The organism is Pseudomonas marginalis, from assembly GCF_001645105.1.
In the GTDB taxonomy this organism is placed as follows: Bacteria; Pseudomonadota; Gammaproteobacteria; order Pseudomonadales; family Pseudomonadaceae; genus Aquipseudomonas; species Aquipseudomonas petroselini.
The window spans coordinates 1-111,489 of record NZ_LKEG01000038.1 but is presented as its reverse complement, the minus strand read 5'-3'; the positions used below and the strand labels follow the sequence as shown (position 1 = coordinate 111,489).

At 59.9% G+C, this 111,489-nt stretch carries 114 protein-coding genes and 4 pseudogenes; 58 read left to right on the top strand and 60 right to left on the bottom strand.

What is annotated here, in order from left to right:
* Window positions 1-50 precede the first annotated feature (50 nt).
* Window positions 51-515 carry a hypothetical protein gene (locus tag AO064_RS14040; protein WP_015885586.1) on the bottom strand — a complete coding sequence of 155 codons (465 nt, stop codon included), beginning with the start codon at window positions 513-515 and terminating at the stop codon, window positions 51-53.
* A gap of 354 nt (window positions 516-869) precedes the next feature.
* On the opposite strand from AO064_RS14040, the gene AO064_RS14035 reads away from it, so the two are divergent.
* A complete protein-coding gene (locus AO064_RS14035; RefSeq protein ID WP_064053723.1) occupies window positions 870-1,352 on the top strand; it encodes an ImmA/IrrE family metallo-endopeptidase in 483 nt (160 codons plus the stop codon).
* The gene (locus AO064_RS14030) at window positions 1,349-1,771 is read left to right on the top strand and encodes a hypothetical protein (RefSeq protein ID WP_064053722.1); all 423 of its coding nucleotides are present in this window, start codon (window positions 1,349-1,351) and stop codon (window positions 1,769-1,771) included. The genes AO064_RS14035 and AO064_RS14030 overlap by 4 nt, the downstream gene beginning before the upstream one ends.
* Before the next feature lie 48 nt (window positions 1,772-1,819).
* Here AO064_RS14030 and AO064_RS14025 read toward each other — a convergent pair whose 3' ends face one another.
* The 4 genes from AO064_RS14025 to AO064_RS14010 form a co-directional block, all read right to left on the bottom strand.
* Complete coding sequence (locus tag AO064_RS14025) at window positions 1,820-2,497, bottom strand: response regulator transcription factor (RefSeq protein ID WP_003193803.1); 678 nt, start codon at window positions 2,495-2,497, stop codon at window positions 1,820-1,822.
* Window positions 2,498-2,504: 7 nt separating this feature from the next.
* Complete coding sequence (locus AO064_RS14020; protein WP_046035291.1) at window positions 2,505-2,912, bottom strand: SH3 domain-containing protein; 408 nt, start codon at window positions 2,910-2,912, stop codon at window positions 2,505-2,507.
* Window positions 2,913-3,019: 107 nt separating this feature from the next.
* On the bottom strand, window positions 3,020-3,319 hold the full coding sequence (locus AO064_RS14015; RefSeq protein ID WP_015885584.1) for a YciI family protein: 300 nt from the start codon (window positions 3,317-3,319) through the stop codon (window positions 3,020-3,022).
* A gap of 1 nt (window position 3,320) precedes the next feature.
* Window positions 3,321-3,917, bottom strand: coding sequence for a septation protein A (locus tag AO064_RS14010; RefSeq protein WP_015885583.1), 597 nt, complete (start codon window positions 3,915-3,917; stop codon window positions 3,321-3,323).
* Window positions 3,918-4,004: 87 nt separating this feature from the next.
* Here AO064_RS14010 and AO064_RS14005 point away from each other — a divergent pair, with 87 nt between their 5' ends.
* The 6 genes from AO064_RS14005 (at window position 4,005) to rluB (ending at window position 8,969) form a co-directional block, all read left to right on the top strand.
* Complete coding sequence (locus AO064_RS14005) at window positions 4,005-4,868, top strand: PHP domain-containing protein (protein WP_015885582.1); 864 nt, start codon at window positions 4,005-4,007, stop codon at window positions 4,866-4,868.
* Between the two features lie 13 nt (window positions 4,869-4,881).
* Window positions 4,882-5,511 (top strand): L-threonylcarbamoyladenylate synthase, encoded by a 630-nt coding sequence (locus tag AO064_RS14000; RefSeq protein WP_015885581.1) that lies wholly within the window; start codon window positions 4,882-4,884, stop codon window positions 5,509-5,511.
* Window positions 5,512-5,631: 120 nt separating this feature from the next.
* Entirely contained in the window at window positions 5,632-6,330 is a 699-nt protein-coding gene (locus tag AO064_RS13995) for a segregation and condensation protein A (protein ID WP_173390412.1), read from the top strand.
* A gap of 12 nt (window positions 6,331-6,342) precedes the next feature.
* Window positions 6,343-7,275, top strand: coding sequence for an SMC-Scp complex subunit ScpB (scpB, locus tag AO064_RS13990; RefSeq protein ID WP_064053721.1), 933 nt, complete (start codon window positions 6,343-6,345; stop codon window positions 7,273-7,275).
* 146 nt (window positions 7,276-7,421) lie between these two features.
* A complete protein-coding gene (locus AO064_RS13985; RefSeq protein ID WP_015885578.1) occupies window positions 7,422-7,613 on the top strand; it encodes a DUF1289 domain-containing protein in 192 nt (63 codons plus the stop codon).
* Between the two features lie 144 nt (window positions 7,614-7,757).
* The gene (gene rluB / locus AO064_RS13980) at window positions 7,758-8,969 is read left to right on the top strand and encodes a 23S rRNA pseudouridine(2605) synthase RluB (RefSeq protein WP_015885577.1); all 1,212 of its coding nucleotides are present in this window, start codon (window positions 7,758-7,760) and stop codon (window positions 8,967-8,969) included.
* 187 nt (window positions 8,970-9,156) lie between these two features.
* On the opposite strand, the gene AO064_RS13975 is transcribed toward rluB, so the two are convergent.
* Both AO064_RS13975 and AO064_RS30925 read right to left on the bottom strand, forming a co-directional pair.
* On the bottom strand, window positions 9,157-10,116 hold the full coding sequence (locus AO064_RS13975; RefSeq protein WP_064053720.1) for a CgnE/CgnB domain-containing protein: 960 nt from the start codon (window positions 10,114-10,116) through the stop codon (window positions 9,157-9,159).
* A gap of 74 nt (window positions 10,117-10,190) precedes the next feature.
* On the bottom strand, window positions 10,191-10,328 hold the full coding sequence (locus tag AO064_RS30925) for a hypothetical protein (RefSeq protein ID WP_003175756.1): 138 nt from the start codon (window positions 10,326-10,328) through the stop codon (window positions 10,191-10,193).
* Between the two features lie 638 nt (window positions 10,329-10,966).
* Here AO064_RS30925 and AO064_RS13970 point away from each other — a divergent pair.
* From AO064_RS13970 to arfB, 4 genes are all read left to right on the top strand, one after another.
* Window positions 10,967-12,388, top strand: a complete 1,422-nt coding sequence (locus AO064_RS13970; RefSeq protein ID WP_064053719.1) for an amino acid permease — start codon at window positions 10,967-10,969, stop codon at window positions 12,386-12,388.
* 128 nt (window positions 12,389-12,516) lie between these two features.
* Window positions 12,517-13,200, top strand: a complete 684-nt coding sequence (locus AO064_RS13965; protein WP_015885573.1) for a pentapeptide repeat-containing protein — start codon at window positions 12,517-12,519, stop codon at window positions 13,198-13,200.
* Between the two features lie 99 nt (window positions 13,201-13,299).
* Window positions 13,300-14,466 carry a hypothetical protein gene (locus AO064_RS13960; protein ID WP_064053718.1) on the top strand — a complete coding sequence of 389 codons (1,167 nt, stop codon included), beginning with the start codon at window positions 13,300-13,302 and terminating at the stop codon, window positions 14,464-14,466.
* Between the two features lie 92 nt (window positions 14,467-14,558).
* Complete coding sequence (gene arfB, locus AO064_RS13955) at window positions 14,559-14,972, top strand: alternative ribosome rescue aminoacyl-tRNA hydrolase ArfB (protein ID WP_064053717.1); 414 nt, start codon at window positions 14,559-14,561, stop codon at window positions 14,970-14,972.
* Here the strand turns inward: arfB and AO064_RS13950 are convergent.
* From AO064_RS13950 to AO064_RS13940, 3 genes are all read right to left on the bottom strand, one after another.
* Entirely contained in the window at window positions 14,969-16,165 is a 1,197-nt protein-coding gene (locus AO064_RS13950) for an MFS transporter (RefSeq protein ID WP_015885570.1), read from the bottom strand. The genes arfB and AO064_RS13950 overlap by 4 nt on opposite strands.
* A gap of 104 nt (window positions 16,166-16,269) precedes the next feature.
* Window positions 16,270-16,452 (bottom strand): hypothetical protein, encoded by a 183-nt coding sequence (locus tag AO064_RS13945; protein WP_064053716.1) that lies wholly within the window; start codon window positions 16,450-16,452, stop codon window positions 16,270-16,272.
* 366 nt (window positions 16,453-16,818) lie between these two features.
* Entirely contained in the window at window positions 16,819-17,130 is a 312-nt protein-coding gene (locus AO064_RS13940; protein ID WP_064053715.1) for an Mpo1-like protein, read from the bottom strand.
* Between the two features lie 160 nt (window positions 17,131-17,290).
* Between AO064_RS13940 and AO064_RS13935 the strand changes: the two genes are divergently transcribed.
* Entirely contained in the window at window positions 17,291-18,349 is a 1,059-nt protein-coding gene (locus AO064_RS13935) for an AraC family transcriptional regulator (RefSeq protein ID WP_064053714.1), read from the top strand.
* Here AO064_RS13935 and AO064_RS13930 read toward each other — a convergent pair.
* Window positions 18,306-19,760, bottom strand: a complete 1,455-nt coding sequence (locus AO064_RS13930) for a TrkH family potassium uptake protein (RefSeq protein WP_015885566.1) — start codon at window positions 19,758-19,760, stop codon at window positions 18,306-18,308. The two genes, AO064_RS13935 and AO064_RS13930, sit on opposite strands and share 44 nt — an antisense overlap.
* Before the next feature lie 154 nt (window positions 19,761-19,914).
* On the opposite strand from AO064_RS13930, the gene AO064_RS13925 reads away from it, so the two are divergent.
* Window positions 19,915-24,165, top strand: coding sequence for a dermonecrotic toxin domain-containing protein (locus AO064_RS13925; protein WP_064053713.1), 4,251 nt, complete (start codon window positions 19,915-19,917; stop codon window positions 24,163-24,165).
* 62 nt (window positions 24,166-24,227) lie between these two features.
* Here AO064_RS13925 and AO064_RS13920 read toward each other — a convergent pair whose 3' ends face one another.
* The 6 genes from AO064_RS13920 to AO064_RS13895 all read right to left on the bottom strand — a co-directional run bounded on the left by AO064_RS13920 (window position 24,228) and on the right by AO064_RS13895 (window position 30,137).
* Window positions 24,228-25,571 (bottom strand): imelysin family protein, encoded by a 1,344-nt coding sequence (locus AO064_RS13920; RefSeq protein ID WP_064053733.1) that lies wholly within the window; start codon window positions 25,569-25,571, stop codon window positions 24,228-24,230.
* Between the two features lie 184 nt (window positions 25,572-25,755).
* Window positions 25,756-27,807: a putative bifunctional diguanylate cyclase/phosphodiesterase gene (locus AO064_RS13915; protein ID WP_064053712.1), complete on the bottom strand. Its 2,052-nt coding sequence runs from the start codon at window positions 27,805-27,807 to the stop codon at window positions 25,756-25,758.
* A gap of 207 nt (window positions 27,808-28,014) precedes the next feature.
* Entirely contained in the window at window positions 28,015-28,203 is a 189-nt protein-coding gene (locus AO064_RS13910) for a hypothetical protein (protein WP_043205811.1), read from the bottom strand.
* Window positions 28,204-28,355: 152 nt separating this feature from the next.
* Entirely contained in the window at window positions 28,356-28,952 is a 597-nt protein-coding gene (locus AO064_RS13905) for a superoxide dismutase (protein WP_017125974.1), read from the bottom strand.
* Between the two features lie 178 nt (window positions 28,953-29,130).
* Entirely contained in the window at window positions 29,131-29,730 is a 600-nt protein-coding gene (locus AO064_RS13900; RefSeq protein WP_064053711.1) for a LysE/ArgO family amino acid transporter, read from the bottom strand.
* Between the two features lie 5 nt (window positions 29,731-29,735).
* Window positions 29,736-30,137 (bottom strand): ACT domain-containing protein, encoded by a 402-nt coding sequence (locus AO064_RS13895; RefSeq protein WP_064053710.1) that lies wholly within the window; start codon window positions 30,135-30,137, stop codon window positions 29,736-29,738.
* Window positions 30,138-30,233: 96 nt separating this feature from the next.
* On the opposite strand from AO064_RS13895, the gene AO064_RS13890 reads away from it, so the two are divergent.
* The 10 genes from AO064_RS13890 (at window position 30,234) to AO064_RS13845 (ending at window position 41,336) form a co-directional block, all read left to right on the top strand.
* Complete coding sequence (locus AO064_RS13890; protein WP_015885560.1) at window positions 30,234-31,127, top strand: LysR family transcriptional regulator ArgP; 894 nt, start codon at window positions 30,234-30,236, stop codon at window positions 31,125-31,127.
* Window positions 31,128-31,179: 52 nt separating this feature from the next.
* Window positions 31,180-32,178, top strand: a complete 999-nt coding sequence (locus AO064_RS13885; RefSeq protein WP_015885559.1) for an NAD-dependent epimerase/dehydratase family protein — start codon at window positions 31,180-31,182, stop codon at window positions 32,176-32,178.
* Window positions 32,179-32,292: 114 nt separating this feature from the next.
* Entirely contained in the window at window positions 32,293-33,138 is an 846-nt protein-coding gene (locus AO064_RS13880) for a hypothetical protein (protein ID WP_064053709.1), read from the top strand.
* A 115-nt stretch (window positions 33,139-33,253) separates the two neighbouring features.
* Window positions 33,254-34,513, top strand: coding sequence for a D-mannose isomerase (locus tag AO064_RS13875; protein ID WP_064053708.1), 1,260 nt, complete (start codon window positions 33,254-33,256; stop codon window positions 34,511-34,513).
* Between the two features lie 104 nt (window positions 34,514-34,617).
* Window positions 34,618-35,904 carry an ABC transporter substrate-binding protein gene (locus AO064_RS13870; protein WP_064053707.1) on the top strand — a complete coding sequence of 429 codons (1,287 nt, stop codon included), beginning with the start codon at window positions 34,618-34,620 and terminating at the stop codon, window positions 35,902-35,904.
* 142 nt (window positions 35,905-36,046) lie between these two features.
* Window positions 36,047-36,955 carry a carbohydrate ABC transporter permease gene (locus tag AO064_RS13865; RefSeq protein WP_003175732.1) on the top strand — a complete coding sequence of 303 codons (909 nt, stop codon included), beginning with the start codon at window positions 36,047-36,049 and terminating at the stop codon, window positions 36,953-36,955.
* Entirely contained in the window at window positions 36,948-37,793 is an 846-nt protein-coding gene (locus AO064_RS13860; protein ID WP_015885553.1) for a carbohydrate ABC transporter permease, read from the top strand. The genes AO064_RS13865 and AO064_RS13860 overlap by 8 nt, the downstream gene beginning before the upstream one ends.
* Window positions 37,794-37,795: 2 nt before the next feature.
* Window positions 37,796-38,956, top strand: a complete 1,161-nt coding sequence (locus AO064_RS13855) for an ABC transporter ATP-binding protein (protein ID WP_015885552.1) — start codon at window positions 37,796-37,798, stop codon at window positions 38,954-38,956.
* An 84-nt stretch (window positions 38,957-39,040) separates the two neighbouring features.
* Window positions 39,041-40,387, top strand: coding sequence for a carbohydrate porin (locus tag AO064_RS13850; RefSeq protein ID WP_064053706.1), 1,347 nt, complete (start codon window positions 39,041-39,043; stop codon window positions 40,385-40,387).
* Between the two features lie 103 nt (window positions 40,388-40,490).
* On the top strand, window positions 40,491-41,336 hold the full coding sequence (locus AO064_RS13845; protein ID WP_064053705.1) for a D-hexose-6-phosphate mutarotase: 846 nt from the start codon (window positions 40,491-40,493) through the stop codon (window positions 41,334-41,336).
* 121 nt (window positions 41,337-41,457) lie between these two features.
* Here AO064_RS13845 and AO064_RS13840 read toward each other — a convergent pair whose 3' ends face one another.
* Window positions 41,458-42,318, bottom strand: a complete 861-nt coding sequence (locus AO064_RS13840; protein WP_170039859.1) for a MurR/RpiR family transcriptional regulator — start codon at window positions 42,316-42,318, stop codon at window positions 41,458-41,460.
* Window positions 42,319-42,536: 218 nt separating this feature from the next.
* On the opposite strand from AO064_RS13840, the gene zwf reads away from it, so the two are divergent.
* From zwf to AO064_RS13825, 3 genes are read left to right on the top strand one after another with little or no spacing between them, the layout of a single operon-like run.
* Window positions 42,537-44,003, top strand: coding sequence for a glucose-6-phosphate dehydrogenase (gene zwf / locus AO064_RS13835; RefSeq protein WP_064053704.1), 1,467 nt, complete (start codon window positions 42,537-42,539; stop codon window positions 44,001-44,003).
* Window positions 43,990-44,703 (top strand): 6-phosphogluconolactonase, encoded by a 714-nt coding sequence (gene pgl / locus AO064_RS13830; protein WP_043205806.1) that lies wholly within the window; start codon window positions 43,990-43,992, stop codon window positions 44,701-44,703. Before zwf ends, pgl begins: the two co-directional genes overlap by 14 nt.
* 17 nt (window positions 44,704-44,720) lie before the next feature.
* Window positions 44,721-45,386, top strand: coding sequence for a bifunctional 4-hydroxy-2-oxoglutarate aldolase/2-dehydro-3-deoxy-phosphogluconate aldolase (locus AO064_RS13825; RefSeq protein ID WP_026013852.1), 666 nt, complete (start codon window positions 44,721-44,723; stop codon window positions 45,384-45,386).
* Window positions 45,387-45,502: 116 nt separating this feature from the next.
* On the opposite strand, the pseudogene AO064_RS13820 reads toward AO064_RS13825, so the two are convergent.
* Window positions 45,503-46,686 (bottom strand): annotated as a pseudogene (locus AO064_RS13820) (aminotransferase class V-fold PLP-dependent enzyme).
* Between the two features lie 9 nt (window positions 46,687-46,695).
* Window positions 46,696-46,932: a DUF3820 family protein gene (locus tag AO064_RS13815; RefSeq protein WP_010208204.1), complete on the bottom strand. Its 237-nt coding sequence runs from the start codon at window positions 46,930-46,932 to the stop codon at window positions 46,696-46,698.
* 205 nt (window positions 46,933-47,137) lie between these two features.
* Here AO064_RS13815 and AO064_RS13810 point away from each other — a divergent pair, with 205 nt between their 5' ends.
* Window positions 47,138-47,605, top strand: a complete 468-nt coding sequence (locus AO064_RS13810; RefSeq protein WP_015885545.1) for a ferritin-like domain-containing protein — start codon at window positions 47,138-47,140, stop codon at window positions 47,603-47,605.
* A gap of 134 nt (window positions 47,606-47,739) precedes the next feature.
* Here AO064_RS13810 and AO064_RS13805 read toward each other — a convergent pair whose 3' ends face one another.
* Window positions 47,740-48,210 carry a MaoC family dehydratase gene (locus AO064_RS13805; RefSeq protein WP_015885544.1) on the bottom strand — a complete coding sequence of 157 codons (471 nt, stop codon included), beginning with the start codon at window positions 48,208-48,210 and terminating at the stop codon, window positions 47,740-47,742.
* A 57-nt stretch (window positions 48,211-48,267) separates the two neighbouring features.
* On the bottom strand, window positions 48,268-49,212 hold the full coding sequence (locus tag AO064_RS13800) for an alpha/beta hydrolase (RefSeq protein WP_064053703.1): 945 nt from the start codon (window positions 49,210-49,212) through the stop codon (window positions 48,268-48,270).
* 244 nt (window positions 49,213-49,456) lie between these two features.
* Between AO064_RS13800 and fadD2 the strand changes: the two genes are divergently transcribed.
* Together fadD2 and fadD1 are read left to right on the top strand one after the other, a co-directional pair.
* Window positions 49,457-51,145 (top strand): long-chain-fatty-acid--CoA ligase FadD2, encoded by a 1,689-nt coding sequence (gene fadD2 / locus AO064_RS13795; protein WP_046035477.1) that lies wholly within the window; start codon window positions 49,457-49,459, stop codon window positions 51,143-51,145.
* 395 nt (window positions 51,146-51,540) lie between these two features.
* Complete coding sequence (gene fadD1 / locus AO064_RS13790) at window positions 51,541-53,232, top strand: long-chain-fatty-acid--CoA ligase FadD1 (RefSeq protein WP_046035476.1); 1,692 nt, start codon at window positions 51,541-51,543, stop codon at window positions 53,230-53,232.
* Between the two features lie 114 nt (window positions 53,233-53,346).
* On the opposite strand, the gene AO064_RS13785 is transcribed toward fadD1, so the two are convergent.
* The gene (locus AO064_RS13785; protein WP_064053702.1) at window positions 53,347-53,727 is read right to left on the bottom strand and encodes a hypothetical protein; all 381 of its coding nucleotides are present in this window, start codon (window positions 53,725-53,727) and stop codon (window positions 53,347-53,349) included.
* A 199-nt stretch (window positions 53,728-53,926) separates the two neighbouring features.
* On the opposite strand from AO064_RS13785, the gene AO064_RS13780 reads away from it, so the two are divergent.
* The 3 genes from AO064_RS13780 to def all read left to right on the top strand — a co-directional run bounded on the left by AO064_RS13780 (window position 53,927) and on the right by def (window position 55,785).
* Window positions 53,927-54,112: a CsbD family protein gene (locus AO064_RS13780; protein ID WP_028617689.1), complete on the top strand. Its 186-nt coding sequence runs from the start codon at window positions 53,927-53,929 to the stop codon at window positions 54,110-54,112.
* A gap of 179 nt (window positions 54,113-54,291) precedes the next feature.
* Window positions 54,292-55,242, top strand: a complete 951-nt coding sequence (locus AO064_RS13775) for a YihY/virulence factor BrkB family protein (protein WP_064053701.1) — start codon at window positions 54,292-54,294, stop codon at window positions 55,240-55,242.
* A gap of 3 nt (window positions 55,243-55,245) precedes the next feature.
* Complete coding sequence (gene def, locus AO064_RS13770; RefSeq protein WP_015885538.1) at window positions 55,246-55,785, top strand: peptide deformylase; 540 nt, start codon at window positions 55,246-55,248, stop codon at window positions 55,783-55,785.
* Between the two features lie 75 nt (window positions 55,786-55,860).
* Here def and AO064_RS13765 read toward each other — a convergent pair whose 3' ends face one another.
* The 3 genes from AO064_RS13765 to gstA all read right to left on the bottom strand — a co-directional run bounded on the left by AO064_RS13765 (window position 55,861) and on the right by gstA (window position 58,143).
* A complete protein-coding gene (locus AO064_RS13765) occupies window positions 55,861-56,679 on the bottom strand; it encodes a class I SAM-dependent methyltransferase (protein ID WP_064053700.1) in 819 nt (272 codons plus the stop codon).
* A gap of 59 nt (window positions 56,680-56,738) precedes the next feature.
* Entirely contained in the window at window positions 56,739-57,176 is a 438-nt protein-coding gene (locus AO064_RS13760; protein WP_064053699.1) for a GNAT family N-acetyltransferase, read from the bottom strand.
* Window positions 57,177-57,540: 364 nt separating this feature from the next.
* Window positions 57,541-58,143, bottom strand: coding sequence for a glutathione transferase GstA (gstA, locus tag AO064_RS13755; RefSeq protein ID WP_064053698.1), 603 nt, complete (start codon window positions 58,141-58,143; stop codon window positions 57,541-57,543).
* Between the two features lie 96 nt (window positions 58,144-58,239).
* Between gstA and AO064_RS13750 the strand changes: the two genes are divergently transcribed.
* From AO064_RS13750 to AO064_RS31805, 3 genes and pseudogenes are all read left to right on the top strand, one after another.
* Entirely contained in the window at window positions 58,240-59,109 is an 870-nt protein-coding gene (locus AO064_RS13750; protein ID WP_064053697.1) for a LysR family transcriptional regulator, read from the top strand.
* A 122-nt stretch (window positions 59,110-59,231) separates the two neighbouring features.
* Window positions 59,232-60,053, top strand: a pseudogene (locus AO064_RS31810) (PAS domain-containing protein); the annotation flags it as partial.
* A complete protein-coding gene (locus AO064_RS31805) occupies window positions 60,027-60,596 on the top strand; it encodes a methyl-accepting chemotaxis protein (protein WP_405121918.1) in 570 nt (189 codons plus the stop codon). The pseudogene AO064_RS31810 and the gene AO064_RS31805, both read left to right, overlap by 27 nt.
* A 162-nt stretch (window positions 60,597-60,758) precedes the next feature.
* Here the strand turns inward: AO064_RS31805 and AO064_RS13740 are convergent, their stop codons facing one another.
* The 6 genes from AO064_RS13740 to gntR all read right to left on the bottom strand — a co-directional run bounded on the left by AO064_RS13740 (window position 60,759) and on the right by gntR (window position 66,378).
* The gene (locus AO064_RS13740; protein ID WP_015885532.1) at window positions 60,759-61,280 is read right to left on the bottom strand and encodes a hypothetical protein; all 522 of its coding nucleotides are present in this window, start codon (window positions 61,278-61,280) and stop codon (window positions 60,759-60,761) included.
* A 133-nt stretch (window positions 61,281-61,413) separates the two neighbouring features.
* On the bottom strand, window positions 61,414-62,823 hold the full coding sequence (locus AO064_RS13735) for an MFS transporter (protein ID WP_064053696.1): 1,410 nt from the start codon (window positions 62,821-62,823) through the stop codon (window positions 61,414-61,416).
* A gap of 8 nt (window positions 62,824-62,831) precedes the next feature.
* Window positions 62,832-63,569: an NAD-dependent epimerase/dehydratase family protein gene (locus tag AO064_RS13730; RefSeq protein ID WP_064053695.1), complete on the bottom strand. Its 738-nt coding sequence runs from the start codon at window positions 63,567-63,569 to the stop codon at window positions 62,832-62,834.
* 15 nt (window positions 63,570-63,584) lie between these two features.
* Window positions 63,585-64,217 (bottom strand): glutathione S-transferase family protein, encoded by a 633-nt coding sequence (locus AO064_RS13725; RefSeq protein WP_064053694.1) that lies wholly within the window; start codon window positions 64,215-64,217, stop codon window positions 63,585-63,587.
* A gap of 343 nt (window positions 64,218-64,560) precedes the next feature.
* Window positions 64,561-64,974: a DUF6252 domain-containing protein gene (locus tag AO064_RS13720; RefSeq protein ID WP_064053693.1), complete on the bottom strand. Its 414-nt coding sequence runs from the start codon at window positions 64,972-64,974 to the stop codon at window positions 64,561-64,563.
* A gap of 372 nt (window positions 64,975-65,346) precedes the next feature.
* Window positions 65,347-66,378, bottom strand: a complete 1,032-nt coding sequence (gntR, locus tag AO064_RS13715) for an HTH-type transcriptional regulator GntR (protein WP_162471082.1) — start codon at window positions 66,376-66,378, stop codon at window positions 65,347-65,349.
* 213 nt (window positions 66,379-66,591) lie between these two features.
* Between gntR and AO064_RS13710 the strand changes: the two genes are divergently transcribed.
* Together AO064_RS13710 and AO064_RS13705 are read left to right on the top strand one after the other, a co-directional pair.
* The gene (locus tag AO064_RS13710) at window positions 66,592-67,125 is read left to right on the top strand and encodes a gluconokinase (protein WP_064053692.1); all 534 of its coding nucleotides are present in this window, start codon (window positions 66,592-66,594) and stop codon (window positions 67,123-67,125) included.
* An 84-nt stretch (window positions 67,126-67,209) separates the two neighbouring features.
* Entirely contained in the window at window positions 67,210-68,562 is a 1,353-nt protein-coding gene (locus AO064_RS13705; RefSeq protein WP_015885524.1) for a GntP family permease, read from the top strand.
* A gap of 159 nt (window positions 68,563-68,721) precedes the next feature.
* On the opposite strand, the gene alaC is transcribed toward AO064_RS13705, so the two are convergent.
* A complete protein-coding gene (gene alaC, locus AO064_RS13700) occupies window positions 68,722-69,933 on the bottom strand; it encodes an alanine transaminase (protein ID WP_015885523.1) in 1,212 nt (403 codons plus the stop codon).
* Between the two features lie 196 nt (window positions 69,934-70,129).
* Between alaC and AO064_RS13695 the strand changes: the two genes are divergently transcribed.
* On the top strand, window positions 70,130-70,612 hold the full coding sequence (locus AO064_RS13695; protein WP_064053691.1) for a GyrI-like domain-containing protein: 483 nt from the start codon (window positions 70,130-70,132) through the stop codon (window positions 70,610-70,612).
* 43 nt (window positions 70,613-70,655) lie between these two features.
* Here the strand turns inward: AO064_RS13695 and AO064_RS13690 are convergent, their stop codons facing one another.
* Together AO064_RS13690 and AO064_RS13685 are read right to left on the bottom strand one after the other, a co-directional pair.
* Entirely contained in the window at window positions 70,656-71,261 is a 606-nt protein-coding gene (locus AO064_RS13690; protein ID WP_064053690.1) for a pyridoxamine 5'-phosphate oxidase family protein, read from the bottom strand.
* A 20-nt stretch (window positions 71,262-71,281) separates the two neighbouring features.
* The gene (locus AO064_RS13685; protein WP_064053689.1) at window positions 71,282-71,770 is read right to left on the bottom strand and encodes a GNAT family N-acetyltransferase; all 489 of its coding nucleotides are present in this window, start codon (window positions 71,768-71,770) and stop codon (window positions 71,282-71,284) included.
* Window positions 71,771-71,917: 147 nt separating this feature from the next.
* On the opposite strand from AO064_RS13685, the gene AO064_RS13680 reads away from it, so the two are divergent.
* Genes AO064_RS13680 through AO064_RS13665 form a run of 4 tightly spaced genes read left to right on the top strand, consistent with a single transcriptional unit; the run spans window position 71,918 to window position 74,456 of the window.
* Window positions 71,918-72,337 carry a YybH family protein gene (locus tag AO064_RS13680; RefSeq protein WP_015885519.1) on the top strand — a complete coding sequence of 140 codons (420 nt, stop codon included), beginning with the start codon at window positions 71,918-71,920 and terminating at the stop codon, window positions 72,335-72,337.
* Between the two features lie 42 nt (window positions 72,338-72,379).
* Window positions 72,380-72,724 carry a YciI family protein gene (locus AO064_RS13675; RefSeq protein ID WP_064053688.1) on the top strand — a complete coding sequence of 115 codons (345 nt, stop codon included), beginning with the start codon at window positions 72,380-72,382 and terminating at the stop codon, window positions 72,722-72,724.
* 32 nt (window positions 72,725-72,756) lie between these two features.
* A complete protein-coding gene (locus tag AO064_RS13670) occupies window positions 72,757-73,236 on the top strand; it encodes an SRPBCC family protein (protein WP_064053687.1) in 480 nt (159 codons plus the stop codon).
* Window positions 73,233-74,456 (top strand): RNA polymerase sigma factor, encoded by a 1,224-nt coding sequence (locus AO064_RS13665; RefSeq protein ID WP_064053686.1) that lies wholly within the window; start codon window positions 73,233-73,235, stop codon window positions 74,454-74,456. Before AO064_RS13670 ends, AO064_RS13665 begins: the two co-directional genes overlap by 4 nt.
* A 36-nt stretch (window positions 74,457-74,492) precedes the next feature.
* On the opposite strand, the gene AO064_RS13660 is transcribed toward AO064_RS13665, so the two are convergent.
* A complete protein-coding gene (locus AO064_RS13660; RefSeq protein WP_015885515.1) occupies window positions 74,493-75,347 on the bottom strand; it encodes a LysR family transcriptional regulator in 855 nt (284 codons plus the stop codon).
* Window positions 75,348-75,436: 89 nt separating this feature from the next.
* On the opposite strand from AO064_RS13660, the gene AO064_RS13655 reads away from it, so the two are divergent.
* Window positions 75,437-75,949, top strand: a complete 513-nt coding sequence (locus AO064_RS13655; protein WP_064053685.1) for a multidrug/biocide efflux PACE transporter — start codon at window positions 75,437-75,439, stop codon at window positions 75,947-75,949.
* On the opposite strand, the gene AO064_RS13650 is transcribed toward AO064_RS13655, so the two are convergent.
* Window positions 75,848-76,606, bottom strand: coding sequence for an SDR family NAD(P)-dependent oxidoreductase (locus AO064_RS13650; protein WP_064053684.1), 759 nt, complete (start codon window positions 76,604-76,606; stop codon window positions 75,848-75,850). The genes AO064_RS13655 and AO064_RS13650 overlap by 102 nt on opposite strands.
* A 106-nt stretch (window positions 76,607-76,712) precedes the next feature.
* On the opposite strand from AO064_RS13650, the gene AO064_RS13645 reads away from it, so the two are divergent.
* Complete coding sequence (locus AO064_RS13645; RefSeq protein ID WP_064053683.1) at window positions 76,713-77,609, top strand: LysR family transcriptional regulator; 897 nt, start codon at window positions 76,713-76,715, stop codon at window positions 77,607-77,609.
* Here AO064_RS13645 and AO064_RS13640 read toward each other — a convergent pair.
* The gene (locus tag AO064_RS13640) at window positions 77,606-78,523 is read right to left on the bottom strand and encodes a LysR family transcriptional regulator (RefSeq protein WP_015885512.1); all 918 of its coding nucleotides are present in this window, start codon (window positions 78,521-78,523) and stop codon (window positions 77,606-77,608) included. The genes AO064_RS13645 and AO064_RS13640 overlap by 4 nt on opposite strands.
* Window positions 78,524-78,643: 120 nt before the next feature.
* On the opposite strand from AO064_RS13640, the gene AO064_RS13635 reads away from it, so the two are divergent.
* From AO064_RS13635 to AO064_RS13625, 3 genes are all read left to right on the top strand, one after another.
* Window positions 78,644-79,405: a 5-oxoprolinase subunit PxpA gene (locus AO064_RS13635; protein WP_064053682.1), complete on the top strand. Its 762-nt coding sequence runs from the start codon at window positions 78,644-78,646 to the stop codon at window positions 79,403-79,405.
* A gap of 212 nt (window positions 79,406-79,617) precedes the next feature.
* On the top strand, window positions 79,618-80,496 hold the full coding sequence (locus AO064_RS13630; RefSeq protein WP_043205785.1) for a 5-oxoprolinase subunit B family protein: 879 nt from the start codon (window positions 79,618-79,620) through the stop codon (window positions 80,494-80,496).
* A complete protein-coding gene (locus AO064_RS13625; RefSeq protein ID WP_064053681.1) occupies window positions 80,493-81,467 on the top strand; it encodes a 5-oxoprolinase subunit C family protein in 975 nt (324 codons plus the stop codon). The genes AO064_RS13630 and AO064_RS13625 overlap by 4 nt, the downstream gene beginning before the upstream one ends.
* A 66-nt stretch (window positions 81,468-81,533) precedes the next feature.
* Here AO064_RS13625 and AO064_RS13620 read toward each other — a convergent pair whose 3' ends face one another.
* A complete protein-coding gene (locus AO064_RS13620; RefSeq protein ID WP_064053680.1) occupies window positions 81,534-83,150 on the bottom strand; it encodes an inorganic phosphate transporter in 1,617 nt (538 codons plus the stop codon).
* A gap of 233 nt (window positions 83,151-83,383) precedes the next feature.
* Window positions 83,384-84,406 carry a transporter gene (locus AO064_RS13615; RefSeq protein WP_015885507.1) on the bottom strand — a complete coding sequence of 341 codons (1,023 nt, stop codon included), beginning with the start codon at window positions 84,404-84,406 and terminating at the stop codon, window positions 83,384-83,386.
* A 204-nt stretch (window positions 84,407-84,610) separates the two neighbouring features.
* On the opposite strand from AO064_RS13615, the pseudogene AO064_RS31800 reads away from it, so the two are divergent.
* Together AO064_RS31800 and AO064_RS31795 are read left to right on the top strand one after the other, a co-directional pair.
* Window positions 84,611-85,363 (top strand): annotated as a pseudogene (locus AO064_RS31800) (methyl-accepting chemotaxis protein); the annotation flags it as partial.
* Window positions 85,364-85,528: 165 nt separating this feature from the next.
* A complete protein-coding gene (locus tag AO064_RS31795) occupies window positions 85,529-86,296 on the top strand; it encodes a methyl-accepting chemotaxis protein (RefSeq protein WP_425262144.1) in 768 nt (255 codons plus the stop codon).
* On the opposite strand, the gene AO064_RS13605 is transcribed toward AO064_RS31795, so the two are convergent.
* From AO064_RS13605 to AO064_RS13595, 3 genes are all read right to left on the bottom strand, one after another.
* A complete protein-coding gene (locus AO064_RS13605; protein ID WP_064053678.1) occupies window positions 86,297-87,469 on the bottom strand; it encodes a GAF domain-containing sensor histidine kinase in 1,173 nt (390 codons plus the stop codon).
* A gap of 176 nt (window positions 87,470-87,645) precedes the next feature.
* The gene (locus tag AO064_RS13600) at window positions 87,646-87,954 is read right to left on the bottom strand and encodes a PepSY domain-containing protein (RefSeq protein ID WP_015885504.1); all 309 of its coding nucleotides are present in this window, start codon (window positions 87,952-87,954) and stop codon (window positions 87,646-87,648) included.
* Between the two features lie 213 nt (window positions 87,955-88,167).
* The gene (locus AO064_RS13595; RefSeq protein WP_064053677.1) at window positions 88,168-89,295 is read right to left on the bottom strand and encodes a glycerophosphodiester phosphodiesterase family protein; all 1,128 of its coding nucleotides are present in this window, start codon (window positions 89,293-89,295) and stop codon (window positions 88,168-88,170) included.
* A 232-nt stretch (window positions 89,296-89,527) separates the two neighbouring features.
* On the opposite strand from AO064_RS13595, the gene AO064_RS13590 reads away from it, so the two are divergent.
* Window positions 89,528-89,851: a DUF2025 family protein gene (locus tag AO064_RS13590; protein WP_046036455.1), complete on the top strand. Its 324-nt coding sequence runs from the start codon at window positions 89,528-89,530 to the stop codon at window positions 89,849-89,851.
* 20 nt (window positions 89,852-89,871) lie between these two features.
* Here AO064_RS13590 and AO064_RS13585 read toward each other — a convergent pair whose 3' ends face one another.
* A complete protein-coding gene (locus AO064_RS13585; RefSeq protein ID WP_064053676.1) occupies window positions 89,872-90,192 on the bottom strand; it encodes an antibiotic biosynthesis monooxygenase family protein in 321 nt (106 codons plus the stop codon).
* Window positions 90,189-90,890, bottom strand: coding sequence for a CTP synthase C-terminal region-related (seleno)protein (locus tag AO064_RS13580; protein ID WP_183143913.1), 702 nt, complete (start codon window positions 90,888-90,890; stop codon window positions 90,189-90,191). Before AO064_RS13580 ends, AO064_RS13585 begins: the two co-directional genes overlap by 4 nt.
* Before the next feature lie 80 nt (window positions 90,891-90,970).
* Here AO064_RS13580 and AO064_RS13575 point away from each other — a divergent pair, with 80 nt between their 5' ends.
* A complete protein-coding gene (locus AO064_RS13575; RefSeq protein WP_015885499.1) occupies window positions 90,971-91,849 on the top strand; it encodes a LysR family transcriptional regulator in 879 nt (292 codons plus the stop codon).
* Here the strand turns inward: AO064_RS13575 and AO064_RS13570 are convergent.
* The 4 genes from AO064_RS13570 to AO064_RS13555 form a co-directional block, all read right to left on the bottom strand.
* Window positions 91,846-92,364 (bottom strand): DUF1003 domain-containing protein, encoded by a 519-nt coding sequence (locus tag AO064_RS13570; RefSeq protein ID WP_064053674.1) that lies wholly within the window; start codon window positions 92,362-92,364, stop codon window positions 91,846-91,848. The genes AO064_RS13575 and AO064_RS13570 overlap by 4 nt on opposite strands.
* Before the next feature lie 76 nt (window positions 92,365-92,440).
* Window positions 92,441-93,760, bottom strand: a complete 1,320-nt coding sequence (locus AO064_RS31495; protein WP_064053673.1) for a methyl-accepting chemotaxis protein — start codon at window positions 93,758-93,760, stop codon at window positions 92,441-92,443.
* A gap of 263 nt (window positions 93,761-94,023) precedes the next feature.
* Complete coding sequence (locus AO064_RS13560) at window positions 94,024-95,082, bottom strand: diguanylate cyclase (protein ID WP_064053672.1); 1,059 nt, start codon at window positions 95,080-95,082, stop codon at window positions 94,024-94,026.
* A gap of 191 nt (window positions 95,083-95,273) precedes the next feature.
* Window positions 95,274-95,900: a TetR/AcrR family transcriptional regulator gene (locus AO064_RS13555; protein ID WP_064053671.1), complete on the bottom strand. Its 627-nt coding sequence runs from the start codon at window positions 95,898-95,900 to the stop codon at window positions 95,274-95,276.
* A gap of 122 nt (window positions 95,901-96,022) precedes the next feature.
* On the opposite strand from AO064_RS13555, the gene AO064_RS13550 reads away from it, so the two are divergent.
* The 3 genes from AO064_RS13550 to AO064_RS13540 all read left to right on the top strand — a co-directional run bounded on the left by AO064_RS13550 (window position 96,023) and on the right by AO064_RS13540 (window position 99,596).
* The gene (locus AO064_RS13550) at window positions 96,023-97,072 is read left to right on the top strand and encodes an MBL fold metallo-hydrolase (protein WP_064053670.1); all 1,050 of its coding nucleotides are present in this window, start codon (window positions 96,023-96,025) and stop codon (window positions 97,070-97,072) included.
* A 368-nt stretch (window positions 97,073-97,440) separates the two neighbouring features.
* Entirely contained in the window at window positions 97,441-97,995 is a 555-nt protein-coding gene (locus tag AO064_RS13545) for a hypothetical protein (protein WP_244159521.1), read from the top strand.
* Between the two features lie 98 nt (window positions 97,996-98,093).
* The gene (locus tag AO064_RS13540; protein WP_064053668.1) at window positions 98,094-99,596 is read left to right on the top strand and encodes an amidase family protein; all 1,503 of its coding nucleotides are present in this window, start codon (window positions 98,094-98,096) and stop codon (window positions 99,594-99,596) included.
* On the opposite strand, the gene AO064_RS13535 is transcribed toward AO064_RS13540, so the two are convergent.
* The 7 genes from AO064_RS13535 to argH all read right to left on the bottom strand — a co-directional run bounded on the left by AO064_RS13535 (window position 99,580) and on the right by argH (window position 106,406).
* Window positions 99,580-99,945, bottom strand: coding sequence for a helix-turn-helix transcriptional regulator (locus tag AO064_RS13535; RefSeq protein ID WP_064053667.1), 366 nt, complete (start codon window positions 99,943-99,945; stop codon window positions 99,580-99,582). The two genes, AO064_RS13540 and AO064_RS13535, sit on opposite strands and share 17 nt — an antisense overlap.
* A 93-nt stretch (window positions 99,946-100,038) precedes the next feature.
* On the bottom strand, window positions 100,039-100,986 hold the full coding sequence (locus AO064_RS13530; RefSeq protein WP_064053666.1) for a hypothetical protein: 948 nt from the start codon (window positions 100,984-100,986) through the stop codon (window positions 100,039-100,041).
* A 54-nt stretch (window positions 100,987-101,040) separates the two neighbouring features.
* The gene (locus AO064_RS13525; RefSeq protein WP_064053665.1) at window positions 101,041-102,210 is read right to left on the bottom strand and encodes an MFS transporter; all 1,170 of its coding nucleotides are present in this window, start codon (window positions 102,208-102,210) and stop codon (window positions 101,041-101,043) included.
* A gap of 147 nt (window positions 102,211-102,357) precedes the next feature.
* Window positions 102,358-103,179: an ABC transporter substrate-binding protein gene (locus tag AO064_RS13520; RefSeq protein WP_064053664.1), complete on the bottom strand. Its 822-nt coding sequence runs from the start codon at window positions 103,177-103,179 to the stop codon at window positions 102,358-102,360.
* A 25-nt stretch (window positions 103,180-103,204) separates the two neighbouring features.
* Complete coding sequence (locus tag AO064_RS13515; protein ID WP_046036444.1) at window positions 103,205-103,969, bottom strand: amino acid ABC transporter ATP-binding protein; 765 nt, start codon at window positions 103,967-103,969, stop codon at window positions 103,205-103,207.
* A gap of 24 nt (window positions 103,970-103,993) precedes the next feature.
* On the bottom strand, window positions 103,994-104,872 hold the full coding sequence (locus tag AO064_RS13510) for an amino acid ABC transporter permease (protein ID WP_064053663.1): 879 nt from the start codon (window positions 104,870-104,872) through the stop codon (window positions 103,994-103,996).
* 106 nt (window positions 104,873-104,978) lie between these two features.
* On the bottom strand, window positions 104,979-106,406 hold the full coding sequence (gene argH, locus AO064_RS13505; protein ID WP_064053662.1) for an argininosuccinate lyase: 1,428 nt from the start codon (window positions 106,404-106,406) through the stop codon (window positions 104,979-104,981).
* A 193-nt stretch (window positions 106,407-106,599) separates the two neighbouring features.
* On the opposite strand from argH, the gene AO064_RS13500 reads away from it, so the two are divergent.
* From AO064_RS13500 to vapC, 3 genes are all read left to right on the top strand, one after another.
* Complete coding sequence (locus AO064_RS13500) at window positions 106,600-107,559, top strand: LysR family transcriptional regulator (protein ID WP_064053661.1); 960 nt, start codon at window positions 106,600-106,602, stop codon at window positions 107,557-107,559.
* Between the two features lie 376 nt (window positions 107,560-107,935).
* A complete protein-coding gene (gene vapB, locus AO064_RS13495; RefSeq protein ID WP_043205782.1) occupies window positions 107,936-108,175 on the top strand; it encodes a type II toxin-antitoxin system VapB family antitoxin in 240 nt (79 codons plus the stop codon).
* A complete protein-coding gene (gene vapC / locus AO064_RS13490; protein WP_043205781.1) occupies window positions 108,168-108,572 on the top strand; it encodes a type II toxin-antitoxin system tRNA(fMet)-specific endonuclease VapC in 405 nt (134 codons plus the stop codon). Before vapB ends, vapC begins: the two co-directional genes overlap by 8 nt.
* Window positions 108,573-108,597: 25 nt before the next feature.
* On the opposite strand, the gene AO064_RS13485 is transcribed toward vapC, so the two are convergent.
* From AO064_RS13485 to AO064_RS13475, 4 genes and pseudogenes are all read right to left on the bottom strand, one after another.
* Window positions 108,598-109,242: an HAD-IB family hydrolase gene (locus AO064_RS13485; RefSeq protein WP_043205780.1), complete on the bottom strand. Its 645-nt coding sequence runs from the start codon at window positions 109,240-109,242 to the stop codon at window positions 108,598-108,600.
* Window positions 109,243-109,314: 72 nt separating this feature from the next.
* Window positions 109,315-109,533: pseudogene (locus tag AO064_RS30255) on the bottom strand (HNH endonuclease); the annotation flags it as partial.
* Window positions 109,534-109,858: 325 nt separating this feature from the next.
* Window positions 109,859-110,884 carry a calponin homology domain-containing protein gene (locus AO064_RS13480; RefSeq protein WP_064053660.1) on the bottom strand — a complete coding sequence of 342 codons (1,026 nt, stop codon included), beginning with the start codon at window positions 110,882-110,884 and terminating at the stop codon, window positions 109,859-109,861.
* Window positions 110,885-110,952: 68 nt separating this feature from the next.
* Window positions 110,953-111,489, bottom strand: a 537-nt coding sequence (locus AO064_RS13475; RefSeq protein ID WP_156521567.1) for a ribonucleotide-diphosphate reductase subunit beta, incomplete at its 5' end; no start/stop codon positions are given.

Here is a 111,489-nt window from a genome sequence, read left to right as displayed (position 1 = left end):
AGGAAAAGCCCAGTGGCGAGAGCCACTGGGCTGGGAGCGTTACGGGGGCATTATTGCGCTTTTTGCGGCTGTTGCGCTTTCCAGGCTTGGAATTCCTTCCATTCGGCGCGGCGCTGTTCTTGCTTCTTGACGATCTCGTCGAATTTCTTCTGCTGATCGGGCTTCAGCACGGCACGGATGTCAGCCTGGGTTTTCTGCTTGCCGGCGGCGATTTCGTCCTGCATGGCTTTCTGGTCGGCAGCGGGCAGTTTATCCAGGTACTTTTTGGTCAGGTCCTTGCGAGCATGCCATTGGTCGCCCATCAGTTTGCCGATCTGCTCGCGCTGCTCTTTGCTCAGGTCCAGTTGGCTGAAAGGGCCGCCTTTGCCGCGCGGACCGTGTTCACCGCCGTGGCCCGGGCCACCCATCATGTGGCCTTCTGGGCCGCCCATTGGGCCGGGGCCTTCGGGCATTGCAGCCATGGCAACGGTCGGCAGGGCAGCGGCGAACATCAAAGCGATAAGGGTCTTGCGCATGGTGATTCTCCTGTCTCTATTCCGGTGAGTCCGGATGTGAGTAGATTACGGAGATCAAGGTCAGCGGCGGTCAGGTGTGCGTAAAGCTTGGGTAAAGAGGGTTTTGTTGCGAACTGACAAAACTGCTGTTCACATGAAAGGGTGAGTCCAGCTCAATTGCTACAACATGCATCCAGGCTATTGGCATCACAACTGAAGTGACTGTATAAATGAACAGCTTTTTTGTGATTTTTTCCTTTATCGAAATGTTTTTAGCCTGTCAACTACAATTTGACGGAAGCTCTTGACTTGTGCAGAATCCGACCTCATTTTTATCCAGCATAGTTATATTTTCAGCCATATTAAGGAGGCCGTATGGAGTACAGAACTGCAGACGACGTCCTGCGTATCCATTGGAATGGCCGGTTGCCGGTAAATCCAATATCGATTGCCGAGTCAATGGGTATAGAGGTGAAAGCCCTCACCCCACTTGAACCGGAAACCTGGCGCCCACAGGAAAGTGGTCATTACTCTTTCCGAAGTGGCGCACCGTTGATTACCTATAATTTTCTGGATGCTCCGGTACGGCAGCGCTTCACCGTTGCGCACGAGATCGGCCACCATGTGCACGGGGACCTGGATGCACCCCGAGATACATCCGAGCAATTCAGTGCCAGGTCTAGAGATCCAAAAGAGATTGCAGCTAATCGATTCGCTGCTGCACTTCTGATGCCCGCCGCGCTGGTGAAGCACATGGTTCTTGAGCAAAGAGTTACTGACATCGCAAAACTGGCGGGTGCTTTTGGAGTGTCAACTGCCGCCATGGAGTTCAGACTGAAGGCGATTGGGCTTTTATGATTGATACCAGCGACGACTTGGCGGGAGGAGAAGCTGTTAACCCCGACCTTATTAGTGACTATCTGAAGAGAGAGTCCTGGCGATTCAGGTGGGAGAAACGGCTGACTACTGTCACCGTCGGGTTGATCTTATTATTTTATGTGTCGCTGCTGGGCTTTGTGTTTTTGGGGAATATTAGGATTTCAGCGGGTGCCTGGTACTTTTTCAGCGCAGTGCGCCCCCACAGCACGGGTGATATTCCGATTATTGTGTCCCTTTCTACCGTTCCAACGCTGCTTCTGATTGCTCTGCTACGGTACTTTCACCACAGGCCTAAGTCTGATCAGGACGACCTCCAAGCCCCGTTACCTATTAGTGTCGAAGCCGCTAAAGAAATAATCAAAGCGACTACGGATGCGATGAAAACCCACTCAAACTAAAGCCCAGCTCGCCAGCTGGGCTTTTTTGTACCAACCAAAAATATAAAATTACAGGCTGTAGTAGTAACCGCGACTGCGCAACGCCACGATCCGTGGCCGGCCATCCGGGTGTGGGCCGATCTTTTTGCGCAGGTTACTCACGTGCATGTCCAGGCTGCGATCGTAAAGGGTCAGCTTACGGCCCAGGGCAATCTGCGCGAGTTCCTGTTTGTCCAACGGTTCGCCGGGCTGGCGCAGCAAAGCTTCCAGCAATCGGCTTTCGGAGACGGTGAGCGCAAATTCCTGTTCATCGATGCTGACCACGCCGCGTACCGGGCTGAAGCACAGGTCACCCAGCTCCAGCTGGGTAGACACGGCCGCCGGGTGGCTGCGGCGCAGTACCGCGCGCAGGCGGGCGGTGAGCTCGCGGGGGTCGCAGGGCTTGGCCAGGTAATCATCGGCGCCCAGTTCCAGGCCGAGGATACGGTCCAGCGGTTCGCCGCGGGCCGACAGCATCAGCACCGGCAGCTCAGGGTGGTCGTTGCGCAATTGCTTGAGCAGCTCAAGGCCGCTGCCGTCGGGCAGCATTACGTCAAGCACCACCGCTGCCGGGGCGCTGTCGGCCAAGGCTTTGCGGGCGCTCAAGCCGTCATGGCAGGCGCGCACCTGGAAGCCTTCCTGGCTCAACCAACTGGTCAGCAGCTCGCAGAGCTCCTGGTCATCATCTATCAGTAACAGCTCGCTCATGACTCACTCAATTTAGCCATTGTCGACGGCGACGGTGCCCACCGCTGGCGAAGATCCCGCACAGCAGGGCGATCAGTGCGACGGCCCCGCCGGTGACGAACCACTGTTGTTGCTCGGTCAGCCATCGGGTCAAGGCCCCGCCCTGTGTCTCTTTGAGTTGCTGGGCCAGGCGTTGGTTCTCTTGGCGAAGGCGATTCAATTGGGCGCTCTCGCGGGTAGCGTCAGCACTTTGCAGTTGCTTGCTCAGTTCTTCACGCTGGCGTTCGCTTTCTTTCAAACGTTGCTGCAACTCGCTGATCTGGGCGCCGGCACTCAAGGACAGGGGCGTGGAACTGCCGGTGTTCGAGGTTTCTTCAGCGTGGGCCGTAGCCCCGATCATTAACACTGCCAACAGACACAACTGACGTAAGCGCATCGGAACTCCTGATTCCACACGAATATTCAGAACGTTGTCGGCAGGTTACCCAGAATAATGAGCAATTAGGCGCTCGCCGAACCGAATAGGTTCGGCACGCCTTTTGATCAAGGCAGGACTTGCTTGAACGGTTTGATCACGACGTCGGCGTAAACGCCGGCCGCGACGTAAGGGTCAGCCTTGGCCCAGGCCTGGGCATCGGCCAGGGACGCGAACTCGGCAACGATCAGGCTACCGGTGAAACCGGCATCGCCCGGGTCATTGCTGTCCACCGCAGGATGCGGGCCGGCCAACACGATACGTCCTTCGGCTTGCAGCTGTTTCAGCCGTTCGACGTGAGCTGGGCGCACGCTCAGGCGTTTTTCCAGCGAGTTGGCAACGTCGGTGGCAATGATGGCGTAGAGCATGTCAGTCCTCGGTTTTTGGCGTGGTGGGGTCGGCGTCATGCAGATGACGTGACAGGTAAATACCCTGGGCAACCAGGAACAGCACGGTCATGCCCAGGCTGCCGAAGACTTTGAAGTCGACCCAGTAGTCCTGGAACGTGAATGCCACGAACAGGTTGGCGGCGCCGCAGAACAGGAAGAACACGATCCAGGCTACGTTCAAGCGCGTCCACACCGGCTCCGGCAGGGTCAACGCATGGCCCATGATCCGCTTGATCAACAGGCGGTCACCGATGAAATGGCTGCCGATGAACGCCAGGGCGAACAGCCAGTTCACCACCGGGGCTTTCCATTTAAGGAAGGTTTCACTGTGGAAGGCCAGGGTCAGGCTGCCGAAGACCAGGCAGGCGACCAGGGTCAGCCATTGGCTTTTTTCCAGTTTGCGCTGGGAGATGAAGATGGCGCCGTAGACCACGACGGAGCTGATGATAAGCACGGCGGTGGCGCTGTAGATGCCCCCGAACGTCAGCTCATGGCCGGCCAGATCGATGACCCTGGGGTCGAGTTTGTAGACGATGAAAAACAGCAACAGCGGGATGAAGTCGATGAATTGTTTCACAGTAAGAGCCAGAAGCTGGATGTGGCGGCATAATAACAAACATCCTTGGTAGCGAAAGCGCCAGCTGACTTGAGGTTACACATCCCCGTGAATGTCGATTTGCACTGCCACAGCACGGCCTCCGACGGCGCCCTGGCGCCTGCGGTACTGGTTGCGCGTGCGTTTGAAAAAGGCGTGCGAGTCCTGTCCTTGACCGACCACGACACCCTCGAAGGCCTCGACGAAGCCCGCGAAGCCGCCCATTCACTGGGCATGCAACTGGTCAACGGTGTGGAGTTGTCCTGCACCTGGGGCGGCGCCACCATTCATGTGCTCGGCTACGGTTTCGATCAAAACGCCGCGCCTTTGGTCGCGGCCATCGCCCAATTGCACGATGGCCGCTGGCTGCGGTCCGAAGAAATAAGCCGCAAGCTCAGCCTTAAAGGCATGCCTGGAGCGCTCGAAGGCGCCCGCGCCATCCAGCAGGAACTGGGTGACAGCGGCAATGCACCGGCCCGGCCGCACTTTGCCGACTGGATGGTGCGGGAAGGTTTCGTCAAGGACCGTGCCGAAGCCTTTCGCAAGTGGTTGGGCGCCGGCAAGTTGGGGGATGTGAAGCAACATTGGCCGACCCTGGAAGACACCGTCGAGACCCTGCGCGCCTCTGGGGCCTGGGTCAGCCTGGCGCATCCCTGGCATTACGATTTCACCCGCAGCAAGCGTCGCAAGCTGATTGCCGACTATATTGGAGCGGGCGGCCACGCAATCGAAGTGGTCAACGGGCATCAACCCGCCGAACAGGTCGGCAGCCTGGCGATTCTTGCCCGCGAATTTGGTCTGCTGGTCAGTGCCGGCAGTGATTTTCATGGCCCAGGCGGCTGGTCCGAGATCGGCGAGTATCGCCCCGTCCCGGAAGACTTGCCGCTCTTGTGGGGGCGATTCAAGCATGACCCCATTATTGCCACCGTCTGAACAGGTAGAACACGTGAGTCAATTCTTCCAGATTCATCCGGAAAACCCCCAGGCGCGCCTGATTAAACAGGCCGTCGAGATCATTCGCGCCGGTGGCGTGGTGATCTACCCAACCGATTCTTCCTACGCCATTGGTTGCCAGATCGGCGACAAAGGCGCGGTCGAGCGTGTAAGACGTCTGCGTCAACTGGACGACAAGCACAACTTTGCGCTGATCTGCAGCGACCTGTCCCAGCTGGGGCTGTTCGCCAAGGTCGACACCGGCACCTTCCGCCTGCTCAAGGCCCACACGCCAGGGCCCTACACCTTTATTCTGAACGCCACCCGCGAAGTGCCGCGCCTGCTGTTGCACCCGAAGAAGCGCACCATCGGCCTGCGGGTGCCGGAGCACCCCATCGCCCTGGCACTGTTGGCCGAGCTGGGTGAGCCGCTGATGAGCGTGTCGTTGATCATGCCCGGCGATACCGAACCGCTGGAAGACCCGTACGAAATGCGCCAATTGCTGGAAAAACAGGTCGACCTGATCATCGACGGCGGTTTCGGCGGCGGCAAGGCGTCCACCGTGATCAACCTGGCCGATGGCGAACCGGAAGTGATCCGCGTGGGTTGCGGCGACCCGGCTCCGTTTATGGTCGAGGCCTGAATGTCGGCCGTGGAAACCGTCGACCCCCAGGCAGGCGCCCAGCAGGAACTGCCGTTTGCCATGGTGTATGGCCAGGCGGTCATGGAAATGCCGCTGGATCTGTACATTCCGCCGGACGCGCTGGAAGTCTTCCTTGACGCCTTCGAAGGTCCGTTGGACTTGTTGCTGTACCTGATCCGCAAGCAGAACATCAACATCCTCGACATTCCAGTGGCGGAAATCACTCGCCAGTACATGGGCTATGTCGAGCTGATGCAGTCGGTGCGCCTGGAGCTCGCCGCCGAGTACCTGGTGATGGCCGCCATGCTTGCCGAGATCAAGTCGCGCATGCTGCTGCCGCGCTCGGAGACGGTCGAAGCTGAAGAGGACGACCCGCGCGCCGAACTGATCCGCCGCCTGCAAGAGTACGAACGTTTCAAGGCCGCCGCCGAAGGTATCGACGGCTTGAGCCGTGTGGGTCGCGACGTGGTGGTGCCCAAGCTCGACGCCCCCGAAGCCCGTGCGCGCAAGTTGCTGCCGGATGTGAGCCTGGAAGAATTGTTGATGTCCATGGCCGAGGTGCTGCGCCGTGGCGACATGTTTGAGCACCACCAGGTCAGCCGCGAGGCGCTGTCCACCCGTGAGCGTATGAGCGACGTGCTGGAGCGCCTCAAGGGCGGCGGCTTCGTGCCGTTTGTCGAGCTGTTTACGGCCGAAGAAGGGCGCCTGGGGGTGGTGGTGACCTTTATGGCGATCCTCGAGTTGGTGAAGGAATCCTTGGTCGAGCTGGTCCAGAATGAGCCTTTTGCGGCTATCCACGTGCGGGCGCGAGCCGAATAAAGAGCTGAATCGATGAATCTGACTGAACCCCGCGAACTGGCCCCATTGCTGGAAGCCTTTCTCCTGGCCTCGGGTAAACCGCAATCCCTGGAGCGCTTGTTCGAACTCTTTGAGGAGGCCGAGCGCCCTGAGCCGCCGGTGTTCAAGAAGGCGCTGGAGATCCTGCGCAAATCCTGCGACGGACGTGCCTTTGAATTGCGCGAGGTGGCGTCAGGTTATCGCCTGCAGATACGTGAGAAATTTTCCCCGTGGGTCGGCCGCTTGTGGGAAGAGCGCCCACAGCGTTATTCACGGGCGATGCTGGAGACCATGGCGCTGATCGCCTATCGCCAGCCGATCACCCGTGGCGAGATCGAAGACGTGCGTGGCGTGGCGGTCAACAGCCATATCGTCAAGACCCTGCTGGAGCGCGAGTGGATCCGTATCGTCGGTTACCGCGACGTGCCCGGCAAACCGGCGATGTTTGCCACCACCAAGGTGTTTCTCGACCACTTCAACCTGAAGAACCTCGACGATTTACCGCCGCTGGCCGAACTGCGCGAGATGGAAGCCGAGCCGGTGCTCGATTTCGACGATGCGCCGGTGCCCGCGAGCCTGCAGGAACTGGCGGACGCGACCGCAGAGCCGGAAGAACCGAAGGACGAGACCAGTTTCCACACATTGTTGCTGGAACTGGACGACATGGAGCAGGGGATCAAGACCGACTTTGATGATTTGTTGCGTGACGGTGCTGCCGAGCCTGAAGCGCAAGTGAACGTGGACGTTGAGCCTGAGGTCGAACCTGAGCCTGAGCTCGAAGAAGATATCCTCGGCGTGGCCGAAGCCCGCGAGAAACTTCTCGCCGCCGTCGCCGCCCTCGAACAGCCCCCGCTGAGTGATGAGGAAGACGAAGCCCGGGCCCTGGCCGAAGCGATCGAGGCCGAGCGACGCCAGTTCGAAGACTGACGCGATCTATTTACCGCCACTGCCCTCATGTGGGAGGGGGCTTGCTCCCGATGGCGGTGCATCAGCTTGCGAACCCGCTGACTGACACACTGCTATCGGGAGCAAGACCCCTCCCACATTTTGATCTCCGTCACCAGGGAGAAAACATGAGCTCCACCAAAGACCCCTGCATCAGCCTCTGCAAATTCAACGACGACATCTGCGTTGGCTGCGGCCGCAGCAAGCGCGAGATCCGTGCCTGGAAGAAACTCGACAAAGCCGACAAGCGTACCGTCTTGGCCGAAGCCGAGCTGCGATTGCTGGCCCTGGGCGCCACCGGTCGGCGGAAAAGCAAATGACTGGGCGCATATCGACTAGTCTCTGATGCGCAACGCGCGCCATGCGCGTATGATTCGCGACCCTTTGCCGAGCTATTCGGCCAAAGCCCCGCTTTCAACACTCTTCAGGCCACGCCTGAATCGACCCACCGGGAGGTGCTTAAGATGAACGACAAAGACCAGAACGACAGCCAGGAAATCGGCCCAGCAGGCGAAAAACTGCAAAAGGTGCTGGCGCGTATCGGCGTGGGCTCGCGCCGCGACGTCGAAGCCTGGATCACCCAGAAGCGCATCAAGGTCAACGGCGTCGAGGCCACCCTCGGCCAGCGCGTCGACCTGCACGATGCAATCACCATTGATGGCAAGGTCATCAAGCGTGAAGAGGCCGCCGAATCGGTGCGCCGCGTGATCATGTACAACAAGCCCGATGGCGAGATCTGCACCCGTGACGACCCGGAAGGCCGTCCGACCGTGTTCGACAAGATGCCTAAGCCTAAAGAAGGCCGTTGGATCAACATTGGCCGTCTCGACATCAACACCACCGGCTTGCTGATGTTCACCACCGACGGTGAGCTGGCCAACCGCCTGATGCACCCATCCTACGAGATGGACCGCGAATACGCCGTGCGTGTACGCGGTGAAGTCGATGACGAAATGATCGAGCGCCTGAAGGCTGGCGTGGTGCTGGAAGATGGCCCGGCCAAGTTCACCGACATCAAGCAAGCCCCAGGCGGTGAAGGTTTCAACCATTGGTACCACTGCGTGGTGATGGAAGGCCGCAACCGTGAAGTCCGTCGCCTGTGGGAATCCCAGGGCCTGGTGGTGAGCCGCCTGAAGCGCGTGCGTTTCGGTCCGGTGTTCCTCAACTCCGACCTGCCGATGGGCCGCTGGCGCGAAATGAGCCAGTACGAAGTCGACATCCTCAGCGCCGAAGTCGGCCTGACGCCGGTCGCGATGCCGCAGATGAACGCCAAGAGCAAAGACAAGCTCGAGCGTATGCAGCGTAAATCGTCGCGCCCTGTGGCTCGCACCGAACGTGTTGCCCGCACCCTGCGCCCGGCGCTGAATGCACCGGCGACCGGCGGTCGTATCTCGCGTGAGCCGCAGATCGAAGGCGAGCGCCGCCCCACCGCGCCATCGCGTCAGGAAGGCGAGCGTGCTCCGCGCACCCCGCGTCCTGCCCCGGCGGGTGGTCGCAGCAACCGCGGTGAAGCCGATCGTCCAGCTGACAACGCCAGCACCAAGCGTCCAGCCAAGCCGGCGGCCAACAAGCGCCCTGGCCCGAAACTGGTCGCGGACGAGCCGTCGGGCAAGCGCCGTGGCGCCCCGGCCGGTTCGGGTCAGCGCCCGGGTTTTGGTCGCAAGAAGCCGCAGTGATGTAAGTGCTGCATAAAAAAACGCCAACCTTCGGGTTGGCGTTTTTTTTTGCTTTGGAATACCGTCAAAAATGTGGGAGGGGGCTCCCGATAGCGGTGTGCCAGCCACCCCATACATCAGCTGACCCACTGCCATCGGGGGCAAGCCCCTTCCCACCGTGGATCTCTATGGGAATCGACGTCAGCGCTTAGAACGCAAAGGTGCCATCAAACACTGGCTTGTCATCCAGCGCCAGCACCCCACTGGCGAAGATCAGATCCAGGTGATGGCTGCCTTTCTGCCCGCCCCCCAGGCCCAGGTGCAACCCGCAATGGCGCTCCTCAAACCCGGCATTGCGCGCATACAGGTCCTTCACGCCTTCATTGGTGCCTATCCCCAGTTCCTCCACACGCCGGTTGGACGGGTTGGCATTCAGGTATTTATTGAAATCATCCGCCAGCCCAGGCACGTCGCTGGCCACGCTGCAGATGGTCGAGTTCTCGATCCACAGCTCCAGCGGTGATTGCAGCACGCCGTATTTACGCGCGAATGGGATGGTGCTGAGAAAGGTGCCTACAAACCGTACCTGGCCATTGATGGCTTCGCTGTGGGTGGCGATCTCACCGGGGGCGAGGTCGTGGTTGCCGACGCCGTTGATATTGGTCCACTTCTTGATGCTGCTCATCGGCGCTTCCAGCCGCGAACCGTGCTTATCGGTAAAGCTCAGCACAGTGGCTTGGGACATGCACCGGATCAGCGTGGCGTTGAGGTCGGCAATGCGCTGGGGTTCGACGCTGAAGGTGTCGTAGAAGTAGTCGCCGTAATCCTTGAATAGGAGGGATTTTTTCCAGTGCTCGGCCATCACGCCTTGCAGGGCACGGATAAAGTCCGGGCCTTCGGCGCGAGGGTTGGGCAAGGTCGAGGAATCGTAGAGGAACAGGTACAGGTCGCAGGTTTCAATCGCTTCGGCCAGGGTATCGCTGGTGGCCAGGTCCAGGCGCTGCACCTGGAAGTTGAAGCGGGCGGCACTGCTGTGGGTGATCGCCTGGGCGATGGCGTCGTAGCGCTCGGTATGGCCCAGCAACACGGTGGGGCAGCTCAGGCCGTTGAGCGCCGGGTGGTGCGCGAGGTAGTAGAGAAAGTGTTCGACAGCGCGGGCCTTGTCCATGACGTACTTCCTTTCTGTGCCTTGGGTAAGGGGGCAGGTGCCGTGCACAGCACCTGCCGAATGCCTGCCGGTTTTTAGAATGGCCACATCGCGGTGCCGAACGGCACAACGGCATCGGCTTGCATCATTTCAACGGCGGCCTCATGGGTCGGCGCTTCAAACCAATCGTCGAGTTGCAGTTCGGTTTCCAGGTCGTTTTCCAGTGCTTGCATGGTGTATCTCCTAGAGGACGTTGTTTGAGAACGGCTTGCCAACGGGCTTCGCGGGCAAGTGGGATGAACCTAGGAGAGAGTGTTTATAAATGCAAAATTTTTATTGACACGGTTTCATTTGGATTTTTTGTTCTGTTTTTAACCGCTCGTTTTTTCTTGAATGAATACAGGTAGCTGGCGCGACTAATCTGCCGGAAATTTCCTACCGTCAATTTTTATTAAAATTACAGCTGTAACGCTAATTTTCCATGCTGTAACGATTAATTTACGTGTAGATGGCGACATTGTTGGCCGATCCTGCGCTGTAAGGATTACCTGACAGATCGTCGCACTCGCTCTTCGAGGACGCCCCCAAGCGGTCGAGCGGTGTACAATCCGCCGCGTTTTACTGTGACCCCCTTGCGTAACCACGCAAAAGGCCAAGACCTCGGGGTTTACCCGCCCTGATCACTCCGCCTGGCCACGAGCCGGACGGGTTCGATTTCGTCACAGATAAAAACAAACAGGTGACGCATGACCGTTAGAACGACGCTGTACTCCTGGTGCCTGCGCTGGGGTTTGAGCGGCGCTGCTTGAGTCGGTAATTCAAGGCAGCAACCTGCATTCAATATCCTCAAACCTTGCGTGAGACCCTTTTCATGAGTGGACCCCATTCCTCTTCAGGTGAGCTGAAACGCGGCCTGAAAAACCGGCATATCCAGTTGATCGCCCTCGGTGGCGCCATCGGTACCGGCCTGTTCCTCGGCTCGGCCGGGGTGCTCAAATCCGCTGGTCCGTCGATGATCCTGGGCTATGCCATCTGCGGCTTCATTGCCTTCATGATCATGCGCCAGCTCGGCGAAATGATCGTCGAAGAGCCTGTTGCCGGTTCCTTCAGCCATTTTGCCCACAAGTATTGGGGCGGTTTCGCCGGCTTCCTGTCGGGCTGGAACTGCTGGATTTTGTACATCCTGGTGGGGATGTCGGAGCTGACGGCCGTCGGTAAATACGTGCACTACTGGTGGCCGGAGATCCCGACGTGGGTCTCGGCAGCGGCGTTCTTCGTGCTGATCAACCTGATCAACCTGGCCAACGTCAAAGTCTTCGGTGAAGCCGAGTTCTGGTTCGCCATCATCAAGGTGGTGGCCATCGTCGGCATGATCGCCCTGGGCAGCTACCTGCTGGTCAGCGGCACCGGCGGGCCGCAGGCCTCGGTGAGCAACCTGTGGGACCACGGCGGCTTCTTCCCGCACGGCGTCGGCGGATTGGTGATGGCCATGGCGATCATCATGTTCTCCTTCGGCGGCCTGGAAATGCTCGGCTTCACTGCAGCCGAAGCCGACCAGCCGCGCACCGTGATCCCGAAAGCGATCAACCAGGTGATCTATCGCATCCTGATTTTCTACATCGGTGCCCTGGTGGTGCTGCTGTCGCTGACGCCGTGGGACAGCCTGCTGGCGACCCTCAATGCCTCCGGCGACGCTTACAGCGGCAGCCCGTTCGTGCAGGTGTTCTCGATGCTGGGCAGCAACACTGCCGCGCATATCCTCAACTTCGTGGTCCTGACGGCGGCGCTGTCGGTGTACAACAGCGGCACCTACTGCAACAGCCGCATGCTGCTGGGCATGGCCGAACAGGGCGATGCACCTAAAGCACTGGCGAAGATCGACAAGCGCGGCGTGCCGGTACGCGCCATCCTCGCTTCGGCGGCGATCACCCTGGTGGCGGTGTTGATGAACTACCTGATCCCGCAACACGCGCTGGAACTGCTGATGTCGCTGGTCGTGGCGACGCTGGTGATCAACTGGGCGATGATCAGCTTCTCTCACTTCAAGTTCCGCCAGCACATGAACCGCACCGGCCAGGTGCCATTGTTCAAGGCGCTGTGGTACCCGTATGGCAATTATGTGTGCCTGGCGTTCGTGGTGTTTATCCTGGTGATCATGCTGATGATCCCGGGGATTCAGGTGTCGGTGTACGCGATCCCGGTGTGGGTGGTGTTCATGGCGGGGTGTTATGGGCTCAAGAATAAGCGCAGCGCCAATGCGGCGCAGACTACAGCGAGTGAGGCGTTGAAGTAAGCGCCCTCGCCACAGGTACGGTGCTCACCCTTAACTGACTGGCATTAGGCGCAGTGCCGGGTTTTTTGTGGGCGTCGACGGGGTAGACTCGCGCCTTGTTGTGATCTGTTCATTGGCTGGAGCCCACTATGCACCACACCGACATCGACGGCGGCACCTTGCAGCGCTGTGAGCTGGAAGACCTGATCGATCAGCATGGCGGCCCCTTGCGCCTGGTGGGCGTTGACTTGAGTGGCGCCGATCTGTCGCGTATGGCGCTGGATCACTGGGTGTTCGAACGCTGCATCCTGGTCCAGACCTCGTTCCTCGGATCGCGCTTAGAGGGTACCCAGTGGAAAAGCTGCCGCGCCGGCCACGCCATCTTTGAAGCGGCGAACCTGTTGGAGGCGCAGTTCCACAGCTGCGACCTGAACAACACCCGTTGGCAGCGCAGCAAGTTGTCCCAGGCGAGTTTTGAGCACTGCAAGTTGACCGGCGCCAACTTCACCCATTGCGCCTCCCTGGGCCTGAGCTTCAGCGAAACCCGTTTGAACAGCGCCTTTCTGTCGGGGTTGTCGTTCGCGCGAACTGTGCTGAATAACCTGGATTTTTCCGACAGCGATTTGTCGGATGCGGATTTTCGCAAGGCCGAATTGATCGACTGCAGCCTCGCCCACGCGCGTATCAACGGTGCCAATTTCGCCGGCGCCGATCTGCGCGGTGCGGATTTGAGCGGGTTTCGCCTCAATGATGCCAAATTGTTCAAAGGCGCCGTGATTTCCAAAGCCCAGGCGTCGATGTTGTTGTCGGAGTTGGGCTTGTCCGTTGCCTGATTATTCGGTTTGTTGCTGTCAGCAGCCCGTCGCCGGAACTGTGTGGTGTTGCCTTGCAATAAATAGATAGTGGTTTTATCTGAATATTTGAGGTGATGTATGCGAGATCTGATTTCCGTCAGCAGGCAACCTTTCAATCCAGCCAATGAGTACGCACCGGCCTTGGATACCGGCTGCGGCAATAAACTGTACGCCGGTGAGGAAACCCCGGCATTCACGCCGCACACCGGAGTCTCCATCGCGGGGAAAAATTACTCTCCCGCTGAAAAAGACTACCTGGTCAATACCTTCGTCAACGATACGCTGCAAAACTCCAACTACGAGAACCCAGAAAACCTTGCGCGCCGAGCGAAGCATTTCTTTACGCACATCGAGTCTGAAATGGCCATTGGTCTGGGCGTTGAGAAAGATTTGCTCCGCGACGACTCGCCAGCATCGCAACTGTCATCACATATGGCACACCTGGTTCGCGGTTTGTGGACGCATTCAAAAAGTGATCCCGCGTTTCGCGAGGCGCTGCACAAGGAGTTGTTGGCGCCGAGCAATGACCCCGGCAACGTTCTATTGGCTGGAGAGGGCACAGGCGGTCTGTACTTGAGTATGAAAAACCTGCACGCCCTGTTGGTTCGCGGCGAGCAGGGGCCGTTGACCCGTGAGCATGCGCAGCAAGGTGCGGAAATGGGCTTTGGTATCAAGGCGATTGCCGAGGCGCTCAAGGCGCATGATCCGATGCTCAGTGGCGTCGATGCCTACACCGTGCAGCATCGCGTGGGGTCGAACCGTGTTGTGGACGGTGTGAAGACACATCATTTCACCAGCCGCCATGGCACGGATTTGCGCAACGACTTGGGCACTCAGGTGCGCGATGAGCTTGGCATGCCCGTCATGTTGGGTACCTCGGGTGGCGCATCGGATGTCGCCTCGACCATTCGATATGCAGCCCAATTACAAGGTCAATCCATGTGGCCAAGCGGGATGGACGAAAAGAACGGCCGGGCAGCGATGATGGGGCTGGTGTTTCATCTGATGCGTAACCAAGTCACAGACAATGCCCAAGGCTTCTACGACAAGATGCGCAGCGATTTGCACGGTTTGTCTGCAAAACGGGTTGAGCCTGCGCTGATCTTTTCTCATTCCTTCCCGGAGGTGGTGTCGGGCGTCGAGATGACGCTGAATGATGAAAAACCCACCGATCGCCAGGCGATGATCCATTCAACGTTGCTAGCCAAGTCTCTGTTGGAACAGGCCTTTGCCAACAGGACATGAGGCGCGTCGAAGCACCTGCGCGGCAAGCGGGCCTGTGTAGCATCGTGACTCGTTCGCGTATGCTGGCGAACCTGAACCGCGGACCCGTCTCAATGCTGGTGATTTCCAATAACGTGCATTTGCCCGATGCCGAGATCGAGCTGACCGCCATTCGCGCCCAGGGTGCCGGTGGGCAGAACGTCAACAAGGTGTCGAGTGCGGTGCATTTGCGGTTTGATATTCCGGCGTCGTCGCTGCCGGACTTCTACAAGGAGCGGCTGTTAGCGCTGCGCGACAGCCGTATCACCAGCGAAGGCGTGCTGGTGCTCAAGGCCCAGCAATACCGGACCCAGGAGCAGAACCGCGCGGATGCGCTGGAGCGTTTGGTGGAGTTGATCCTCAGCGCCACCAAGGTGGAGAAGAAGCGCCGCCCGACCAAGCCGACCCTGGGCTCGAAAAAGCGACGGCTCGAATCCAAGGCCAAGCGCGGCAGCATCAAGGCCGGGCGCGGCAAGGTCGACTTCTAGTCGCCGCGCGCTTCGCGGGCCTTGGGTGCCTGGCGATACAGGTACACGCTCAGCAGTAAACCACCGAGGGCGGCGAGGGCGGCGAACAGGAAGATCGACGCGAAGCCGAAGCCTGCCGCCACGGCCCCGGCGAGTGGCCCGGTGATGCCCAACGACAGGTCGATAAACAGTGAATAAGCCCCCACTGCCGAGCCACGACTGGACGCCGGCACCAGGTTGACGGCTTCCACGCCCAAGGCCGGAAACACCAGGGAAAAGCCGAAACCGCTCAATGCCGCACCGGCCAGGGCCAGATGGGCGTCCGGCGCGAGCCACAGCAACAGCAGGCCGAGAACCTCCACCGACAGGCAGGCAATCGCTACGCGAAACCCGCCGATCCGGTTGATCAAATTGCCGAACAGCAGCCGCGCACCGATAAAACTGGCGCCGAACAGGCTCAGGGCCCACACCGCGTTATCCCAATGCTGGGTGGTGTAATACAGGGTGATGAACGTGGCGATGGTGCCAAAGCCAATGGAGCCCAACGCCAGTGCGCAGCCGTGGGGCAATACTCGACCCAGCACATTCATGAACGGCAGGCGCACGCCGGCAACGAGGGGGGCGGCGACTTTGTTCCAGGCCAGCAATAGGCCGACGATTGCCAGCAGGATGATGCTGACGCCCATGCTCCACAGCCCGAAATGTCTCACCAGCACTACGCCCAGCGGTGCACCGACGGCCAGGGCCCCATAGCTGGCGATGCCGTTCCAGGAGATGACCTTGGCGGTATTCGCCGCACCGACGCGGCCGATGCCCCAGCCGATGGCGCCCGAGCCCACCAGGCTTTCAGCACTGCCCAGCACCAGGCGGCCGATCAGCAGGCTGCCCAGGCTCAACGCCGGCAGGCTTGAGAACCACGCCGCGAGCAGCATGAACACACCGCTCAGTCCGCAGCCCGCCAGGCCAATCAGTACCGCGCGCTTGCTGCCCAGCGTGTCGATGATTTTGCCCGCATAGGGGCGGCTCAGCAGGGTGGCCAGGTATTGCACGCTGATCACCAGGCCAGCAATGACTGCGCCGTAGCCCAGCTCACTGTGCACATAACCTGGCAACACGGCCAGGGGAATGCCGATATTCAGATAGCCGATGAAGGTAAACAACACGATGGAAACAACTTGCAGCGTGACCGCCAGGGGGCGCTGGGTATCGGGCATGGGAGAGGTCCACTGTCGCAGCAGGTAAAGATAGGCTGCTAATGATACCGGTGGTTTGCCCCGCGCAGGGCGGTAAACCGCAAAAATCTCAGATCAAAAAGACCTCAGGCTTGTGCAGGGGCCAGCAATTGGGTGGTGACCAGGGCGGCCAGGGCATTTTCCTGGGTGCCGAAGCGCTTGAGCAGCACGGCCTGTTTGTCTGCGCTGAGGCGGTTCCAGATCTCGACCATCTGCAGGGCAGCATCGAGTAAGGCGGTGTCCGGGGTATTGGGGAGGTTGTCGGTCATGATGGGTATCTCGATTTATTCAGGCAGTGTGGAAAGCGCTCAAAGGTGCGCTTTCCACACGGTCTGGTACGGCGTCAGTCCTGGCTTTCGCGCTCGACTGGTTTTGCTTCTTTGGCCTCAGGCTGTTTGTCACTGGCCTGTTGCGGGGTTGGCTGCTCTGTAGGGTGCAGGCTTGGGAAGGGGAGATTAGGTATCTCGTGCATCGTCGTCGCTCCTCGCAAAGTCTGTTTTTTCAATCGCAGGTGATTCCGCGCTCTCAAAAAGCCTTGGCAGGATACAGCACTCTAAATGACAAATAGACTTTTATATCGCCGGATTTACGTAAGCTCATCGTTCAAGCGCAAGTGACATGGGGTCACACCCGCTTTAAAACGGCACCTTGCCGAGAATCATGTCGCGGTACATCACAAAGTCCCCCAGCAGGCTGTAGAACGGGTGCTGAAAGGTCGCGGGGCGGTTTTTTTCGAAGAAGAAGTGGCCGATCCAGGCAAAGCTGTAGCCGGCAATCGGCAAGGCAATCAGCAAGCCCAAAGAACCTTTGCCAATGGCATACGCCAGGATACCGATCACCAGCGTCGTGCCAATAAAATGCAGGCGCCGGCAGGTGCTGTTGGCGTGCTCGCTCAGGTAATAGGGGTAGAACTCGGCGAAGCTATTGAAACGTCTCACATTTTCCACGGCGACCGGCCCTTTGATTATTGTTCCGCCGAACAGATGTTCGGCGGGGAGCTTATTTGAGTCTAGAGTGATCAGTAGTAACAGCCAGTGACAATAGATGCCACTTTAGTATCCTTGGCTTCCTGGCTGCTGTTTGAGCCTGCTTTATTAAGAAGACGCCATGAGCGAACGAACAACTTCTGCAAGCTGGGCGATGGGGATAGTCAAGGCATTGGAAATGGACGGCCTGGATTGCCGTGCCTTGTTCAAGCAACTCGGCTTGGACTACGCCGCCCTTGACGATCCCGATGCGCGGTTCCCGCAAGACTCCATGACGCGTCTGTGGCAACGGGCGGTGGAGCTGTCGGGTAACCCTGCGATTGGCCTGAACATGGGCAAGGTCGTGCGCCCGGCGTCGTTTCATGTGGCCGGCTACGCACTGATGTCCAGCAACACGCTGGCGGAAGGCTTTATGCGCCTGGTGCGCTACCAGCGGATCATCGCCGAAAGTGCCGACCTGAGTTTCCGACTGATCCCCGAAGGTTATGCGCTGATTCTGACGGTGCACGGTGATCACTTGCCCCCCACCCGGCAGAGCGCCGAAGCCTCACTGGCCTGTGCCTTGGCGCTGTGTGGGTGGTTGACCGGCCGTACCCTGCAACCACGCAAGGTGGTGTTGCAAGGCGATCAACCGGCGGACCTCACCCCCTATAAACAAGCGTTCCATGCCCCCCTGGAATTCAACGCGCCCTATGACGCGCTGATTTTCGAACGGGCGGATATGGACGCGCCACTGCCCACGGCCAACGAGGCCATGGCGCTGCTGCACGATCGATTTGCCGGTGAATACCTGGCGCGCTTCTCGGAAAGCCGCGTGACTCACAAGGCGCGCCAGGTGTTGTGCCGCTTGTTGCCCCAGGGCGAGCCTAAGCGAGAGGTGGTCGCCCAGACGTTGCACCTGTCCCAGCGCACCTTGCAGCGGCGTTTGCAGGAAGAGGGCACCAGTTTCCAGACGTTGCTCGACGACACCCGTCGCGAGCTGGCCGAGCAGTACCTGGCGCAGCCGAGCATGACCCTGCTGGAAATTGCCTACCTGCTGGGCTTCGCTGATCCGAGCAACTTTTTCCGCGCGTTTCGTCGCTGGTTCGATGCCACGCCCGGCGAATACCGGGCGCGGTTGCTGGAAGCGTCGACCGTCAGTGACGCCAAAACGCCGGAATGCACAGAACAAAGACTGTAATGATCTCCAGCCGGCCCAACAGCATGCCGAGCGACAGGATCCATTTGGCCGCATCCGGCAGGCTGGCGAAGTTGCCCGCCGGGCCGATGGTTTCGCCCAGGCCCGGGCCCACGCCGGACACTGTACTCGCGGCGCCGGTCAAGGCGGTCATCCAGTCCAGGCCCAGCAGCGACAGGGCGAGGGCAATGGCGCAGATGGTGATGGCGAAGAAAAACGAAAAGGTCAGGATCGAACGCACGATCTCTTCGTCGAGACGGTGGCCGTTGTACTTCTGCTTGATCACCGCGCGCGGGTGAATCAGCTGGTTCAAGTTGGCCTTGAGCAGGATATACGCGACCTGGAAACGGAAGATCTTGATCCCGCCCGCCGTAGAGCCCGAGCAACCCCCGATGAACCCCAGGTAGAAAAACAGCATCAGTGAGAAGTTGCCCCACAGGCTGTAGTCCCCCAGCGCAAAACCCGTGGTGGTCACCACCGACGTGACATTCAGTGCCACGTGACGCAGGGCCTCCAGCCAGTGCAGGTTGGTGGTCCACCAATACCAGGTGCCAAGCACCAGCCAGGTCACCAGCAACAAACCGAGCAAGCCCTGTACTTGCTGATCCTTGATCAGTGCCTTGCGATTGCCACGCAAGGTCGCCACGTACAGCGTGAACGGCAAGCTGCCGAGGATCATCACCACCACCGCCACCCAGTGCACGGCGGGTTGTTTCCAGTGCGCCAGGGATTCATCGGAGGTGGAGAAGCCGCCGGTGGAAATCGCCGACATCGCATGGTTGATCGCATCGAACAGGCCCATCCCGGCCCACCAGAACGCCAGGCTGCCGAGGATGGTGATGCCCACGTAGGCCGCCACGATCAGGCGCGCCACCATGTGCGAGCGGGGCATGACTTTTTCCGAGCGGTCCGAGGATTCGGTCTGGAACAGGCGCATGCCACCAATGCGCAGCAGCGGCAGGATCGCCACCGCCATACCGATAAAACCGATGCCGCCCAGCCAGTGCAGCAGCGAGCGCCACATCAGGATGCCCGGCGACATGGTGTCCAGCCCGCTCAACACGGTGGAGCCGGTGGCGGTGATGCCGGACATGCTTTCAAAAAACGAGTCGGTGTAGCTGATGTGTTGGGTCAGCAGAAACGGCAGCGCGGCAAAGATGCACACCACCACCCAGCTGGTAACGGTCAGCAGGTACATGTCCCGCGGGCGCAGGTGCACATGTTCCGGGCGACCGGGAATCACCAGGGCCAAGCCGGCAATGAAGGTGATCATGCTGGCCCACAGGAACGAGGGCAGGTCACTGGTGCGTTCGAAGATCACCAGGGTTGCCATGGGCACGACCATGGCGATCGCGAGGGTGATCAGGAAGATGCCGATGATGAAACCGATGATGCGTAGGGTCGGCAACGCCATGAAGTTCGCTCGAGGTAGGGCAGAGGCGCCATTCTACCTGGGGTGTGGGGCAAGTAAACCGGAGCGGACATTGGCTTGGCGAGTAGCTATGTAATGCCCCCGTCCCGGCCTGCAGCGGCACGATGGCGTACCTCCTATTTTCGAGATATACGCCATGCCGCATGACCGGTTATCACCGACGCCGCTGATCAGTCGCCTGACGCTGCGCGACACCCCCTTACAGGCCAGCCTGCGCCAGAAGCTGGTTGCACTGAATATCGAACTGTTCGAGTTGCTCCAGCGGCAACCGACGTTTCACGCCCTGGTGCAGCAGGCCTTTGACCACGCATTCCCTGACCGCAAACCGCTGCTGGACATAGACCAAGGGGTTATCCAGTACGATGAGCAAGAGACACGGGCCATCGGCACACCTCTCTCTGAAAACAGCGAACCGGTGCCCGAGGAAGCCCTGGTGCCGAGGTTGAACCTCATGGAAGCGGTGGTGCAGCGCATGGTTGCCAACCAGGCTTCGGGCTACGCCAGCCGGCCTGTCAGTTTCCATGCGCGCTTGACCGCTGAAGGGGCGTGGGAGCCTGTTACCGGGCTCACACCGAGCGCTTTCGATCGTTTCCTCGACCAATTTGCCGATGGTTTTTCAGGGCGTTATCAGCAATCCCAGCAAGCCTTCCTGGCCTTGGCGCATGGGCCGACTGAGGCGCACACCATCAAGCAGCAGTTGATTAAAACGCGAACCGAGCAATTGAGCACCGAGCTCGCCCTGCTCAGCGCCGAAAACCTGCTCAGTGCGACGGCGCAGGCGCTGTTCGCCAAAGTGCTGAAATACCCGGACGCCCTGGCGCGTCAGGCGTTGGGCAGCTATCGACCGTGTGTCTATGGGATCGCTTTGAAGGCTGGGGATACCGACGATATCCCGCTGCATGGGGCCTTTATCTTGACCGCCCGGGACCCGCAAGATACCCGCGTGGGCTGGCAAAGCGATGTTCAGGTGCCTCAGGTTCGACCCATTGAACCGGCGGCGAACGTCGGCACGGTGGTGATGTTCACTCCCGGCGCAGGCCTTGAAGAGTTTGCCTCGTTGAGTGACCTTGACCGCGAGCTGCATCGGCGGCTCAGCCATGGCGTGGCGTTCTCCCGCATCCTGGCGATGGTGGCGCAAGACCAGCAATCGCTGGCGCTGGCGCGGTGCCGGGAAGGTCATGAACGGGGCCAGTTCAAGTACCTTGAACGACTGGACTCCCCGTTCGATTACGCTATCGAATCCCAATACCTGCACCTTCAACAGAACGTTGCCGCGACCCTTGCGCGCTATCAAACCTTGGGTTTGCAGGCGGACAGCACGTATTTGCCGCAGAGTTTGGACGAGGTAATGGACCTGACGCGGGCATTCGATGGCGCGGGTGCACGCTTCGCCAGTCTGGAAAAACGCGGGCAGGCGCAGATCAAGGCCTTTCTCAGTGCCGCCAGTCAAAACGACAAAGACGCGTGGAGCACCGCCAGCGCGCAATATTACGAACAGTTGGCGAACCTGCTGGCGGCGGACGGCTTGCCTTCCTGGGCGCAATTCAGCGACAAGAGCAAACTGCTGGCTTACGCCAATCAGCAACTGCGCCGGGTGCTGGTGGCCGAATACGGTCTGGATATCAACCCAGATCATATTCTCGTGCACACCCAGGAAGCTTATGTCCCTCCCAGCGTGATAGTCCCAGGCGCGCCCGGCCACTCCATCAGAGAACCCGGCACGCCGTTGTATAAAAGCCGCAGCCGATCACTGACCCAACTGGCCCTGGAAAACGTCGGTGGCCTGGATCTCAATTTCATCAATTTCTCGCGGTTGACCGAAAAAACCGAAGACCTCGACAAGCCCGACGAAGCGCTGCGACCGGAGGACTTCAAGACAGCTAAGGTTTATGAAGGACTGACCGTGGAACAGGTCAGGGATCTGGTGCGCGGTGTGAATGTGGGCGGGACCTATGGGGCGCTGTTGCGTGAGCGGCTGATCACGTCCCCGCAAGCGTTGGCGCAGAAAAAAACCTATGTCCAAGTAATGGCGCATCAACTGCGGCTGGATGCCATTGAGGCCAGGATTGCCGGCGATTTCTTGCCGGATCGATTTGAACGTGGCTTCAACTGGGTGCGCGTCGTGCTTGATGAGCCGATTGATAGCGACCAGCGCGAGCGCGTAGAAGGCCATCGCATACTGGTGGAGTACTTGAAGCTGCGCGGCCAGCGGGTGCGCGGGGTATGGATGCTGCGCACCGCCAGCGCCGGCGGCGGCTCGGTAGTGGTCTATACACCGCAGGCACCGACTGGGCGGGTGTTTCATGAGTACCCGGATGAAACCCTGATAAGGGATTTCGTCCACAGCAGCTCCTGGCGCGAATACCTGGTGAGCCGTGTTGAGCGCGCGTTCCAGCCGCAAGTACGCGCCGTGTTGAGGGGGCGAGGTGACACCTCGATGGTTCATTTCGGCAGAATCGACAATAACTTCATGGAGGACGCCTATGAGGTTGACGCCAACTTCGTGATCAACGATGCCCAGGCCTTATCCACGAGCACTCATCAAACCAATGTGGAAACCGCACTGACGGTTGCCACCACGGCGTTCGATATTGCCTCCATGGTGTTGCCCATCAAGATCATGTTGCCTATTGGCTTGGCCAGGAGTCTGTTTTCGGTGTTCAACGGGGTCGAATCGGCGAACCTGGGAGACCGTACGGCGGCAGCGAACCACTTTGTGCGGGCGTTTGGAGAGCTGGTGGGGGCGCTGGTGGATGGGGCCATCGGCAGCCGGTCGGCTGGCGTCAATCGCAGCAAGACGATTGGGCAATTGAACCCGCATATGGCGCTGGCGAAAAAGCCGGACGGCGTACTGCCTCTGAGGGGGTGGGAAGGCAAGGGGGTTTACTTCACGACCTCCAAAGACGGCTCGAGGGTGTATTTCATCAACCAGCATCAGCACTGGTACTCGATCCTTGATGACGGCGCAGAGCAGGCGTGGCGGATCAGGGATGTACGCAAACCGCCGCAATACTATTACGACCCCGTTCGACTGGATGCCAGTGGGACATGGCACATAGGTTCGCACCCAGGCAAAGGCTTGAAGGGCGGTCAGCCGCCGCACCGGGCGCTCATGGAGGTTTATCCGTTCTTCGACGAGGCGCAGGCTTGGCGGGTGCTTGACTCGTTCAACTTTCCGCGGGGACAGGAAATCCCATTTGGGTTGGACCTGGTTTATCACTTGAGAAGCGGTGTCGCCCTTGACCCCTTCCACCCGTACCTCACGATCACGCCAGAACGGTTGGCGTCGCGCTTGCGTGGCGGTGACAGCCCTGGACGGATGCCTCAAGCGCTTACGGTCGACGCTGACCGTGCGCCCTTACCTCGACCGTCTCCTGACAGGCTCCCCCATGAACGGTTTGTCGAGTGGGGGCAGACCATCGACGCTGCCGAACTGAACGTGTTGAACGCCGAGAGGGACATTGTCCGCAGAATACCGGGCAATGCGAGCCACGCGACGGGTGACTACATCAGGATCGATGAACGCTGTTACCCGATCCTGCCGATCGGGGGCGATGTGCAACGTAGCGTCGCCTATATGCGTAATCCCAATCTGGTACTTGATAGCTTTGACCAGTTTGAGCACATGTTGAGGACCGACCTGTTCAACCAACCCAGGCTCACCCGGTTTTATAGAGGGGTTAATCGGTGGATCAACCAGATTGAATTGCCGTTTCGGCGCACGATATCTGCCTATGTAGCCGGCGCATTTCCCATGCTGCATGAGACCAGTCAGCTACAAGTCGCCAGGGCACTGTTCAGGCGGGCTAACCCGTCAGGGTTGACGGCCTGGGGCTATCGCGTCTTGCAGGTCACTCTGAATGACTGGGTCCAGTGGCCATCGTCGTCCATGGCAAAGTTTGGCGACCCGTTGTTGCTGCTCCCTATAATCGGCAGAACCGGGCGTGGTTGGCACCTGGGGGAATCGTCGGGGTTCTTCGGCCATCTGCGGTTTCGTACCGATCCTGTGGCGCTGCTGTTACACAACACGTTGACGTCGGGCACCGAGGGCACGTTGCGGGCGCTGATGATTGAGGTGTTGACGCGCAGTCGTTATCAGATACTCGAGGGTTACAACGTCGTTGGCGAGTTACTGTTTACGCGACCGGGGCGTGACACGGTGTATTGGATGTCGTTGCGACGAGCGCAGGGGAACTGGGTCGACGAAGGTGTCAATGTGCAACCCCGCGTACAAGCGATGCAGCCTGACACACGCAACCTCGTGGCCCGGGCGCGGGTGAGCAACAATTTCGTGATTTTGGTCGGAGGGGTTCGGTCGTCTGTCGACGGCGGCGAGGTCAGTCTCTTCATCTTCCGCGCTCGAGCCCTTCCGGGTCTCAGTGCATAAAAAAATGCCCCGAGGTGTACCTCGGGGCATTTTTACCGACGTTGAGCGTGAACCTGTGTGGATCAGAACTCGTGATCAGCGTTGTCCGGGTTCAAGTCGCTGATGCCCAGTTTACCCGCGGCCGCTTCGATCGAGCCGGTCTGCTTGACCAGCGCAGCGATCGCATCACGCACGATCTGATTGCCCGCATCGTTACCGGCAGCGATCAGTTGGTCGTAGTGCTCGCCCTTGTTGGCGTGATCAACCATGACCTGGATCTTCGCTTCGGTCGCTGCCAGGTCCGCTTTCAGCGCGGTATCGGCAGCCGGGTCGGCCTTGGCCACCAGGGACGACAGGCTGGCGCCGGTCAGCTTGGTACCGTCGGCGCGGGTGTACTCGCCCAGGTAGACGTTACGGATGCCCTTGGCGTCGTAGAAGTGCGAGTTGTGGGTGTTGTCGCTGAAGCAGTCCTGTTCGTCTTCCGGCGAGTTGGCTTCCAGGGAAACCTTCATGCGCTCACCGGCCAGCTCGCCCAGGGACAGGCTACCCATGCCGAACAGCATTTTGCGCAGGCCGTCGGTGGCAGGTTCTGCCTCCAGGGTGGCGCGGTAGTTGTCTTCGACGTTAGGTTTCCAGTTGCCGACCATTTCTTCGAGGTCGCTGACCAGCAGTTGGGTGACCGCGCGCAGGTAGGTGCGGCGACGCTCGTTGTGGCCGCCCGTGGCGCCGTCGCCGGTCAGGTAGTCCGACGCAGGACGGTTGCCCGCGCCTGGGCCGGTGCCGTTCAGGTCCTGGCCCCACAGCAGGAATTCGATGGCGTGGTAGCCGGTGGCGACGTTGGCTTCGGAACCGCCCAGCTCATTGAGGCTGGCGAGTTTTTCCGGGGTGATGTCCTTCACGTCGACCTTGTCTTCGCCGACCTGGATCTCGTTATTGGCGATGATGTTGGCAGTCGCGCCTGGGTTACCCAGGGCATGTTCGTAGGACTTGTCGACGTAGTCGATCAGGCCTTCGTCCAGCGGCCATGCGTTCACCTGGCCTTCCCAGTCGTCGATGATGGTGTTGCCGAAGCGGAACACTTCGCTCTGCAGGTACGGCACGCGGGCGGCGATCCAGGCAGTGCGTGCGGCTTTCAGGGTTTCGTCGTTCGGCTTGGCGAGGAAGGCGTCGATTGCGGTTTGCAGGGTTTTCGCGGTGGACTCGGCATCGCTGTAGACCGCAAACACCATGTCAGCGTAATGCGCGACCACAGCCTTGGCGGCCGCTTCGTCGACCTGGCCGGCAGGCGTGGCAGCCGCTGGAGCGGTAGTGCTGGCGGCCGGGGTCGGCGCCTGGTTTGCTGCGGGCTTGTCTTTACCTTCGCCGCAACCGGCGAGAGAAATGGCAATGGCCAGCAGACTGGCGGTGGCCAGGGGCATACGAATCATGGCGAACATCCTGCTTCGGTTGTTGAGGGGGCGCGCGGAGGCGCGCAAAAACTGCGACATAATGCGAAAGATTTGCATTTTGTGTAAAGGGTTATACGCGGGAAATATTCAGTATCGTGTTTAGGGCAAGTCCCCATGCTCTCCAGTCAAGCGAGAAGACTGACCCTGTGGCGGCGTTGCCACGTCAGAGAATCGCTGCGTTATTGCGTTCAGACTGCTTCAGAAAAGCCGCCAACTCCCGGGCCTGCAAGGGTTTGCTGTAGTGGTAGCCCTGACCTTCATGGCAACCCTCGGAGATGATGTAGGCCTCCTGCTCAGCGGTTTCCACGCCTTCGGCGATGACCTGCATGCCCAGGCTTTTGCCCAGTTGGATAATCGCGCGCACGATGGTGGCATCGTCATCATCGTCCAACAGGTCCTGGACGAAGCTCTTGTCGATCTTGATTTTGTCCAGCGGCAGGCTTTTCAGGTAACTGAGGGATGAATAGCCGGTGCCGAAGTCATCAATCGCGATCAACGCGCCCGAGCGGCGAAGGCTCAGCAGGTGCTGGGCAGCGGTGCTGATGTCTTCCATCAGGCCGGTTTCAGTGACTTCCAGTTCCAGGCTACGCGGCGGCAGGCGGTAGATCTGCATGAGGTTGTTGACCACCCGAGGTAGCTCGGTGTGGTGCAACTGCACGGTGGACAGGTTGACGGCCATGCGCAGGTCGGTGAAGCCTTGGTCGTGCCATTCGCGCAATTGCCGGCAGGCCTGGTCCAGCACCCATTCGCCAATGGGAATAATGGTGCCGTTTTGTTCCGCGAGCGGAATGAACAAATCCGGTGGTACCAGGCCGTGCTCCGGGTGCTGCCAGCGCAGCAGCGCTTCTACGCCGACCACCCGATTATCGCGGTAGCTGATCTGCGGCTGGTATACCAAATGGAACTGGTTGCGGCCCAGTGCCTCCCGCAGGTCTTTTTCCAGTTCGCGGCGCCGACGCATTTCGCTGTCGACGCTGGCGATATAGAACTGATAGCGGTTGCGCGAACGGGTCTTGGCCAGGGTCATGGTCTGTTCGGCTTTTTGCAGGAGCTTTTCGGTGCTGTCGCCGTCTTCCGGAAACAAGGTGATGCCGATGGTGGCGCGTAGGCGGATACCCTCGTGGTCGAGGGCGAACTCCGCTTCCAGGTCGTCGAGGATGCTCTGTGCCAGCTCGGCGGCCTCGTAAGGCTGGTCGATATCGGCCTGGACCAGGGCGAACTGGTCGCCACCCAGTCGGGCCAGGGCGCCGAGGCGGCCGCTGTGGGCGCGTAGACGGTCGGCCAGGGCCAGCAGCAGTTTGTCACCGGCCTGGTAGGTAAACTGTTCGTTGACGCTTTTGAAATCATCCAGCCCCACACACAGCACCGCCACGCGCCGTTGCCGGCGTCCGGCGTCGGTGAGGATCTTGTCCAGTTGCTCCTGCAGTTTCTGGCGGTTCGGCAGGCCAGTCAGGAAATCATACTGAGCCATGCGCAGCAGGCTGCTTTCGGCTTCATGGCGCAAGTGGGTATTACGTTCGATGGATTCGAGCAACTGGTTGGCGGTATTGATCCACAGCCCCAACTCGTTGCGCTCGTGCCCCTTGAGCTGTGGGATCTTGTGTTCGCTGGGGCGGTCCGGGTTGATCGAGGTCAGGTGCTCGATAATCCGCGACAACGGCTTGGTCAGCAGCCAGTGATAGACCAGGTACAGCACCAGGCCCAGGGCCAGGGCGCGCAGCACGCCGGAAATAAAGATGATCACCGAGTTGACAATAAAACCCTGGCCATAAGTGGCGGTGTCGAGCGTGATACTCAGGTCACCGTAATACTCGCTGTAGGGGCCTTTGCCCACCAGAGGCGTTTTAAAGGTGCGTTCCCGGCCAAGAATCAGGTCGGTCAACCAGCGGCTGGGGGCTTGCTGCAATGCGCGGCTTTTCTCAGCCAGCATGGTTTCGTTGGGATGGCCGATGGACGCAATACGCACGGCATCATCCTGGAACAGCCCCTCAATGACCTGCATGCCCATCTCGCGGTCCAGGCTGTAGACGGCCTGGGTCGAAGGGTCGCGAAACATGTCGAGGATGCGCTGGGCATCGCTGGCCACGGCCTGGCGCGTCTTGTAAGCATCGAAAACGATCTGCGCCACGCTCAGCGCAACGCCTACGATCAATGCCGACAGCAGCACAACCCGTAGCAACTTCACCGACAAGCTGTTCTTGAGTTCCAGCTTCAAAGGGGCATTCCTTGTCTCATGCGGGTGGCCTTCAATATGCCATGAGTATTGGCAATCCCGTGAGGCCAGTCAAAGGAACATTAGGGCTGGAGACGTCTTGGCGGTGGGGAGGGGGGAAAAACCAGATAAAACGGCGGATTTGCTCCGCCGCCTGGGGGGCTCGGCGTACGAGTGGTCAGGCGAATGCCTTTCCTACCGTGGCCGCTGTTATTGATAGGCTGAAATCTCGATCTTTGGCGGCGCCGGCGGCATCATGTCCTCGCCTGGTTTGCTGGGAGGGCTGGCAGCAGCGCCATCACCGCCACCGCCACCCGCCCCGCCGGCGAGGCCTTTCATAAGTCCGGTGATGAGTTGCATCGCCATCTGTCCGCCTGCTTTTCCGATTTCTTCCATCATTGATTCTCCAGAAGCGTGTGGGAGGGTTATTCCTCTCACCGGATGGGTGGCAGTTTCCCTTCCGCGGGTTCCACGATTCTGGGCAGGTCGACGTTGTGGAACACCCACAAAAAAGCCCGGCAATGCCGGGCTCTTTCTACTGCAAGCGTTGCTTAGGCAGTGAAGGTCTTGCCTTCGAACTGCTCAGCCACGAACTTCCAGTTGACCAGGTTCCAAAACGCTTCCACATACTTTGGACGCACGTTGCGGTAGTCGATGTAGTAAGCGTGTTCCCACACGTCGCAGGTCAGCAGCGGGGTGTCGCCGCTGGTCAGCGGGTTGCCGGCGCCGATGGTGCTGGCCAGGGCCAGGGAACCGTCAGCCTTTTTCACCAGCCAGCCCCAACCGGAACCGAAGGTGCCGACGGACGTCTTGGTGAACTCTTCCTTGAACTTGTCGAACGAACCGAACGCAGCGTTGATGGCTTCAGCCAGCGCGCCGGTGGGTTGACCGCCGGCGTTTGGCGCCAGGCAGTTCCAGTAGAAGGTGTGGTTCCAGACCTGAGCGGCGTTGTTGAAGATACCGCCCGAAGAGGATTTGACGATCTCTTCCAGGGTCTTGCCTTCGAACTCGGTGCCTGGGACCAGGTTGTTCAGGTTCACGACATAGGTGTTGTGGTGCTTGTCGTGGTGGAATTCCAAGGTTTCCTTGGAGATGTGCGGCTGCAGGGCATCGTGTGCGTAGGGCAGCGGCGGCAATTCGAAAGCCATGATGATTCTCCTAATCAGGTCAGTTGCGGTGAGCGCAAGGCCGATCACGGGCGGCCAAACAAGCGCCGGGGAGTTTGTACTCTTTGCGGCGCAGGGTCCGGATCATAGCACCGGGGGTGCGGCAAAACCACGCAACAACTGTGTGGGATAGAGGTTCCAGAGCGTTTTGGAATATTCATCAACCGCTGATCAATTGATAGGCCACGCTGAACATCATCACCGCCACCAACAGGTCCAGCAGACGCCAGGTGGTAGGGCGTGCCAGCCAGGGTGCCAGCCACGCCGCGCCGAGCGCCAGGGTGGAGAACCACAGCAACGAAGCGCTGGCGGCACCGGCCACATAGGCACCGGGCTCGGTTTGTTGGGCGCCGAGCGAGCCAATCAGCAACACGGTGTCCAGGTACACGTGAGGGTTGAGCAACGTGACGGCCAACGCGCTCAGCAGCACCGCACGCAGTGAGCGCACCTTGAGATTATCCGCCTGGTCCAGGCTCTGTTTCGAACAGGCCCGGCGCAGTGCGCACGTCCCGTACCAGAGCAGAAACGCCGCGCCACCCCAACGTGCGACCGCCAGCAGCACCGGGCTTTGCGCCAGCACCGTCGCCAAGCCGAACACCCCGGCAGCCACCAGCAGTGCATCGCACACCACGCACAGCGCCGCCACGGGCAAATGATGTTCACGGCGCAGGCTTTGCGCCAATACAAAAGCATTCTGGGTGCCGATGGCCATGATCAGGCCGAGGGCTACCAGCAGACCGTTCAGATAACTCTGCCACATAGGATTTACTCCGCGTCCGCTGCCAGTTGTTGCAACACCTGCAGGGCGCGCTGGGCATCGGCACGGCCAACGAACAGGTGATCGTGGTAATAGCCGGCAATCACGTTGCAACTGATGCCGGCGTTGCCCAGTGCACTGGCGACCGCGGCGGTCAGGCCCACGGCGTCCAGGGCCGAGTGCACATTCAAGGTGATCCACGCGGCGACATAATCAAACGCCAGCCCGGTCTGTTGCGCGTGCTGGCGTTCGAGGATCAGCGTCAGGCCTTCCTGCTCGCGGAAACTGCCGATCACCTCGCAACCGGCAGGAATCCGGTGATCGGGCAGGGTGCAGAACACATAGTCACCGTCGTTGAGATGGGGGCTCATGCTGCGCAGCAGGGTTGCCAGAGCGGTTTCGCCAGCCATGGGAGGTTCCTTATAGAGAGAAGCGATGCTGGCTATTCTCATGAGGCAGGCTGTATAAGAAAAACAAATATTGCTGATCGCTCATTAGAGAAACTGATGTTCGACTATAAATTGCTTTCCGCGCTGGCGGCGGTGGTAGAACAAGCGGGCTTCGAGCGTGCCGCTCAAGTCTTGGGCCTTTCGCAATCGGCGATCTCCCAGCGCATCAAGTTGCTGGAAGCGCGTATCGGCCAGCCGGTACTGGTGCGCGCCACGCCGCCGACGCCCACCGATATCGGCCGGCGTCTGCTCAACCACGTGCAACAGGTGCGCTTGCTGGAACGTGACCTGCAAAGCCAGGTGCCGGCGCTGGACGACGAAGGCATGCCCGAGCGCCTGCGCATCGCGTTGAACGCCGACAGCCTCGCCACCTGGTGGGCAGAGGCTGTCAGCGGTTTTTGCGCCGAGCAGCATCTGCTGCTGGACCTGGTCGTAGAGGACCAGACCGTGGGCCTCAAGCGCATGCGCGCCGGGGAGGTGGCGGCCTGTATCTGCGCCAGCGAGCGCCCAGTGGCGGGCGCGCGCAGCCTCTTGCTGGGTGCCATGCGCTATCGCGCGTTGGCCAGTCCGGCCTTTATTGCCCGGCACTTTGCGCACGGCGTGCGCGCGGACCAACTGGCGCGTACGCCGGCCTTGGTCTTCGGTCCGGATGATTTCCTGCAACACCGCTACTTGGCATCCCTCGGCGTGGACGGCGGTTTCGAGCACCATTTATGCCCATCCTCCGAAGGTTTTATCCGCCTGACGGAAGCGGGGCTGGGCTGGGGGCTAGTGCCGGAATTGCAGGTACGTGACCAACTGGAAAAGGGCCTATTGGTCGAGTTATTACCAGATAAGCCCATCGATGTGCCGTTGTACTGGCATCATTGGCGCAGTGGCGGGCAACTGCTGGGCTTGTTGACCGACCACCTGGCCCAGGCGTGTGGCCAATGGTTGGTGCCGTTGGAGTGATGGCGCGCGTCAAGGCAACAGCGATGAAAAATGAAAGAGCACGGGGTAATACATGAAGATTCTGGTCACCGGCGCAAGCGGCTTCATTGGCGGGCGCTTTGCGCGTTTCGCTTTGGAGCAGGGCCTGGACGTTCGGGTCAACGGGCGACGCGCCGAAGGTGTGGAGCACCTGGTCAGGCGCGGCGCCGAGTTTATCCAGGGTGATTTGAATGACGCCGCGCTGGTGCGTGACCTGTGCCGCGATGTCGAAGCCGTGGTGCATTGCGCGGGCGCCGTCGGGCTGTGGGGGCGTTACCAGGACTTCCACCAAGGCAATGTGCTCGTTACCGAGAACGTCGTCGAAGCCTGCCTCAAGCAGCGCGTCGGTCGGTTGGTCCACCTGTCGTCACCGTCGATCTACTTTGATGGCCGCGATCATCTGGGCGTGACCGAAGAACAAGTTCCCAAGCGTTTCAAGCACCCCTATGCCGCCACCAAGTACCTGGCCGAGCAGAAGGTGTTCGGCGCCCAGGAGTTCGGCCTCGAGGTACTGGCCTTGCGCCCGCGCTTCGTGACGGGCGCGGGTGACATGAGTATCTTCCCGCGCTTGCTGAAAATGCAGCGCAAGAACCGCCTGGCGATCGTCGGCGACGGGCTGAACAAGGTCGACTTCACCAGCGTGCACAACCTCAACGAGGCGCTGCTCAGCAGCCTGCTTGCCCCCGGCTCGGCACTCGGCAAGGCCTACAACATCAGCAACGGTGCGCCAGTGCCGGTGTGGGATGTGGTGAACTATGTGATGCGCCAGATGGAAATGCCGCAGGTAACGCGGTATCGGTCCTACGGCCTGTCCTACAGCGTGGCGGCACTTAACGAAGCGTTCTGCGCGATGTGGCCGGGGCGGCCGGAGCCCGCGTTGTCTCGCCTGGGCATGCAAGTCATGAACAAAGATTTCACCCTCGACATCAGCCGTGCCAGGCATTATCTGGACTATGAGCCCAAGGTCAGCCTGTGGACCGCCCTCGACGAGTTCTGCAGTTGGTGGAAAGCCCAGGCGCCGGGGATCCAGTAAGCACACAACAGGCAACACTTCGGGAACCGATTTCGGCGTTCCGGGTCGATCAGTGCGCCGGGATCACGGTTTATACTCCCGTCGCTCGCCATTTCACCGATTCAGGGTTGATTCATGCGCAACGATGCTAAAGACGACTTCGACAACGTTCCCAGCCTGCGGGCCGATGTCGGGGATGATGATGATTTCGAGCCTTCTCCCGCCACCTCGGTGCGGTCACGCACCACCAAGGTGGTCAAGGTCAAGAACGCCAGCACCGGCCCATTGTGGGCCTTGATCGGCGCGTTGCTGATCGCCTTTGCGGGCCTGGCCTGGTGGAGCTTCCAGCAGATCTCCTTGATGGGCCAGCAGTTGGTTGCCACCCAGGAAAGCTTTGCGCGCATCAGCGAAGAAGCGGCGGGGCGCCTGCAGGATATTTCCGGCAAGGTGGTGGCCAGTGAAGCCAGCGTCAACAATGGCAGCGAGGCGCTGAAACTGCAGATCAAGCAACTTGAAAGCCAGTTGCTGGAGCAGGGTAAACAGCAAGTCGGCGTGGCCGGCCAGGCGACCGAGTTGGATAAGCGCCTGGCGCAAATGACGGCCAGCACCACTGAGCTGTCCAACGCCAACAGCAAGCTGCAAGGCCAGGTCCAGGCCCTGACCGACGCTGTGGCAACGCTCAAGGCGGCGCAAGGTGATGCGAGCAAGCGCGATAGCGAAATCAAGGAGCTTTCCGCTGACGTGGCGGCCTTGAAGAAACAGGGCAACCCCAGTGCGGCCATCGCGCGAATCGAGCAGGATCTGGTAGTGCTCAAAAGCGCGCAGGATAACCAGTCGGTCAACAGCGATGCGCCCACCAATAAAGAGTTTGATGTGTTCCGCATCCAGACCACGCGCAATATCACCACGTTGCAAAGCCAAGTGCAGACCCTCAACCAGCAACTCAACGCGCCGGCGAAGATCACGCCCCTCGGTCAATAAGGGTGTAATGGCAAATGTCACCACTCGGTGACATTTCCCTTCCCCTTCGTTACTTGCCCCCACCGTGCCCTTGTTTAGACTCCGTTCATCCCACAAAAAATAATAAGGGCCACCCATGACCACGCAACCACTGCCTGCCAGCAGTTGGCTGAACGCGCCTGCTCATCACGCCTGGCTCGCCGCCGAAGGCCAGCGTCTGCTGGCATTTGCCAAGGCTTCTCGACTGCCCGACGGCTTCGGCAACCTGAACGATAAAGGCCAATTGCCGGCCGATGCTCACGCCGAAACCATGAACACCGCCCGCATGACCCACAGCTTCGCCATGGCCCACGCCATGGGGTTGCCCGGTTATGCCGAGCTGGTTGAACACGGGGTTGCCTGCCTCAACGGCCCATTACGCGATGCTGAGCATGGCGGCTGGTTCGCCGCGCCCCACGCCCTCGATGGCAACCGTGGCAAGGCCGCTTACCTGCACGCCTTTGTCGCCCTGGCCGCCAGCTCTGCGGTTGTGGCCGGCGCTCCCGGCGCGCGCACCCTGCTGAACGACGCCATCCATATCATCGACCAGTTTTTCTGGAGCGAGGAGGAGGGCGTGATGCTCGAGTCGTTTGCCCAGGACTGGAGCGGCGTCGAGGCCTACCGCGGCGCCAACAGCAACATGCACGCCACCGAGGCCTTCCTCGCCCTCGCCGATGTGACCGGCGATACGCGCTGGCTGGACCGCGCGCTGCGGATCGTCGAGCGTGTGATCCACACCCACGCCGCCGGTAACCAGTTCATGGTGATCGAGCATTTCGACATTTATTGGCAACCTTTGCTCGGCTATAACGAAGACAACCCCGCCGATGGCTTTCGTCCCTATGGCATTACCCCCGGCCACGGCTTCGAGTGGGCACGGCTGGTGCTGCACCTGGAGGCGGCACGCCTGCAAGCCGGGCTCGTCACACCAGAATGGTTGGTGACTGACGCCAAGGGCTTGTTCGCCAGTGCCTGTGAATACGCCTGGGCAGTGGATGGCGCCCCCGGCATCGTCTACACGCTGGACTGGAACCATCGTCCAGTGGTGCGCGAACGCCTGCACTGGACCCATGCCGAAGCCAGCGCCGCTGCCCAGGCGTTGCTCAAGCGCACGGGCGAGTTGCATTACGAAACCTGGTACCGGCGTTTCTGGGAGTTTTGCGAGGCCCACTTTATCGACCGTCTCCACGGCAGTTGGCACCACGAACTCAGCCCGCACAACCAACCCAGCAGCAACATCTGGGGCGGCAAGCCAGACCTGTACCATGCTTGGCAAGCGGTCGTGCTGCCTGCACTGCCCTTGGCACCGAGTATGGCCAGTGCCATCGGGGCTGGGCTTTATGTCACCACTTGGTGACATTTGTACATCCCTTTGTTACCTGCGCCTCAAAAATCCATGTTTAAACTCCGTGCAGCGCAAGCTTAAGACTTGCATGCATAACAACAAGAAAAGGTACTCAGATGAACGCGATTAATCGCCTCGCCGTCGCTATTTCCATTGCCTCGTTGTTTCCCCTCAGTGCATTTGCCGCCGACTCGAAAGGGACGGTTGAAGTTGTGCATTGGTGGACCTCGGGTGGTGAGAAGGCGGCTGTAGATGTCCTGAAGGCCCAAGTTGAGAAAGACGGCTTCACCTGGAAAGACGGTGCCGTCGCAGGTGGCGGTGGCGCCACGGCCATGACCGTGCTGAAAAGCCGCGCGGTCGCCGGCAACCCGCCAGGCGTTGCCCAGATCAAAGGCCCCGACATCCAGGAATGGGCCTCCACTGGCCTGCTCGACACCGACGTGCTCAAAGACGTCGCCAAAGAAGAAAAGTGGGACTCCCTGCTCGACAAGAAAGTCTCTGATACCGTGAAGTACGACGGTGACTACGTCGCCGTACCGGTCAACATCCACCGCGTGAACTGGCTGTGGATCAACCCGGAAGTCTTCAAGAAAGCCGGTATCACCAAGAACCCGACCACCCTTGAAGAATTCTACGCCGCGGGCGACAAGCTGAAGAAAGCCGGCTTCATCGCGCTTGCCCACGGTGGCCAGCCGTGGCAGGACAGCACGGTGTTCGAAGCCGTCGTCCTGTCGGTGATGGGCGCAGATGGCTACAAAAAAGCCCTGGTCGACCTGGATAACGGCGCGCTGACCGGTCCGGAAATGGTCAAGGCCCTGACTGAGCTGAAAAAAGTCGCGACCTACATGGACGTCGACGGCAAAGGCCAGGACTGGAACCTCGAAGCGGGCAAGGTTATCAACGGCAAGGCCGGCATGCAGATCATGGGTGACTGGGCCAAGTCCGAATGGACGGCCGCCAAGAAAGTCGCCGGCAAAGACTACGAGTGCGTAGCCTTCCCAGGCACCGACAAAGCCTTCACCTACAACATCGACTCCCTGGCGGTGTTCAAGCAGAAAGACAAAGGCACGGCTGCGGGTCAGCAAGACATTGCCAAGGTCGTGCTGGGTGAAAACTTCCAGAAAGTCTTCAGCATCAACAAAGGCTCGATCCCGGTTCGTACCGACATGCTCAATGAAATGGACAAGCTCGGCTTCGACTCCTGCGCCCAGACCGCCGCCAAGGACTTCCTGACGGACGCCAAGACCGGCGGCCTGCAGCCAAGCATGGCGCACAACATGGCCACCACCCTGGCTGTGCAAGGTGCGTTCTTTGATGTCGTGACCAACTACATCAACGACCCGAAAGCCGACCCGGCCGACACCGCCAAGAAACTCGGCGCTGCGATCAAGTCTGCCAAGTAACACCTTTTGTAGGAGTCGGGTTGCTGTGGCGAGGGAGCTTGCTCCCGCTGGGGTGCGAAGCACCCCCAAAGGCGGAGCGCCTTCGCCACAACACACTGGCTCCGACAGGCTGTAGTCCTTTTTCCCTGTACTGGATTTTCCCATGAGTTCTGTTGCTGTGTTCAGCAAAGCCTCGCCGTTCGATGCACTGCAGCGCTGGCTACCCAAACTGGTGCTGGCGCCCAGCATGTTCATCGTGTTGGTGGGCTTTTACGGCTACATCCTGTGGACGTTTGTACTGTCGTTCACCACATCGACGTTCCTGCCGAGTTACAAATGGGCAGGGCTTGCACAGTACGAGCGCTTGTTCGACAACGATCGCTGGTGGGTCGCGAGCAAGAACCTGGCCTTGTTCGGCGGGATGTTTATCGGCATCACCTTGGTCATCGGCGTGACACTGGCGATCTTCCTCGACCAGAAAATCCGTCGTGAAGGCTTTATCCGCACCATTTACCTGTACCCGATGGCGCTCTCGATGATCGTCACCGGTACCGCCTGGAAATGGCTGCTCAACCCGGGCATGGGCCTGGACAAACTCCTGCGTGACTGGGGCTGGGAAGGCTTCCGTCTCGACTGGCTGATCGACCCGGACCGCGTGGTCTACTGCCTGGTGATCGCCGCTGTCTGGCAAGCCTCGGGCTTCATCATGGCGATGTTCCTCGCCGGCCTGCGTGGCGTTGATCAATCGATCATCCGTGCCGCACAGATCGACGGTGCGAGCCTGCCGCGCATCTACTGGAGCGTGGTGCTGCCAAGCCTGCGTCCGGTGTTCTTCAGTGCAGTGATGATCCTGGCGCACATTGCGATCAAGAGCTTCGACCTGGTGGCGGCGATGACGGCCGGCGGCCCGGGCTACTCGTCCGACCTGCCAGCGATGTTCATGTACTCGTTTACCTTCAGCCGTGGCCAGATGGGCATGGGCTCGGCCAGTGCAATCCTGATGCTCGGTGCGATCCTCGCGATCATCGTGCCTTACCTCTATTCCGAGCTGAGGACCAAACGTAATGACTAGTCTCGCCTCCAAACCTGCCATCAGCCTGAGTCGCATCGCGATCTACGCGGTGCTGATCCTCGCCGTGCTGCTGTACCTAGTGCCGCTGGTGGTGATGCTGCTGACCAGCTTCAAGACCCCGGAAGACATCAGCACCGGCAACCTGCTGAGCTGGCCGACCGTGGTCTCCGGTATCGGCTGGGTCAAGGCCTGGGCCACCGTGGATGGCTACTTCTGGAACTCGATCAAGATCACCGTTCCCGCTGTGCTGATCTCCACCGCCATCGGTGCGTTGAACGGTTATGTGCTGTCGTTCTGGCGCTTCCGTGGCTCGCAGCTGTTCTTCGGTTTGCTGCTGTTCGGCTGCTTCCTGCCGTTCCAGACCGTACTGCTGCCGGCGTCGTTCACCCTCGGCAAGATGGGCCTGGCCAGCACCACCACCGGCCTGGTGTTTGTGCACGTGGTCTATGGGCTGGCGTTCACCACGCTGTTCTTCCGTAACTACTACGTGAGCATTCCGGATGCGCTGATCAAGGCGGCACGCCTGGACGGCGCCGGTTTCTTCACCATCTTCCGTCAGATCATTCTGCCGATGTCCACCCCGATCATCATGGTCTGCCTGATCTGGCAGTTCACCCAAATCTGGAACGACTTCCTGTTCGGTGTGGTGTTCTCCAGCGGCGACTCCCAGCCCATCACGGTGGCGCTGAACAACCTGGTCAACACCAGCACCGGGGCCAAGGAATATAACGTGGATATGGCGGCGGCGATGATCGCCGGGCTGCCGACCCTGCTGGTCTATGTGATCGCAGGCAAGTATTTCGTGCGCGGCCTCACGGCCGGCGCGGTCAAGGGGTAATCATGGCTACGCTTGAACTTCGCAATGTAAACAAGACCTATGGCGCCGGCCTGCCCGACACCTTGAAGAACATCGAACTGTCGATCAAGGAAGGCGAGTTCCTGATCCTGGTCGGCCCTTCGGGGTGCGGTAAATCCACGCTGATGAACTGCATCGCCGGCCTGGAAACCATCACCGGCGGCGCGATCATGATCGGCGACCAGGACGTGAGCGGCATGAGCCCCAAGGACCGTGACATCGCCATGGTGTTCCAGTCCTACGCGCTGTACCCGACCATGAGCGTGCGCCAGAACATCGAGTTCGGCCTCAAGATCCGCAAGATGGCCCAGGCGGACATCGACGCCGAAGTGGCGCGCGTGGCCAAGCTGCTGCAGATCGAACACCTGCTCAACCGCAAGCCGGGTCAACTGTCCGGTGGCCAGCAACAGCGTGTGGCCATGGGACGTGCCCTGGCGCGCCGGCCGAAGATCTACCTGTTCGACGAGCCGCTGTCCAACCTCGACGCCAAGCTGCGCGTCGAGATGCGCACCGAAATGAAACTGATGCACCAGCGCCTCAAGACCACCACGGTCTACGTGACCCACGATCAGATCGAAGCGATGACCCTGGGCGACAAAGTGGCGGTGATGAAGGACGGCATCATCCAACAATTCGGCACGCCGAAAGAAATTTACAACGACCCGGCCAACCTGTTTGTGGCAAGCTTTATCGGTTCACCACCAATGAACTTCGTTCCTATGCGCCTAAAACGCAAGGAAGGTCGTTTGGTCGCGCTGCTCGACAGCGGCCAGGCCCGTTGCGAATTGCCGTTAGGCATGAACGACGCAGGCCTGGAGGACCGTGATGTGATTCTGGGCCTGCGCCCGGAGCAGATCGTGTTGGCGGCGGGTGAGGGCAACGGTTCGTCGAGCATTCGCGCTGAAGTCCAGGTCACCGAACCGACCGGTCCGGACACCCTGGTGTTCGTGCAGCTCAATGACACCAAGGTCTGCTGCCGTTTGGCGCCGGATGTGGCGCCCCAGGTCGGCGAGACCCTGACCCTGCAATTTGATCCGGCCAAGGTATTGCTGTTCGACGCCAACACTGGCGAACGCCTAGGCACTGCTTCTTCATTGCCCGCACAGGGGCATGCCGACAACGTGGCCCAATTCAAAGGCCGCTGAAGCAGCTAAGTTGTTGTTTTAAATAAAAAAGTAACCCGCGTTAGATAAAAACAGTTTAATAACAATAAAGACGAGGATGTAGGGATGAAAAAGCAACACAACAACACTCGGCTGATCTGCCAAATGTCAGCTGCAGCAGCCCTGGTTTTGTCCGCCAATGCGATGGCGGCCGATGCATTCAGTGCCGACTCCAAGTGGATGACCGGCGATTGGGGTGGTGAGCGTACCAAGCTGATCGAGCAAGGTATCGACATCAAGGCTGACTACGTAGGGGAAATGGGCGCCAACCTGCGCGGCGGCTACAACGACGACAGGACCGGCCGTTACTCTGACCAGTTCGGTCTGGGCGTAGCACTGGACCTGCAAAAGCTGTGGGGCTGGGATAACACCCAGGCCAAGATCCAGTTTACCAACCGTAATGGCCAGAACATCTCCAACGACCGCATTGGCGACCCGCGTGCCGGCACGCTGAGTTCGTCCATGGAAGTCTACGGCCGTGGCCACATGGTGCGTCTGACCCAGTTCTGGATCCAGCACCAGATGTTCGACAACAAGTTGGACGTGAAACTCGGTTACTTCGGTGAAGGCGAAGACTTCAACACCTTCCCATGCGACTTCCAGAACCTGTCGTTCTGCGGCTCGCAGGTCGGTAACTATGTGAACACCTGGTACAACTGGCCCGTCAGCCAGGCCGCGATCCGCGTGAAATACAACATCACGCCTGAGCTGTATGCGCAAATCGGTGCGTACAACCAGAACCCATCGCAACTCGAGCACGGCAATGGCTTCAAGCTCAGCGGCAGCGGCACCAAAGGTACCGTGATTCCGGTGGAATTGGTCTGGTCGCCGAAGGTTAATAACCTGCCGGGCGAATACCGTGTGGGTTACTACAAAAGTGCCGCCGATGCCTCTGACGTACGTGAAGACGTGAACGGCAACGATGCCGCTACCACGGGTGCTGCATACCGTACCCACAGCAGCAAGAAAGGCTACTGGTTCGTTGCCCAGCAACAACTCACCACGCACAACGGCGACGCTTCGCGTGGCCTGAACATCGCGGCCAACGCGACCTTCCACGACAAGGAAACCAACCTGGTCGACAACTACCAGTCGTTGATGCTGGTGTACAAAGGCCCATTCGATGCGCGTCCAAAAGACGACGTGGGTATTGGTGCCGCGCGTCTGCACGTCAACGACGACGTGAAGAAAAACGCCGAACTGCTCAACGTCGCCAATGGCGTGAACGACTACGACAACGCGCTGTTCTCGCCGATCCGCGAAACCGAGTACAACTTCGAAATCAACTACGGCTTCCACGTCACCAACTGGCTGACCGTGCGTCCCAACCTGCAATACGTCGTCCAGCCGGGCGGTGTGGATAAAGTCGACAACGCGCTGGTGGCGGGCCTGAAAATTCAGTCTACGTTCTAACGCTGTTGCGATAAGCTCCTTCTCTCTGTGCGCATTTTGCGGGTAGCCATGGCTATCCGCTTTTTTTTGGGTTGCATTGTGAAGATATTCAGGACCGTGGCACATGCATGAGCAACCGCTGCAACGCTTTTTCAAATCCCTGCGCGAGCGTCCGGTGTTCGCCTGGGAGCGCTTCCAGATGCGCGATGTGCTGGTGATCGACCACCCGCTGTGCCAGGCGGTGTTCAGTCGCCAGGGCGCGCAACTGTTGCATTTCCAGCCCCGTGGCCAAAAACCCTGGCTGTGGTGTGCAGCCAAGTGGCCGCAAGTCGGCGCCATCCGTGGTGGCGTACCGGTGTGCTGGCCGTGGTATGGCCGCCATCCGAGTGAGAATGCCTGGCCGTCCCATGGCTGGGCGCGCTTGATCGACTGGAAACTGCTCGACAGCAGCACCGACGATGACGGCGTGCGCCTGCACTGGCAATTGCAGCTGTGCGACTGGCAGGTCGACCTCCACGCGCACTTGGGCGACACCCTGGAATTGCGCCTGAGTACCGAGCATCAGGACGAGCTGCCGTGCCAATTGAGCCATGCGTTGCACGCTTACTGGCGTATTGGTCACGTTGACGAGATAGCGCTGTCTGGGCTCGACGGTGCGCAGGGTTACGACCAGCTCAATCGCCAGGTTTGCCAGCAGGAAGGCGAGCTGCGGGTGGAGGGCGGGTGCCAGCGGGTGTTCCATCACGAAGGCGAATTGCAGCTCAAGGACCACGCCTGGCAGCGTGAACTGTGCATTGATACGGGTGACAGCGCCGACACGGTGGTGTGGCACCCAGGCAGTCGGCCGTTGTTAGGCGTGAGCTTCAACGAGGCGTCGGGGTTTGTGTGCGTGGAGTCGGCGATGGCGGGGGCCAGTTTGGCGCCGGGGGAGCGGGCGCATCTGAGTTTGCAGGCGCGGGCTGGGGTTTAGCGGTGTGGTTGATGGCCTCATCGGGGGCAAGCCCCCTCCCACATTTGAAGGTATTCACAAATTAAACTGTGGGAGGGGGCTTGCCCCCTATGAGGCCAGTGAAACCAACACACAGGCTGGCTCAGTTGAACTCGTCGCCCACCGGGTACCGGCTGTCATTCAAACTCTCTTTGATCTTGCGCAAATGCGGCTGGAAATCCACGCCACGGCGCAAGGTCATGCCGGTTGCCAGCACATCCAGCACCGTCAATTGGATGATCCGCGAGGTCATCGGCATATAGATGTCGGTGTCTTCCGGCAGCGGAATGTTCAGGCTCACGGTACTGGCCTTGGCCAGCGGTGAGTTCTCAGCCGTCACGCCCAGCACTGACGCGCCGTTTTCCCGCGCGATACGCGCCACTTCCACCAGCTCACGGGTACGCCCGGTGTAGGAAATGATCACGAACAACTCGCCCGTGTGTGCCACCGACGCGATCATGCGCTGCATCAGCACGTCCGCGTGCGCGGTCACGGCCAGGTTGAAGCGGAAAAACTTGTGCAGCGCATCCATGGCCACCGGGGCCGAAGCGCCCAGGCCGAAGAAGTGGATTTGCCGTGCCTGGATCAACAGGTCCACGGCCTTGCTGATCAGCGCGGGGTCCAGGGCCTGGCAGGCGCTGTCCAGGGACGCAATGGCGCTGCCAAAGATCTTCTGGGTGTAGGCCTCAGGGTTATCATCGGCCTCCACTGCACGGCTGACATACGCGGCGCCACTGGCCAGGCTTTGCGCCAGTTGCAATTTAAGTTCAGGGTAACCGCTGACGCCGAACGAACGGCAGAAACGGTTGACCGTCGGTTCACTGACCGAGGCCGCCTGGGCGAGGGCGGCGATAGAGAAGCGGGTCGCCTGCTGCGGGTTGAGCAGGATGACCTCGGCGACTTTTTTCTCGGCCTTGTTCAATTCTTCGAGGCGGTTCCGGATCTGTTCCAGAAGATTTCGCACGCGGTCCATTCAGTCTTTCCTTCGGGCGACGATGCAAATTAGGGTGGTAACCAATCGATAAGTGGTCTTTTGCGGTGGCCTATCCTACTGAGGGTAGCTGAACACCACCACTCGGAATGCGTATTTCGGGAAAATGTTGTGGTTATTACTACATTTTTCCTTGAGTGATGCCTTGAAAAAAGGTATTTGTAGCTTAACTTGATAAAAGAACAAACATCATGCCTTCGATAACCGTAGAACCCTGCACCTTTGCCCTGTTTGGCGCCTTGGGTGATCTGGCGCTGCGCAAGTTATTTCCTGCCCTCTACCAACTTGATGGCGCGGGGCTCCTGCACGACGACACGCGCATCCTGGCCCTGGCCCGTGAAGCCGGTTCCGAGCAGCAGCACCTGGCGCACATCGAACAAGCACTGCGCACATACGTTGGCAAGGAACTGGACGAAACCATCGCCCAGCGTTTCCTGGCGCGCCTGACCTATGTTCACGTCGACTTCATGAAAGCCGATGACTACGTGGCCCTGGCGGAAATCGCCGGCACTGCGCAACGCCTGATCGCCTACTTCGCCACCCCGGCGGCGGTGTACGGCGCGATCTGCGAGAACCTGTCCAAGGTCGGCCTGGCGGAAAACACCCGCGTGGTGCTGGAAAAGCCCATCGGTTCGGACCTGGAGTCCTCGCGCAAGGTCAACGATGCCGTGGCGCAGTTTTTCCCGGAGAACCGCACCTACCGCATCGACCACTACTTGGGCAAAGAGACCGTCCAGAACTTGATCGCACTGCGTTTCGCCAACAGCCTGTTCGAAACCCAGTGGAACCAAAACTACATCTCCCACGTGGAAATCACCGTGGCCGAGCAGGTCGGTATCGAAGGCCGTTGGGGCTATTTCGACAAGGCCGGCCAACTGCGTGACATGATCCAGAACCACCTGCTGCAACTGCTTTGCCTGATCGCCATGGACCCGCCGGCCGACCTGTCCGCCGACAGCATCCGCGACGAGAAGGTCAAGGTGCTCAAGGCCCTGGCCCCGATCAGCCCGGATGGCCTGACCACCCAAGTGGTACGCGGCCAGTACATCGCCGGCTACAGCGCCGGCAAGCCGGTGCCGGGTTACCTGGAAGAAGAGAACTCCAACACCCAGAGCGACACCGAGACCTTCGTCGCCCTGCGTGCCGATATCCGCAACTGGCGATGGGCCGGGGTGCCGTTCTACCTGCGCACCGGCAAGCGTATGCCGCAAAAGCTGTCGCAGATTGTCATCCACTTCAAAGAACCGTCCCACTACATCTTCGCCCCCGAGCAGCGCCTGCAGATCAGCAACAAACTGATCATCCGCCTGCAGCCGGACGAAGGTATTTCCTTGCGCGTGATGACCAAGGAGCAGGGCCTGGACAAGGGCATGCAACTGCGCAGCGGCCCGCTGCAACTGAATTTTTCCGACACCTACCGCAGCGCCCGTATCCCGGATGCCTACGAGCGGTTGTTGCTGGAAGTGATGCGCGGCAATCAGAACCTGTTTGTTCGCAAAGATGAAATCGAAGCCGCGTGGAAGTGGTGTGACCAGTTGATTGCCGGGTGGAAAAAGTCCGGTGATGCGCCCAAGCCGTACGCGGCGGGTTCCTGGGGGCCGATGAGCTCGATTGCACTGATCACGCGGGATGGGAGGTCGTGGTATGGCGATATCTGAATTGAAACTGCCTCAGGGTGTGACGGCCCATGAGTACCGTACGCCTGCCTTGTTGGCGGACGGCCTGGCCAATGACGTGGCCGAACAACTGCGTGAGGCCATCAGTGCGCGTGGCGAAGCGACGCTGGTCGTCTCCGGCGGCCGCAGCCCCGTCGCTTTTTTCCAGAACCTGGCCAAGCAAGGCCTGGACTGGTCCAAGGTCACCGTTACCCTGGCCGATGAGCGCTGGGTACCGGTGGAGCACGCGGACAGCAACGCCGGTTTGCTCAAAGCAAACCTGTTGCAAGGCCCGGCGGCCAAGGCCAAGTTCCTCAGCCTCTACAGCGCTGCGGCCAACCTTGAAGAGGCCGCCGAACAGGCCGATCGCCTGCTGGCCGAGCTGCCCGCCATTGATGTGCTGGTATTGGGCATGGGCGATGACGGCCACACCGCATCGCTGTTTCCCAACAGTCCGAACCTCGCTGAAGCACTGCAGGCCGACGGTACCCGCCGTTGCTGGCCGATGCTGGCGCCGACCGTGCCGCACCAGCGCCTGACCATGAGTCGCGCGTTGCTGGCCACGGCGAACTACACCGTGCTGTCGATTTCCGGCAGTTCGAAGTTGACCACCTTGAGCGCCGCGCTGGCCAGCAACGACGTTGCTGCCATGCCGATTCGCGCGTTTTTGCAACCCACATTAGAGATTTACTGGTGCCCATGAGCCAAGGATCAGCCGCTATGAAAAGCCCTCAACCGACCGTGTCCATGGCGGATAAAGTTGCCCTGATCGACAGCCTCTGCGCCAAGGCGCGGATCCTGCCCGTGATCACCATCGCCCGCGAACAGGACATCCTGCCGCTGGCCGATGCCCTGGCAGCCGGTGGTTTGACCGCATTGGAAGTGACCCTGCGCTCCGAGTTCGGCCTCAAGGCCATTCAGGTGCTGCGTGAGCAACGTCCTGAACTGTGCACCGGTGCCGGCACCGTACTCGACCGTCACATGCTAGAAGCGGCCGAAGTGGCCGGTTCGCAATTCATCGTCACCCCTGGCATTACCCGCGACTTGCTGGAAGCCTCGGTGCACAGCCCGATCCCGCTGCTGCCGGGCATCAGCAATGCCTCGGGCATCATGGAAGGCTATGGCCTTGGCTACCGCCGCTTCAAGCTGTTCCCGGCCGAAGTCAGCGGCGGCGTCGCGGCCATCAAGGCCCTGGGCGGCCCGTTCGGCGAAGTGAAGTTCTGCCCGACCGGCGGCGTGGGCCCGGCCAACATCAAAAACTACATGGCGTTGAAAAACGTGATGTGCGTGGGCGGTAGCTGGATGCTGGACCCGGAATGGGTCAAGAACGGCGACTGGGCCCGCATCCAGGAAGTCACCGCGCAGGCGCTGGCGCTGCTGGATTGAGCTGATTTACCGAATCGTTGTTGCTGTGCTTAACGGCATTTTTGCGGCGCACTTGGTCGGTGTGCCGCTTTTTTTTTGCCTGCAGAAAACTTGAATTCAACGCCGCTCCCACATTTTTAGTCTGCGTTCAGTTGGGTAATCGCGTTCACCAACACGCCGATGTCCGCAGCTGAAGTCACTAGCCCCGGCGTTACCCGGATACACGTGCCAAATGCTGCACCGACACGCGTGGTAGTAAACAAGTCAAAGTCCCTGAGCAACCGATCCACCATCACCTGCTGGTCCCTTCCGACAAACTTGAACGCCGTAATCCCGCAATACAACCTGGGATCATCCGGCGTCAGCACTTCAATCCCCGGCAAAGCCCGCACTTGGTTCACCCACAAATCCCGCAGGTAATTAACCCGCGCACCCTTGGCCGCCGAGCCACCCAACTTCCGGTGCTCTTCAAACACCAATGGCAGTGTCATCAGCGCCGGAAAGTTCGGCGTGCTGTAGGACGTGCGTGCGCGTACGTCGGTAGCCGGGTAGTGAAACTCGCCCATGTCCGGGTCGATATCGGCCAGGCGCTCCGGGGCGATGTACAGAAAGCCCAGGGTCAGCGGCGCGCCGATCCATTTGTGCAGGTTGAAACCGGCAAACTGAATGCCTAACTCGGCGAGGTTGAACTCGATTTGGCCCAGGGCATGGGCGCCATCGAGGATCACGTCGATATCATGCTCGCGCGCCGCCTGGGCAATCGCGGCAACGGGCATGACCAGCCCGGTGCGGTGGGTAACGTGGGTCAGCGCCATCAACTTGAGGCGCGGGTACTGAGTGAACGCGTCACGATAGGTTTGCACGAGGCTGTCGAAACTGGCCGGGTGAGTGTGGGACAGTTCGATCACCTCTACGTCACGGTAACCCGCCAACCAGCGCATGGCCCCCTTGACCGTGTCGTACTCCAGGTCGCTGATCAGCACCTGGTCACCTGGTCACCCGGTTGCAGGCAGTTGTAGTTGCGGATCAGTGATTGCAAGGCTTCGGTGGCGTTACGGGTAAACGCCAGCGATTCGGGATCAGCCTCCATCAGCTCGCCGAGTTGTCGACGAATCTCCACATTCTCACCCTGCTCGAACGTCTGACGCACATACAGCGAGTTACTGCGGTTGATAAACGCAACCTGCTCCAGATAGTGCGTTTGCACCGCGTGGCTCATGCGGCCGAAATAGCCGTTTTCCAGATTGATCGGGCCGGGCTCCAGCGCATAGCGCTGCGCGACGGCCTGCCAGTGACGTTCGTTGTCTGCATTCCGTGGCATAGGTGGCTCTTAATGACGAGGGGCGGGCTTGCCGTGTTTGGCGCGCAGGGGTTCAAGCAGTTCAGACAAGCCGTTGCTGTCGATTTCCTGCATCAACGCCAGCAAACCGCCGAGTTCACCGTGGGGGAAACCCTCGCGGGCGAACCAGTTCAGGTAAGGGCCGGGCAGGTCGGCGATGATCCGTCCCTTGTATTTGCCGAAGGGCATTTCGCGGGTGATCAGCAGTTCGAGTTTTTCCGGGTTCATGAGCTTCAGGCGGTAGAGGCGAGGTCTTCGAAAATACAGGCATTCTGCATGAAGGCCAAATGACAGATCATGCAAATAACGTACATACAGATGGTTCAATAATTCGTAAGCTATTGATAATTAATAGAAAAATTGTTTATCAAAACCTGGCACGGGCGCTGCAATTACTAAGACACGTTTCTAAACCCGCACAAGGAATTGAAAAATGACTGACATCAATAAAGAATCGATCTCCGTACTCAACGACCTGATCGAGACCAGCAAAGACGGCCAGAAAGGCTTCGCGACTTGTGCTGAAGACATCAAGCATCCAGAGCTCAAAGCCCTGTTTGTGAAACGTTCTGCTGACTGTGCTACTGCGGCTGCCGAGCTGCAGACCGCTGTTCGTGCTCTGGGTGGCGATCCGGAAGAGTCCGGCAGCGTTGCCGGCGCCCTGCACCGTGGCTGGGTCGACGTGAAGTCGATGGTCACCGGTAAAGATGAAGAGGCCGTGCTGAACGAAGCCGAGCGCGGTGAAGACCACGCCCTGAAGGCTTACAAGGAAGCGATCGAGAAGATCAACAAGCACAACCTGCTGGGCATTCGTGACCTGGTTGAGCGTCAGTTCCACGGCGCACAACGCAATCACGACCAAGTGAAAGCCCTGCGTAACCAGGCTCGCGCCCAGTCGTAAGCCCTGTGCTGTAAATGCTGTAAGAAATGTGGGAGGGGGCTTACCCCCGATTGCGGAGTGTCAATCACTGCATCTTGTGACTGATCTACCGCTATCGGGGGCAAGCCCCCTCCCACATTCGTATTGCATAAGTTTTAGCCAATGCTGATCGGCGGCAACTCGGTCAGGGTCACGACTTGCTGCTTACGCGGCGCCAGAATTTCCGCCTCGCCGTCCACCACCAACTCATCGCGCTGGTTGAATACACGGGTGGCAATGCGCACGCGGAACTTTGGCAGTTTTTCGAGGATTTCCAGGCGCACCGTCAGCGTGTCGCCGATCTTCACCGGCTTCTGGAAGGTCATCTGCTGGCCGATATAGATCGTGCCCGGCCCAGGCAACTCACAGGCCACCGCCGCACTGATCAGGGCGCCGCTGAACATGCCGTGGGCGATACGCTCCTTGAACATGGTCGCCTTGGCGTATTCGGCATCCAAATGCACCGGGTTGTGGTCACCGGACATCGCGGCGAACAGCTGGATATCGCGCTCTTCCACCAATTTGCTGTAGCTGGCGGTCTGGCCGACTTCGAGGGCTTCGTACGGGGTGTTGGTTACCTGGGTCATCTAAAGGTGCATCCTGTGGCTAATCGGTAATTTAACTGTTTGATTTTAAATGAGAATTCATTCGCAGTGGGCGGGCCTGTGCAAGGTCAGGGCCTGGTCGAGCCACGTCAGCACATCCGCGGTGACGTCATCGCGGTTGGTCTCATTGAACACTTCGTGACGCGCCTGCGGGTAAATAGTCAATTGCAGGTGCTGGCAGCCGGCTTCACGCAGGGCGTGGGCCAGGTGTTTGAGACGCTTGCCCTCACTCACCGGATCACATTCGCCGCCCATCACCAGGATCGGCAGGCCGGGATCGATCTGCGCGAGATTGGACGCTTTGCTGATTTGCTGCAAGCCGCCGAGCAGGTCGATCCACAGCTGGTTGGTGCAGCGGAACCCACACAGCGGGTCGTTGATGTACCTGTCGACTTCCGCCGGGTCGCGGCTGAGCCAGTCGAAAGCAGTGCGATTGGGTTTGAACGCCTTGTTGAACGATCCAAACGATAGGAACTCGATCAGCGCACTGCGCCCACGCAAGCCCTGGCGCAGGCGCTCGGCCCGTGCGATCACCCGCGCGGCGCGGTACAGCGCCACCGGCTGGAAATTCGAACCGCTGAGGATCGCCCCGTTCAGGCTGGCGCTGTGGTGCACCAAGTAGGCCTGGGCGATGTAACTGCCCATGCTGTGGCCGAGCAGAATGATCGGTAACCCCGGCTGCTGCTGGCCGATATGCTGGTTGAGGCTGGCCAGGTCACCCACCACCTTGTTCCAGCCGTCCTTCTCTGCGTACAGACCCAACGTGCCTTCATCGGCGGTACGGCCGTGGCCACGCTGGTCCAGCGCGTAAAGGCCGTAGCCGGCACCGCACAAGGCTTCGGCCAGGCGTGCGTAGCGCCCGCTGTGCTCGGCCATCCCATGGGAGAGCATCACCAGGGCCTTGGGCGGACCGTCGGGCATCCATTGATTGACGTACAGGCGGCAGCGGTCATTCGCGGTCAGCCAGAAGGTGCTGTGGTTCATGGCGGTTCCTTTTCTCAAGGTCTGCTCAAGGTCTGGTCAGATTCGTTCCAGTGTATAGCTCATCCCAAGGGAAGCGTCTGATCAGTGCAGGGCCTTGTAGGAAGATTCACGCAGTTAATGACGCTCTTTCCTGTATTTGCCTGTTTGGCCATAGCTGCTAACGTCCCCTGAGCTCCGCTTTTTATAGATGTAGAGGTTCTACACCAGCAGCGGCCGGACACACTCAGGTAAGAGGACAAGAATAATGCAACCTGATTTCTGGAATGACAAACGCGCGGCGGGCGTACCCAATGACATCGACCTCGCGGCCTACAAGTCGGTGATCGAAGTCTTCGAGCGCTCCTGCAAGGCCTTTGCCGACCGTCCGGCATTCAGCAACATGGGCATCACCCTGACCTACGCCGAGCTTGAACGCCAGAGCGCGGCGTTCGCCGGCTACCTGCAGCAGCACACCGACCTCAAGCCGGGCGAGCGCATCGCGGTGCAGATGCCCAACGTGCTGCATTACCCGGTTGCCGTGTTCGGTGCCTTGCGCGCCGGGCTGATCGTGGTCAACACCAATCCGCTGTACACCCCGCGCGAGATGCGTCACCAGTTTAAGGATGCCGGTGTGCGTGCGTTGGTCTACCTCAACCTCTTCGGTTCGCGGGTGCAAGAGGTGTGCAGCGACACCGAGATCGACTACCTGATCGAAGCCAAGATGGGCGACTTCATGCCCGCCGCCAAGGGTTGGCTGGTGAACACCCTGGTCGACAAGGTCAAGAAGATGGTCCCGGCCTACAGCCTGCCGCGCGCGGTGTCGTTCAAGCGCGCCCTGCGCATGGGCGCGGGCCTGGGCGTGACCCGCCACCCGGTGACCCTGGATGACATCGCCGTGCTGCAATACACCGGCGGCACCACTGGCCTGGCCAAGGGCGCAATGCTCACCCACGGCAACCTGGTGGCAAACATGCAACAGGTGCGCGCCTGCATGTCCCAGACCGGCGAGGACGGCCATCCACTGATCAAGGAAGGGCAGGAGGTGATGATCGCGCCGCTGCCGCTGTACCACATCTATGCTTTCACCGCGAATTGCATGTGCATGATGGTGTCCGGCAATCACAACGTGCTGATCACCAACCCGCGCGACATCGGCGGCTTTATCAAGGAGCTTAAAAAGTGGCGCTTTACCGGGCTGCTGGGGCTCAACACGTTGTTTGTGGCCTTGATGGACCACCCGGATTTCAAAAGCCTGGATTTTTCCCACCTCAAGCTCACCAACTCCGGCGGCACCGCGCTGATCAAGGCCACGGCCGAGCGCTGGGAGCAGATCACCGGCTGTGCGATAGGCGAGGGCTACGGCCTCACCGAAACGTCCCCTGTGGCCAGCACCAACCCCTACGGCAACAAATCACGCCTGGGCACCGTGGGCATTCCCGTGCCCGCCACGGCAATGAAGGTGATTGATGACCAGGGCCTCGAACTGCCGTTGGGTGAACGCGGCGAGCTGTGCATCAAGGGCCCGCAGGTGATGAAGGGCTACTGGCAGCAACCGGCTGCCACCGCCGAAGCGCTGGACGCCGAAGGTTGGCTGAAGACCGGCGACATTGCAGTGATCGATGACGATGGCTTTGTGCGCATTGTCGACCGCAAGAAGGACCTGATCATCGTCTCGGGCTTCAACGTGTACCCCAACGAGATCGAGGACGTGGTGATGGCCCACCCGGCGGTGGCCAACTGTGCGGTGATCGGCGTACCGGATGATCGCACCGGCGAGGCGGTGAAGCTGTTTGTGGTGGCGCGTGCGCAAGGGGTGAGCCTTGAGGAATTGAAGGCGTACTGCAAGACCAACTTCACGGGGTACAAGGTGCCCAAGCATATTGTGTTGCGTGAGTCGTTGCCGATGACGCCGGTTGGCAAGATTTTGCGGCGTGAGTTGCGCGATATTGCCTGATCTGAAATGCGCTGAAAAAAAGTGGGAGGGGGCTTGCCCCCGATGGCGGTGGGGCAGTCACCAGATGTGTAGACTGAACCACTACCATCGGGGGCAAGCCCCCTCCCACATTTGTACTGTGTTGTTCTGAAAGCCCCGTTCCAGAGCCATTTATGCCGCTATTTTGGCTTGGTTTAAAGTGTGACCAAATATTGTAGGACAGTCGTGTTTATGACCGTGGTCCCCTCTTTTGGCTCTAGGCGGCCCTTGGCAAAGCTGCTACTCTCGGCGCGCTTTGTGACGTCTCGGCCTGCTTGAAAGCGCCAGATTCACCTAAAAAAAACATACACCAATAATAATCGCATCAAATGCGATGATGAATTCGCGTCGCTGACGTCGCTGAGGAGTGGGCTTCCATGAACGAAGACTTTTGGAAGGATAAGTACCCCGCCGGGATTGCTGCACAAATCAATCCAGACGAGTATCCGAATATTCAGGCGGTACTGAAGCAGTCCTGCCAGCGCTTCGCCAACAAACCGGCTTTCAGCAACCTGGGCAAGACAATCACCTACGGTGAATTGTATGAATTGTCCGGCGCCTTCGCCGCGTACCTGCAGCAACATACCGACTTGAAGCCCGGCGACCGCATCGCCGTGCAGTTGCCCAACGTCCTCCAGTACCCGGTTGCCGTATTCGGTGCCATCCGCGCCGGCCTGATCGTGGTCAACACCAACCCGCTGTACACCGCGCGGGAAATGGAACACCAATTCAACGACTCCGGGGCCAAGGCCTTGGTCTGCTTGGCCAACATGGCTCACCTGGCGGAAAAGGTCGTGCCCAAGACCGCCATCAAGCACGTGATCGTCACTGAAGTCGCTGACCTGTTGCCGCCGCTCAAGCGCCTGCTGATCAACAGCGTCATCAAGTACGTGAAGAAAATGGTCCCGGCGTTTCACTTGCCCAAGGCGATCAAGTTCAACGACGTGTTGGCCAAGGGGCACGGCCAGCCGGTCAGCGACGCCAACCCGGCCAGCGGCGATGTAGCCGTGCTGCAATACACCGGCGGCACCACCGGCGTGGCGAAGGGCGCGATGCTCACTCACCGCAACCTGGTCGCGAACATGCTGCAATGCAAGGCGCTGATGGGTTCCAACCTCAACGAAGGTTGCGAGATCCTGATCACGCCGCTGCCGCTGTACCACATCTATGCGTTCACCTTTCATTGCATGGCGATGATGCTGATCGGCAACCACAACATCCTGATCAGCAACCCGCGCGACCTGCCGGCGATGGTCAAGGAGCTGTCGAAGTGGAAGTTCAGCGGCTTTGTCGGCTTGAACACCCTTTTCGTCGCGCTGTGCAACAACGAAGCCTTCCGCAAGCTGGACTTCTCCGCGCTGAAAGTCACCCTGTCGGGCGGCATGGCGTTGCAACTGGCAGCCGCTGAACGCTGGAAGGCCGTGACCGGCTGTGGCATCTGCGAAGGCTACGGCATGACCGAAACCAGCCCAGTGGCTACCGTGAACCCGATCCAGCACATCCAGATCGGCACCATCGGCATTCCCGTGCCGTCCACCGTGTGTAAAGTCATCGCCGACGACGGCACCGAACTCGCACTGGGTGAAACCGGCGAGCTCTGCGTCAAGGGGCCGCAAGTGATGAAGGGCTACTGGCAGCGCCAGGAAGCCACCGACGAGATGCTCGACAGCGAAGGCTGGCTGAAGACCGGTGACATCGCGATCATCCAGCCCGACGGCTATATGCGCATTGTCGACCGCAAGAAAGACATGATCCTGGTCTCGGGCTTCAACGTGTACCCCAACGAGCTGGAAGACGTGCTGGCGGGCTTGCCGGGCGTGCTGCAGTGCGCGGCCATCGGCGTGCCGGACGAGAAGTCCGGGGAGCACATCAAGCTGTTTATCGTGGTCAAGCCAGGCGCAACCCTGACCAAGGAGCAGGTGATGGAGCACATGCGCGCCAACGTCACCGCCTACAAAGTGCCCAGGGCCGTGGAGTTCCGCGATGCGTTGCCGACCACCAACGTGGGCAAGATCCTGCGGCGTGAGTTGCGCGATGAAGAGTTGAAGAAGCTCGGTCTGAAAAAGTAACGCTATACCCATGTGGGAGGGGGCTTGCCCCCGATAGCGGTGTATCAGTCAGCAATCTGTAGCTGACACACCGCCATCGGGGGCAAGCCCCCTCCCACATTGTTTATGCGTTTTCTAAAACAGGGCGAACTGCGCGAAGCTCACACCGGCGCCTGCAGGGCGCACATCCTTCAAGAACGAATCCTTATCCGCGCTCAGCTCCAGCGTGATCTCCGGCTTGCGCTTGCCCGCGTTGCGCACCACCAGGCCTTCAAGATTCTCGCGCAGGAACACCGTCGGCACCTTCAGGTGCAGCAACTGGTCGGTCTCGGCGTTATGCATCAACAGATGAATCCACTCGTACTGGCCCACGCCAATCCGCACCACCGGCAAGTCGAACCACCAGATGTTGCGTTTGCTGTCCAGGTCGGTGAAGTGGCAGTTGTTGACGCCGAGTACGGCACCGCCCAGTTCAGTGTTTCTGCGGGCGATGGCCTGTGCTTTATTGAGTTTCATAACCTTCCTACGGGATCTGTTATTCAGCGTTATAGCCTGAATGTGCCGGGCATTCTCGTGGGTTGGCCGCAAAACATAAAGCCAAACCTGCAACCGACGATGAAATGCCTGCGCAAAAATAATTGAAACTCTGCCGAACGGCCTCAGGTCAATCTTTACGTAATGACCAAAAACCATCGATTGTTTCAGGAGAAATACCATGAGCAGTACATCCGATAAGGTTAAAGGCGTAGCGAACGAAGCGGTCGGCAACATTAAGCAAGGCGTCGGTAAAGTCACCGGCAACGACAAACTGCGCGCTGAAGGCGTGGTGCAGGAAAAGAAAGGCGAAGTTCAGAAAGCTGTCGGCGATACCAAAGACGCCGTGAAAAAAGCGACCAAGTAAGCCTGAATCGCTGGCTGGTTTCACGCAGCCCGACGGCCATCCACGGATGGCCGTTTTTGTGTCACCTGATGCGGTTAAAGTTTCGAAATTGTTTCAAGGTCGCCAAATAGGCTACCTTGATGTAGAAAACGGCCCCTGAGTCGCCCACGAACCTTCCTTTTGCGGCGAAAGGAGACGCTATGATTTTCCCGGTACTAGAAGGCCTCAAGCTGCACAAAGTGCTGGTGCGCACCGTCAAGGAATTTGTCGATGACGAGATGCCCACCTACGCCTCGGCGCTGGCCTACCAGATGCTGTTTTCGCTGTTTCCCTTCCTGCTGTTCCTGATTGCCCTGATCGGTTTCCTGCACCTGCCGGACTTCTTTACCTGGCTGCGCCTGCAGTCCGAGCTGGTGTTGCCGCCCCAGGCCCTGGAGCAGGTCAACCCGGTGATCGACCAGTTGCAGCAATCCAAGGGTGGCCTGCTGTCGGTAGGTATTGTGATTGCGCTGTGGACGGCCTCGGCCGGCGTGCGTCTGATGATGAGTGCGATGAACGCCGCGTATGACGTGGTCGAAGGTCGGCCTATCTGGAAGCGCTTTCCGCTGTCGATTTTCTACACCGTCGGCATCGCCGGCATGCTGTTGGCCGCTGCAGCGTTGATGGTGCTCGGCCCGCAGGTGATGGAGTGGTTGGCGGGGCAGATCGGCATGCAGGAGTTTGTGGTCACCTTATGGACCATCGTGCGCTGGCCGTTGATCGTGATCCTGCTGATGTTTGCCGTGGCCCTCATGTATTACGTGATGCCGGACGTCGAGCAGAAATTTCGCTTTATCACTCCAGGTTCGGTGCTGGCCGTGGTGGTCTGGATCGTGGCCTCTCTGGGTTTTGGTTATTACGTCAAAACCTTTGCCGACTACAACGCCATGTATGGCAGCATCGGTGCGATCATCGTGTTGCTCCTGTACTTCTACATTTCTGCGGCCGTGCTGTTGCTGGGCGCGGAGATGAATGCGGTGATCGAGCACATGTCCGCCGAGGGCAAGGACCCTGGCGCAAAAGAGTTCGATGAACTCGGCCACACCGTTGAAAAACAGCACGTCTCAGGCCTTGGCCGGGACCATTCCAAGCCCACCCCTGACGAAGTCTGATCGATGATTCGTGAAATCCTTAAAATGGGCGACGAACGCCTTCTGCGTATCGCGCCTCCGGTTCCGCCGGAAATGTTCGACAGCCCCGAACTGTGGCAATTGATTGATGACATGTTCCAGACCATGGAACACGTGGGCGGCGTCGGCCTGGCCGCGCCGCAGATCGGCGTAGACCTGCAATTGGTGATCTTCGGTTTCGAGGCCAGCGAACGCTACCCGGACGCGCCGCCGGTGCCGCAGACGATCCTGATCAACCCGCTGATCACGCCGCTGGGCCCGGTGCTTGAAGAGGGGTATGAAGGCTGCCTGTCCGTGCCCGGCATGCGGGGCGCGGTGAGCCGTTACCAGCAGATTCGCTATGAAGGGTTTGATCCGAAGGGCGAACCTATCGTGCGGTTTGCCGATGGTTTTCATGCGCGGTTGGTGCAGCATGAGTGCGATCACTTGATCGGCCGGTTATACCCGTCGCGGATCACTGACTTCAGCAAGTTCGGGTTTATCGAGGTGATGTTTCCAGACATGGATCCCACGGCCGACGCCTAGCGTTCAGGCCCAATGAGACCCAACGGTGGGAGCGAGCAAGCCCGCTCCCACTGTTGGAACGCCTTTCAAGTCGGGTTATTTGGCCGGCTTCACAAACCGCAACGTCATCCGATCCGACTCGCCAATCGCCACATACTTGGCCTTATCCTGCTCCCCCAATTTCAATGTCGGCGGCAACGTCCACACCCCGGCCGGATAGTCCTTGGTGTCTTTCGGGTTGGCGTTGATTTCGCTCTGTCCCGCCAGCTTGAACCCGGCATCCGTCGCCAGTTTCACCACCTGGGCCGTGGTCAGGTAACCGCTGTCTTTGATCGCGTCCAGATCGGCCCCCTCCTTGGCCCGATGATCCTCCACGCCCAGCACGCCACCCGGTTTCAGCACGGTGTAGAAGGCACTGAACGTCTTCGCTGCGGTATCGGCCGCGACCCAGTTATGCACATTACGGAATGTCAGCACGGCGTCTGCCGAAGCGGGTTTGCCGAACACCGGCGCCTTGGGGTCGAACTCGACCACCTCAGCCTTGCCGTACCGAACAGGGTCAGCCGCGAATTTCTTTTTCAGGTTCTCTTCCGAGGTGCGCGCATAGGCACTGCTGCTCGCGGCCTGCACCGCCGCGATGTAATGCCCGTGATCCTTGAGCAGCGGTGCCAGCACCTCGCTGTACCAGCCGCCACCGGGGGTGATCTCGATCACGGTTTGCTTGGCGCCCAGGCCAAAGAACGCCAGTGTCTGTCGCGGATGGCGATAACCGTCGCGGGCGCTGTTGGCCGGGTCGCGCCAACTGCCGGCGAGCACGCTCTGGTACTGCTGGGCGGTGAAGGTGGCTTCGGCTGCCTGGCTTAAAACCGGGGCGAGCAGGGCGGTGAGGGACAGAGCTGCGAGTGTGGTTTTCATGATCATCCTGTAAAGGGCCACTGTGCCGCCGAGGCTAGCATGGGCCCTGTACGCTCGGATCACACATTATCCGAGGTCGACCTCACCAAACGATCTAAGCCCATCGCGATCATCGGTTTGTTGCGTTTGTAGCGCACCAGCCGTTCGCTGAGAGACTGCGGCAACAGCGTGTCCTGACTGAACCCCATGCGCTGATACAACCCCTCCAAGTCCGGATGGCACAACAACCACACCGTACCTTCGACATCGGCCACCGCCGCCTCGATCACCCGCGCGGCCAGCCCCTGGCCGCGATAGGCCGGATCAACAAACACTCCGGTCAGCCACTGCCCGCCGACCACGGGTGTGAGGCACAGACCCGCGACAATCTCGCCATCGCGCGCCACCCACAAACGCCCGCCCTTGAGCGCCTTCATCGGCGAATTGTGGCTGCGGTAAAATTTATTCAGCAACGGCCAAAGCGGCTCTGCCAGCGGTTCGATGTGCAATGGGGGCATGGTGTTCAGGCAAGCGTTATCAAGGGCCGGGGATTATAAGCGCCTTCTGTCTTGCAATAGGTGGTATACCCACTGCTACATCCCCTGTCAGTGGAGCACGCATCATGGCCAAAGGTATGGATTCAAAGAAAGCCGCGAAGAAGAAACCGGCAAAGACCGCAGATGAAAAACGCGCCGACAAAAAAGCCAAGAAAACTGAGACAGGCCTGTTCGGTCACTGAGTGACACGCTTGGAAGCAAACCCTCTGCAAGATTTTCCAGCCTCTACCGTAAGCCCCAGATGGCCGCTTGAAACCCGTTCTCTGCAGCGAAGCCGATCAACTGTGGGAGCACGCCCGCTCCCACAGGTTGATTGCATTTCAGTTCATCGGCTTTCTGCTGCCAGGGCGGCAATCACGGCCGGCCGTGCGCCGATCCGCTGCTGAAACGCCGCCAGCGCCGGCCACTCGCCCAGATCAATAGCGTGAAACCCTGCCCAGCGCAGCACCACGAACAGGTAGGCGTCCGCTACCGAATATGCGGTGCCCAACAGATAATCCTGGCGTTCCAGCGTCTGCACCAGCACCGCGAAACGCTTGAAGAGGGTGGCCTGGAACAGGGCACGCACCTCGCCCTGGATGGCGTCGTTGAAGAACACCGCCAACCCGCCATGCACTTCGGTCGCGATAAAATTCAGCCATTCCTGCAACCGCACGCGCTCCCAGCTGCCATTGGCCGGGGCCAGGCCGACGGTGGGTTTCAGGTCGGCCAAGTATTGCAGGATCGCGCTGGCTTCGGTCAGCACCTGGCCATTGTCCAGCCTCAGCGCGGCGACGTAGCCCTTGGGGTTGATCTGCAGGAAATCCTCGCCATCGGCGGTGGTTTTGGCCTGGTTATCAACCCGCACCAGGTCGAACGGCAACGCCAATTCGCGCAGGACGATATGCGGGGCGAGGGAACAGGCGTGGGGGGCGAAATACAGTTTCATCTGGGGCAGCTCCGTTGAGTTTGCGCCAGTCTCGTGGGCGTGGCACCTTGCGTAAAATTAAACCTTCAGACCCCTGCCATAAGGATCGCTACTGCCATGATGAACCTGATGCATTGGCGCCTGCTGGTGGCGGTGGCCGATCACGGCAGCATCACCGCCGCCGCCGAGCATGTGGGCATGACCCAATCCGCCGCCAGCCAGGCCATGGCCGGTATGGAGGCATCACTGGGTGCGCAGCTGTTTACCCGCGAGCCGCGCAAGACCTTGCCCACTGCCTTGGGCTTGAGTGTGGTCGAGCAGGCGCGGGTGATGCTCACAGCCTTACAGGCGATTCGCAGCACCGTGGACGAAGCCAGGCCCATGCTGCGTGGGAGTATTCGCATTGCAAGTTTCCCCATGGTGCTGGTGGCCTATCTCACTCCGTTGTTACAACGCTTCGCGCAGCTTCACCCCGGTATAGAGGTCACCACCCTTGAAGTCACCGACAACGAAGTGAACACGTTGCTCGACGCAGGCCTGATCGACTTCGGCGTAGTGCTCAACCCCCATCCTGGGCGCAATGCCACGGTGTTGGGGCGGGACAATTGGCTGGCGGTGTTGCCGGTGCAGCACGCGCTCGCCCAACGTCCGGCGCAGGCCACGGTGACGCTGGAGGAATTGCTGGCACAGCCCTTTGTACTGGCCACTGGTGGCTGCACCGCCAATGCGCGCAGCCTGGGCGCTGATGCCGGGCTGACGCTGACTGATATTCGCGTGGAAGTGCGCGAGTGGAGCAGTGCCTTCAGCCTGGTTCGCGAAGGTGTCGGCGTGACCCTGGTGCCGGAAATGACCCTGCCAGTCCAACGCCAGGGCCTGCGTGTGATGCCACTGGCCGTGCCCGTGCACCGCGAGTTCTCCCTGGTCGCAGCGCAACACTGTCCGCCCTCTGCTGCCGCCGGCGCATTGTTAAAAATGCTGGCTGACTAGTGGCCTTGCATAGCGCCAAGCCGTGTCTATGCTCATCCAGAACCGTTGATGACGCTTGGCATATAAAGCGATTTGGATGGTTATTTCCCCATGAAGGTGTGCCAGCAATAGCCAACAAATGAATGGAATGCGCCTTCTGGGCGCCGGTAATCAAGGGTGATCTGACCATGTTCAACCGCCATCGCACATCCGACCTGCAACAAATCGAACGTTTCTCCTGCGCGCTCACTGAATCCAACGCCAAACTCGCCGCCATCAGCCGTTCCATGGCCATGATCGAGTTCGACCCCAGTGGCGTGATCCTCGACGCCAACGACAACTTCTGCAAAGCCATGGGCTACAGCGCCGAGGAGATTTGCGGCAAACATCACCGCCTTTTTTGCGACGAGGCCTACACCCAAACCGACGCCTACGCCAAGCTGTGGCGTGACCTGGCGCGGGGCGAGGCGCTCAGTGGCACCTTTATGCGCTTGAACAAACAGGGCCAGGAAGTCTGGCTCGAAGCCAGCTACATGCCGGTGCTGGACAAAGACAATCACGTGTTGAGCGTGATCAAAGTCGCGTCGGATATTTCCTCACGGGTTCACCATGAGCATGAAAACCAGAGCCTGATCGACGCCATCGGCCGCTCCATGGCGGTGATCGAATTTACGCCCCAGGGCCAGATCATCAACGCGAACGAAAACTTCCTGAAAACCGTGCAGTACTCCCTGGATGAGATCGTCGGCCAGCACCACAGCCTGTTCTGCCACCGCAGCGAAGTGGAGTCGCCCGCCTATAAGGCGTTCTGGGCGTCCCTCAACCGCGGCGAGTACCACTCGCACCGCTTCGAGCGCAAAAACAAATACGGCAAGACGCTGTTCCTGGAAGCCTCCTACAACCCGATCTTCGACACCAATGGCCGCTTGTACAAAGTGGTGAAGTTCGCCAGCGACATCACCGACCAAGTCACCACCCTGCGCAGCGCCGCTGACTCGGCTCACGCCACCTCGGTGCAAAACGATGCCTGCGCCCGTAAGGGGTCGGAAGTGGTGCAGCAAACTGTGCAGATCATCGAAGAAATCTCCCTCGACCTGAACCAGGCGGCCGTGAGTATCGACGCGGTCAGCAAGCAGTCGGACATCATCGGCGCCATTGTGCAGACCATCCGCAGCATTGCCGAGCAGACCAATATGCTGGCGCTCAACGCTGCCATTGAAGCGGCGCGGGCCGGTGAGCATGGGCGCGGGTTTGCAGTGGTGGCCGACGAAGTGCGCAGCCTTGCGGGGCGGACCAGCCAGGCGACGGTGGAAATTGTTGATGTGGTGCGCAAGAACCACGACCTGTCCCTGAGCGCCGTGTCGAGCATGCAATCGAGCTTGAGCCGCACAGGGCTGGGTGTAGAGTTGGCGAACGAAGCGGGGCAGGTGATCCTGGAGATTCAGCAAGGCTCACGGCATGTGGTGGAGGCGATCGGGCAGTTCAATTCCACGTTGCAGTTGCAGTAACCCCGAGCACGCTTTGCGTAGTGAGCGGGCTTGCCCCGCGCTGGGGGGCGAAGCCGCCCCAATAAAAACGCCGCATTCTGTCAGGCGGAATGCGGCGATTGGTTTTAGGGCGGCTTCGCCCCCCCAGCGCGGGGCAAGCCCGCTCACTACAGGCTAAGGGGCTTAGATCGCGGCCAGGGTTTCTTTTACCGCCCGCGCCTGCGGGTCAGTGGTCTTCGCCGCTACCTGCTGCTCTTGCTGCTGCTTCAAGCGTTCCGCCACTTGCTTGGAAATAGCGTCCTGCTTTTCCTGCGACATGTTCTGCACATCCGCCTCGGTCAAACCCTGCTCCTTGAGCAACTGCTCACGAATGCGCTCGGCCGGGGATTTGCTCATGTAATCGGTGAACTCGGACCGCGCCGTGCTGGTGGTCGAACCGGTTTTCGGCACGTCTGTTGTCGCCGTGGAGGCGGTAACGGCCTCCGTGGTGGTCTGCAACTGCACGCGGGTCTTGGCGAAGGCTTCGTCGATACGGTCAGTCGCCTTGTCCAACTCCTTCTGCGCGGCCGGCACGGTCACGCTTTGCTGCGCAGCTTGCAAGGCACCGCTGTACAGCGCGCTGGCAGCGGCGTTGGCGGGGTCCATGTCGGGCCGTTTGATCTGTTGAAGGGTCGACACGGCTTGGGTGTTGTTGTTAACCAGCATGATCGGTCACCTGGGGAAATGTTCGGTGCCTCAGGAGGAGCAAGTAACGTGCCGGGGTCAAAGTCCCCGGTTTTACTGGGGAAGCTGTGGCCGCCGCGGCAAAGGTTGTCCTGCCGGCGGCCATTCATTGCCGTCAATGGGCGATATTTTCCAGCGCCAGGTTACGCGTGCGTGGCCCGAACCAACTGATGGTGATCATCACGATCAACATGCTGCTGGCAATAAACGCCAGTACGCCCGGCGTGCCCAGGTGTTCGAGGATAAAGCCGATCAACAGGCTGCTGAACACCGTCGACAAGCGGCTGAACGAGTAACAGAACCCGACCGCCCGTGCGCGGATGTTGGTCGGGAACAGTTCGCTCTGGTACGAGTGATAACTGAAGCTCAGCCAGGCATTGCAGAAGGTGATCATCACCCCGCAGATCACCAGCCCCACCGCCGTGGTTTGCAGGGCAAACAGGCTGCCGAAGATCACGGCGCCCAGGGCCGAGCCGACGATCTGCCATTTGTTTTCAAAGCGGTTGGCCACCTTCACGAATAACAACGGCCCCAGCGGGTAGGCGAGGGTAATGATGAAGGCGTAGAGCAAACTGTGGGTCACGCTGACGCCCTGGCCTGAGAGCAGCGCGGGCAGCCAATTGCCGAAGCCGAAGAACCCGATGGCCTGGAACACATGGAACACGATCAGCATCAACGCGCGGCGGCGGTACGGCGGTTGCCAGATGTCGGCAAAGCGGCCGCTGCCCTGCACGCTGACGGCTTGCGGTTCGGGCTCGTCCAGCGGTTTGCCGTGATCCTTTCGGCAGCGCGCTTCCAGGTTGTCCATGATCTTCCCGGCTTCGTCAAAGCGGCCTTTCTGTGCCAGCCAGCGCGGTGATTCCGGCAGGCGTTTGCGCAGTTGCCAGATAAACAACGCGAACACGGCGCTCGACAGCACCACCCAGCGCCAACCCGAGATGCCGAACGGCGCCTGCGGCACCAGCCACCACGACATCAGCGCCACCGCCGGCACCGACAGGAACTGGATAAAAAACGCAAAGGCAAACGCCGAACTGCGCATGCGCTTGGGCACCAGTTCCGAGAGGTAGGCGTCGATGGTCACCAGCTCGATGCCCAGGCCGATGCCCACCAGGAAACGCATGCAGATGATGCCCAAGGCAGAGGTCTGGATGCCCATCAACACGGTGGCGACGGTGTACCAGATCAACGCAAAGGTAAAGATTGCCCGGCGCCCAAAACGGTCGGCGATGGGGCTGAGCAGGCTGGCGCCGAGGAACAGGCCCAGGAAGGTCGCAGAGGCGAAGGCCGCCTGGTCCGAGAAGCCGAATACGCCTTCGCTGCCGGTGTGGAAAATCCCGTCGCTGATCAGGCCGGGGCTGATGTAGGCGGTCTGGAACAGGTCATACAGCTCGAAAAAACCACCAATCGACAGCAGCGCCACCAAGCGCCAAACGGTAGCGACGGCGGGCAGACGGTCGATGCGCGCGCTGATGTGGGCGGCGCGGAGGGGGTCGATGCCGTCGGTACTGGAGAGTGTGGGCATGGGGAAACTCAATAAGTGATCGGAATCTCGAATGTTTGAAACGCGTCATCCTGGGGATGGTAACCCAGCACCCGCGTGGTCTCGCTCAAATCCAAGCGCTTGAAGCGGTTATTGGAAATACCATGGGCTATCAAGTGCTTCACGCCCTCGGCCTCCACCGAACGTTGCAGCAACTGCACCGCATCACGGGGGCTGAGCCACGCGCTGAGGTCGCGGGCGTTGTTCAGGTCGTGGGTTTCGGGGAACTCGAAGGCGCCGATGCGCAGGGCAATCGTCGACAGCGGGGTTTTCGCCGCGTAGTAGCCGCACAACGCCTCGCCGTAGCATTTGCTCACGCCGTACAGGTTAGCGGGCAGTACGGGCATGCCGGGTGTGATCTGGCGATCCACCGGGTAGCCTTCTATGGTTTGCGCGCTGCTGGCGAATACCAGGCGTTTTACCCCGGCGTTCACAGCGGCTTCGAACAGGTAGGTCGTGGCGAGGATATTGTTGGGCAGCAACTCGTCGAACGAGGCGCTGGCATGGGGGATGCCCGACAGGTGCACGATCACGTCGATGCCGTCGAGCAGGGCAGCCAGGCTGGATTGATCGCTGAGGTCGGCGTGCACGAAGCGGTGTTCGCCCACGTTGAAATTTGGCGCGATGCGATCGGTGAGGGTGAAGCGGTAGCGGTCTTTCGAGCCTTCGAAAAACGTCTTGCCGATTCTGCCGCAGGCGCCTGTCAGCAGTACGTTGAGTCCTTTCACGGTGTCGTCCTTGGTTTAGTTGTGACCGTCGAGGGCAAAGGCCTTGAAGCCAGCGTGCTGACTGAGGCGTTGATAGTACGCCGCGATGGCGGGGTAGGGCGGGCGCTCCATGGGCGTCATCTGCCAGCGGTGTACCGAGAGGCCGATCAGGATATCGGCGAGGGTGAATTCGTCGCCGGCCACGTAGGCACCGGTCTTGGTCAGATGGTGTTCCAGAATGCCCATCTTGTCGTTCCACCGCTGCACAGCGGCGGCAATCTGCGTCGCGTCCAGACCCTCCGGGTTGCCGCGTACCAAGGCTGTGAAGGCATCGCCCCAGGCGCGGTTGAGTTCGACGGCTTGCCAGTCTATCCATTGCTCGACCCGCGCGCGCGGTGCGGGTTCGGCGGGCAGCAGGTCATGCCGTTGGTAGAGGTTCACGAGGTAGCGGCAGATGGTGTTGGACTCCCACAGCACGCCGTGGTCGTCGATCAATACGGGGATCTGGGCGTTGGGGTTCAGGGCGAGGAATTCGGCGGACTGGGTGGGCTTGAAGCCAATGCCCCAGTCTTCGCGCTGGTAGTCGATGCCCAGTTCCTGGCAGGTCCAGAGTACTTTGCGCACGTTGATGGAGGACGTGCGACCCAAGATTTTCAGTGAGTGGCCCATGGTGCTTCCCTGGCATTTGGAGAAGGATCAATCTAGCAGGGGCAGGCCGCCACGGCGATATTTCCAAGTGGGCACAGTGAAAAATGTGGGAGGGGGCTTGCTCCCGATAGCGGTGCGTCGGTGGCATTTATGTTTGCTGACACACTGCAATCGGGAGCCCCCTCCCACAGGTTGACCGAGTAGGGCCTTAACAGCGCGGTGATCAGAAGGAGCCTGTGGGCAATATCGGAAATGGAGTGAGTAAGAGATTTGATGAAGTCGTTAAGTTATTAGCCTGCGACAAGAACTTTATGTCACCACTCGCTCTTGCCGATACAGGCGGTCGTTGAGTGTGTTTGGACTATTAATTCTGCCGGCCAGAAATATCAATCAGCCCGTTTTTCACCGTCAACTCAGGGTAAGGATCTCCCGGTTGTGTCGTGAAATTAAATGTGGCTTGGATTTTGGAATTTATAAAGTCGACGCTTAGTATAGTAATTGAACCGCTATCGGGGCGGTAATTCAGCTGGTAGCCATCACAGGCGTGAATGTAAGTGGCTTGTACTTCGTTTGTGTCTTCGAAGTTGTAGGTTCCTGGAACGATATCGTTATTCACCCAGAATAGAAAACGGTTTAATGCCTTGTCTTGGGAAGAGATGAATTTGCTAGAGGCACTAGCATTGGCTAATTCAACTTGCGTAGACCTAAAACCATCGGTCAGCAAGTTGACGTCGGCGTTGACTGAACCCTTGACTGTAATTGATTTTTTAATGTTCATGGCGATATCCTTTCTAAGTGAAAGCTGGATAGGCTTTGCTTATCCATTGGCTGTATTTGTAACGCACACATCTGCGGTTGCCTACTGTCAAAGTTGACAGGTGCAGGGGGTAATGCCAGTCAGTTAAGGGCAAACACTGTACCTGTGGCGAGGGAGCTTGCTCCCGTTGGACTGCGCAGCAGTCCCAGTCTTTTGAAACAAAGAGCTGGGGCCGCTTCGCGGCCCAGCGGGAGCAAGCTCCCTCGCCACAGGTTATTTTTTACCCTTTCTACGTCTTAACTGACTGGCATTAGGTGCAGGGGGGTGTGTTTTGCCATGGCCCGCCTCTTGGCAAGGCGCTTACCGCAATGTCAGTCGCGTCCTACAGGCGTCCTACGTACTCTCCCGCACCTGCAACTCAAACCCCATGTCCACCACCGGCTTGGCGATTTTGTTGCCCGCCATGATCGTCAACAAATGCTCCGCCGCCCGCCGGCCAATCGCTTCACGCGGGGTGCTGATGCTGCTCAGGCGCGGCACCATGAACGACGACGCCGGCAAGTCGTTGAAGCCCAGCACCGCCACACGCTCAGGCACCTTGATGCCATGGCGCAGGGCTTCCAGCAGCGCGCCCTGGGCCAGGTCGTCGTTGCCGAAGAAGATCGCGTCCACGTCCGGATGCGCCGCCAGCAACTGTAAAAACAACTCGCCGCCCAGGCCCACGGAGGAGGGGCGTGGCGTCAGCAACTCCAGCGCCGGGTCGTACAGGCCGGCCTGTTGCAGCGCTCGGCGAAAACCTTCGCCACGCAGCAAGGTGCGTTGGTCCAACTGCGCACCGATGTACGCCAGGCGCTTGCGCCCGCGGGAGATCAAATGCGCTGCCGCCGTCTCGCCCGCCGCCAGCTGCGAGAACCCCACGCAGTTCACGCCGGCGTTCGGGTCCAGGTCCATCATGTACACGCACGGCACATTGCTGGCCTCGACCATCCGTCGGGCGCTTTCGGTGCGATCAAACCCGGTCAGCAACAAACCGCGTGGCTGATAGGCCATGTAGTTGCGCAGCAGGTTTTCTTCTTCATCGCGCGAATAGTGGGAGTTGCCGATCAGCACTTCAAAGCCCTTGGGCCGCAGCACTTGGTGGATGGCTTCGAGGGTTTCGATAAACAGCAGGTTGGACAGCGACGGCACCAGCACCACCACCGAATGGCTCTGGGCCGAGGCCAGGGCGCGGGCGGCGGGGTTGACCACGTAGTTCAGTTCGGCTGCGGCGTGTTGCACTTTTTCCACCAGTTCGGTGGCGACGGTGCTGATGCCGCGTAGGGCACGGGAGGCGGTAATCGGGCTGACGCCGGCCAGGCGGGCGACTTCGTTCAGGGTCGGGCGACCGGTAGTGCGCATTTTTTTATCGTTCTTAGAGGTCATCAGGCGGCTTGCCAAACAAAAATCGAGGCACTAAGGTAGCGCTGTCTCCAAAGGGCTGCAAATTCTTGAACAAAGGGTTGCCTGATCCTGTTCAACGCGTTGGAGCGGATGCACGCGTCACTCCATAAAAAAAGACAAGACGGCGCGGGAAAAGCCTGTTTTTGCACTAGCCTTACAGCGTGCAAAGGTAGCGCTATCTGCGTCCTGAGGTGTTCCATGAGTCAACCTGTTACCGCCCTGGTCATCATGGGTGTTTCCGGCTGTGGCAAGTCCAGCGTCAGCGAGGCCCTGTGCCGCCTGAACGGTGCAACCGCCATTGAAGGCGACAGCTTTCACCCCGCCGCCAACATCGAAAAGATGAGCGCCGGCCACCCCCTCAACGACGACGACCGCGCCGGCTGGCTCGACATCCTGTGCGATGAACTGCGCCGTTCGCTGAAAGCGGGCGAGCATCCCGTACTCACCTGTTCAGCGCTTAAAAAGAAATACCGCGACCACCTGCGCGAAGCCGCGCCGGGCCTGGGTTTCGTCTTCCTGGAACTGACCCGCGCCGTGGCCGCTGACCGCGTGTCCCATCGCCCCGGCCATTTCATGCCGGCAAGCCTGATCGACAGCCAGTTCGCCACCCTTGAGTCGCCCAAAGGCGAGCCGCTGACCCTGGCCCTCAACGCCAGCGAAGACAGCGTCCAGGAGCTGGCCGAGCAGACCAATGCCTGGTGGCTGAAACACGGTTTTGAACCATCCAAATAATTTTTTGCCGGAAAAGATAGCGCTATCCCCGGCAGGAAATTCAACACCCGCTTTAATAACAACAACAAACAGGAGAGACCCCCCATGTTTGGCATGTCCCACGAGTCGTACCTGCTGTTAGATGCAGTCGTCACCATCATCGGGCTGATCGTGTTGATCACCCGGTTCAAGGTTCACCCCTTTATTGCGTTGATCATCGCCGCAGGTTTCCTCGGCCTGACCTCGGGCATGCCCGTGGACAAGATCATCAAGGCCTTCCAGGACGGCTTCGGCGGGGTGCTTGGCTTTGTCGGCATCATCCTCGCGCTGGGCACGATGCTCGGCAAGATGATGGCTGAGTCCGGCGGCGCCGATCAGATCGCCCAGACCCTGATCCGCGCTTTTGGCAAGGACAAGGTCCAGTGGGCCATGATGTTCGCCGCGTTCCTGGTGGGCATCCCGCTGTTCTTCGAGATCGGCTTTGTGCTGCTGATCCCGCTGGTGTTCATTGTCGCGCGCCGTACCGGTGTGTCGCTGATCAAGATCGGCATCCCGCTGCTGGCCGGCCTGTCGGCGGTACACGGCCTGGTGCCACCGCACCCCGGCCCGCTGCTGGCCATCGGCGTGTTTGGCGCGGACATCGGCAAGACCATCCTGTACGGCCTGATCGTCGCCTTGCCGACCGCCATCATTGCCGGCCCGATCTTCGGTACGTTCATCGCCAAGTACATCCCGGGCAACCCGTCCCAGGAACTGGTCGACCAACTGGCCCGCGAGACCGATAACAAGTCGTTGCCGAGCTTCGGCATCACCCTGGTCACCGTGCTGCTGCCGGTGTTCCTGATGCTGCTGAAAACCTTCGCCGACATCGCGTTTGCCGAAGGCAACGTGGTGCGCAACTGGATGGACATGATCGGTCACCCGATCACCGCGCTGCTGCTGGCGTTGCTGCTGTCGCTGTACACCTTTGGCCATCGCCAGGGCATCCATTCCAAGCAGATCCTCAAGCTGCTTGACGCCAGCCTGGCGCCGACCGCCGCGATCATCCTGATCATCGGTGCCGGTGGTGGCTTCAAGCAGATGCTGGTGACCAGCGGCGTGGGTGACGTGATCGGCCACATGGCGGTGAACGCACAGATCAACCCGATCCTGCTGGCGTGGCTGGTGGCGGCGGTGATTCGTGTGGCAACCGGTTCGGCCACCGTGGCAACCATTACCGGCGCGGGCATCGTGGTGCCGGTGGTGGGGATGATTCCAGGCGTTAACCGTGAACTGCTGGTGCTGGCAACGGGGGCGGGGTCGTTGATTCTGTCTCACGTCAACGATGCGGGGTTCTGGCTGGTGAAGCAGTATTTCAATATGACCGTGGCTGAGACGTTCAAGACGTGGACGGCGATGGAGACCATTCTGTCGGTCGTGGCGTTGATCTTCATTATGTTGCTGTCGTTGGTGGTCTGACAGACACCCGATGAAGCAGGGCTGAAAACCCAATTAAAACTGTGGGAGGGGGCTTGCTCCCGATGGCGGTGGATCAGTCAGCTTATTTGTAGCTGACCCACAGCTATCGGGAGCAAGCCCCCTCCCACATGTTGAGCACATTTCTTCAGGTGGATCGGGTCAGGCTTTCTGGGCCAACCCATCCGCCCTGAACATCCCCCGGATCCCCCGCACCGCCTGGCGAATGCGGTCCTGGTTCTCGATCAGCGCAAAGCGCACATGGTCATCGCCATACTCGCCAAAGCCAATCCCCGGCGATACACACACCTTCGCGTCCAGCAGCAATTTCTTGGCAAACTCCAGCGACCCCATGGCGGCATACTGCTCGGGAATCTTCGCCCAGACGTACATCGACGCCTTCGGATTCTCCACCATCCAGCCCAGCTCATGCAGGCCCTTGACCAGCACATTGCGGCGCTGGCGGTACTGCTCGGCGATGTCTTTCACGCACTGTTGGTCGCCTTCCAGCGCCGCAATCGCCGCCACCTGCAGCGGGGTGAAGGTGCCGTAGTCGTGGTAACTCTTGATCCGCGCCAGGGCGTTGACCAGTTCCGGGTTACCGACCATGAAGCCGATGCGCCAGCCGGCCATGTTGTAACTCTTGGACAGGGTGAAAAACTCCACCGCAATGTCCTTGGCGCCCGGCACCTGCATGATCGACGGGGCTTTCCAGCCGTCGTAGACGATGTCGGCGTAGGCCAGGTCATGCACCACCAGCACGTCGTACTGTTTGGCCAGCGCAATCACGCGCTCGAAGAAGTCCAGCTCCACGCACTGCGCGGTGGGGTTGGACGGGAAGCCGAGGATCATCATCTTTGGCTTGGGGATCGAGCCGCGAATCGCCCGCTCCAGCTCGTCGAAGAAGTCCACGCCGGGCACCAGCGGCACCGACCGCACTTGGGCGCCGGCAATCACGGCACCGTAGATATGAATCGGGTAGCTCGGGTTCGGCACCAACACCGTGTCGCCCTGGTCCAGGGTGGCCAGCATCAAGTGCGCCAGACCTTCCTTGGAACCAATGGTGACGATGGCCTCGGTTTCGGGGTCGATGTCCACTTCATAACGGTCTTTGTACCAGCGCGAAATCGCCCGGCGCAGGCGCGGAATGCCTTTGGACGTGGAGTAGCCGTGCGTGTCTTCACGCTGGGCGACGGTGACCATTTTCTCCACGATATGCGGGGGAGTGGCGCCGTCCGGGTTACCCATGCTCAAGTCGATGATGTCTTCGCCGCGCCGACGCGCAGCCATCTTCAGCTCGGCAGTGATATTAAAAACGTAAGGGGGGAGTCGATCTATGCGCGCAAAGCGGCGCGGCGAACCTTGGTCTGCCATTGTTGCCTCGAGAGTACGTAAGCGCCCGGAACCGTCCGAGCGACGTCGGCCACTGCGGTGGCCTGCGGGGCAGACAATACGGTCGATGATGGCCAGTTGTCCAGATGCGTAGGAAAATTTTCTGCATGGAGTCCAGCGCGGATATGCCCCTATACTCGATACGGGTTTGTTCCCTCATAAGAAGGAGACTGTTCGTATGGATCAGCAGACAAAACAACCGTTAGAGCCACGCATGGAAGCCGGTAAAGCCCTGGTGATCGCCGGGGTGCAAGGGCGTTACTCAAAGGCCACCGTGGGGGATATCCCCAAGCTGTGGGAATTGTTCGATACCTGCATCAAGGACATCAAGAAACGGGTTGGCGGTGAGGCGTATGGCGTTTGCCACAACCCCAAGCATGGCGAATTCGACTACATGGCCGGTGTCGAGGTCCCGACCAAGGGCGACGTACCGAGCAACTTCGAGTCCATCGAGATTCCGCCGCTCAACTATGCCGTGTTCCCGCATTACGGGCCGGTGCAGGCACTGGAACAAACGTACGAGCGCATCATGTTCGAATGGCTGCCGCATTCGGGCTACAAGGTGATGGGCGCGGATTTCGAGCGCTACAGTGCCGATTTTGACGGGCGCAAGGGCACCGGGACGGTGGAAATCTGGTTGCCGGTAGGCGAAAGAGGCTGACCGCGACCCTTGTGGGAGCCGGCACGCCGGCTCCTACGGGACATCAGTACAACGTACTTCTGACCCGTTCCGGCATCTCCCGGTCATACGCCTCGGCATCAAACTGCCCATCATTGAGCCGCTTGTGAAACGCTCCCGCTGACGGCAACGCCGAGCGGTCCAAATGTTTCTCCGGGTTCCAGCAGTCCGAGCGCACAAACGCCTTGGAACAGTGGAAATACGCGGCCTCCACCTGCACCAGAATCACCGACCGCGCCGGCTTGCCATTCACCGCAAAACTCTCCAGCAGTTCAGGCTCGATGGAAATCTGCGCCCGGCCGTTCACCCGCAAGGTTTCGCCAACCCCTGGAATGATGAACAGCAACGCAATCCGCGGGTCCTGGACCAAGTTGCGCAAGGTATCCACGCGATTGTTCCCCGGCCGGTCCGGAATCGCCAAGGTGCGCTCATCCACAATCCGCACAAACCCAGGCACATCGCCGCGCGGCGAACCGTCGATGCCGTCCGGCCCGGACGAACTCACCACCACCAACGGCGACGCCCGCACCATGGCCTGGTAGTCCTCGTTGAGAAACGGGATTTCCTTGCGCACGGCGCGCTCGTGGGGGAGGCCATAGAGGGTTTCGAGTTGTTCGAGGGTTGTCAGCATGCTTAGCTCCTCCTTACCGTTCAAAATACTAACGCCAGCCGGCGCTCATGCCCAATCCGGCCCTTATACGCCTCCCCGCTATCCACCCACCCAGCCCTGAGATACAACCCCATCGCCGCCACATTGTCCGCGTCCACCGATAACTCCAGGCCCTTGATCTGCGGCCACGCGTCCAGTGCCGCCGCCGGCAGCGCCTGCAAGCAGGCCTTGCCGAACCCGCGCCCTTGTTGATGCCGATCCACCTGCAACGCATGCAAGGTCGCGCTGTGCTCATCCGCCCAATGGGGCAGGCACGGTGGGCGTTTGAGCAGCAGGAAGGCCACGGGCAGGTCGTCGGCGAGCAGGGCGAAGCCTTTGATGGCGTTGGGGTTGGGGTTGACCAGCAGGCTGTTCAGCGCACAGTAAATATCGCCGGAGTACGCCAGTTGCTCGGGATGCACTTGCAGGGTGTCGAGGTGCTGTTTCTGCACAAGGCTCAGCGTCTCATAGGGGACGAGGCGGGTTTCCATCAGTGGCGCATCCGAAATCCTACAAAGAGGCCTGGATTCTAGCGGGTTTGCCGGGGGCGAAATTATTTTTCAGTGGGTTGTCGATTTGCTGCTGGCTTATTCGATTAAGGGTGTATTCCGCGCTTTTCCTCCCGAAGGAGTATCACCATGAGCACCGCCATCAACACCCTGATCGAACAATGGAAACACGCCGTCACCGCCAAGGATGTCGAGAAAATTGTCAGCTTCTACGCCGACGATATCGTCGCGTTCGACGCCGTCAGCGCCCTGCAATTCAAGGGCAAGGCCGCTTACCAGGCGCACTGGCAGGCCTGCATGGAGTTTTGCCCCGGCCCCGGCGTGTTTGACTTTCATGAGCTGCATATCGTCGCCGCCGACGACAGCGCCTTTGCCCACTGGCTCGCCCACTGTGGTGGCACCGGGCCGGATGGCGTGCTTAAAACCTGCTGGATGCGCGTGACCGCCGGTTACCAGCGCATCAATGGCCAATGGAAAGTGGTGCATGAGCACTGGTCTGCGCCTTTCGACATGGAAACCGGCACCGGTCTGTTCGACCTGAAACCTTGACCATCGCGATCTATAGTCAGTAGTCCGAAAACGGAGAACGTCATGAAATACCTGTGCCTGGTCTACAGCGACGAAGCGTTGCTGCACAGTCTGCCCGACAGCCCCAAGGACCCGGAATGCCATGCTTATGCGGCGTCCGTTCACGGCAGTGGCCGCATGCTGGCCGCCGAAGCGCTGGAGTCGGTCACCACCGCCACCACCGTGCGCATGCGCCATGGCAAGGTGTCGATCACCGACGGGCCGTTTGCCGAGACCAAGGAGCAGCTCGCCGGCTTCTACCTGATCGAGGCGCGGGACCTGAACGAAGCGATCCAGGTGGCCGGCGGCATTCCGGCCGCCCGGGTCGGCAGTGTGGAAGTGCGCCCCGTGCGCGAATTGAATCTCTGAACAACAACCATAAGACTCAAGAGGTTTACCCCATGTCTACGCAACCTGCCGAGTTTGAATTGTCCATCAGCCGCGTGATCGATGCACCGCGAAGCCGCGTGTTCCGTGCCTGGACCGAGCCCACCTTGCTCCAGCAATGGTGGGGCCCCCACGGCATGACCACCCCCGAGTGCGAAATGAACCTGTGGGTCGGAGGCCTGTTTCGCACCCTGATGCGTGCGCCAGACGGTACGGAATACCCGACCCAGGGCGTGTTTCTGGAGATCGTCGCGCCACGGCGGTTGGTGTTTACCGACGCCTTTACGCCGGGCTGGATTCCGTCGGGCAAGCCGTTCATGACCGCCGAAGTGACCCTGCAGGAGGTCGAGGGCAACAAGACCCTCTACACCGCCCGCGCCATGCATTGGCGTGCCGAAGACAAACAGGCCCACGAAGCCATGGGCTTTCACGATGGCTGGGGTCAGAGTCTCGACCGCCTGGTAATCCTGGTCACCCAAGGCATGCGCGATTGACCCTTTCGGTCGAGGCGATCTATCGCAGCGAATCAAGGCGGGTGCTCGCGACGCTGATTCGCGTGCTCGGCGACTTCGACCTGGCCGAAGAAGCCCTGCACGAAGCGTTTTTCGTCGCGGTGCAACGTTGGCCGCTGGACGGTGTGCCGCACAACCCACGCGCGTGGCTGGTCTCGACCGGGCGCTTCAAGGCCATCGACCGTCTGCGCCGCCAGGCGCGTTTTACCCCGTTGCTGCAGGCGCAGGCCGATGCGCTGGAGGCGGCTGACTGGAGTGATGAAGACGTGGAAGACGACCGCCTGCGCCTGATCTTCACCTGCTGCCATCCGGCGCTGGCGGCCGACGCCCAGGCGGCGCTGACCTTGCGCGAGATCTGCGACCTTACCACCGAGGAAATCGCTCGGGCGTTTCTGGCCACGCCGGCCACCATCGCCCAACGTATCGTGCGGGCGAAGGGCAAGATCCGCGAGGCCGCCATTCCGTATCAGGTGCCGTCCCTGGCGGAGCTGCCCGAGCGTCTCGACAGCGTGTTGCGCGTGATTTACCTGGTGTTCAACGAAGGCTATTCGGCCTCCACGGGCGCTGACCTGACCCGTGAAGCGTTGACGCGCGAAGCTATCCGCCTGGGGCGTCTGTTGATGGCGTTGCTGCCCGAGCCGGAAGTCATGGGGCTGCTGGCGGTGATGCTGTTGCACGAGTCCCGACGCTCGGCGCGCACCTCGGCGAGTGGCGAATTGGTGCTGCTGGATGAACAGGACCGCTCGCTGTGGGATGCGTCCCTGATCGCCGAAGGCTGTGCGTTGGCGGAGCAGGCGCTGAGCGCCCGGCGCTTTGGCCCGTATGGGCTGCAGGCCGCCATCGCGGCGGTGCATGCCGAAGCCACACGTGCAGACCAGACGGACTGGCCGCAAATCGTCGGGCTCTACGATGTGCTGCTCAGGACAATGCCGTCACCGGTGATCGAACTGAACCGCGCCGTAGCGGGGGCCATGCGCGATGGCCCGCTGGCGGGGTTGCAGCAAGTAGAGGGGATTCTGGCGCGCGGCGAGTTGCAGGATTACCACCTGGCGCATTCGGCGCGGGGCGAGTTCTGTCGGCAACTGGGGCGTGTCGAAGCGGCGCGCACGGCCTACGAAAAAGCCCTGTCACTGACCCAGCAAACCCTGGAAAAACGCTTCCTCGAACAACGCCTGGCCGAACTCCAATCCCCCAGACAATGAAGCCCGCTCCCACACTGTCTTCATTGTCCAGAGGGCTCACTCCAGCATCGTGGCCAACAACCAACTCCCTGCCGGCCCCGGTGCATGCTGGCGCGACCACAACGCATCCACCGTGACCGAGCGTGGCCAGCCGCGCACCTTGAGTTCCTGCAGGCTGGCGTTGCCAAAACGCTCCACCAGCCAGCGGGGCAGGGGCGCCCAGCCGAAACCCAGCTGGGCCATCTCCATCAACATCAGGTAACTGGCGGCGGACCAGACCCGGCCAGCGGCGCGGTTGTCGTAAGGTTTGACGATGCTCGCCAAGCGCAATTCGCGATGGTGTTTCAAGGTCTGGTGGTCGACGCTGTCGAGGCTGGCCAAGGCATGTTGCGGCGACACGAACAACGCGATCTCGGTGCGCTCCTGCACCGGCGAGCGTGTCAGGTCAGGCGGGTAGACGTCCTGCTGTTCGATAAACGCAATCTGCGCCCGGCCGCTTTGCACCAGGTCGATCAGGTCGTCGCATTCGGCGATCAGCCATTCCAGTTCGAGGTCGGGGTAACGCTCGGCGAACGCAATGATCGCGGTTTCAAAACGCTGCGATTGATACGTGTCCGACATCGCAATCGTCAGCCTCGGCTCCAACCCCTGGGCTAACTGACTCGCCGCCAGTTCCAGGCGGCTGCTGGCTTCCAGCACCTGCTCGGCTCGTTCCAGCAGCACATGGCCGGCTGGCGTCAACGTCGGCTTGCGGCTGCTGCGATCGAACAGCACCACATCCAGGTCGATCTCCAAGCTTGCCACCGCCGCGCTGACGGTGGACTGGCTCTTGCCCAGCTTGCGCGCTGCGGCGGAAAACGACCCTTGGGTGGCCGCTTGGACAAACGCTTGCAGCACTTCGTTGGACGCCATGTCTATCGCCTTGGTCGATGGTTATTGGTTATGAAGTATCGAGTCAGGGCGTGATCATGGCAACCCTCGTCATTCATGGAGCGCAGGTTATGAGCCCTACCAAGTCGATTACTGAACGTGTTTGCCAAGCCCTGGGCTTTGAAGGCTTGGCGTTGTTGATTTGTACACCGCTGCTGGTGTGGATCACCGGCAGGCCGGCCCTGGAAATGGGCGCGGTGACCTTGGGGCTGAGCCTGCTGGCACTGACCTGGAACATCGTGTTCAACAGCCTGTTCGACCGCCTCAAGGTGCGCCTGCAACTCCCCGCGGGTGGCTGGACGCGGGTGCTGCATGCGCTGATGTTTGAAGGCGGGCTGATTATCGTGGCCGTGCCGCTGATCGCGGCGTGGCTGAATATCAGCCTGATGCAGGCGTTTATGCTCGACATCGGTGTCCTGCTGTTCTTCCTGCCGTACACCTATGTGTATCACTGGGGGTATGACGTGCTGCGCGACAAGCTCCTACAGAAACATACCGCCCGAGGCCTCGATCCGCTGGCCGGTGATCCAGTGGCTACCGTCGGCCAGCAGGCTGGCAATCGCTCCGCCGATATCGTCCGGTAAGCCGGCGCGGCCCAGTGCAGTGTTACTGGCGACCATTGCGTTGAGGTGGGCGTTATCGCGTACCGCGCCGCCGCCGAAGTCGGTTTCAATCGCGCCAGGGGCGAGGATATTGACGCTGATGCCACGCCCACCCAGTTCCTTGGCCTGGTAGCGGGTGAGCACCTCCATGGCGCCTTTCATGGCGGCGTAAGCGGCGTAGCCGGGCAGGCTGAAACGCGCCAGGCCGCTGGAGATATTGAGGATGCGGCCGCCGTCGCGGATCAGTGGCAACAGCTTCTGGGTGAGGAAAAACGGGCCCTTGAATTGAATCGCTACCAGTTGGTCGAACTGCGCTTCGGTGGTGTCGGCAAAGCTGGCGTGAATGCCGATACCGGCGTTGTTGATCAGAAAATCGAAGTGATCCTGTGCGAAAACATCCTTGAGTGCGCTGGCAACCTCGTCGACGAAATCGCCAAAGGTCGCGCTTTGGCTCACGTCGAGTTTCAGCATCACCGCGCGGCCGCCCCGTTGTTCGATCTGGGCGACCAACGCCTGCGCTTCATCGGCCTTGCTGTGGTAAGTGCCGATGATATCGACGCCTTGAGCTGCCAAGTGCAACGCGGTGTTTTTGCCCAGGCCGCGGCTGGCGCCGGTGATCAATGCGATTTTGCGGGTCATGGTGATGTCCTCTGGGATTGAGCGTTGGGAGAAGTTTATTTGTCCGGCCATATCGTGATAAACAGCGCTATACCGGAATCACTGGCCGGATAAGGCGAACAATCCCATGAACAAACTTGAGCTGCTGCGCACCTTCGTGCGCGTCACCGAACTGTCGAGTTTTACCCAGGCCGGCGAGAGCCTGGGCTTGCCGCGTTCAACCGTGTCCGAGCACGTGCAGGCGCTGGAGGAACTGCTCGGCGCGCGCCTGTTGCAGCGCACTACGCGCACGGTGCAGGCGACTCAGGACGGGCGTGTGCTGTATGAGCGCAGCAAGGATTTGCTGTCGCACATGGAGGAGCTGGAGGGGCTGTTTCGCCAGGATGAAGCGCAACTCAGCGGGCGTATTCGAGTCGACATGCCCAACGTGATGGCGCGGGAATTGATCCTGCCGCGCCTGCCGCCATTCATGGATGCGCACCCGTTGATCGAGCTGGAAATCAGCACCACCGACCGCCAGGTCGACCTGCTCGCCGAGGGGTTTGATTGCGTGTTGCGGGTCGGCGCACAGCCGGACCAGACGGTGGTGGCACGGCGTTTGTGCAGCCTGCCGATGATCAACTGCGCGAGCGCGGCCTACCTGCAACGTCATGGCGTGCCCGAGACCCTGGCCGACCTGGCGCGGCATCAGTTGGTGCATTACGTGCGACCACTGGGCGCGCGTTCGGCGGGGTTTGAATACGTGCAGGGCAACAAGGTGCAGCGTATTGCCATGGCCGGGCGCGTGACGGTCAACAGCACCGATGCGTACAAAGCGGCGTGCCTGGGGGGCTTCGGGATTACTCAGGTGCCGGCCTTGGGCATCGGTGATTTATTGGCCAGCGGTGAACTGGTCGCAGTGCTGCCGGATTACCCCGCGCCAGCGCTGGATGTATCGCTGCTCTATGCGGGCCAACGGCACCTGCCGCAGCGCGTGCGGGTGTTCATGGATTGGCTGGCGGCAACGTTGCAATCCCAGCTCTAACGCCGCGCCGATAATTGCTGCGGGGCCAGGAACGCATCGTGGAAGTAATCGCGTACCGCCTGCATCGCCGGGGTGAATGTGCGCTCGCGGTGCCAGGCCAGGCCCACGCTCATCGGCGTGACCGGATCAGTCACCGTCAGGGTTTCGATGCGCTTGCCTTCCAATGACCAGGGCCGATGCACCAGGTCCGACAGGATCGCCACGCCGCTGCCGTTGGCGACCATGCTGCGCACCGCCTCCACCGAGCTGGTACGCAGCCGCACCTGGGGCGTTTGCCCGGCCTGTTCCCAGTAGCGCATGGCGCTGTGTTCGGCCTCGTCGACGGTGAGCAGGATATAGGGCTCGCGGGCCACATCGGCCAGGCTCACGGCGCCACGTTCGCACAAGGGATGATGGCTGGGCAGCCACAGGCGGCGTTCCGAATTGAACAGGATTTCCGAGATAATATCCGGGTGAGTGAGGTTGGCGGTGAGCACCACGGCCATGTCGAACTGGCCGTCGAGCAAACCGTGTTCGATGGCCTGGCGCTCCTGCTCGAAGACCTCGATGGTCACGTCCGGGTGCCAGTGTTCCATGCGCTGCAAGTGGTGCGGCAGGAAGTAGCCGAGTACCGTGTAACTGGCGGCCAGGCGCAGCACGCCGCTGGCGCGGTAGTCGGGCAGCGGGCTGTTCAGCGCGTCATCGACGCTGCGCAGAATCACATAGGCGCGGTTGAGAAAGTGCCGGCCGGCGTCGGTCAGGTTCATGCCTTGGGCCGAGCGCACGAACAACTGCACGCCGAGCATGGCTTCCAGTTCCTTGATTGCCGTAGTCACCGCCGACTGAGAGATGTTCAGGTGGATGGCCGCCTGGGAAATCTGGCCGATTTCGGCGGTGGCGACGAAGTAGCGGACTTGCCGCAGGGTCAGGGACATCGGCCTCTCCAAAATGTAGGTCTATCTGATTTTCAGAAGATGGGCCATCTGATAATAGATCTTCCCAAGGGGTCAAGCCGCAGCCTACTTTTCCAGCATCACTTAGGCGGAGCGACCTCGATGCAGGCAGTGGATTTCAATTCGGACATGGGCGAAGGCTTCGGCCCCTGGACCATCGGCGACGGTGTGGATGCGGAGCTGATGGCGTACATCAGCTCGGCCAATATCGCCACCGGCTTTCACGCCGGCGACCCCGGCACCATGCGTCGTACGGTCGAGCGGGCCAAGCAATTGGGCGTGGCCATCGGCGCGCATCCGGGCTTTCGGGACCTGGTCGGCTTTGGCCGTCGCCACATCAACGCGCCGGCCCAGGAATTGGTCGACGACATGCTCTACCAGCTCGGCGCCCTGCGTGAAATCGCACGGGCCCAGGGCATGACCCTGCAACACATCAAACCCCATGGCGCGCTGTATATGCACCTCGCCCGCGATGAAGAAGCGGCGCGGTTGCTGGTGCAGCACCTGCAACTCCTCGAGCCGACGCTGTTGCTCTACTGCATGCCCAATTCGGTGATCTGGCGGGTCGCGACGGAGCTGGGACAACCGGTGGTGCGCGAGTTTTATGCTGACCGTGAGTACGATCTCAGCGGCTCCATCGTGTTTACCCGCCAGGTCCGGGCGCTGGATCCGGCAACGGTCGCGGCGCGAGTCTTGCGTGCGTGCCAGACCGGTCTGGTGCGCACCGTAGAAGGCGAAGACGTGTTTATCGAATTCGATTCCATCTGCCTGCACAGCGACACGCCCGGCGCGCTTGAGTTGGTAGAAGCCACCCGCGAAGCCCTGGATCAAGCAGGAATCGTGGTAACGAATGGGTTTCTGTAGTGAGCGGGCTTGCCCCGCGCTGGGTGGCGAAGCCGCCCCTAAACCCGACGCCGCGTGTAGCCTGACGCTACGCGGTGGTCTTACTGGGGCCGCTTCGCAGCCCAGCGCGGGGCAAGCCCGCTCACCACAGCAAGCCCAGTCACCACAACAAGAAACGCCCTGAACATTTTTTTTTCGCCTGCCTTTCTACAATGATTCCAAGAGGAACAGACATGGCTGAAATGTCCCCCATCCGCTACAGCTTCGGCGGTGATGAACACCTGTTTGCCGAGGTCAGTGACAGCATGTCCCTGGAAGCCTTTTTCAAAGGCATGGCGGTGACACGCGCCGTGGAACGCCTGGCGCTCGAAGGCGTACTGGATGTGTGCCTGGCCAATGCGTCGTTCCAGATTCGCTTCGACCCCGACCGCATCGCCCCCCATGTATTGCTCGATGCGGTGCAGACCGCCGAAGCGCAGGCCGTGGCCGAGCGCACCTTGCACACGCGCATCATCGAAATCCCGGTGCTCTACAACGACCCCTGGACCCATGAAACGCTCATGCGTTTTCGCGACCGCCATCAGGACCCCAGCGGCACCGACCTGGAGTACGCCGCGCGCATCAATGGCCTGGCCGATGTCGATGCGTTTATCGCCGCCCACAGCGGCGCGCCGTGGTTTGTGTCGATGGTCGGGTTTGTCGCGGGCTTGCCGTTCATGTTCCAGATGGTCGAGCGCGAGCGCCAATTGCAGGTGCCCAAGTACCTGCGGCCGCGCACCGATACACCAAAGCTGACCCTCGGCCATGGCGGCTGTTTTGGTTGCATCTACTCGGTGCGCGGTGCCGGCGGTTACCAGATGTTCGGCGTGACCCCGGCGCCCATCTACGACCCGGCGCAGCAATTGGCGTACCTCAAGGAACACATGGTGTTCTTCCGCCCCGGTGACATCGTGCAGTTCAAACCCATGGACCGCGACGCCTACGATCTTGCCGTCGCCGAGGTGGACGCAGGACGCTTCGACTTGCGCATCCGTCCGGTGGAGTTTTCCCTCGACGCCTTTCTCGCCGACCCCATCGGCTATCCGAAAACCCTGCAGGAGGCGCTGGCATGATCAAGGTCCTCAAACCCGGCCTCGCCACCTCCGTGCAGGACCTTGGCCGCGAAGGTTATTACCATTTGGGCATCCCGCCGTCGGGCGCACTGGACCAGTACGCGCTGAGTGCGGCCAACCACCTGGTGGGCAACCCGGTGGGCGCGGCGGGCCTGGAATGCACGCTGATCGGCCCCGAGCTTGAGTTTCAGCAGGACGCGCTGGTGGCACTCAGCGGCGCCTTGATGTCACCGCGCCTGGACGGTGAAGTCGTGCATCAGGACACTGCATTCCAGGTGCGCGCCGGGCAGGTCTTGCGCTTTGAGTTTCCCAAGGCCGGCGCGCGCACCTACCTCGCGGTGGCGGGTGGCATTGACGTGCCGCTGGTGCTCGGCAGTCGCTCCACCTATACCCTTGGCTCACTCGGCGGGTTTCACGGGCGACGCTTGCAGGCAGGCGATGAATTGCCCATCGGCGAACCCAGCGGCACGGGCCGTGCGGGCAACAGCCTGCCGATGGCGTTGCGCCGGTCGGTGGGTGGCGATGTGACCCTGCGTGTGGTGCCTGGCCTGTATTACGAGCGCCTGACCGCTGCGGCCAAAAGCAGCTTTTTTGCCGAGCCCTGGACCGTGGGTTCCGAAGCTGACCGCATCGGCTATCGCTTCAAAGGCGGCAGTGCGCTGAGCTTCCAGCCACGGGAGCAGCCGTTCGGCGCGGGATCGGATCCGTCGAATATCGTCGACAGTTGCTACCCGATCGGCTCGATCCAGGTACCGGCCGGGCTGGAGCCGATTGTGTTGCACCGGGACGCGGTGTCGGGCGGTGGCTACGCGATGATTGGCACCGTGATCAGCGCCGACCTGGACTTGATCGGGCAGATGCAGCCGAACCAGCGGGCGGGGTTTGTGGCGGTGACACTGGAGGAGGCGTTGGAGGCGCGGCGGATCTACAAAAAGCGGCTGAAGATGATGGCTGGACTGTTCGCTGGATAAAACTGTGGGAGGGGGCAAGCCCCCTCCCACATTTGGTTCTCTGTTCACTTTTGCTTTGGTTTTGTGTCAGAAGAGTTGGGTGAACAGCCAGTAAAGGCTGCCGGAAAGCAGGATCGCCGCCGGCAACGTGAGTACCCACGCCATCGCCAGGTTGCGGATAGTGCGCATCTGCAACCCGCCCCCGTTCGCCACCATGGTCCCCGCCACACCCGACGACAACACATGCGTCGTCGACACCGGCAACCCATACATATCCGCCGCGCCGATGGTCAGCATTGCCACCATTTCAGCCGAGGCGCCTTGGGCGTAAGTCAGGTGGGTCTTGCCGATCTTTTCACCCACGGTCACTACGATGCGCTTCCAGCCCACCATGGTGCCGAGGCCCAAGGCGATTGCCACGGCGATCTTGACCCACAGCGGAATGAAGCGCGTGGAATTGTCGATCTGTTGCTTGAACAGTTGCAGCTTGCCTTGGGTATCGGCGTCGAAATTACCGACCTTGCCCTTGTCCATCAGGCGAATGGTTTCGCTGCTCAGGTACATGTCGTTACGCACGTTGCCGACGGCTTCGGCAGGCACTTTGGCCAGGGAGCCGTAGCCTTTGACTTCCTCACCGATCTGTCCGGCCAGGGCCGCGAGGGCCGGCACCAGTTCTGCAGTGGGTTCCTTGGTGCGTACGTAGGTCGAGAGAATCGGGCGCGGATCGCCGCTCAGCGGTTGCGGTGCGCTTTTCACCAGGGCGACCTGGGTGACTTCGGCCACGGCCGCGAACTGCAACGACTGCTCGGCCGGCATGGTGCGGTTCAGCGCGTAGGCCATCGGCAGGGTGCCGACCAGGATCAGCATGATCAGGCCCATGCCTTTTTGCCCATCGTTGGAGCCATGGGCGAAGGACACGCCGGTGCAGGTGGCGATCAGCATGCCGCGGATCCACCATGGCGGCGGGGTGTCGCCTTTCGGCGCCTTGTACAGCGCACGGTTTTTGACGAAGGCGCGCAGGGCCAGCAACAGCATGGCCGCAAACGCGAAGCCGATCAGCGGCGACAGCAGCAAGGCGTAACCGATTTTGATCGCCTGGCTCCAGTCCACGCCGCTGGTGCCGTCACGCCCGTGCATCAAGGCATTCGCCACACCCACGCCGATGATCGAGCCGATCAGGGTGTGGGACGACGACGCCGGCAAACCCAGCCACCAGGTGCCGAGGTTCCACAGGATCGCGGCGATCAACAGGGCGAAGATCATCGCGAAACCGGCCGATGAACCCACCTGCAAAATCAGCTCGACCGGCAGCAGCGCAATGATCCCGAACGCCACCGCGCCGCTCGACAGCAGCACGCCGAGGAAGTTGAAAAAGCCCGACCACACCACCGCGAAATGCGGCGGCAGCGAGTTGGTGTAGATCACCGTCGCCACGGCGTTGGCGGTGTCGTGGAAGCCGTTGACGAACTCGAAACCCAAGGCGATCAACAGCGCCACGCCGAGCAGCAAAAACGGCGTCCACGTGGTGAGTTGGGCGCCCATTTCATGCATGTCATGCATCAGGCTGTAGGCGGTGAACAACAGCCCCATGGCGAGCACGGCGAAGAAGATGATCACCGTCACCAGGCTGGGTTTCTTGTCCAGCCTGGGTTTGGGGTCTGCAACTGAGGTGTGGGTGGAGGCAGTCAGGGAAGGGGTGGCCATGCCGGAGCATCCAGTGTTGTGAGGATGCCGTTCATAGTCATTGCAGAATGTTACAGAGATGCTGCCATAGGTCAGTGTTTGATGGAATTGGGATAGCCGCTGATCCTGTATACGCCGCAGAACCTATGTGGGAGGGGGCTTGCCCCCGATTGCAGTAGGTCAGCTAAAGACAAACTGCCTGATCCACCGCTATCGGGGGCAAGCCCCCTCTCACATGTCAACTGCGTTCCAGTTCAGTAGTCTTTGCGCTTCCTGAAGGCCCATCGCCCGGCAATCAAGGTAAAGGTCGCCACCAACGCCACCAATATCCAAAACCCCTCCGGGTCTTGGGATAGCGGCACACCGCCCACGTTCATGCCGAAAAAACCGGCGATTATATTGATCGGCAAGGCCAACACCGTCACCACGGTGAGGGTGAACAGCGTGCGGTTGCTTTGCTCGTTGAGGTTGGCGGCGATCTCTTCCTGCAACAACTTAATCCGCTCACCCAGGGCCATCAGGTCGTTGATGATCAGCGCAAACTCTTCGGTGGATTTACGCAATTCCTTCACGTCTTCCTTCTGCAGCCACTGCGGCGGCCGGTTGAGCAGGCGCAACAGCGAGCCCGGTTCCAGCGCCAGCAGGCGTTGCAGGCGCACCAGCACCCGGCGCGCGGCACCAAGCTCCGCGCGGTTGGTGGACAGGCGCGAAGACAGCAACTGGTCTTCGATATGGTCGACGCTGATGCTGGTCTTGCGCACGATCTGCGTCAGCACTTCACCCTGGTCGCGCAGCAAGTGCACCAGCAAGGCCAGCGGCGAGCGAAAGCTTTCACCGGCTTTCACCGACGAGCGCAACTTGTCCACCGAGTGCAGCGGTTGCAGGCGCGCGCTGATCAGCAGGCGGCTGCGGGCGCAAACCCACAGCGTGGAAATATCCGACGACACCATGCTGCTGAAGTTGAACACCACGTCGTTGACCACCGCCAACAAGGCCGAGTCGACGTGTTCGATACGCGTGGAGCGTGAACCTTCATGCAGGGCTTCGAAGAATTCTTCCGGCAAATCCAGGTGTGCCTGCATCCAACGCTCGCACGCCGCGTGGGCGAGGTTCAGGTGCAGCCACAAAAACTCATCCGGGTCGGCCGGTTGTTGCAGCGCCTGGAGCGCCGTGGCCGAATCGATTTGCTCACCCTTTTCACCGGGGCGGAAACGGAAACCGTAAAGCAAGCCAAACAGGTCGGAGTCCTGGTGGCTGTGGTCGATGCTGTGGTTCATGAGGGCTCGCAGAGAAAAGGCCTGTAGGACGTTTCACAGGGCGCGTAGCGAATCATTGCAAGGGAATTTGACAGTTTTGTGACGGCTTGCGATTTATTTCGTTGCGATGACATTTATTTGACCTTTTGTCAGGAACCGTTCAAGAAGCCTCTAGCACGGCCGATCCAAGGCATTAGCAACCGCTGTGGACCGGCGGTGCTTTTGATGACAGGGACGTTACGGCGTGCATGCACCACTTCCTTGTATCGAGGCTTTTCCCCGATGAATGTTTTGCGAACCTCTTTGAGAGCACAAATCCTTTCGCTGCTCGGTGGCAGCCTGTTGGCGATGCTATTGATCGCCCTGGCGTGTTTCAATTTCCTGTCCAACGGGGTGCAGAGTTACCGCAGTTTGATCGATGGGCCATTGCTGACCTCACAATTGATCGACGAGGCCAACCTGCAATTCAAGGTGCAGGTGCAGGAATGGAAAAACGTGTTGCTGCGCGGCAAGCAGCCGCAGGACATGGAGAAATACTGGGGTCAGTTCCAGGACCGCCAACGCGATGTGCAAGGCATCCTCACGCGCCTCGTCACCCAGACCACCCGCGACCCGGCCCTGAACCAGCGCATCGAAACCCTGCGCCAGGCACACCAGCAACTGGGTGTGGCCTACCAGAAGGGCCGCGATGCCTACGTGGCGGCGGGTGGCGATGCAACCGTCGGCGACACCGCAGTCAAGGGTGTGGATCGCGCCGCGAGTGAGCAGATGAGCGCGCTGGTCAGTGACCTGCGCGAACAAGGCAGCCAGCAATCCAAGGCCATCAGTGCCTACGCCGAGCGCACCGTGCTGGTGGGCCTGGCGATCATGTTGCTGTCCGGTGTGTTGATCGGCCTGTTCAGCCTGTGGCTGATCAACCGCAATTTGATCCTGCCGATCCGTAGCCTGATCGACTATGTGACGCAACTGAGCCACGGTCGCTTCGCTGAGCGCGTGGCCAGCCGGCGCCAGGATGAGCTGGGCCACTTGGCCGCTGCCGCGAATACCTTGCGCGACTTCCTCGCCGAAACCTTCAGCCGCTTGCAGCGCAGCGCCACCGACCTGGTCGGCGCCAGCGGCGAACTGAATGCCATCGCCGGGCAGATGGCGACCGGCACCAGCGATCAATTCAACCGCACCGACCAGGTGGCCACGGCCATGACCGAAATGTCAGCCACCGCCCAGGAAGTCGCGCGCCACGCCGCCAGTGCTTCCCGTGCGGCCGACGAGGCGGATCACTCGGCCCGTGAAGGCGGCGAAGTGATGAAGGTCACCATCGCGACCATCGGTCAGATGCGCAACGAGATCCTCAACACCGGCACCATCATCCGTCGTCTGGAAACCGATAGCGTGCGCATCGGCAAGGTGCTGGAAGTGATTCGTGGCATCGCCGAGCAGACCAATTTGCTGGCACTGAACGCCGCCATCGAGGCCGCGCGCGCAGGCGAAGCCGGCCGCGGTTTTGCGGTGGTGGCCGATGAAGTGCGCAGCCTGGCGCAACGCACGGCGGCGTCGATCATCGAGATCAACGGGATTATCGAGGCGGTGCAGACCGGCGCGGTGGATGCGGCCGAAGCGATTGTGAGTGGTCAGTCGTGCAGCGATGACAGTGTGGAGAAGGTCACCCAGGCCGGCGCCATGCTCGCGCACATCACCCAGGCCGTCGAGGCCATCCGTGACATGAATCGCCAGATTGCCACGGCGGCCGAGGAGCAGACGTCGGTGGCCGAGGACATCTCGCGCAATATCACGCAGATCACCACGGTGGCGACGGCCAACCTCGACAACGTCAAGCGCACCGAAGCGGCGAGCCACAACCTGCGCGGGTTGTCGAGCGAGTTGAACGAGGTGACGGCGCGCCTCGGCGCTTGATCAGGCCGTTGGCAGGCTGAACGTGAACACGGTGCCGTGCTCAGCGGTGGTGGAGACGCTCAATTCACCGCCATGGGCGTCGGCAATCTGCTTGACGATGTACAACCCCAGTCCCAGACCGGCCTGGGGGGTGTCCTTGGCGGGGCGCGAGTAGGGCTCGAACAGCCGGGGCAAGGCTTGGGCGTCAATCTGTCCGGGGTTTTTCACGCTCAGGTTGAAACGACCCTGCTCGATTTTTGCCGTGACCTCCACCGGTCCATCGTGATGACCATGATGGATGGCATTGGCCACCAGGTTGGAGAGCAACTGCGCCAGGCGATCGCGGTCGCCGCTCACGCCCTGCAGGTCGCCGATATCCGCCTGGATCACCCGTTGCGGGTGCACGCTCTGCACTTCCGAGACCACATGCTGCAATGCCTCCTGCAAACCCTGGCAATCGCCGATGTTCAGCGGGATACCGCTGCCCAGGCGGCCACGGGCAAAGTCCAGCAGGTCTTCGACCAACTGCGCGGCGCGGCGACCGCTGGTGAGGATATGGCGTACGAGGGTGTCGGTGGCCGGGTCGGGGAATTTGCGCAGCAGCCGTTCCGCACTGAAGTTGATCGCGAACAGCGGGTTGCGCAGGTCGTGGCCGAGCACTGCAATGAATTGCTCGCGCAATTCGGCGGTGCCGCGTTCTTCCTGCAATTGCGCTTGCGTGTAATGCGCGGCTTCTTCGGCTTCGATTTGCAAGGACAGCACCCGGGCGAACGACTCCATGGTGCTCTGGATACTGCTGCTGCGCAGATGGGCGGGGTTGGGGTCCAGGGCGCAGATGGTGCCGAAGAATCTGCCGTCGGTGCGGAACACCGGCACCGAAATATAGCTTTCAAACTGGTAGAGCCGCGGGGTGTGGTGGTCGTGGTAGACCGGATCTTCGCTGGCTTTGTCGATCACCACGGACACGTGGGAGCCGCGAATCTCGTGGCAGATCGTGGTGGCCAGGTCCAGCTCACCGCCCACCCCAAGGCCGAAGTCCAGTTGGTCGAGCACGGCGCAGGCGGTCCAGGTGTCGTCGGTCACCCGCGCGACGGCGGCAAAGCGCAGGCCGGTCATATCGCTGATGACTTTGAGCATCGCGGGGACGGCACTGATTCTGCCAATGGTGGCGATGTCGGCGGCTTTTTGCCCCATGCAGCACTCTCGATCCGTAAGGTGGTGAGCGTTATGCCCCGGCCAATGAGTGGGATTTTAGCGACCTTGTGCGCTGTAGGCGTTATTTCATTCGTTAGGGGGAGGGTTTTCCTACCCGCAGGCATAAAAAAACCGCGCTACCCAAAGGTAGCGCGGTTTTTATGTGAGGCGGTCACTCAAGTATCGAGTTTGTCTTCCAGCACGGCGCCGGTCTTGGCGTCGAGTTTCACTTCAAACTTCTTGCCGGTGGTGTCGGTCAGGTCAACTTCGTAGACCAGTACGCCGCTTTTGTTGTGGTCCAGCTCGGTGTCGTTGATGGTGGCACCGGCGTGTTTGGCCACAGCGGCCGCGTTGAGTTTCTCGAAAGGCATCACTGCGCCGGACTTGAGCAGGCCTTCGATGTGGTCCGGGCGAACATCCGCCTGGGCCAGGCCGGCGGTCAGGGTCAGGGCGGTAGCGGCGAACAACGTAGTCAGGGTTTTCATGGTGTGTCCTTCTTCGGTGAGCTGTTTAAGTGGGATCAGGTTAGCCAGTGCAACTTAATTCATCCTTAATTAGTTCAAGCCGTTACGCCGTTTGTTCAATCCGATTAACACGCAGGCTTTCAGGCTTGAGCCTCCTGTAAAAGCGAGACTCGGATGAAACGGTTAGCGACTGGCCTCTATGCGCCCCAGCGCCCCGAGGATCAGGCCGTTGACTCAGTACTTATAGTCGTTCAACAGATCCTGCACGCTGGACGACGGCCAGCGCTTGTAGAACTTCAGCAGTTCGGCGGCGCGGTTGGTGAAGATGCCGTCGACGCCGGCTTTCATCACCTTGTCGAAGTCCACCGGCTCATCGACGGTGTACACGTGCACCAGCAGGCCTTTGTCGTGGGTCAACTTGTTCATTTCGGGTTTCACCAGGTCGGTGTAGCTCTGGTCCCCATGGGCGGTCAGCTCAGCCGAAGGGCCGGTGCCGATGGCGCCGAGGCTCTTGGCTTCGTCGATCCATTTTTCGAACTCGGCAGCATCCTTCGGTTCTTGCTTGGCGTAATAAGCGGCCTTGGTGGTTTCGCCGGACTCCGCGAACGTCTGCTTGTTTTTCGGCTCGATGCTGCCTTCACCCACCCATAACAGCAGGATTTTCGGGGTGTTGGGCATTTCGTTCTGCAGCGCTTTGAGGCTTGCCACTTCAAAGGTTTGCAGCACCACGCGGCCCTTGCCCTGGCCGACGCCGGTGTTGCTCTTGCCCAGCTTGGAACCGGCCGAACTCAGCCAGCCTTTGTCCAGCAGCTTGTTCTTCAGGTCGGCTTCGATGCCTGGGAATTGCTTGGGTTCTTTGGTCTCGATGTACAGGCCCGGTTTGTGCTGCGGGTTGCCTTCGGCGATCTTGATGATGTCGTCCAGGCTCTGGATTTTCAGGCCGACGAAACCTGGGCGCGCACGGTCCGGGTAGGCGGCGTTGAACCAGCTGCCGGCGTCGAGGGTTTGCAATTCTTTCCAGGTGAACTCGTTGGCCGGGGCGTCCTTGCGGTCGGGGAACTTGGTGGCCACGTCGGTGGTGCGCTGCAGGTTGTTGTCGTGCAGGGCGAACAGCACGCCGTCCTTGCTGCGCTGCAGGTCCATTTCCAGGTAATCGGCACCCAGGTCGCGGGCGACCTTGTAGGCGGCGGCGGTGGACTCGGGGGCGTCATAGGAGGCGCCACGGTGGGCGATCACGGCAGGGTAGGGGATGCCTTCGTTAGTCGCCAATTCAGCCGGGCTGATCGGGTCTTGCGCATGTGCCTGGCCGAGGCCGAGCATCAGGGCGAGCAGCAGGGCGCTCTTGGTAAACGTGACAGGCATATGCGAAGTCCTTTCGTGGAGGTAGCTTTGAGAAGGCCTCCTTTTTAACAATTGATTGCGAAAGGCGCTATCACCAAACCGACATTAACGTGCGCACGGCCAAAGTTTTTCGGGTTTTTAGGGGATGCATTGCAGTACTCTTGCGCGAAGCTGCCCCGTCAGAGGGCAGTACTTTCGCCACGCGTGTAAACCATCTTTCCAGTCCCTGTGGGACTTTTCAGTGAGGTTTACCATGCGCATCACCTCCGAGCTTATCTGCCAGGCCGCCGACCAACTCCACGGGTTTGTTGGCCTCAACCGCAAGACGGGCCAGTACATCGTACGTTTCAGCGAAGACGCTTTCGGCATGGACGTGGCCGATGACGGCATCATCCCCACCGCCGAATTCGTCTGGCTGCCGGCCCCGGAGCAGACCATGACCCTGTCCCGCGAACGCATCCAGTTGCTGCTGGACCAGAACGTCGATGACCGCATCAACATCACCGAGCCACTGCGGGTGTATATGCGCCGGGTCGAAATCCCGCAGATCACTGCATTGCGCAGCCTGGTGAGTTAGGCCCACGAGGGGCCTGTCTTTCAATTCTGGAAGGCGTAGGCCCGCTCGACTTTGCATACCCGGGTCTGAAAGGCCGAATACCACGTGGCGCGCCCCTGTTCGCGCACCGCCTGGTGCTCGGCCTGCTGCTTCCAGGCCAGGATCGCCGCCTCACTCTCCCAGTACGATACGGTGATCCCCAGGCCGTCTTCCCGCGCCGATTCCACGCCGAGAAACCCCGGTTGTTCGCGCGCCAGTTCGAGCATGCGGCCGGCCGCCTGGCCGTAACCTTGGTCGCCCTCGGTGCGCAGTGAGCTGAAAATCACCGCGTAGTAGGGCGGGTTGGGCGTATGGGCGATCATGCCGACACCGCCTGGCAGGCGTTGAGCAGGGCAATCGCCAAGGGCGGGGTGACGCCTTTCAGCGCGCTGCGTTCGGGCTGGAACAACGTGGCCACGAAGAACGGATGATCGAGCAGTTCCACCGCGCGCAGGTCGCCTGCCGAATCATGGCCGCTGGGGATCAGATCGCCTTCGAGCAGGGCATCGACGAACTCAGGGTTCACGCCGTAGCGGCAGCGATAACCTTCCAGCAGATCAAGGGTGCCGTAGGCGTCGGCGATGCGAGTGTAGGGCTTCAGATGCACGTTGTCGGTGGCTTCCACCAGGGTACAGCTCAACGGCGCGATCACCGCGCGCTTGGCCTGTGGGGCGAGCTCGCCGTGCTCGGCGTCCTTCCAACCGAGCAGATTGCGCGCGTATTCCAGTACGGCATGTTGAAAACCGCCGCAGGTGCCGAGGAACGGTCGCCGCTGTTCGCGGGCAAAACGGATCGCCCGCAGTGCGCCATCGGTGTCGCGGTAGGGGCTGCCGGGGACGCACCAGAAACCGTCGAAGTCGTGGAGGGTTTCTGGCATCGCATCCGTGTCGAGCCATTGGCTATGGAGGGTCAGGCCCAGCGTGTCGGCCGCCTGTTGCAGCGCCAGGGGAATCGCCTGGTGAGCGATAACATCAGGGTTGTAATCGCCGATCAGGGCGAGGTGCAAGGGCGTGGCGTTCATGGTGTACATCCCGTGGCTTGTGGTGTCCTGGGGGGCATTATAAATTGGCGTTCACGCAATCAAAATTGGCGTTTGCCCACATGCTCAATGCAGCCACGCACTATTCCATTGACTACCCTGACCTGTCGCTGATCCTCGCCCTGGTGCGCGGCGGTACCCTGGCGCGGGCGGCGACGTTATTGCGCGTGGATGTGTCCACGGTGTTCCGTGCAGTGCGGCGCCTGGAGGCGGCGTTGGGCCAGACGCTGTTTGAAAAAAGCCGCGCCGGTTACCTGCCCACGAGCCTGGCGAGCCACCTGGCGCAGCAGGCGGAATGTGCCGAACAAGCGCTGCAAGCGGCGCGCATCGGTGTGGAGCAGGGCGGTGAGGTGATCAGCGGCACGGTGCGCCTGACCTGTACCGACTCGGTGCTGCAAGGTTTGCTGTTGCCGGCCCTGGCGCAGTTCATGCCGCAGTACCCGGCGCTGACCTTGGAGCTGAGCACGTCGAATGATTTCGCCAACCTCAGCCGCCGCGATGCGGATATTGCCTTGCGCCTCACCCGCGCGCCGCCGGAGCATCTGGTTGGCCGCCGTTTGGGCGGCGTGGCCTATCGGGTGTGCGCCAGCCCAGGGTTGGCAAGCCAATACGCGGGCCGGGAGTGGGCGGACCTGCCTTGGATCGCCCCGGATGATTTCCTGCCCGATCATCCCACAGTGGCCTGGCGCCGCGAGCACCTGCCCGGCGTGCGCTTGAGTTATCGCTGCAACAGCATGCAGTCGGTCACCGAGCTGGTACGGGCGGGGTTGGGCGTGGCGGCGTTGCCCGACTTTCTAGTCGACGACGGCCTGCAACCGCTGGGCCCCGCGTTGGCGGGGCACGATACGGCGCTGTGGTTGCTTACGCGCCCTGACTGCCGGGCGTTGCGCTCGGTGGTGACACTGTTTGATGAGCTGAGTGGGCATGTGCGCTTGCCTTAGGTTTTTCGCACAAAGTGCTCATGCATTTCGCACGTCAGGCTTTCGATATGTTCTGTCAGCTGTTTGGTCATTTCCGTGAGTCGGGTGTTCTGTTCCAGCAGCTCCAGCAACTGCTTGGTGGTCTGCGCGGCCTGGGCCTGGCGTTCGGTGTTGGCAACGGCCAGCGCTTCACGGTGCTGCGCGTCGGCGTCGGACTGGGCTTTGTCGCGAGCGGCCTGGCGCGTCTGGGCCAGCAGGATCAAGGGCGCGGCATAGGCCGATTGCAGGCTGAAGGCCAGGTTGAGCAGGATGAACGGGTACATGTCGAAATGTGTGATGCCGGTGATGTTCAGTACCACCCACAGCACCACAATGGCGGTTTGCGCACCGAGGAACGTGGGCGTACCGAAGAAGCGTGCGAAGGCTTCGGCCTTGAGGGCGAAGGTGTCGTTACCAAAGGTCGGCGCCAAATGGGCGTGGCGGCGGTGGAAGCGCAGGTGGTCGACGGGGGCGGCTTCGGGCTTTTCTGGGGTCATGGCGGGCTCGGGTGCTCAACAAATAGACAGTTGTGCACTATAGACCGAGCCCCCAGCTGCCCGCATGAAGATCGGGTCAGTTGGCCCCACGTTCATTGGCAAACGCACTCACCGCCTGCACAGCCTCGCTCGTGCCTGCGCGGATCTGCAGGATCACCGTACCGGCGCGATCGGCCAGGTCGAGACCTTGTGCGGCGCGGTCGCGGGTGCCGTCCATGCTGTGGATGGCCTGGCGGGTTTCGTCCTGGATCATTGCGATCATGCTGGAAATTTCCGTCGTGGAGCCGCTGGTACGTGCTGCCAGTTGCCGGACTTCATCAGCCACCACGGCAAACCCGCGACCTTGTTCGCCTGCCCGCGCCGCTTCAATGGCGGCGTTGAGTGCCAGCAGGTTGGTCTGGTCGGCGATGCCCCGAATGGTGTTGACGATGGCGGTGATTTGCTGCGAACGCTCACCCAGCTTGGCGATCAGTTGCGAGGAGCCATCGATGTCCGCGGCAATGTCGCGCATGCCGCTGGCTGTTTGCTGGATCACCTCGGCACCTTTTTCGGCGATGTCCCGCGTGTTCAGGGAGATGTGGTACGCCTGGGCGGCGCTGGCGGCGTCGGCCGCATGTTGTTGCACCGTGGCGGTGATATCCGAGGCGAACTTCACCACTTTGCACAGGTGCCCACTGGCGTCGTACACCGGGTTGTAGTTGGCTTCAAGCCATACGGTCCGGCCGTTTTTATCGACCCGCTCGAACTGGCCGCTGAACAATTCGCCCTGGTTCAGGCGTCGCCAGAAGTCGCTGTAGGCCGAACTGCCGGCCAGTTCCGCGGTGCAGAACAGGCGGTGATGCTGGCCCTGGATCTGCGCCAAGGTGTAACCCATGCGCTGCAGAAAGTTTGCGTTGGCCGTGATGATGGTGCCGTCGAGGTTGAATTCGATCACCGCCATGGCACGCCCGATGGCCTCCAGTTTGGCATTGGCTTCACTTTCCGCCTGCAGGCGTGGGGTGACGTCCATCGCGTACTTCACCACTTTTATCACCTGGCCGGCGTCATTTCGCACCGGGTTATAGTTGGCTTCCAGCCACACCGATTGGCCATTGCCGGCCACTCGTTCAAAGGTGCCGGACTGGAACTGGCCATTGCGCAGGTTCGACCACAACTGGTTGTACTCGGCGCTGCGAGCGAACGCCGGGGTGCAGAACATGCGATGGGACTGGCCCTCCACCTGCTCGGCGCGGTAGTTCATGGTCTGCAGGAAGTTGGCATTGGCGCGCAGCACGTTGCCGTGCAGGTCGAATTCGATCACCGCCATGGCGCGCTCGATGGCATCCAGCAGGCTGGCCTGTTGGGCGACGGTGTGTTGCAGGGTGTTGATGGTTTGTTTATGGGTGTTAAAAAACATGGTCGGGTGCTCGGGCAAGCGACTGCTGGAGTTTCCTTGGGTATGCGCCTGCCCCCGTAAGGCATACGCCATACGGTTGACTTGCTCATTGTCAGCTTCCTTGTGCCGACAGAACGGGGTGGAACAACGGGTTCAGAGTGATCAGCCTGACGGGAAGTTCGCCCCAGGGGCAGGACCTTTTTTGGGCAGGCGACCAATGGTGGCATTATGCTGCTGCCTGGGGTGCAGGGCGCACTATTCAGACGAGCAGTTATCGGACAACGTCAGGCGGAATAGGCGACCTTGTCGTCACTTACGCTGACCCGGTTGCGCCCGGTGTCTTTGGCGGCATACAGCGCCCGGTCCGCCGCATTGAGCCACATGGCGGCATTGGTAAAGGACGGCTGGAACCCCGCCAGGCCGATGCTCAGGCTCACGCGCAGTTCCGGTATCTGCGGGTTGCGGTAATTGTTGAAGGTTTCACGCATGCGCTCCATGACCTGGGCGGCTTGTTCCAGCGACATTTGTGGAAGAATCACACAGAATTCATCGCCTCCGTAACGCCCGGCCAGGTCGTTTTCCCGCAGGTTACGCCGCAACTCCAGGCTCAATTGCCGCAGTACCGTGTCGCCGACGATATGCCCGTGGGTGTCATTGATTCGCTTGAAGTGATCGATATCGATCAAGGCAATGGTGGCATGGCTTTGCTGTTGCTGGCACTTGTGGAACTTGAGGTGCAGCAGGTCTTTCCATGAACCGTGATTGAGCAGGCCGGTGAGGCTATCGATACGGCTCAGGGCGCTGAGGGCTCGCTTGTGTTCCGACAGTTTGATCGCCAGTTGATAGCAGACCATGCCGATGGCCATGGGGTAGAGCGTGAGCATGGGCAGGCAGGCGTAAACCTCAACCAGGCTCACCGACGGGTTGAAGTGCAGGCCGAACACCACAGCGCCGATAGCGGCGCCGAGCACTTGGGCCAGTGCGCCGCGTATCAGCAGGCGCTTACCACCGGCAGCGACGTTGTTCATGGCGACCATCGACAGCAAGGTCACGGTGGTCAGCGGGCTAAATTGCAGCGTCGCCGCCCAGAACCCACTGAACAGTGCGTCATACAGCAGGTTGCGTTGCTCGGCGTCATAGGGGTATTTGGAGCGGGTTGCCCATTGATACGCCACGTGTGGCCAGACGAAAGCGTTGACCAATAACAGCGCCCAGAGCCAACCCGGCATCGCGAGCGGGTACAGGGCCGCTATCACGCTGATACAGCACATGGCTGTGCCGATAATCCTTGGCCTGTAGATACGCCTGGCAAAGGAAAGCCCTTTGCCTTGTCTGTTTTCCATAAATTCCTGGGTCAGCTCTTTTTTGCAGATACGACGACACATGTTCGTGGGCTTCACCGCTGATCGGAGAATGCCCACGAATATTGTCAATTATTCGCGGGGGAATAATCAGTGTCCTTCCAGGCCATTTGCGCAAAACAGAGGGCGAATGCGTCAAAAACGACCTGGGACGTCGCTCGTGCAACGGTTTTTTACGGCTGGCCCGGTGTTTTGACTTCGTAGCCGGCCAGGAACAGGTCGATGGCCGACTCGATTACGCTGGCTTGGCTGGCCGCATCCAGGGTCGGTTGCCCAAGGGTAATCTGTGGCCAGAAGGCAAACGCCTTGAGCAGGCTTTGGATCTGGTGGGCGGCAAAGGCCGGGTCACTGCAGTTGAGCCGGCCATCTTCCTGGGCGGCACGCACCCATTGGGTAAACCCTTCTTCGCGTTGGCTCAGGCGGGTGACCATGTCCTGCGCACGTTCCGGCGAATGGATGGTGGCAGCGATAGCGACCCTGGCGAGGTCGAGGAAATTCACGTCCGACATCATCTTCATCTTTGCTTCCAGCAACCCCCGCAATTGTTCGCGCAACGGGCGGTCGCTGGCGTAGCTGACGTCGAGCTGTGCAACACTGCTGGCCCACAGTTTGTGGAGGATTTCGGCGAACAGCTCTTCCTTGCTGGGGAAGTGGTTGTACACCGTACGCTTGGAAACGCCGGCGGTGGCGGCGATCTTGTCCATGCTGGTGACCTCGAAACCGTTTGCGCGAAACTCGGCAATGGCCGCTGCCACGATGGCTTCGCGCTTGCGGTCGGTGAGGCGTTGAGGGGCAGTCATGGGTGGCGTTCGGCTCTTCAAGGAAATTACACTCGGCAGTTTACTTGCTCCGGATTTTGTTGCAATCTTGAAACTACACTGTGCAGTGTAACTTATAAGCGATCCGTAGGAGTCACCCGGTAATGGCCACGATCTCGTCCCGTGTCGATTCTTCGCCAGCAGCGCCCAGGCACGATCAGGCGCATTTCAGCAACGAGCCCCCCGTGCAGCACGGAGGCTTTGGCAAGACCTTGCGTATTTTCTGGAACATGCTGTTCAACAAACCGCGCAGTACGCGGCCGGTGGGGCAGATCCCGGTGCAATCGCTGACCCGCGAGCAATTACTGGCCGCCCCGGATCACAGCGTGTTCCGCCTCGGGCATTCGACGGTTTTGCTGAAAATTCGCGGTAAATTCTGGGTCACCGACCCGGTGTTCGCCGAGCGTGCCTCACCGTTCAGTTGGGCCGGCCCCAAGCGCTTCCATCAGCCGCCCATCAGTCTTGAAGCGCTGCCACCGTTGGAAGCGGTGATTCTTTCCCACAACCACTATGACCACCTTGACCGCAAGGCTGTCGTTCAATTGGCCGAGAAAACCCGCTATTTTCTTGCGCCGTTGGGCGTCGGTGACCTGCTGGTGAAGTGGGGGGTGGAGGCCAGCAAAGTGCGCCAGTTGGATTGGTGGCAGGGCACTGAGGTGGACGGTATTCGGTTTGTCGCGACACCTGCGCAGCATTTTTCCGGGCGCGGGCTGTTTGACGCCAACCAGACCCTGTGGTGTTCCTGGGTGATGATCGACGGCGCGCTGCGGATCTTTTTCAGCGGCGATACCGGTTACTTCGACGGCTTTAAACGTATCGGTGAACAGTACGGCCCCTTTGACCTGACGCTGATGGAAACAGGTGCTTACAACGTCGATTGGCCCCACGTGCATATGCAACCTGAGCAAACCCTGCAAGCCCATATCGACCTCAAGGGGCGCTGGCTGCTGCCGATTCACAATGGCACCTTCGACCTGGCGTTCCATGCCTGGCACGAACCGTTTGACCGGATCATGGCGCTGGCCTGGGAGCGCAACGTGTCGATTACCACACCGCCGATGGGGCAGGCATTCAGCTTGAACCAGCCTGAGCGTGGGTATGCGTGGTGGCTGGAGGTGGAAACACAAGGTGCGCAAGAGCACTTGGCTGGCTGACGACTGGGCTGGCAGTCGGAAGACGCGTCGGAAAAAGGAGTTTTCCGGGTGTTTCCAAGCAGTTCCAGGCCTCGGATGAGGGTGCGATGATCCTTCGGAAAGTCATCTTCCGGAGGGCTGTCCACATGGACATCAAGTGTAGGAAAATTTGGCTGCTGGGCGTGCCTTGTCGACCGGGCTCACCTTCGCCGCCACCGTCATCTTCGCCGGCGGAGATAGCAGGTCTGGCGACAGTGCCACCCACTTCCTCCGTCGATACACCCGCCCCGAGCGGTATCGCTTTCGGGACGGCCCCCGGTGGCGACAAACGCCCCGCGGGCGGCATCCCGATTCCAGGGTATGACGCGCCTGCCCTGCCCGTGAAACCCGTGCGTGACCCATCGCTATCGCTGATTGCCTTAAGCGGCATCGATCCTTCCGGGCCGGTGATGGTGGAGGTGCCTTTGGTGCAGAACAACACCACCTTCACGGCAGACCGGAGAACGACTGGGCTGTGCGTCGGGGTTGCAGAACGGTACGAGCACGGCAATGACCACGAACGTATTGAGCACCGTGCGCTCTTTACGCTGGCGCTGGAAACCCTTCGTCTGGCTGGGCTGACACTGGTGCCAGTGCCTGCACAGCGAGCGGATGACTCCCTGAGGTTCGATCTGCACACCCGCAATGAAATCGACACGCTCATGAGTCAATACCGCTTGGATGCGCTGGTGTCCGACAGTCAAAGCGCTGCGTTCCATGCGGCCTGCTGGACGGGTTACCCAAGGCTTGGCGAGCCGCTCGGGGACGGTTCAACGCTGTGGTTCTATGGCGCGCGATCTTCCAAGGATGTGCTGCCGATTCTGGTGCGGGTGTACCGCAATGCTCGGCGCCTGACACCGGTACAGGCCGGGCTACTCGACGTGTTGACTAATCCCACGGTGTAAGCGACGTGCGTCGCAATGCTGGGAGGGCGAGAGGTTTTTAGACTGGGGCCTGGATCGATGTGGGTCCTTCGTCGTTTCTGACTCCCCGAAGAGGTCTTATGTTCTCTATTGCGTATGGTCTGGGCTCGATTGCCCAGCTGGCCCTGCAGTCCATTGCAGGCGACTACTTACCTGCGGCCTCCAAGCCAGTCGCCCCCGGTACCGAATACCTCAGTGTCAATGAGCTTGGCAGGCAAATGGCCCGGCCGGGTGGGCTCACCTCGGTCGATCTGGTCAGTTTCCTGCAAGAGCGGATTCGCAGGCTGGACCCTCAACTGAGGTCTGTTATCGAACTCAACCCTGAAGCGCTTGAGGCTGCGCGCGAGTTGGATCGCGAGCGAGCCAGCGGCAAGGTGCGCGGGCCACTGCATGGCATTCCCATTTTGCTCAAGGACACCCTCGAAACCACAGGCATGCAAACCAGTGCAGGTGCGTTTGGGCTTGTGGGGGCAAGTGCCGGCAAGAATGCCCCGTTGGTGGATTACCTGATCAAGCAGGGCGCGGTCATCCTGGGTAAAACCAACATGAGTGAAATGGCCGGGTTTCGTGGAGGCCCCGATGGCTGGAGCAGCCGGGGCGGGCAAACCCGTAACCCGCATCAGTCGGATGCCGACGTCGGGGGCTCCAGTTCCGGCTCTGCCGCCGCAGTCGCGGCAGGGTTGGCGCCCTTGGCGGTGGGGGCTGAAACCAATGGTTCGATCATTGTGCCGGCCGCCCGCAATGGTGTGGTGGGGCTCAAACCCAGCGTCGGCCTGCTGGACCGCAACGGGATTATTCCTGCGAGCCAGCACCAGGACACGCCAGGCCCGATGGCTCGCTCGGTAATGGATGCTGCGTTGATGCTCAACGCCATGTCAGGCAGCGATCCCCAGGACGCGGCGAGCGTGGGAGCGCCCCAAGGCATTGATTACACAAAGCTATTGGTTCCAGGTGCGTTGAAGGGCAAGCGTATCGGTTACCCTGCGACGTTTTCCAAAGAGGGTGAAACCCTACCGGTGGTGAACAGTGCGCAATTCAGTCGGACACTTGAGGTGCTTCGCGAGCAAGGCGCGGTATTGGTGCCGGTCAACATGCGCCTGGCCGATGCTTCACGCTATGACGAGTTGTTGTTCTCGGACGCGAAAGAGGAACTCAATGCTTACTTGGCCAATCGCTCGGGACTACCGGTCAAATCACTGACCGAACTCATCAGGTTCAACGATGAACGTGATGGCGCCGACGAGGATCATCAACCACTACTCAAGGAAATCAGCGCCTCAACCCTGACGCCGGAGCAGCGCCAGCCACTGTGGGACGCGCTCATCCAGGATTTCCGCAACGCCATAGATGACCCTATCACCTCGGAGAACCTGGACGTCATGGTGTCGGATTTCGAGACAAACAGTTTCTTCGGTGTCGCGGCAGCCGGCTACCCAGGGATCGCCGTACCTTCCGGGACGGATGAGGACGGTTTACCCACCAGTGCTTATTTTTTCGGCACCCGCTGGGCTGAACCTACCTTGCTGGCAGTGGCCCATGGGTATGAGCAGGCCGCCCAGGTGGCAATCAAACCTGGGTTTTGACCGGCCATCCCAGTACATCGCAAAGGGAGCGTCGGGCGCTGTTGTGGGCAGTGGGCTCGGTTGAAGGAAGGTCGAACCGACGCACACTCATTCCCCACCCCGGCGCAAAGCCCGGAAAAAACACCAGCCCCTCAGCCTCCAGCCTGAACGCCAATGCCAGGCGGGTTTCATCGCCCACGTCGCCCTGGCTTTCGAAGTGCTGAACCGCTTGCGCCGTCACGCCCGCCAACCGGGCCAGGTCTTCGGTGCTCCAGCCCAGCATCGCGCGGGCCTGCACGCTGTGCTTGGCGGTGAATTGATGCAGGACGATCTGCTGTTCTACAAAAGAGCTCATTGCCAGAGAGGACATGGTTTTCTCCAGGATTCGACGGGGGAGGGCAAACTATACTGTGTTTTTGTACAGTTGTTTTGACCGCTCATCAACTGGATGTTTAATCAGCCGTTACTCCACCCCCGGCGCCTCCCGGATAATAAGGTGATCCAGGTTCTCGATATTCGCGCTGAACACCCCGAACGTCTGTTCGGGTTTTTTTGTGCTCGGTACGTGTTTCAACGCCGGCGTCACCCCGTAGAAGAAGCAATACAGCGCCCGCTCACTGTCCACCGCCGCCTTGATCTGTTCCAGGAACGCCTTGCGCTTGCGGTAAGTGTCGATGAGTTTTTTGCTCAGATAGACGTTGACCGAATAGGGCTTTTTGTCCAGCCACACCTTCTTCTCGAAGTCGATGCGAAAGCTTTTGGTGTAGTCCTTGATCGCCTTGATCTTGCCCCAGTAGATCAGGCCCTTGTTGTCTTGCAGGTATTCGATTTTCTTGAAAAACGTCCAGTAGGTCGCGGTGTGGTCGCCAATCTTCAGCGGCATCGCCTTGAGCTTGTCCTTGTCGTCGATATTCGACACATAGCATTCCACCGGGTGGGCGAAGACGCTGGTTTTGTCCGGTGTGGTGTCGTGGGCGCTGTGGGGCGAAGAACTACGGTTTGAAGGCGCTTTCGCTGGCTCGCGTGGGGCACTTCCCTCAGCCCCGGCAAGCGGGGCCTTACGTTCGTATTGACGGCGCGTGAGTACAAATTCCGAGGGGAAGTTGTCTTCACGCTCGTCGTCGCCTTCACCGGTCGCGGTCTTGTGGGTGCTGGCGTAACGGCAGCCGTCGATATGCTGGGTGCTGGTCTTGTTCTTGAAATGGGGTGTGCGCTGATAGTTAACGTTCTTCGCGTTGAAGGTGCTCAGCGTATTGCCCGTATCGAACGCCGCACGGCAGGCTTCGTTGGGGCAGAGGAAGCTGTCCTTGTCGGAATCGAAATCGGCGGTTTCGTCGAAATTCAGGTCTCGTACGTCGTAGATCGACAGCTTGTCGTCGAGACTCAGGCTGTAGGCCGTGTCGAATTTCATGGGGCTCGGGTCCGTGAGAAGTTTCGCTATTAATAGCGGGATCGCGCGCAAATATCAGCAAGAAACTGCAACCCTTCGGCCGCTCAAGAAGCACAGCGTTCCACCGACCGCCGTCAGCGCCCCCAATGCATAGAACATGCTGGCTGGCGCCGCATTGATCAGCAAATACCCACAAATCACCGGGCTCATCGCCCCGCCAAACGCGGCCAGGTTTTGCGCACCGTAATAACTGCCGCGCAGGGCATCGGGAGCGATGGTGTCGATAAACAGGAACTCCGAGGGGTAGATGATCATCTCGCCCAAGGTGAATACGAACATCGCCAGGCACCAGGTGACCAGGCTGTCGGCCAGGCTGAACCCGATCAGCCCGACAATGAACAGCAAGGTGCCGAGCACGATCCAGTAACGCAGTTGCTCACGCTTGATAAACCGCCCGATCTGGTACTGCATCAAGATCACGGTGATGGCGTTGCAGGCCAGCACCGCAGACAGAATCTTCAACGCCTCGGCGGGTTTGTAGGCCACCAGCAAAAACTGCGACAGATACAGGGTGTAGCGCCCGTGGACAATGGTGCTCAGCAGGCTGCCGCTGGTGAACAGGATCAGCGTGCGGTCGCTGCGCAACGTGCGCAGGGTGCTGAGGAAACTCAAGGGTTTGTGGCTGTCATCCCGTTGGGTGGGGGGGATGCCGATCATCAGGAACACGCTGCCAAAGGCGATGGCGCTGGCGATCAGGAAGGGCGCCAGCGGCAGGTGCCCGGCGATCACCACGCCGACCATCGGACCGGTCGCGTAGCCCACGTTGGTCAGGGTGTAACGCAGGGAAAACACCTTGGCACGGTCACCCACCGGCAGGTTCTCGCTGATGATGGCTTTGGAGCCGATCAGGAACAGCGCCGACGCCGCTTCGGTGATGACCAGGGTCAAGGTGGTGAGGTAAAGGTTGCTGGCAAAGGTCAGTAACAGAAAACCGATGGCGCTCGAGAGCATGGCCAGGATCAGCAGCTTGCGTTTTTCCAGGCGGTCGATGATGTAGCCGCCGTACAGGCCCAGCAGTGTCGCGATAAATACGGCGATGCCCATCAGCAGGCCGATGTCCTGCTGGTTGAGGCCCAGGCGTGTGCTGAGCAGCAAGGCCAACAGCGGGCTGGTCATGGCACGGCTGACCACGATGGTCACCGAGCAGACCAGCAGGCGGCGGATTACCAGGGAGTAGGTGGCCACGGTGGGGGCAAGTGTCCTTGTTATTTTCTAAAGACAACACACATCAAATGTGGGAGCTGGCTTGCCTGCGATAGCGGTGGTTCAGGCAATGATTATGCAAGATGACGCCGCCATCGCAGGCAAGCCAGCTCCCACACTTGGATTGACTTACTGGCCGGAGTTGATGGTGATCTTCTCGACCGCGCCTTGCTCCAGCTCCCACTTCTTCAGGATCTTGCCGTAGGTCCCATCATCAATCATGCCCTGCAACGCTTCACTGATCGCCGTGACCAGCTCGGTGTTGCTCTTCTCAATCCCCAGCCCGGTGAACTGCTTGGAAATCGCCAGGCCCACCGGCTTGTACTTGCCCTTGTCCAACGCCATCAAATAAGGAATCGTCTCGCTGCCCTGCATCGCCGCATCCAGGCGGTTCTGCTGCAACTGTGCCCGTGCATCCGCCGAGCCTTCAGTGCCGATCACCACGATCGCCGGCTTACCTGCCGCTTCGCAGTTTTCCTTGCTCCACGCGGCAATTTCCGACGGCCAGGTGGTACGACGGCTGGTGCCGACTTTTTTACCACACAGGTCAGTCAATTCCTTGAGGTCTTCACGCTTGGCCAGGGTGTACAGCTGCGGGCCGCTGGTGAAGTAGTCGATGAAAGTCACCGCCTTTTGGCGCTCGGCGGTGTCGCTCATGCCCGACAGCACAATGTCCACACGCTTGGTGGTCAGGCCGCTGAGCATCTGTTCGAAGCCGGTTTCCTGCCACTTGATCTTCACGCCCAGGCGCTCGGCCAAGGCATTGCCCAAGTCGAAGTCGAAACCCGTGAGCTTATTGGTGGCGGGGTCCTTGAAATCCATCGGTGGATAGTTCGGCACGATGGCCGCGCTGATCTCACCCTTGTCCTTGATTGCCGCCGGCAAAGCCGCGAAAACAACAGTGGAGGCCATCAGGCCTGCGAGCAACGTGGGGATAAACAATTTTTTCATGGGGGCGTTCTCGTTAGTTTTCTAGTTAAGTGCGAACGGCAGAAATAAAGCTTTGGGTACGCGGGTTTTGTGGGCTTATTAGAATTTCTTCAGGGCTGCCGGCTTCCACAATCTGGCCGGCGTCCATAAACACCATGCGGTTGGACACTTCGCGAGCGAAGCCCAATTCATGAGTGACCACGATCATGGTCATGCCGGTGGTGGCCAAATCGCGCATCACCGACAGCACTTCGCCGACCAGCTCCGGGTCGAGGGCTGATGTGGGTTCGTCGAACAACATCAGCTTGGGGCGCATCGCCAACGCACGGGCAATTGCCACGCGCTGTTGCTGCCCGCCAGACAATTCCACCGGGTAAGCATTGCGTTTGTCCGCCAGGCCCACGCGGGCGAGCAACTCCAACGCATCCTCAATGGCTTCCTTGGGCGAGCGCTTGAGCACCTGGCACGGGCCTTCGATGATGTTCTGCAGCACGGTCATGTGCGGGAACAAATTAAAGCGCTGGAACACCATGCCGGTGGCCAGGCGCTGGCGGGCGATCTGCGCTTCATTCATCTCATGCAGCTTGTTGCCGATGACGCGGTAACCCACCAGTTCGCCGTCGACCCACAGGCCGCCCTTGTCGATTTTTTCCAGTTGGTTGACGCAACGCAGCAGGGTGCTTTTACCCGAGCCGGACGGGCCGATGATGCACATCACTTCGCCTTGCTCGACCTCGATATTGATGTCGCGCAGCGCGTGATACTGGTCGTAATACTTGTTCAGGTTGACGGCCTTGACGATGCTTCTCATGGGGCAAATCTCCTCAACCCAAACTTACGAACGCTTGCCGGCGCCGCGGGCAAAACGACGCTCGAGGCGGCTTTGACCAAATGAAAGAACAGTCACCACCGCCAGGTACCAGATGCCGGCCACAATCAGCAGCTCCATGACCCGGGCGTTGGCGTAATAGATGTTTTGCGCGTTGTGCAGCAGCTCCGAGTACTGGATCACACTGGCCAGGCTGGTCATTTTCACCATGCTGATGAACTCGTTGCCTACAGGCGGGATGATCACTCGCATCGCCTGCGGAAGAATGATCCTACGCAGCGCTTGCAGGCTCGGCATGCCGATGGACTTGGCGGCTTCGTACTGGCCGGTGTCGACCGACAGCAAGCCGGCGCGCACCACCTCGGCGGTGTAGGCGCCCTGGTTGATGCTGAGGCCGAGCAGGGCGGCCACGAACGGTGTCATCAGGTCGACGGTGTCGATGCTGAACAGGCCGGGAATCGCGATCACCGGGAAAATCAGCGCCAGGTTGAACCACAGCAGCAGCTGCAGAATCAACGGCGTGCCACGGAACAGCCAGGTGTAGGTAATGGCCACATACCGCAGGATCGGGTTGGCCGACATGCGCATGATCGCCGTGATCACCCCGATCACCACGCCCAGCGCCATCGCCAGGATCGACATGACGATAGTGTTCATCAGGCCCCAGAGGATGGCCTCAGACGTGAGGAACTGACCGATGTAGGACCATTCGATCTGGCCGTTGGCGAATGCGCGCAACAGCGCGGCCAATACGATCACGATCAACGTGGCAAAAAACATCCGCCCGTAATAGCGACGCGGCACGTGTTCGTACTGCGTGATATCGAACTGGTTCTCGGACAACTTGCGCTCTATTTCCAAGCGCTCGGCCGGGGTTTGGTTCATGGTGATTCTCCAAAACTGATGACGCTACTACTGATGTACTTGGTCCAAATGTGGGAGCGGGCTTGCTCGCGAAAGCGTCAGCCCCAGCACCACACCTCTGACAGGCTTAAATCCGAAAGCCCTGATAGCTCTCAGCCCACTGCTGCTGAGCCGCCAATGCAATCTTCAACCGCCCAATCTGCTCGCGCACCCGCTCCGGCGCCGTCCCACCCCACCCACTGCGCGCCGCAATCGCCGCCTCCAGGGTCAAGCAGTCCCGCACTTCAGGCAGCAACCGAGCGTCCACCTCCGCCAACATCGCCGGCGAGGCTTCCCACAACTCAATCTCATGCTTCTCACAGGCCTGCACCAGCGCGCCGGTAATCTCATGGGCTTCTTTAAACGGCACACCACGGGTGGCCAACCAATCCGCCACCTCCGTCGCCAAGGTGAAGCCCATCGGCGCCTGGCGCCGCAGCTCTTCCACCTGTACCTTCATGGTCGCAACCATCCCGGCCATCGCCGGCAGTACCAGCAGCAAGGTGTCCACGCTGTCCAACACACTGTGCTTGTCTTCACTCAAATCGCGGTTGTACGACAGCGGCAACGACTTGAGCGTCGACATCAACCCGGTCAAGTTGCCGATCAAGCGCCCAGCCTTGCCCCGCGCCAATTCGGCAATGTCCGGGTTCTTCTTCTGCGGCATGATCGAGCTGCCGGTGGCGTAGGCATCGTCCAACACCACCCAGCGAAACTGGCGCGACGACCACAGGCAAAACTCCTCCGACAGCCGCGAAATATTCACCCCGAGCATGCCCGCCACAAACAGAAACTCCGCCACATGGTCACGGCTGGCGACGGCGTCAATCGAGTTTTCGCACGGCCCGGTGTAGCCCATTTCCTTGGCCGAATGCTCCGGCTGGCGCGCAATCGCCGAACCGGCCATGGCTGCCGCACCCAACGGTGACAGCGCTGTACGCGCGTCCCAATCCACCAAACGCTGCACATCCCGCAGCATCGACTGCGCATGAGCCAGCAAATGGTGGGCAAACACAATCGGCTGCGCCTGCTGCAAATGGGTAAAGCCGGGGCAGATGCTCTCGATATGCTGCTCAGCCTGCTCCACCAACGCCTGTTGCAGACCCAACACCTCAGTGGTGATGGTGCGCGCATGGTCGCGTAGGAAAAGCCGCAGGTCATTGGCCGTCTGGTCGTTACGCGAACGCCCGGCGCGCAACTTGCCGCCCAAGGCGCCGAGGCGCTCGGTCAATACGCGTTCGATGAAGGTGTGCACGTCCTCGTCATCCAGGGTCGGATGCAGGCGGCCGGCGGTGAAGTCAGCGCCGATCCCCTCCAGGGCTTCGAGGGTACGCAAGGTCTCCGACTCATCCAGCAAACCGGCGCGCTGCAACTCACGGGCATGGGCACGGGAGCCAGCCAGGTCGTAGGGCGTCAGGCGAAAATAGCGCTCAGGGCAACGCGACAACGCGGCCAATGCAGCAGACGGACCGGTCTTGAAACGAGCGCCCCAAAGGCGGTCGGTGGGCTGGGACATGGGTATTCCTCACGCTTGTTTTTAGAAGAGTCGGAGGCAGTAAAAATAAGTTTTCAATTAGACTGAATGAGCGTCTGACGCGCCATATTCAAGGTTGCCAAGGGCGGTTGTTTATGTTCATTATCGCCGCCTGGCTATGTTCAAGGACTGGGTTTAAGCCTGTTGAATATGGCACTTGAGGTCAACGCGTATTATGGAAACTCCACTTTCCACTTCTGGAAACCTACCGCCAAAACCCGGCACACGACCGCCCCTGCAACTGAGCGGGCTGGACTTCAAATTGCTGCGGGTATTTATGGCCGTGGTCGAAGCCGGCGGCTTCAGCGCCGCGCAAAACGAGCTGAACGTGGGCCTGGCAGCCATCAGCAAACAGATCTCCGACCTGGAAATCCGCATCGGCATGCGCCTGTGTACACGGGGGAGGGAAGGGTTCGGCCTGACCGAAGAAGGCAAGTTGGTGTATCAGGCCTCCATCGAGTTATTTACCTCGGTGGACAGTTTTCGCGACAAGCTTAGTTCGGCGCAAAACGAACTGATCGGCGACCTTAGTGTGGGGGTTATTGATAACACCGTGTCCGACGTTAATTCCCCGCTAATTACCGCGTTGGGGAAATTACATAGCGAATCACCAAAAATTAGATTGCGCCTGCATGCCTCGCAATTGGACGAAGTTGAACGTGGCGTGGTGGAAGGGCGCTTGATCGTCGGCATCGTGCCGGTGTACCAACGCCGAGAGGAATTTGACTACTTCCCGCTGTACGAAGAAAAAGCCCACGTCTACTGCGCTGTAGGACATCCGCTGTTCAACGCGAGCGACATCACGTCCGACGTGTTGCGCCAATACGAAGTAGTGAACCACCGGTATGCGATCCATCGCGACAAGGCCACCTTCGTCAATTACGACAGCCAGTCCGCCTCGGCCTCGCAAGTCGAAGCCGTCGCCATCCTGATCCTCACCGGCCGCTTCCTCGGCTTCCTGCCCGAACACTACGCCGCGCCACTGGTAAGGGAAGGGCGCCTGCGCGCACTGTGCCCGGAGCACGTGCACCTGAGCACCGCCTTCAACCTGATCCTGCGCCACAACGCGCCGCGCAGTCCGATGGTAAAAGCCTTTGCGACGGCGTTGGGCGTAGAGCTCAAAGCCACGACATAACACTCAAGCCAAACACAGTCCCCTCCGAGCGACAGAGATCAACTGTGGGAGCTGTCGAGCTTCAGCGAGGCTGCGAAGGGATCGACTCGGTTTCCCTGTCGAGCCCACGACCTCATATCGCATCTCTACGGACCGTTATCGTTTTCAACGCGGATAGCCGATTTGTTAGCGAATTTCAGAGTGCATTAGCGTTTTCCTGATAGTAGGAAGCAACAAGCAGCTATCAGGAGGGGTGAATTGGATGATTGACCCCTAGCCCCCCATGCTAGTGCGCTAAGAATAGACAGTCGTCGGACGGTTGCCATAGAGCTATGCAATAGAGCATCCTCGATCTATCATTCTTCTTGGTCTTTCCCTACCCAGAGAGGTGTTCTCTATGTCTTTTGGAACCATCTTTACTAACAATCGGACGCAAAATATCCGCATCCCTGCCGACATGCGTTTTCCTGCGGGAGTGAAAACTGTCGAGGTCCGTGCTGTAGGGAGAGAGCTGATCATTTCGCCTGTGGAAAACACTTGGGACAGCTTTTTTCTTGCCAGTGAATCGGTATCTGAGGATTTTATGGAGGAGCGCGCCGATCAAACCCAGCAAGAACGAGAGTCCTTTGATGATTAAGTACATGCTTGATACCAACATCGTGATCTACATCATCAAGCGTCGGCCGATTGAGATACTGGAGAAATTCAACGCCAACGTAGGGCGCATGGTTATCTCCTCAATCACCCTCGCAGAGCTGATGCATGGCGCAGAAAAGAGTCAGCTTGTAGAAAAAAACACGCGCGCCGTGGAAGACTTCTCTTCCCGGCTCGATGTCCTTAGCTACGACGACAAGGCGGCTTTTCACTACGGCTCGATCCGTTCAGACCTGGAGAAAAAGGGCACGCCTATTGGCGTCAATGACCTACACATTGCCGGGCACGCTAGAAGCTCAGGCTTGGTGTTGGTGACTAACAATGAGGGTGAGTTCAAGCGCGTAAATGGCTTGATTGTGGAGAACTGGATAGGCGCCTAGCGAGTATCTGCCAACCCCACCCGTATCACCGCTTCAACCGAGCCCGTTTCTTCTTCGCATGAAAATGCCGAAAATGCGCATCCTGCGCCGCCGCCAGCAATTCCCGATCTCCACGCGTATCGCCCCAGGCCCGCAGCCGATACTCGCCCAAATCGCCGTACACCGCCTCAAGCCGCAGCACCTTATTCTCACACCGGCAGTTATTCCCGGTGAGCTTACCGGTCAGCACCCCATCCACCACCTCAAGCTCAGTCCCGATCAACTTGATCCCAAGACGATCGGCAAACGGCTGCAACACCAAGGCCGGCGACGCCGAACACAGCGTCACCACCGCCCCCGAACCCAACTCCTGCTCCACCGACAGCACGCCGGCCGGGCGCATCAACCGCGCCCAATTGCGCTGGCAATACTCCTCGGCCTTCTGCTGCACCCACGCCTTCTCCACCCCGGTCATAAAGGTGCGGATCAACTGCGCCTTCAACTCATCCCGGCTGATCTGCTGCAACAAAAAGCGCAGCCCAGGCACCGCCAGCTTGACCATCCGGCCATAAAACTCACCGGTGCCAAAGGCGAACTTGAGGAACGGCACGAAACTGTCGTGGTGGGTGAGGGTGCCGTCGAAGTCAAAGACGGAAAGTACTTTGGCGTCAGCGGGGCCGGCTTCGAGCATGTCTGGGTTCACGGGTTGGCCTCGGTCCTATCTAGTATTTTTTGAGTGTGCATCAGGTGTGACAGCAGGAGTTTACTCCCGTGCCAATCTTCCGACTTTGGCGTAAAGCCCCTCGGTGAAGGCATCCCGGTCACTCGACCGGTGACAACGCTGATGGCAATTGGGGCACAAGGCTACAGCATTGGAGATGCGATCCGAACCCTTCTGGGCGAGGTGCTTGACGTGATGTACTTCAAGAAATGGCAAACCGTCGACTTCAAAAGGCGCGTTTGAGCCGCAGCCTTCGCAGATGCTATCCCGCTACGTCGGAACAACTTCATGAGTGAGTCAGCGGCGTAGCAGACGATTCCCCGGCGTGTAGTAATAGCCCGGTAATGCGTAAATACCGGATTCGCTGATCATCAGCATGACTTCCGGCTAGCTTCTACGTTGGGCGTTTCTTTGGCATCGGCTGAAGAGGTTATTAATTTTGGAGAAACTAACCAAGGATATGTTTTTGTAGGAGATGTCATTGTGGATGTGAGGGTTGGTAGTTTCGTTCAGCAGAGAGTTAGTCTGGTCGTATAGATATGTTGTTTTTACAGGCTCTTATGTAGAGCCTGCATTATTGATGTTTTTACTGATTTGGCTCGCTTCGATCTTCTATAACTAACTGGTTGGTATAGCTTAGCTTTTCGAAATTATGATTGTGAGTAGATATCAAGTGGTCGTTTATTTGAATTTCAGAACTGTCACCTAAAAAGCGATTCAGGTTTTTTGCAATTGCAGAGGTCGATTTTTTTATTGCTTCGTCAAGGCCTTCGGTCTCGATATTGTTTGCTACCAGTGTTGCCCTGATGCCTAAGACTTTTTCTAAGACCTCTGTAGATTGCTTGAGGTTGTTTATGTTTTGAGATGGATCCAGCCTGTTGTACGTATACATTGCGCTTTGCGTGATTATTGTTGTTGCGAGCGCTATTACTAGGGGGCTGGCTGAAATTTTGGCAAAAAAGCTACCTGATTCAATTTTTTGAATCTCAACCTGTCCTTCGCCAGTGCTTAGGTTCAGAAGATTACAACACTCTTCAAGAAGGATACTTAAAAATAGTAGCTTGTTTGAAAAGCCTTCAAGAGATACGTGATCTGGAAAGTATATTTTTAAGCTTTCATTTTCTAGTGGCTTGTTTATTAATTCTTTTGCGGTTGTTTGTTTTAGAACTGATTTCAGGTATTTCAGTTTTTCTAGGGCGATAAAAAATCGATTGGCAATAGATGTTAGTGCATAGGATGTGTCTAGGTTTCCACTGTCTAGATAGTTGTCCAGCGCAGTCATGAATTTTCCCAGCTCGCTTTCTATTTCATGAATCGCTTCTATCTCATCTCTTGGGAGGTTGTCTTCAATTTTTGTTATCGATTTTGTTATTTTGCTAAATTTTGAGATCCGTACGGCTTCTGCAGTTCTTGTGATTAGGGAGGATTGTTGTGCGCTGAAATTTTGCCATAAGGTGGAGTGGTTCGTGCTGAATCTTATTTCTCCGCTTAAAGATTTCGCGGTTTCCTCATGTGTTTTATAAAGGGCACTAATTACTGGAAAAAAATCTTGATCCGACTCTATTGTTTCAATTGTTTTGACAATGGTGGTGTATAGTTTTTCTGTGTTCATTATTTTTCTCAAAATGTGCTCCGCATTGCGAGCACATTTTTAAGGTTGAATATCCGTTTCCGGCGAAGTCAATCCCAGCTCAACGCCCCACCCGTCTGATACTCAATCACCCGAGTCTCAAAGAAATTCTTCTCTTTCTTCAAGTCCATAATCTCGCTCATCCACGGGAACGGATTCGTCGTCCCTGGATACTCTTCCTTCAACCCAATCTGCGACAAACGACGGTTAGCAATAAACTTGAGGTAATCCTCCATCATCGCCGCATTCATCCCCAACACACCGCGTGGCATGGTGTCGCGAGCGTATTCAATCTCCAGCTGCGTCCCTTGCAGAATCATCTGGGTCGCTTCTTCCTTCATCTCGGCATCCCACAAATGCGGGTTTTCGATTTTGATCTGGTTGATCACATCGATACCGAAGTTCAGGTGCATCGACTCGTCGCGCAGGATGTACTGGAACTGTTCCGCCACGCCGGTCATTTTGTTGCGACGGCCCATGGAGAGGATCTGGGTGAAGCCGCAGTAGAAGAAGATGCCTTCCAGGACGCAGTAGTAGGCGACCAGGTTACGCAGCAGCTCTTTATCCGTCTCGACGGTACCGGTTTC

Excerpts from the sequence above, each read along its gene's own strand:
- AO064_RS14040 (WP_015885586.1), bottom strand. The coding sequence starts at position 515 with ATGCGCAAGACCCTTATCGCTTTGATGTTCGCCGCTGCCCTGCCGACC.
- AO064_RS14035 (WP_064053723.1), top strand. The coding sequence starts at position 870 with ATGGAGTACAGAACTGCAGACGACGTCCTGCGTATCCATTGGAATGGC.
- AO064_RS14030 (WP_064053722.1), top strand. The coding sequence starts at position 1,349 with ATGATTGATACCAGCGACGACTTGGCGGGAGGAGAAGCTGTTAACCCC.
- AO064_RS14025 (WP_003193803.1), bottom strand. The coding sequence starts at position 2,497 with ATGAGCGAGCTGTTACTGATAGATGATGACCAGGAGCTCTGCGAGCTG.
- AO064_RS14020 (WP_046035291.1), bottom strand. The coding sequence starts at position 2,912 with ATGCGCTTACGTCAGTTGTGTCTGTTGGCAGTGTTAATGATCGGGGCT.
- AO064_RS14015 (WP_015885584.1), bottom strand. The coding sequence starts at position 3,319 with ATGCTCTACGCCATCATTGCCACCGACGTTGCCAACTCGCTGGAAAAA.
- scpB (WP_064053721.1), top strand. The coding sequence starts at position 6,343 with ATGAATCTGACTGAACCCCGCGAACTGGCCCCATTGCTGGAAGCCTTT.
- AO064_RS13985 (WP_015885578.1), top strand. The coding sequence starts at position 7,422 with ATGAGCTCCACCAAAGACCCCTGCATCAGCCTCTGCAAATTCAACGAC.
- rluB (WP_015885577.1), top strand. The coding sequence starts at position 7,758 with ATGAACGACAAAGACCAGAACGACAGCCAGGAAATCGGCCCAGCAGGC.
- AO064_RS13975 (WP_064053720.1), bottom strand. The coding sequence starts at position 10,116 with ATGGACAAGGCCCGCGCTGTCGAACACTTTCTCTACTACCTCGCGCAC.
- AO064_RS30925 (WP_003175756.1), bottom strand. The coding sequence starts at position 10,328 with ATGCAAGCACTGGAAAACGACCTGGAAACCGAACTGCAACTCGACGAT.
- AO064_RS13970 (WP_064053719.1), top strand. The coding sequence starts at position 10,967 with ATGAGTGGACCCCATTCCTCTTCAGGTGAGCTGAAACGCGGCCTGAAA.
- AO064_RS13965 (WP_015885573.1), top strand. The coding sequence starts at position 12,517 with ATGCACCACACCGACATCGACGGCGGCACCTTGCAGCGCTGTGAGCTG.
- AO064_RS13960 (WP_064053718.1), top strand. The coding sequence starts at position 13,300 with ATGCGAGATCTGATTTCCGTCAGCAGGCAACCTTTCAATCCAGCCAAT.
- arfB (WP_064053717.1), top strand. The coding sequence starts at position 14,559 with ATGCTGGTGATTTCCAATAACGTGCATTTGCCCGATGCCGAGATCGAG.
- AO064_RS13950 (WP_015885570.1), bottom strand. The coding sequence starts at position 16,165 with ATGCCCGATACCCAGCGCCCCCTGGCGGTCACGCTGCAAGTTGTTTCC.
- AO064_RS13945 (WP_064053716.1), bottom strand. The coding sequence starts at position 16,452 with ATGACCGACAACCTCCCCAATACCCCGGACACCGCCTTACTCGATGCT.
- AO064_RS13935 (WP_064053714.1), top strand. The coding sequence starts at position 17,291 with ATGAGCGAACGAACAACTTCTGCAAGCTGGGCGATGGGGATAGTCAAG.
- AO064_RS13930 (WP_015885566.1), bottom strand. The coding sequence starts at position 19,760 with ATGGCGTTGCCGACCCTACGCATCATCGGTTTCATCATCGGCATCTTC.
- AO064_RS13925 (WP_064053713.1), top strand. The coding sequence starts at position 19,915 with ATGCCGCATGACCGGTTATCACCGACGCCGCTGATCAGTCGCCTGACG.
- AO064_RS13920 (WP_064053733.1), bottom strand. The coding sequence starts at position 25,571 with ATGATTCGTATGCCCCTGGCCACCGCCAGTCTGCTGGCCATTGCCATT.
- AO064_RS13910 (WP_043205811.1), bottom strand. The coding sequence starts at position 28,203 with ATGATGGAAGAAATCGGAAAAGCAGGCGGACAGATGGCGATGCAACTC.
- AO064_RS13905 (WP_017125974.1), bottom strand. The coding sequence starts at position 28,952 with ATGGCTTTCGAATTGCCGCCGCTGCCCTACGCACACGATGCCCTGCAG.
- AO064_RS13900 (WP_064053711.1), bottom strand. The coding sequence starts at position 29,730 with ATGTGGCAGAGTTATCTGAACGGTCTGCTGGTAGCCCTCGGCCTGATC.
- AO064_RS13895 (WP_064053710.1), bottom strand. The coding sequence starts at position 30,137 with ATGGCTGGCGAAACCGCTCTGGCAACCCTGCTGCGCAGCATGAGCCCC.
- AO064_RS13890 (WP_015885560.1), top strand. The coding sequence starts at position 30,234 with ATGTTCGACTATAAATTGCTTTCCGCGCTGGCGGCGGTGGTAGAACAA.
- AO064_RS13885 (WP_015885559.1), top strand. The coding sequence starts at position 31,180 with ATGAAGATTCTGGTCACCGGCGCAAGCGGCTTCATTGGCGGGCGCTTT.
- AO064_RS13880 (WP_064053709.1), top strand. The coding sequence starts at position 32,293 with ATGCGCAACGATGCTAAAGACGACTTCGACAACGTTCCCAGCCTGCGG.
- AO064_RS13875 (WP_064053708.1), top strand. The coding sequence starts at position 33,254 with ATGACCACGCAACCACTGCCTGCCAGCAGTTGGCTGAACGCGCCTGCT.
- AO064_RS13870 (WP_064053707.1), top strand. The coding sequence starts at position 34,618 with ATGAACGCGATTAATCGCCTCGCCGTCGCTATTTCCATTGCCTCGTTG.
- AO064_RS13865 (WP_003175732.1), top strand. The coding sequence starts at position 36,047 with ATGAGTTCTGTTGCTGTGTTCAGCAAAGCCTCGCCGTTCGATGCACTG.
- AO064_RS13860 (WP_015885553.1), top strand. The coding sequence starts at position 36,948 with ATGACTAGTCTCGCCTCCAAACCTGCCATCAGCCTGAGTCGCATCGCG.
- AO064_RS13855 (WP_015885552.1), top strand. The coding sequence starts at position 37,796 with ATGGCTACGCTTGAACTTCGCAATGTAAACAAGACCTATGGCGCCGGC.
- AO064_RS13850 (WP_064053706.1), top strand. The coding sequence starts at position 39,041 with ATGAAAAAGCAACACAACAACACTCGGCTGATCTGCCAAATGTCAGCT.
- AO064_RS13845 (WP_064053705.1), top strand. The coding sequence starts at position 40,491 with ATGCATGAGCAACCGCTGCAACGCTTTTTCAAATCCCTGCGCGAGCGT.
- zwf (WP_064053704.1), top strand. The coding sequence starts at position 42,537 with ATGCCTTCGATAACCGTAGAACCCTGCACCTTTGCCCTGTTTGGCGCC.
- pgl (WP_043205806.1), top strand. The coding sequence starts at position 43,990 with ATGGCGATATCTGAATTGAAACTGCCTCAGGGTGTGACGGCCCATGAG.
- AO064_RS13825 (WP_026013852.1), top strand. The coding sequence starts at position 44,721 with ATGAAAAGCCCTCAACCGACCGTGTCCATGGCGGATAAAGTTGCCCTG.
- AO064_RS13815 (WP_010208204.1), bottom strand. The coding sequence starts at position 46,932 with ATGAACCCGGAAAAACTCGAACTGCTGATCACCCGCGAAATGCCCTTC.
- AO064_RS13810 (WP_015885545.1), top strand. The coding sequence starts at position 47,138 with ATGACTGACATCAATAAAGAATCGATCTCCGTACTCAACGACCTGATC.
- AO064_RS13805 (WP_015885544.1), bottom strand. The coding sequence starts at position 48,210 with ATGACCCAGGTAACCAACACCCCGTACGAAGCCCTCGAAGTCGGCCAG.
- AO064_RS13800 (WP_064053703.1), bottom strand. The coding sequence starts at position 49,212 with ATGAACCACAGCACCTTCTGGCTGACCGCGAATGACCGCTGCCGCCTG.
- fadD2 (WP_046035477.1), top strand. The coding sequence starts at position 49,457 with ATGCAACCTGATTTCTGGAATGACAAACGCGCGGCGGGCGTACCCAAT.
- fadD1 (WP_046035476.1), top strand. The coding sequence starts at position 51,541 with ATGAACGAAGACTTTTGGAAGGATAAGTACCCCGCCGGGATTGCTGCA.
- AO064_RS13785 (WP_064053702.1), bottom strand. The coding sequence starts at position 53,727 with ATGAAACTCAATAAAGCACAGGCCATCGCCCGCAGAAACACTGAACTG.
- AO064_RS13780 (WP_028617689.1), top strand. The coding sequence starts at position 53,927 with ATGAGCAGTACATCCGATAAGGTTAAAGGCGTAGCGAACGAAGCGGTC.
- AO064_RS13775 (WP_064053701.1), top strand. The coding sequence starts at position 54,292 with ATGATTTTCCCGGTACTAGAAGGCCTCAAGCTGCACAAAGTGCTGGTG.
- def (WP_015885538.1), top strand. The coding sequence starts at position 55,246 with ATGATTCGTGAAATCCTTAAAATGGGCGACGAACGCCTTCTGCGTATC.
- AO064_RS13765 (WP_064053700.1), bottom strand. The coding sequence starts at position 56,679 with ATGAAAACCACACTCGCAGCTCTGTCCCTCACCGCCCTGCTCGCCCCG.
- AO064_RS13760 (WP_064053699.1), bottom strand. The coding sequence starts at position 57,176 with ATGCCCCCATTGCACATCGAACCGCTGGCAGAGCCGCTTTGGCCGTTG.
- gstA (WP_064053698.1), bottom strand. The coding sequence starts at position 58,143 with ATGAAACTGTATTTCGCCCCCCACGCCTGTTCCCTCGCCCCGCATATC.
- AO064_RS13750 (WP_064053697.1), top strand. The coding sequence starts at position 58,240 with ATGATGAACCTGATGCATTGGCGCCTGCTGGTGGCGGTGGCCGATCAC.
- AO064_RS13740 (WP_015885532.1), bottom strand. The coding sequence starts at position 61,280 with ATGCTGGTTAACAACAACACCCAAGCCGTGTCGACCCTTCAACAGATC.
- AO064_RS13735 (WP_064053696.1), bottom strand. The coding sequence starts at position 62,823 with ATGCCCACACTCTCCAGTACCGACGGCATCGACCCCCTCCGCGCCGCC.
- AO064_RS13725 (WP_064053694.1), bottom strand. The coding sequence starts at position 64,217 with ATGGGCCACTCACTGAAAATCTTGGGTCGCACGTCCTCCATCAACGTG.
- AO064_RS13720 (WP_064053693.1), bottom strand. The coding sequence starts at position 64,974 with ATGAACATTAAAAAATCAATTACAGTCAAGGGTTCAGTCAACGCCGAC.
- AO064_RS13710 (WP_064053692.1), top strand. The coding sequence starts at position 66,592 with ATGAGTCAACCTGTTACCGCCCTGGTCATCATGGGTGTTTCCGGCTGT.
- AO064_RS13705 (WP_015885524.1), top strand. The coding sequence starts at position 67,210 with ATGTTTGGCATGTCCCACGAGTCGTACCTGCTGTTAGATGCAGTCGTC.
- alaC (WP_015885523.1), bottom strand. The coding sequence starts at position 69,933 with ATGGCAGACCAAGGTTCGCCGCGCCGCTTTGCGCGCATAGATCGACTC.
- AO064_RS13695 (WP_064053691.1), top strand. The coding sequence starts at position 70,130 with ATGGATCAGCAGACAAAACAACCGTTAGAGCCACGCATGGAAGCCGGT.
- AO064_RS13690 (WP_064053690.1), bottom strand. The coding sequence starts at position 71,261 with ATGCTGACAACCCTCGAACAACTCGAAACCCTCTATGGCCTCCCCCAC.
- AO064_RS13685 (WP_064053689.1), bottom strand. The coding sequence starts at position 71,770 with ATGGAAACCCGCCTCGTCCCCTATGAGACGCTGAGCCTTGTGCAGAAA.
- AO064_RS13680 (WP_015885519.1), top strand. The coding sequence starts at position 71,918 with ATGAGCACCGCCATCAACACCCTGATCGAACAATGGAAACACGCCGTC.
- AO064_RS13675 (WP_064053688.1), top strand. The coding sequence starts at position 72,380 with ATGAAATACCTGTGCCTGGTCTACAGCGACGAAGCGTTGCTGCACAGT.
- AO064_RS13670 (WP_064053687.1), top strand. The coding sequence starts at position 72,757 with ATGTCTACGCAACCTGCCGAGTTTGAATTGTCCATCAGCCGCGTGATC.
- AO064_RS13660 (WP_015885515.1), bottom strand. The coding sequence starts at position 75,347 with ATGGCGTCCAACGAAGTGCTGCAAGCGTTTGTCCAAGCGGCCACCCAA.
- AO064_RS13655 (WP_064053685.1), top strand. The coding sequence starts at position 75,437 with ATGAGCCCTACCAAGTCGATTACTGAACGTGTTTGCCAAGCCCTGGGC.
- AO064_RS13650 (WP_064053684.1), bottom strand. The coding sequence starts at position 76,606 with ATGACCCGCAAAATCGCATTGATCACCGGCGCCAGCCGCGGCCTGGGC.
- AO064_RS13645 (WP_064053683.1), top strand. The coding sequence starts at position 76,713 with ATGAACAAACTTGAGCTGCTGCGCACCTTCGTGCGCGTCACCGAACTG.
- AO064_RS13640 (WP_015885512.1), bottom strand. The coding sequence starts at position 78,523 with ATGTCCCTGACCCTGCGGCAAGTCCGCTACTTCGTCGCCACCGCCGAA.
- AO064_RS13635 (WP_064053682.1), top strand. The coding sequence starts at position 78,644 with ATGCAGGCAGTGGATTTCAATTCGGACATGGGCGAAGGCTTCGGCCCC.
- AO064_RS13630 (WP_043205785.1), top strand. The coding sequence starts at position 79,618 with ATGGCTGAAATGTCCCCCATCCGCTACAGCTTCGGCGGTGATGAACAC.
- AO064_RS13625 (WP_064053681.1), top strand. The coding sequence starts at position 80,493 with ATGATCAAGGTCCTCAAACCCGGCCTCGCCACCTCCGTGCAGGACCTT.
- AO064_RS13620 (WP_064053680.1), bottom strand. The coding sequence starts at position 83,150 with ATGGCCACCCCTTCCCTGACTGCCTCCACCCACACCTCAGTTGCAGAC.
- AO064_RS13615 (WP_015885507.1), bottom strand. The coding sequence starts at position 84,406 with ATGAACCACAGCATCGACCACAGCCACCAGGACTCCGACCTGTTTGGC.
- AO064_RS31795 (WP_425262144.1), top strand. The coding sequence starts at position 85,529 with ATGGCGACCGGCACCAGCGATCAATTCAACCGCACCGACCAGGTGGCC.
- AO064_RS13605 (WP_064053678.1), bottom strand. The coding sequence starts at position 87,469 with ATGGGGCAAAAAGCCGCCGACATCGCCACCATTGGCAGAATCAGTGCC.
- AO064_RS13600 (WP_015885504.1), bottom strand. The coding sequence starts at position 87,954 with ATGAAAACCCTGACTACGTTGTTCGCCGCTACCGCCCTGACCCTGACC.
- AO064_RS13595 (WP_064053677.1), bottom strand. The coding sequence starts at position 89,295 with ATGCCTGTCACGTTTACCAAGAGCGCCCTGCTGCTCGCCCTGATGCTC.
- AO064_RS13590 (WP_046036455.1), top strand. The coding sequence starts at position 89,528 with ATGCGCATCACCTCCGAGCTTATCTGCCAGGCCGCCGACCAACTCCAC.
- AO064_RS13585 (WP_064053676.1), bottom strand. The coding sequence starts at position 90,192 with ATGATCGCCCATACGCCCAACCCGCCCTACTACGCGGTGATTTTCAGC.
- AO064_RS13580 (WP_183143913.1), bottom strand. The coding sequence starts at position 90,890 with ATGAACGCCACGCCCTTGCACCTCGCCCTGATCGGCGATTACAACCCT.
- AO064_RS13575 (WP_015885499.1), top strand. The coding sequence starts at position 90,971 with ATGCTCAATGCAGCCACGCACTATTCCATTGACTACCCTGACCTGTCG.
- AO064_RS13570 (WP_064053674.1), bottom strand. The coding sequence starts at position 92,364 with ATGACCCCAGAAAAGCCCGAAGCCGCCCCCGTCGACCACCTGCGCTTC.
- AO064_RS31495 (WP_064053673.1), bottom strand. The coding sequence starts at position 93,760 with ATGTTTTTTAACACCCATAAACAAACCATCAACACCCTGCAACACACC.
- AO064_RS13560 (WP_064053672.1), bottom strand. The coding sequence starts at position 95,082 with ATGGAAAACAGACAAGGCAAAGGGCTTTCCTTTGCCAGGCGTATCTAC.
- AO064_RS13555 (WP_064053671.1), bottom strand. The coding sequence starts at position 95,900 with ATGACTGCCCCTCAACGCCTCACCGACCGCAAGCGCGAAGCCATCGTG.
- AO064_RS13550 (WP_064053670.1), top strand. The coding sequence starts at position 96,023 with ATGGCCACGATCTCGTCCCGTGTCGATTCTTCGCCAGCAGCGCCCAGG.
- AO064_RS13540 (WP_064053668.1), top strand. The coding sequence starts at position 98,094 with ATGTTCTCTATTGCGTATGGTCTGGGCTCGATTGCCCAGCTGGCCCTG.
- AO064_RS13535 (WP_064053667.1), bottom strand. The coding sequence starts at position 99,945 with ATGTCCTCTCTGGCAATGAGCTCTTTTGTAGAACAGCAGATCGTCCTG.
- AO064_RS13530 (WP_064053666.1), bottom strand. The coding sequence starts at position 100,986 with ATGAAATTCGACACGGCCTACAGCCTGAGTCTCGACGACAAGCTGTCG.
- AO064_RS13520 (WP_064053664.1), bottom strand. The coding sequence starts at position 103,179 with ATGAAAAAATTGTTTATCCCCACGTTGCTCGCAGGCCTGATGGCCTCC.
- AO064_RS13515 (WP_046036444.1), bottom strand. The coding sequence starts at position 103,969 with ATGAGAAGCATCGTCAAGGCCGTCAACCTGAACAAGTATTACGACCAG.
- AO064_RS13510 (WP_064053663.1), bottom strand. The coding sequence starts at position 104,872 with ATGAACCAAACCCCGGCCGAGCGCTTGGAAATAGAGCGCAAGTTGTCC.
- argH (WP_064053662.1), bottom strand. The coding sequence starts at position 106,406 with ATGTCCCAGCCCACCGACCGCCTTTGGGGCGCTCGTTTCAAGACCGGT.
- AO064_RS13500 (WP_064053661.1), top strand. The coding sequence starts at position 106,600 with ATGGAAACTCCACTTTCCACTTCTGGAAACCTACCGCCAAAACCCGGC.
- vapB (WP_043205782.1), top strand. The coding sequence starts at position 107,936 with ATGTCTTTTGGAACCATCTTTACTAACAATCGGACGCAAAATATCCGC.
- vapC (WP_043205781.1), top strand. The coding sequence starts at position 108,168 with ATGATTAAGTACATGCTTGATACCAACATCGTGATCTACATCATCAAG.
- AO064_RS13485 (WP_043205780.1), bottom strand. The coding sequence starts at position 109,242 with ATGCTCGAAGCCGGCCCCGCTGACGCCAAAGTACTTTCCGTCTTTGAC.
- AO064_RS13480 (WP_064053660.1), bottom strand. The coding sequence starts at position 110,884 with ATGAACACAGAAAAACTATACACCACCATTGTCAAAACAATTGAAACA.